This is a genomic window from Ralstonia sp. 24A2, from assembly GCF_051783885.1.
GTDB lineage: Bacteria > Pseudomonadota > Gammaproteobacteria > Burkholderiales > Burkholderiaceae > Ralstonia.
The window spans coordinates 1,585,776-1,700,207 of the sequence record NZ_JBPVZD010000003.1 but is presented as its reverse complement, the minus strand read 5'-3'; the positions used below and the strand labels follow the sequence as shown (position 1 = coordinate 1,700,207).

102 protein-coding genes and 1 pseudogene (1 of these 103 cut by a window edge) are annotated in these 114,432 nt (G+C 63.7%); 37 read left to right on the top strand and 66 right to left on the bottom strand.

Annotated features, from left to right (window positions below):
• Window positions 1-980, top strand: the 3' end of a protein-coding gene (gene fusA / locus ACS13N_RS25245) for an elongation factor G (RefSeq protein ID WP_438934324.1). Its footprint begins 1,123 nt before the window's first position; only the last 980 of its 2,103 coding nucleotides appear in the window; the start codon falls outside the window, past its left edge; its stop codon occupies window positions 978-980.
• A 54-nt stretch (window positions 981-1,034) separates the two neighbouring features.
• Here the strand turns inward: fusA and ACS13N_RS25240 are convergent, their stop codons facing one another.
• Window positions 1,035-1,940 carry a LysR family transcriptional regulator gene (locus tag ACS13N_RS25240; protein ID WP_438934323.1) on the bottom strand — a complete coding sequence of 302 codons (906 nt, stop codon included), beginning with the start codon at window positions 1,938-1,940 and terminating at the stop codon, window positions 1,035-1,037.
• Window positions 1,941-2,085: 145 nt separating this feature from the next.
• On the opposite strand from ACS13N_RS25240, the gene ACS13N_RS25235 reads away from it, so the two are divergent.
• The gene (locus ACS13N_RS25235; RefSeq protein WP_438934322.1) at window positions 2,086-2,919 is read left to right on the top strand and encodes an aldo/keto reductase; all 834 of its coding nucleotides are present in this window, start codon (window positions 2,086-2,088) and stop codon (window positions 2,917-2,919) included.
• Between the two features lie 4 nt (window positions 2,920-2,923).
• Here the strand turns inward: ACS13N_RS25235 and ACS13N_RS25230 are convergent, their stop codons facing one another.
• From ACS13N_RS25230 to imuA, 5 genes are all read right to left on the bottom strand, one after another.
• Complete coding sequence (locus tag ACS13N_RS25230; RefSeq protein WP_438934321.1) at window positions 2,924-4,108, bottom strand: anion transporter; 1,185 nt, start codon at window positions 4,106-4,108, stop codon at window positions 2,924-2,926.
• A gap of 160 nt (window positions 4,109-4,268) precedes the next feature.
• Window positions 4,269-4,745 (bottom strand): helix-turn-helix transcriptional regulator, encoded by a 477-nt coding sequence (locus ACS13N_RS25225; protein WP_438934320.1) that lies wholly within the window; start codon window positions 4,743-4,745, stop codon window positions 4,269-4,271.
• 550 nt (window positions 4,746-5,295) lie between these two features.
• Entirely contained in the window at window positions 5,296-8,526 is a 3,231-nt protein-coding gene (locus ACS13N_RS25220) for an error-prone DNA polymerase (RefSeq protein ID WP_438934319.1), read from the bottom strand.
• Between the two features lie 7 nt (window positions 8,527-8,533).
• Window positions 8,534-10,096, bottom strand: a complete 1,563-nt coding sequence (locus ACS13N_RS25215) for a Y-family DNA polymerase (RefSeq protein WP_438934318.1) — start codon at window positions 10,094-10,096, stop codon at window positions 8,534-8,536.
• Complete coding sequence (imuA, locus tag ACS13N_RS25210) at window positions 10,029-10,961, bottom strand: translesion DNA synthesis-associated protein ImuA (RefSeq protein WP_438934317.1); 933 nt, start codon at window positions 10,959-10,961, stop codon at window positions 10,029-10,031. The genes ACS13N_RS25215 and imuA overlap by 68 nt, the downstream gene beginning before the upstream one ends.
• Before the next feature lie 162 nt (window positions 10,962-11,123).
• Between imuA and ACS13N_RS25205 the strand changes: the two genes are divergently transcribed.
• Entirely contained in the window at window positions 11,124-11,309 is a 186-nt protein-coding gene (locus tag ACS13N_RS25205) for a hypothetical protein (protein ID WP_438934316.1), read from the top strand.
• Window positions 11,310-11,323: 14 nt separating this feature from the next.
• The gene (gene dbpA / locus ACS13N_RS25200) at window positions 11,324-12,721 is read left to right on the top strand and encodes an ATP-dependent RNA helicase DbpA (RefSeq protein WP_438934315.1); all 1,398 of its coding nucleotides are present in this window, start codon (window positions 11,324-11,326) and stop codon (window positions 12,719-12,721) included.
• A 13-nt stretch (window positions 12,722-12,734) separates the two neighbouring features.
• Here the strand turns inward: dbpA and ACS13N_RS25195 are convergent, their stop codons facing one another.
• Together ACS13N_RS25195 and ACS13N_RS25190 are read right to left on the bottom strand one after the other, a co-directional pair.
• Complete coding sequence (locus tag ACS13N_RS25195) at window positions 12,735-13,427, bottom strand: hypothetical protein (protein WP_438934489.1); 693 nt, start codon at window positions 13,425-13,427, stop codon at window positions 12,735-12,737.
• 131 nt (window positions 13,428-13,558) lie between these two features.
• On the bottom strand, window positions 13,559-14,131 hold the full coding sequence (locus ACS13N_RS25190; RefSeq protein ID WP_438934314.1) for a DUF4337 domain-containing protein: 573 nt from the start codon (window positions 14,129-14,131) through the stop codon (window positions 13,559-13,561).
• Between the two features lie 303 nt (window positions 14,132-14,434).
• Between ACS13N_RS25190 and ACS13N_RS25185 the strand changes: the two genes are divergently transcribed.
• Both ACS13N_RS25185 and ACS13N_RS25180 read left to right on the top strand, forming a co-directional pair.
• Window positions 14,435-15,640, top strand: a complete 1,206-nt coding sequence (locus ACS13N_RS25185; protein WP_438934313.1) for a sterol desaturase family protein — start codon at window positions 14,435-14,437, stop codon at window positions 15,638-15,640.
• Window positions 15,641-15,660: 20 nt separating this feature from the next.
• Entirely contained in the window at window positions 15,661-16,191 is a 531-nt protein-coding gene (locus ACS13N_RS25180; RefSeq protein WP_438934312.1) for a cupin domain-containing protein, read from the top strand.
• Here ACS13N_RS25180 and ACS13N_RS25175 read toward each other — a convergent pair whose 3' ends face one another.
• Window positions 16,192-16,323 (bottom strand): hypothetical protein, encoded by a 132-nt coding sequence (locus ACS13N_RS25175; protein WP_438934311.1) that lies wholly within the window; start codon window positions 16,321-16,323, stop codon window positions 16,192-16,194.
• A 166-nt stretch (window positions 16,324-16,489) separates the two neighbouring features.
• The gene (locus ACS13N_RS25170; RefSeq protein WP_438934310.1) at window positions 16,490-17,227 is read right to left on the bottom strand and encodes a helix-turn-helix domain-containing protein; all 738 of its coding nucleotides are present in this window, start codon (window positions 17,225-17,227) and stop codon (window positions 16,490-16,492) included.
• A gap of 113 nt (window positions 17,228-17,340) precedes the next feature.
• Here ACS13N_RS25170 and ACS13N_RS25165 point away from each other — a divergent pair, with 113 nt between their 5' ends.
• The 4 genes from ACS13N_RS25165 to ACS13N_RS25150 all read left to right on the top strand — a co-directional run bounded on the left by ACS13N_RS25165 (window position 17,341) and on the right by ACS13N_RS25150 (window position 21,972).
• Window positions 17,341-17,736 carry a DUF805 domain-containing protein gene (locus ACS13N_RS25165; protein WP_438934309.1) on the top strand — a complete coding sequence of 132 codons (396 nt, stop codon included), beginning with the start codon at window positions 17,341-17,343 and terminating at the stop codon, window positions 17,734-17,736.
• A 4-nt stretch (window positions 17,737-17,740) separates the two neighbouring features.
• Window positions 17,741-19,945, top strand: a complete 2,205-nt coding sequence (locus ACS13N_RS25160; protein WP_438934308.1) for an FAD-binding protein — start codon at window positions 17,741-17,743, stop codon at window positions 19,943-19,945.
• Window positions 19,942-20,988: a hypothetical protein gene (locus tag ACS13N_RS25155; RefSeq protein WP_438934307.1), complete on the top strand. Its 1,047-nt coding sequence runs from the start codon at window positions 19,942-19,944 to the stop codon at window positions 20,986-20,988. Before ACS13N_RS25160 ends, ACS13N_RS25155 begins: the two co-directional genes overlap by 4 nt.
• 105 nt (window positions 20,989-21,093) lie before the next feature.
• Window positions 21,094-21,972 (top strand): 2-hydroxy-3-oxopropionate reductase, encoded by an 879-nt coding sequence (locus tag ACS13N_RS25150; protein WP_438934306.1) that lies wholly within the window; start codon window positions 21,094-21,096, stop codon window positions 21,970-21,972.
• Window positions 21,973-22,032: 60 nt separating this feature from the next.
• Here ACS13N_RS25150 and ACS13N_RS25145 read toward each other — a convergent pair whose 3' ends face one another.
• From ACS13N_RS25145 to ACS13N_RS25080, 14 genes are all read right to left on the bottom strand, one after another.
• Window positions 22,033-23,133: a porin gene (locus tag ACS13N_RS25145; protein ID WP_438934305.1), complete on the bottom strand. Its 1,101-nt coding sequence runs from the start codon at window positions 23,131-23,133 to the stop codon at window positions 22,033-22,035.
• Window positions 23,134-23,292: 159 nt separating this feature from the next.
• Window positions 23,293-24,243: a PDR/VanB family oxidoreductase gene (locus ACS13N_RS25140; protein ID WP_438934488.1), complete on the bottom strand. Its 951-nt coding sequence runs from the start codon at window positions 24,241-24,243 to the stop codon at window positions 23,293-23,295.
• 27 nt (window positions 24,244-24,270) lie between these two features.
• Window positions 24,271-25,233: a VOC family protein gene (locus tag ACS13N_RS25135; RefSeq protein ID WP_438934304.1), complete on the bottom strand. Its 963-nt coding sequence runs from the start codon at window positions 25,231-25,233 to the stop codon at window positions 24,271-24,273.
• 67 nt (window positions 25,234-25,300) lie between these two features.
• Window positions 25,301-26,566, bottom strand: a complete 1,266-nt coding sequence (locus ACS13N_RS25130) for an MFS transporter (protein ID WP_438934303.1) — start codon at window positions 26,564-26,566, stop codon at window positions 25,301-25,303.
• 74 nt (window positions 26,567-26,640) lie between these two features.
• Entirely contained in the window at window positions 26,641-28,137 is a 1,497-nt protein-coding gene (locus ACS13N_RS25125; RefSeq protein WP_438934302.1) for an aldehyde dehydrogenase, read from the bottom strand.
• Window positions 28,138-28,153: 16 nt separating this feature from the next.
• Window positions 28,154-28,957, bottom strand: a complete 804-nt coding sequence (locus ACS13N_RS25120; protein WP_039600402.1) for an aspartate dehydrogenase — start codon at window positions 28,955-28,957, stop codon at window positions 28,154-28,156.
• Window positions 28,958-28,989: 32 nt separating this feature from the next.
• Window positions 28,990-30,729 carry a thiamine pyrophosphate-binding protein gene (locus ACS13N_RS25115; RefSeq protein WP_438934301.1) on the bottom strand — a complete coding sequence of 580 codons (1,740 nt, stop codon included), beginning with the start codon at window positions 30,727-30,729 and terminating at the stop codon, window positions 28,990-28,992.
• Window positions 30,722-31,525: an SDR family oxidoreductase gene (locus ACS13N_RS25110; RefSeq protein WP_438934300.1), complete on the bottom strand. Its 804-nt coding sequence runs from the start codon at window positions 31,523-31,525 to the stop codon at window positions 30,722-30,724. The genes ACS13N_RS25115 and ACS13N_RS25110 overlap by 8 nt, the downstream gene beginning before the upstream one ends.
• A gap of 2 nt (window positions 31,526-31,527) precedes the next feature.
• A complete protein-coding gene (locus ACS13N_RS25105) occupies window positions 31,528-32,355 on the bottom strand; it encodes an IclR family transcriptional regulator (RefSeq protein ID WP_438934299.1) in 828 nt (275 codons plus the stop codon).
• A 12-nt stretch (window positions 32,356-32,367) separates the two neighbouring features.
• On the bottom strand, window positions 32,368-33,270 hold the full coding sequence (locus ACS13N_RS25100; RefSeq protein WP_438934298.1) for an alpha/beta fold hydrolase: 903 nt from the start codon (window positions 33,268-33,270) through the stop codon (window positions 32,368-32,370).
• Window positions 33,271-33,274: 4 nt separating this feature from the next.
• Window positions 33,275-33,811 (bottom strand): cupin domain-containing protein, encoded by a 537-nt coding sequence (locus tag ACS13N_RS25095; RefSeq protein WP_438934297.1) that lies wholly within the window; start codon window positions 33,809-33,811, stop codon window positions 33,275-33,277.
• Between the two features lie 40 nt (window positions 33,812-33,851).
• Window positions 33,852-34,625 (bottom strand): SDR family oxidoreductase, encoded by a 774-nt coding sequence (locus tag ACS13N_RS25090; protein WP_438934296.1) that lies wholly within the window; start codon window positions 34,623-34,625, stop codon window positions 33,852-33,854.
• Window positions 34,618-35,685 (bottom strand): Rieske 2Fe-2S domain-containing protein, encoded by a 1,068-nt coding sequence (locus ACS13N_RS25085; protein ID WP_438934295.1) that lies wholly within the window; start codon window positions 35,683-35,685, stop codon window positions 34,618-34,620. Before ACS13N_RS25085 ends, ACS13N_RS25090 begins: the two co-directional genes overlap by 8 nt.
• A gap of 83 nt (window positions 35,686-35,768) precedes the next feature.
• Entirely contained in the window at window positions 35,769-36,074 is a 306-nt protein-coding gene (locus tag ACS13N_RS25080) for a recombinase-like helix-turn-helix domain-containing protein (protein WP_438934294.1), read from the bottom strand.
• Between the two features lie 459 nt (window positions 36,075-36,533).
• Between ACS13N_RS25080 and ACS13N_RS25075 the strand changes: the two genes are divergently transcribed.
• Window positions 36,534-38,072 carry a methyl-accepting chemotaxis protein gene (locus tag ACS13N_RS25075; RefSeq protein ID WP_438934293.1) on the top strand — a complete coding sequence of 513 codons (1,539 nt, stop codon included), beginning with the start codon at window positions 36,534-36,536 and terminating at the stop codon, window positions 38,070-38,072.
• 10 nt (window positions 38,073-38,082) lie between these two features.
• Here the strand turns inward: ACS13N_RS25075 and ACS13N_RS25070 are convergent, their stop codons facing one another.
• Window positions 38,083-38,550 (bottom strand): GNAT family N-acetyltransferase, encoded by a 468-nt coding sequence (locus tag ACS13N_RS25070; protein ID WP_438934292.1) that lies wholly within the window; start codon window positions 38,548-38,550, stop codon window positions 38,083-38,085.
• A 434-nt stretch (window positions 38,551-38,984) separates the two neighbouring features.
• Window positions 38,985-39,224, bottom strand: a complete 240-nt coding sequence (locus ACS13N_RS25065) for a DUF2798 domain-containing protein (protein ID WP_438934291.1) — start codon at window positions 39,222-39,224, stop codon at window positions 38,985-38,987.
• A 107-nt stretch (window positions 39,225-39,331) separates the two neighbouring features.
• Between ACS13N_RS25065 and ACS13N_RS25060 the strand changes: the two genes are divergently transcribed.
• Complete coding sequence (locus tag ACS13N_RS25060; RefSeq protein ID WP_438934290.1) at window positions 39,332-40,240, top strand: LysR family transcriptional regulator; 909 nt, start codon at window positions 39,332-39,334, stop codon at window positions 40,238-40,240.
• 3 nt (window positions 40,241-40,243) lie between these two features.
• On the opposite strand, the gene ACS13N_RS25055 is transcribed toward ACS13N_RS25060, so the two are convergent.
• The 5 genes from ACS13N_RS25055 to ACS13N_RS25035 are packed head-to-tail and all read right to left on the bottom strand — an operon-like array spanning window position 40,244 to window position 44,796.
• A complete protein-coding gene (locus ACS13N_RS25055) occupies window positions 40,244-40,723 on the bottom strand; it encodes a hypothetical protein (RefSeq protein WP_438934289.1) in 480 nt (159 codons plus the stop codon).
• Between the two features lie 31 nt (window positions 40,724-40,754).
• Complete coding sequence (locus ACS13N_RS25050) at window positions 40,755-41,537, bottom strand: FAD:protein FMN transferase (RefSeq protein WP_438934288.1); 783 nt, start codon at window positions 41,535-41,537, stop codon at window positions 40,755-40,757.
• Between the two features lie 7 nt (window positions 41,538-41,544).
• Window positions 41,545-42,105 carry an FMN-binding protein gene (locus tag ACS13N_RS25045; protein WP_438934287.1) on the bottom strand — a complete coding sequence of 187 codons (561 nt, stop codon included), beginning with the start codon at window positions 42,103-42,105 and terminating at the stop codon, window positions 41,545-41,547.
• A gap of 42 nt (window positions 42,106-42,147) precedes the next feature.
• Window positions 42,148-43,524, bottom strand: coding sequence for a porin (locus ACS13N_RS25040; protein ID WP_438934286.1), 1,377 nt, complete (start codon window positions 43,522-43,524; stop codon window positions 42,148-42,150).
• Window positions 43,525-43,554: 30 nt separating this feature from the next.
• Complete coding sequence (locus ACS13N_RS25035) at window positions 43,555-44,796, bottom strand: cytochrome-c peroxidase (protein WP_438934487.1); 1,242 nt, start codon at window positions 44,794-44,796, stop codon at window positions 43,555-43,557.
• A gap of 429 nt (window positions 44,797-45,225) precedes the next feature.
• On the opposite strand from ACS13N_RS25035, the gene ACS13N_RS25030 reads away from it, so the two are divergent.
• Window positions 45,226-46,227: an alpha/beta fold hydrolase gene (locus tag ACS13N_RS25030; RefSeq protein WP_438934486.1), complete on the top strand. Its 1,002-nt coding sequence runs from the start codon at window positions 45,226-45,228 to the stop codon at window positions 46,225-46,227.
• A gap of 201 nt (window positions 46,228-46,428) precedes the next feature.
• A complete protein-coding gene (locus ACS13N_RS25025; RefSeq protein WP_438934285.1) occupies window positions 46,429-46,626 on the top strand; it encodes a hypothetical protein in 198 nt (65 codons plus the stop codon).
• A gap of 36 nt (window positions 46,627-46,662) precedes the next feature.
• Here ACS13N_RS25025 and ACS13N_RS25020 read toward each other — a convergent pair whose 3' ends face one another.
• Together ACS13N_RS25020 and ACS13N_RS25015 are read right to left on the bottom strand one after the other, a co-directional pair.
• Entirely contained in the window at window positions 46,663-47,205 is a 543-nt protein-coding gene (locus ACS13N_RS25020; RefSeq protein ID WP_438934284.1) for a surface-adhesin E family protein, read from the bottom strand.
• A 66-nt stretch (window positions 47,206-47,271) separates the two neighbouring features.
• On the bottom strand, window positions 47,272-48,144 hold the full coding sequence (locus ACS13N_RS25015) for a D-amino-acid transaminase (RefSeq protein WP_438934283.1): 873 nt from the start codon (window positions 48,142-48,144) through the stop codon (window positions 47,272-47,274).
• Between the two features lie 176 nt (window positions 48,145-48,320).
• On the opposite strand from ACS13N_RS25015, the gene ACS13N_RS25010 reads away from it, so the two are divergent.
• Together ACS13N_RS25010 and ACS13N_RS25005 are read left to right on the top strand one after the other, a co-directional pair.
• On the top strand, window positions 48,321-48,830 hold the full coding sequence (locus tag ACS13N_RS25010; protein ID WP_438934282.1) for a GNAT family N-acetyltransferase: 510 nt from the start codon (window positions 48,321-48,323) through the stop codon (window positions 48,828-48,830).
• Window positions 48,831-48,935: 105 nt separating this feature from the next.
• Entirely contained in the window at window positions 48,936-49,277 is a 342-nt protein-coding gene (locus ACS13N_RS25005) for a hypothetical protein (protein WP_438934281.1), read from the top strand.
• A gap of 25 nt (window positions 49,278-49,302) precedes the next feature.
• Here ACS13N_RS25005 and ACS13N_RS25000 read toward each other — a convergent pair whose 3' ends face one another.
• The 4 genes from ACS13N_RS25000 to ACS13N_RS24985 all read right to left on the bottom strand — a co-directional run bounded on the left by ACS13N_RS25000 (window position 49,303) and on the right by ACS13N_RS24985 (window position 53,951).
• Window positions 49,303-50,046 carry an ABC transporter ATP-binding protein gene (locus tag ACS13N_RS25000; RefSeq protein ID WP_438934280.1) on the bottom strand — a complete coding sequence of 248 codons (744 nt, stop codon included), beginning with the start codon at window positions 50,044-50,046 and terminating at the stop codon, window positions 49,303-49,305.
• A gap of 11 nt (window positions 50,047-50,057) precedes the next feature.
• Entirely contained in the window at window positions 50,058-51,884 is a 1,827-nt protein-coding gene (locus tag ACS13N_RS24995) for a branched-chain amino acid ABC transporter ATP-binding protein/permease (protein WP_438934279.1), read from the bottom strand.
• A gap of 4 nt (window positions 51,885-51,888) precedes the next feature.
• Window positions 51,889-52,941, bottom strand: coding sequence for a branched-chain amino acid ABC transporter permease (locus ACS13N_RS24990; protein WP_438934278.1), 1,053 nt, complete (start codon window positions 52,939-52,941; stop codon window positions 51,889-51,891).
• A 125-nt stretch (window positions 52,942-53,066) separates the two neighbouring features.
• Window positions 53,067-53,951, bottom strand: a complete 885-nt coding sequence (locus ACS13N_RS24985) for an IclR family transcriptional regulator (RefSeq protein ID WP_438934277.1) — start codon at window positions 53,949-53,951, stop codon at window positions 53,067-53,069.
• 294 nt (window positions 53,952-54,245) lie between these two features.
• Here ACS13N_RS24985 and ACS13N_RS24980 point away from each other — a divergent pair, with 294 nt between their 5' ends.
• The 5 genes from ACS13N_RS24980 to prfH all read left to right on the top strand — a co-directional run bounded on the left by ACS13N_RS24980 (window position 54,246) and on the right by prfH (window position 59,222).
• Complete coding sequence (locus tag ACS13N_RS24980) at window positions 54,246-55,205, top strand: MBL fold metallo-hydrolase (RefSeq protein WP_438934276.1); 960 nt, start codon at window positions 54,246-54,248, stop codon at window positions 55,203-55,205.
• A gap of 75 nt (window positions 55,206-55,280) precedes the next feature.
• Window positions 55,281-56,960: an FAD-dependent oxidoreductase gene (locus tag ACS13N_RS24975; RefSeq protein ID WP_438934275.1), complete on the top strand. Its 1,680-nt coding sequence runs from the start codon at window positions 55,281-55,283 to the stop codon at window positions 56,958-56,960.
• Window positions 56,961-56,990: 30 nt separating this feature from the next.
• Window positions 56,991-57,197, top strand: a complete 207-nt coding sequence (locus tag ACS13N_RS24970; protein WP_021193910.1) for a DUF2783 domain-containing protein — start codon at window positions 56,991-56,993, stop codon at window positions 57,195-57,197.
• Between the two features lie 262 nt (window positions 57,198-57,459).
• Window positions 57,460-58,590, top strand: coding sequence for an RNA ligase RtcB family protein (locus ACS13N_RS24965; RefSeq protein ID WP_438934274.1), 1,131 nt, complete (start codon window positions 57,460-57,462; stop codon window positions 58,588-58,590).
• Window positions 58,590-59,222 (top strand): peptide chain release factor H, encoded by a 633-nt coding sequence (gene prfH, locus ACS13N_RS24960; RefSeq protein WP_438934273.1) that lies wholly within the window; start codon window positions 58,590-58,592, stop codon window positions 59,220-59,222. The genes ACS13N_RS24965 and prfH overlap by 1 nt, the downstream gene beginning before the upstream one ends.
• Here the strand turns inward: prfH and ACS13N_RS24955 are convergent.
• Window positions 59,219-60,271 carry an aldo/keto reductase gene (locus ACS13N_RS24955; protein ID WP_438934272.1) on the bottom strand — a complete coding sequence of 351 codons (1,053 nt, stop codon included), beginning with the start codon at window positions 60,269-60,271 and terminating at the stop codon, window positions 59,219-59,221. The genes prfH and ACS13N_RS24955 overlap by 4 nt on opposite strands.
• A 321-nt stretch (window positions 60,272-60,592) precedes the next feature.
• Here ACS13N_RS24955 and ACS13N_RS24950 point away from each other — a divergent pair, with 321 nt between their 5' ends.
• Window positions 60,593-61,852, top strand: a complete 1,260-nt coding sequence (locus ACS13N_RS24950) for a glutamate carboxypeptidase (protein ID WP_438934271.1) — start codon at window positions 60,593-60,595, stop codon at window positions 61,850-61,852.
• A 67-nt stretch (window positions 61,853-61,919) separates the two neighbouring features.
• Here ACS13N_RS24950 and ACS13N_RS24945 read toward each other — a convergent pair whose 3' ends face one another.
• Both ACS13N_RS24945 and ACS13N_RS24940 read right to left on the bottom strand, forming a co-directional pair.
• The gene (locus tag ACS13N_RS24945; RefSeq protein ID WP_438934270.1) at window positions 61,920-63,536 is read right to left on the bottom strand and encodes an amidase; all 1,617 of its coding nucleotides are present in this window, start codon (window positions 63,534-63,536) and stop codon (window positions 61,920-61,922) included.
• A gap of 146 nt (window positions 63,537-63,682) precedes the next feature.
• A complete protein-coding gene (locus ACS13N_RS24940; RefSeq protein WP_438934269.1) occupies window positions 63,683-64,600 on the bottom strand; it encodes a LysR family transcriptional regulator in 918 nt (305 codons plus the stop codon).
• Between the two features lie 132 nt (window positions 64,601-64,732).
• On the opposite strand from ACS13N_RS24940, the gene ACS13N_RS24935 reads away from it, so the two are divergent.
• The 4 genes from ACS13N_RS24935 (at window position 64,733) to ACS13N_RS24920 (ending at window position 70,638) form a co-directional block, all read left to right on the top strand.
• Window positions 64,733-66,121, top strand: a complete 1,389-nt coding sequence (locus ACS13N_RS24935) for an MFS transporter (RefSeq protein ID WP_438934268.1) — start codon at window positions 64,733-64,735, stop codon at window positions 66,119-66,121.
• Between the two features lie 58 nt (window positions 66,122-66,179).
• Entirely contained in the window at window positions 66,180-67,526 is a 1,347-nt protein-coding gene (gene hmgA / locus ACS13N_RS24930) for a homogentisate 1,2-dioxygenase (protein ID WP_438934267.1), read from the top strand.
• A gap of 319 nt (window positions 67,527-67,845) precedes the next feature.
• Window positions 67,846-69,117 (top strand): fumarylacetoacetase, encoded by a 1,272-nt coding sequence (gene fahA / locus ACS13N_RS24925; protein WP_438934266.1) that lies wholly within the window; start codon window positions 67,846-67,848, stop codon window positions 69,115-69,117.
• A gap of 405 nt (window positions 69,118-69,522) precedes the next feature.
• Complete coding sequence (locus ACS13N_RS24920) at window positions 69,523-70,638, top strand: hypothetical protein (protein WP_438934265.1); 1,116 nt, start codon at window positions 69,523-69,525, stop codon at window positions 70,636-70,638.
• A 157-nt stretch (window positions 70,639-70,795) separates the two neighbouring features.
• Here ACS13N_RS24920 and ACS13N_RS24915 read toward each other — a convergent pair whose 3' ends face one another.
• Both ACS13N_RS24915 and ACS13N_RS24910 read right to left on the bottom strand, forming a co-directional pair.
• On the bottom strand, window positions 70,796-71,434 hold the full coding sequence (locus ACS13N_RS24915) for an FMN-binding negative transcriptional regulator (RefSeq protein WP_438934264.1): 639 nt from the start codon (window positions 71,432-71,434) through the stop codon (window positions 70,796-70,798).
• A 105-nt stretch (window positions 71,435-71,539) separates the two neighbouring features.
• On the bottom strand, window positions 71,540-72,697 hold the full coding sequence (locus ACS13N_RS24910) for an acyl-CoA dehydrogenase family protein (RefSeq protein ID WP_438934263.1): 1,158 nt from the start codon (window positions 72,695-72,697) through the stop codon (window positions 71,540-71,542).
• A gap of 114 nt (window positions 72,698-72,811) precedes the next feature.
• On the opposite strand from ACS13N_RS24910, the gene ACS13N_RS24905 reads away from it, so the two are divergent.
• Window positions 72,812-73,732: a LysR family transcriptional regulator gene (locus tag ACS13N_RS24905; RefSeq protein WP_438934262.1), complete on the top strand. Its 921-nt coding sequence runs from the start codon at window positions 72,812-72,814 to the stop codon at window positions 73,730-73,732.
• On the opposite strand, the gene ACS13N_RS24900 is transcribed toward ACS13N_RS24905, so the two are convergent.
• On the bottom strand, window positions 73,733-74,650 hold the full coding sequence (locus tag ACS13N_RS24900) for a LysR family transcriptional regulator (RefSeq protein ID WP_438934261.1): 918 nt from the start codon (window positions 74,648-74,650) through the stop codon (window positions 73,733-73,735).
• 130 nt (window positions 74,651-74,780) lie between these two features.
• On the opposite strand from ACS13N_RS24900, the gene metE reads away from it, so the two are divergent.
• Window positions 74,781-77,111: a 5-methyltetrahydropteroyltriglutamate--homocysteine S-methyltransferase gene (gene metE / locus ACS13N_RS24895; RefSeq protein ID WP_438934260.1), complete on the top strand. Its 2,331-nt coding sequence runs from the start codon at window positions 74,781-74,783 to the stop codon at window positions 77,109-77,111.
• A gap of 55 nt (window positions 77,112-77,166) precedes the next feature.
• Here metE and ACS13N_RS24890 read toward each other — a convergent pair whose 3' ends face one another.
• The 4 genes from ACS13N_RS24890 to ACS13N_RS24875 are packed head-to-tail and all read right to left on the bottom strand — an operon-like array spanning window position 77,167 to window position 83,826.
• The gene (locus tag ACS13N_RS24890; RefSeq protein ID WP_438934259.1) at window positions 77,167-77,961 is read right to left on the bottom strand and encodes a crotonase/enoyl-CoA hydratase family protein; all 795 of its coding nucleotides are present in this window, start codon (window positions 77,959-77,961) and stop codon (window positions 77,167-77,169) included.
• Between the two features lie 32 nt (window positions 77,962-77,993).
• Window positions 77,994-81,095, bottom strand: coding sequence for an efflux RND transporter permease subunit (locus tag ACS13N_RS24885; RefSeq protein ID WP_438934258.1), 3,102 nt, complete (start codon window positions 81,093-81,095; stop codon window positions 77,994-77,996).
• Entirely contained in the window at window positions 81,092-82,237 is a 1,146-nt protein-coding gene (locus ACS13N_RS24880) for an efflux RND transporter periplasmic adaptor subunit (protein WP_438934257.1), read from the bottom strand. The genes ACS13N_RS24885 and ACS13N_RS24880 overlap by 4 nt, the downstream gene beginning before the upstream one ends.
• Window positions 82,234-83,826, bottom strand: a complete 1,593-nt coding sequence (locus ACS13N_RS24875) for an efflux transporter outer membrane subunit (protein WP_438934256.1) — start codon at window positions 83,824-83,826, stop codon at window positions 82,234-82,236. The genes ACS13N_RS24880 and ACS13N_RS24875 overlap by 4 nt, the downstream gene beginning before the upstream one ends.
• A gap of 268 nt (window positions 83,827-84,094) precedes the next feature.
• On the opposite strand from ACS13N_RS24875, the gene ACS13N_RS24870 reads away from it, so the two are divergent.
• Window positions 84,095-84,976, top strand: a complete 882-nt coding sequence (locus ACS13N_RS24870; RefSeq protein ID WP_438934255.1) for a Rossmann-like and DUF2520 domain-containing protein — start codon at window positions 84,095-84,097, stop codon at window positions 84,974-84,976.
• 91 nt (window positions 84,977-85,067) lie between these two features.
• Window positions 85,068-86,297, top strand: coding sequence for a CynX/NimT family MFS transporter (locus ACS13N_RS24865; RefSeq protein WP_438934254.1), 1,230 nt, complete (start codon window positions 85,068-85,070; stop codon window positions 86,295-86,297).
• An 18-nt stretch (window positions 86,298-86,315) separates the two neighbouring features.
• Here the strand turns inward: ACS13N_RS24865 and ACS13N_RS24860 are convergent, their stop codons facing one another.
• The 5 genes from ACS13N_RS24860 to ACS13N_RS24840 form a co-directional block, all read right to left on the bottom strand.
• Window positions 86,316-86,861: an NADPH-dependent FMN reductase gene (locus ACS13N_RS24860; RefSeq protein ID WP_438934253.1), complete on the bottom strand. Its 546-nt coding sequence runs from the start codon at window positions 86,859-86,861 to the stop codon at window positions 86,316-86,318.
• A gap of 142 nt (window positions 86,862-87,003) precedes the next feature.
• Window positions 87,004-87,561 carry a DNA-3-methyladenine glycosylase I gene (locus ACS13N_RS24855; RefSeq protein ID WP_438934252.1) on the bottom strand — a complete coding sequence of 186 codons (558 nt, stop codon included), beginning with the start codon at window positions 87,559-87,561 and terminating at the stop codon, window positions 87,004-87,006.
• A gap of 11 nt (window positions 87,562-87,572) precedes the next feature.
• Window positions 87,573-88,544, bottom strand: coding sequence for a magnesium and cobalt transport protein CorA (locus tag ACS13N_RS24850; protein WP_438934251.1), 972 nt, complete (start codon window positions 88,542-88,544; stop codon window positions 87,573-87,575).
• A gap of 18 nt (window positions 88,545-88,562) precedes the next feature.
• On the bottom strand, window positions 88,563-89,057 hold the full coding sequence (locus ACS13N_RS24845) for a MarR family winged helix-turn-helix transcriptional regulator (RefSeq protein ID WP_438934250.1): 495 nt from the start codon (window positions 89,055-89,057) through the stop codon (window positions 88,563-88,565).
• Between the two features lie 61 nt (window positions 89,058-89,118).
• Window positions 89,119-90,720, bottom strand: a complete 1,602-nt coding sequence (locus tag ACS13N_RS24840) for an MFS transporter (protein ID WP_438934249.1) — start codon at window positions 90,718-90,720, stop codon at window positions 89,119-89,121.
• Window positions 90,721-91,132: 412 nt separating this feature from the next.
• Between ACS13N_RS24840 and ACS13N_RS24835 the strand changes: the two genes are divergently transcribed.
• From ACS13N_RS24835 to ACS13N_RS24815, 5 genes and pseudogenes are all read left to right on the top strand, one after another.
• A complete protein-coding gene (locus ACS13N_RS24835; RefSeq protein WP_438934248.1) occupies window positions 91,133-91,831 on the top strand; it encodes a hydrolase in 699 nt (232 codons plus the stop codon).
• Window positions 91,832-92,104: 273 nt separating this feature from the next.
• On the top strand, window positions 92,105-92,731 hold the full coding sequence (locus ACS13N_RS24830; RefSeq protein ID WP_438934247.1) for a hydrolase: 627 nt from the start codon (window positions 92,105-92,107) through the stop codon (window positions 92,729-92,731).
• A 193-nt stretch (window positions 92,732-92,924) separates the two neighbouring features.
• Window positions 92,925-93,623, top strand: a pseudogene (locus ACS13N_RS24825) (LLM class flavin-dependent oxidoreductase); the annotation flags it as partial.
• 114 nt (window positions 93,624-93,737) lie between these two features.
• Window positions 93,738-94,118 (top strand): OsmC family protein, encoded by a 381-nt coding sequence (locus ACS13N_RS24820; RefSeq protein ID WP_438934246.1) that lies wholly within the window; start codon window positions 93,738-93,740, stop codon window positions 94,116-94,118.
• 127 nt (window positions 94,119-94,245) lie between these two features.
• A complete protein-coding gene (locus ACS13N_RS24815) occupies window positions 94,246-95,898 on the top strand; it encodes an FAD-dependent oxidoreductase (protein ID WP_438934485.1) in 1,653 nt (550 codons plus the stop codon).
• Window positions 95,899-96,412: 514 nt separating this feature from the next.
• Here the strand turns inward: ACS13N_RS24815 and ACS13N_RS24810 are convergent.
• Window positions 96,413-97,324, bottom strand: coding sequence for a LysR family transcriptional regulator (locus ACS13N_RS24810; protein WP_438934245.1), 912 nt, complete (start codon window positions 97,322-97,324; stop codon window positions 96,413-96,415).
• Between the two features lie 111 nt (window positions 97,325-97,435).
• On the opposite strand from ACS13N_RS24810, the gene ACS13N_RS24805 reads away from it, so the two are divergent.
• A complete protein-coding gene (locus ACS13N_RS24805) occupies window positions 97,436-98,632 on the top strand; it encodes an alpha-hydroxy acid oxidase (RefSeq protein WP_438934244.1) in 1,197 nt (398 codons plus the stop codon).
• Between the two features lie 89 nt (window positions 98,633-98,721).
• On the top strand, window positions 98,722-100,029 hold the full coding sequence (locus ACS13N_RS24800) for an MFS transporter (RefSeq protein ID WP_438934243.1): 1,308 nt from the start codon (window positions 98,722-98,724) through the stop codon (window positions 100,027-100,029).
• 76 nt (window positions 100,030-100,105) lie between these two features.
• Here the strand turns inward: ACS13N_RS24800 and ACS13N_RS24795 are convergent, their stop codons facing one another.
• The 13 genes from ACS13N_RS24795 to ACS13N_RS24735 all read right to left on the bottom strand — a co-directional run bounded on the left by ACS13N_RS24795 (window position 100,106) and on the right by ACS13N_RS24735 (window position 114,334).
• Complete coding sequence (locus tag ACS13N_RS24795) at window positions 100,106-102,097, bottom strand: hypothetical protein (protein WP_438934242.1); 1,992 nt, start codon at window positions 102,095-102,097, stop codon at window positions 100,106-100,108.
• A 334-nt stretch (window positions 102,098-102,431) separates the two neighbouring features.
• On the bottom strand, window positions 102,432-103,121 hold the full coding sequence (locus ACS13N_RS24790) for a response regulator transcription factor (RefSeq protein WP_438934241.1): 690 nt from the start codon (window positions 103,119-103,121) through the stop codon (window positions 102,432-102,434).
• Window positions 103,122-103,237: 116 nt separating this feature from the next.
• A complete protein-coding gene (locus tag ACS13N_RS24785; protein WP_438934240.1) occupies window positions 103,238-104,242 on the bottom strand; it encodes a LacI family DNA-binding transcriptional regulator in 1,005 nt (334 codons plus the stop codon).
• Between the two features lie 85 nt (window positions 104,243-104,327).
• The gene (locus ACS13N_RS24780; protein WP_438934239.1) at window positions 104,328-104,963 is read right to left on the bottom strand and encodes a 2-dehydro-3-deoxy-6-phosphogalactonate aldolase; all 636 of its coding nucleotides are present in this window, start codon (window positions 104,961-104,963) and stop codon (window positions 104,328-104,330) included.
• Window positions 104,963-105,934, bottom strand: a complete 972-nt coding sequence (locus ACS13N_RS24775) for a 2-dehydro-3-deoxygalactonokinase (RefSeq protein ID WP_438934238.1) — start codon at window positions 105,932-105,934, stop codon at window positions 104,963-104,965. The genes ACS13N_RS24780 and ACS13N_RS24775 overlap by 1 nt, the downstream gene beginning before the upstream one ends.
• Window positions 105,931-106,836: an SMP-30/gluconolactonase/LRE family protein gene (locus ACS13N_RS24770; RefSeq protein WP_438934237.1), complete on the bottom strand. Its 906-nt coding sequence runs from the start codon at window positions 106,834-106,836 to the stop codon at window positions 105,931-105,933. Before ACS13N_RS24770 ends, ACS13N_RS24775 begins: the two co-directional genes overlap by 4 nt.
• A 55-nt stretch (window positions 106,837-106,891) precedes the next feature.
• The gene (locus ACS13N_RS24765) at window positions 106,892-107,983 is read right to left on the bottom strand and encodes an ABC transporter ATP-binding protein (protein WP_438934236.1); all 1,092 of its coding nucleotides are present in this window, start codon (window positions 107,981-107,983) and stop codon (window positions 106,892-106,894) included.
• Between the two features lie 27 nt (window positions 107,984-108,010).
• Complete coding sequence (gene dgoD, locus ACS13N_RS24760; RefSeq protein WP_438934235.1) at window positions 108,011-109,159, bottom strand: galactonate dehydratase; 1,149 nt, start codon at window positions 109,157-109,159, stop codon at window positions 108,011-108,013.
• 2 nt (window positions 109,160-109,161) lie between these two features.
• On the bottom strand, window positions 109,162-109,947 hold the full coding sequence (locus tag ACS13N_RS24755) for an SDR family NAD(P)-dependent oxidoreductase (protein ID WP_438934234.1): 786 nt from the start codon (window positions 109,945-109,947) through the stop codon (window positions 109,162-109,164).
• A gap of 2 nt (window positions 109,948-109,949) precedes the next feature.
• Window positions 109,950-110,831, bottom strand: coding sequence for a carbohydrate ABC transporter permease (locus ACS13N_RS24750; RefSeq protein WP_438934233.1), 882 nt, complete (start codon window positions 110,829-110,831; stop codon window positions 109,950-109,952).
• Entirely contained in the window at window positions 110,828-111,697 is an 870-nt protein-coding gene (locus tag ACS13N_RS24745; RefSeq protein WP_438934232.1) for a carbohydrate ABC transporter permease, read from the bottom strand. The genes ACS13N_RS24750 and ACS13N_RS24745 overlap by 4 nt, the downstream gene beginning before the upstream one ends.
• A gap of 63 nt (window positions 111,698-111,760) precedes the next feature.
• A complete protein-coding gene (locus ACS13N_RS24740; RefSeq protein ID WP_438934231.1) occupies window positions 111,761-113,005 on the bottom strand; it encodes an ABC transporter substrate-binding protein in 1,245 nt (414 codons plus the stop codon).
• Window positions 113,006-113,203: 198 nt separating this feature from the next.
• The gene (locus ACS13N_RS24735; RefSeq protein WP_438934230.1) at window positions 113,204-114,334 is read right to left on the bottom strand and encodes a porin; all 1,131 of its coding nucleotides are present in this window, start codon (window positions 114,332-114,334) and stop codon (window positions 113,204-113,206) included.
• Window positions 114,335-114,432: the final 98 nt, after the last annotated feature.

The following is a 114,432-nucleotide window of genomic DNA, read 5'->3' as shown; positions in this document are numbered from 1 at the left end:
TGCTGGCGGGTGACATCGCCGCCGCTGTGGGCTTGAAAGACGTGACGACCGGCGAAACGCTCTGCGACCCGGAAAACGTGATCGTGCTGGAGCGCATGGAATTCCCTGAGCCCGTCATCAGCCAGGCCGTGGAGCCGAAGACCAAGGCTGACCAGGAAAAGATGGGCATCGCCCTGAACCGCCTGGCGCAGGAAGACCCGTCGTTCCGTGTGAAGACGGACGAGGAATCCGGCCAGACCATCATCTCGGGCATGGGCGAGCTGCACCTGGAAATCCTGGTCGACCGCATGAAGCGCGAGTTCGGCGTGGAGGCGACGGTCGGCAAGCCGCAGGTGGCGTACCGCGAGACCATCAAGAAGGCCGCCGAAGATGTCGAAGGCAAGTTCGTCAAGCAGTCGGGCGGGCGCGGCCAGTATGGGCATGCGGTCATTACGCTGGAGCCGAACGAGGGCAAGGGCTACGAGTTCGTCGACGAGATCAAGGGCGGCGTGATTCCGCGCGAGTTCATCCCGGCGGTGGACAAGGGCATCCGCGACACACTCAACACCGGCGTGCTGGCCGGCTATCCGGTGGTGGACGTGAAGGTGCGCCTGACATTCGGTTCATACCACGACGTGGACTCGAACGAAAACGCGTTCCGCATGGCCGGCTCGATGGCGTTCAAGGATGCCATGCGCAAGGCCGGCCCCATCCTGCTCGAACCGATGATGGCCGTGGAAGTGGAAACGCCCGAAGACTACATGGGTAACGTGATGGGGGACTTGTCTTCACGGCGCGGCATGGTGCAAGGCACGGAAGACATTGCGGGTGGCGGCGGCAAGATCGTCAAGGCCGAGGTGCCGCTGGCCGAGATGTTTGGGTACTCCACCGCGCTGCGCTCCGCCACACAAGGCCGCGCGACGTACACGATGGAGTTCAAGCATTACGCTGAAGCCCCGCGCAATGTGTCTGAAGCGGTGATCTCGGCCAAGAAAACCTGACGCTGTTTGCTTCATCCGCTGCGGCCGCCTAGTGCGGCCGCAGCGCTTTGTGGGCTAACCCGCTGGCAAGTTCGCAATGCAGAAATCGATGAACGCATGCACCTTGGCCGGCAGGTGGCGCCGCGACGGGTACAGCGCGTACAGCGCAAAGCGCTCGTCCGGCCAGTCGGGAAACAGGTCGACCAGTTGGCCGCTGCGCCGCAGCTCTTCCGTACCCAGCGCCATCACCTGGGCAATGCCCGCTCCTGCCACGCACGCCGCGTGCATCGTGCGCACGTCCGACACCATCAGCCGCCCGGCGGGTCGGATCTCGATACGCTCATCCTGGCGCCAGAACTCCCACTCGTAGGGGCGCCCCGTGACCGGGTTGTAGAACAGGATGCGCTCGTGTGACGGCACATCGCGCGGGTGCGCGGGTTGCCCATGCCGGGCGATGTAGTCCGGCGACGCCACGGTGATGATGCGCGTGTCGATCAATTTACGCGCCACGAACGAGCCGACCGGCGGCGGTCCGAAGCGAATGGCCAGATCAAAGCCATCGGCCACCAGGTCGCCCACGTCGTCACGCATGATGAGCTCCAGCGACAGATCGGGATGCCGCTCCAGAAAGCCCGCTACCGGCGTCGCCAGCGCCATCCGCGAGAAAAACGGATCAACGTTCACCCGCAGGCGGCCCAGCACGGCACCCGCCGCGCCCGAGGCCATCGCGGCGGCCTCGGTGATCCCCGTCAGGTGTGGGCCGACCTGTTCGTAGAGCCGGCGCCCCTCATCGGTGAGTGTGAGCGAGCGTGTGGTCCGCTCGATCAGGCGCACGCCGATGCGCGTCTCCAGCCGGCTGACTGCACGGCTCACCCCTGACGGCGACAACCCCAGCGCATCGGCCGCGCGCACGAAACTGCCGCTTTCCGCCACGGCTGCCAGTAGCGTGATGCCGGAAAACAGCTGCCCATCGAACGTCATGCAATCCCCTTCTGTTTGCGTCTATTACGGGAGTTTTTTCACGAATGATTTGCATGTTACGCACTTTATTCAAAACTGAGCGATCGGCACCATGGCGGCCTGTTCACCCGTTGGACCATCCACAAGGCAACCCAAGGAGCCGCACATGCAACAAGCATTGAAGACGCAAGGTGTTTCCATCCCCCGGCTGGGGCTCGGCACATTTCGCGTGCCCAACGAAGATTGCCAACCCGTGGTCGAAAGCGCGCTGGCGCTCGGCTACCGGCACATCGATACCGCCGCGATGTACGCCAACGAAGCGGCCGTGGGCGCAGCCATTGCTGCCTCGGGCCTGCCACGCGACCAGATCTTCGTCACCACCAAGGTCTGGCATGACCAACTCGCGCCGCAGGCCGTCCCGCAGGCGCTTGAGCAAAGCCTCGCCAAACTGAAGCTGGATTACGTTGATCTGTATCTCGTCCATTGGCCGGCGCCCGGCATGGACATGGCCGCAACGATGGAGGCCATGGTGGCGTTGCGCGAAAGTGGCCGTGTGCGCGCCATTGGCGTGTGCAATTTCAATCTGCCGATGCTCAAGACCGCCATTGACACGATCGGCGCGCCGCTCGCCTGCGTGCAGGTGGAATACCACCCGTTTCTGGATCAGTCGGCGCTGCTGGCTTATTTGGGCGGCAGGGGAATTCCGCTCACTGCCTACGCTCCGCTGGCACAAGGGCGCGTGGCGGAGGATGCCACGTTGCAGGCCATCGGCCGCAAGCATGGCGCATCGGCAGCACAGGTGGCCATTGCGTGGCTGATGGATCAACCCAACGTGATCGCCATTCCCAAGGCCCAGCGGCAAGAAAGCCAGCAAGCCAACCTCGACGCACTGAACCTGCGCCTGGACGATGCAGACCGCGCCGCCATTGCCGCCCTGCCCAAGGGGTTGCGCTACGTGCAGCCAGCCTTTGCGCCGGATTGGGATGCCGTGCCCACCTGACGCTCTAGCGTAGCCAAGTCAGCCACACGTACACGGTCCCAGCCGCAACAGCCAGAAACGGGACCGAGTACGCGTGAAACAGCAGCCAGGCGCGGCGGTCACCCGCCATGCGCAGCGCAATCAGGTTGGCCAGCGAGCCAACAAGCGTGCCAAACCCACCCACGCTCACCGCAAAGGCGATCATCGGCCAGTCGTGCGAATACTCGGCCAGCAGAATCGCCGCCGGCACATTGCTGATGACCTGCGACACGCCAATGCCGGCCCAGTACAAATGCATCGGATTGACCAACGCCAATGCATCCAGCGCCTGCCGCACCACGCCGAGCTGCGCCACCAGGCGCAGGTCGATGAACATCAGCACGAACACCAGCAGCAGGCCCCAGTCCACACGCGCCAGCACATAACGCGCGCCGATGAGGTAGAGCACGACCAGTCCGGCCAGCGCCGCCAGCGGGTATCCCAGGTCGGTCAGCACCAGAAATGGCACGTACAGCACCAGCGCTGGCAGCAGCAGGCGCTTGTGCACTTCCACATCACCAGTTTCAGCATGCAGATGGATCTCGTGCGATGGAAACGCCAGCCACGTGGCCACCAGCAGCAGCACCGTCAGCAAAATGACCATCGGCGCCATCTGCCAGACAAACGCTCCGAAGGACAACCCAGACTGGTGCCATAGGAAGAGATTTTGCGGGTTGCCGATCGGTGTAAGCGCCGAGCCCGCATTGACGGCCAGCGCCTCAAAAATGATCAACCGCGTGACGGGCAGCTTGGCCACCTGACGCAAACCGACCGTCAGCGGCACGATCACGAACAAGGCGACATCGTTGGTCAGCAACGTCGACAACGCCGCCGACGCGCCCACCAGGCTGAGCGCGAGCACGCGTTCGCTGCTGACGGCATCAACCAGACGCACGCCCAGCAATTGCAGCATGCCGCTGGATTCGACCGCCTTGGTCAGGATCAGCAAGCCCGCCAGCGCTGCAATCGTGTGCCAGTCGACTAACGATGGATAGTCAGCAATGCGCTGCGGCGACACGATCGAGAACACACCGCAGACGAACAGCAGCAGCCAGAAGAAAACGTCTTGCTTGAGGTTGTGCCAGAACGGCGGATGATGTTGCGCGGCAGTGGTTGGAGGGGATGCCGGCATGGCTTGTGCCATGCGCGTACGAGGCGAATCGCCGTGCATACGGAAAAACAGGAGGAAACGTTGGCGCAAAAGCGCACAAACCAACCGGGCGCGGTTTGCCCGGCCGATTGTACGTGCTGCGGCCTCAGCGGCTCAACTCAAGCGCTCAACCGCTGACCGGGCACGCGGTGCGCACCCGATCAAGGCTTGTCGGCCTGGCTTACGACTCGCGCGAGCCGCCGGAACCCGATCCGCCCGGACGATCCGACCCGCCAGACGAGCCCGTACCGCCAGCACTCGGGCGATCGCTCGTGCCACCGGCGCCACCCGGGTGGTAAGCCGACTGCGGCGTACGCTCCGGACCGCGATACTGGCCTGCCAGGCCGTGACCGCCGGTCGAGCCCCCCATCGAGCCAGACTGGCTGGCCTCGGTGCTCGACGTACCGCCTTGCAGCGGCTGGGTCGGATGGCTGGCGATCACGCGTTCGATCTCGGCAACCGCATCGCGCGGGGCTAGCACGACTTCCAGCCCCAGCGCGCCGGCCACGGCCATCAGCGTCGACAGGCGCGGGTCAGCGCGACCGGATTCCGCGCGCAAATACGCTTCGCGGGAGATGCCGGCCATCTTGGCGACGTCTTCCTGTTTGAGCTTGCGCGACTTGCGCAGACTGTGTAACTGCTTGAAGGGCTGTTCCATCTGTTCGCTCCTGCACCTGAGATGGGAAACATCGCCGGGCCCGGGGGACCCGCACGATGGGCTGAAAACAAAGCGAATGTCGGGTGCACTGCACCTTGATTCGCGGTCGTACACATGTGTGCGAGCGGTGTCATCGTTGTATTGCACACCGTTGCACACGCTTTGGGTGGCGGCCTCCGCGATGTGTTTTCTACAGAGTAGACGTAATTTCGACTGCACCCAACATTGACGCGTGATGAAAGCGCATCCCGCCATCTGTGTTTACCGTGACAAGCTCGGTAAGAGGTCGGTTCCCTCGCAGATGCTGTTTTCTTCGCTTGGTGTGTCACGTTTGTGACGTCTCATGCGCAAATCCTTGCACCCACACCACGTTTCGTCGATCCGCGCTTGCCCTATCCACCGATTGGAGGGGGGCCGAGTGAGAGAGAGAAATCTGAGGCCCCGACGTCACGAGCACAGGGAGGCGCGTGTCTTTCGTCACGCAATTGCCATGCCGGAAGGTGATTCGGCGGTCAGTTGAAGCGGGGCAGGAAAACCAGCGGATACCGGTTCAGTGGAAATCGCGGCTGGAGGTGGCCAAGCGCCCCAGAAGTGGCGTCAGATCCACCAGATGCTGAGCGACCAGATGCCGCGTCTCGCGTTCGCATTGCCATTTGCCGTAGACGCCCAGCAACTGGGCGTTCAGCACCTCACGGCGCTGGCGCTCGATCAGACGCGGCCAGAGCACGACATTGATGGTGCCGGTTTCGTCCTCTATAGAGACGAAGATGGTGCCCTTGGCCGTGCCCGGCCGCTGCCGCACCGTGACGATGCCGCAAGCCCGCGCGAGCTGTCCGTTGCGATAGCCCGCCAGCATGGCGGCGGTCACAAAGCGCATGTCGTCAAGCCGGGGCCGCAGCAGGCTGACCGGATGGCGCTGCAATGACAGGCCCAGGCTGCTGTAATCAGCCACCACTTCCTCGCCGATGGGCGGGGCGGGCAGCACAAGCGGCGCCTCTACCGGGCGGGCCTGGCGCAGCAGCGCGTGGTCGTGTCCGGGCTCCTGCAGGGCGAGCGTTTGCCACAACGCTTGTCGGCGATGGCCCGCCAGCGGTTTGAGCGCGTTGGCGGCGGCGAGCACGTTCAGGTCGTGGCGGTCCAGTTCTGCGCGATGCGCCAAGTCGTCCACGCTGGTGAAAGGGGCCTGCGCGCGGGCGGCTTCGATGCGTTCAGCAGCCGGCTTGCGCATGCCGCGAATGCGATTCAAACCGAGGCGGATGTCGGGCTGCTCCGCGCCATCGCCATCCGCACGGGGATGCAGCGTGCTGTCCCATACGCTGGCCGTCACGTCTGCCGGCAGTACACGCACCCGGCTACGCCGCGCTTCCTGCACCAGTTGCGACGGCGAATAGAACCCCATCGGCTGACTGTTGAGCAGCGCGGCAAAGAACGCCGCCGGCTCGTGGCACTTCAGGTAGCTGCTGACGTAGGCCAGCTTGGCGAAACCGGCCGCGTGGCTCTCTGGGAAACCGTATTCGGCAAAGCCCTCCATCTGCTTGCACAACGCTTCGACAAAAGCTCGGTCGTAGCCCTTTTCCTCCACCATCACCTGTACCAGGCGCTCCTGATGCTGCGTGAGGTTCCCCTTGCGCTTCCAGGCTGCCATGTCGCGGCGCAAACGGTCAGCCTCATCCGCGGTGAAATCGCCCGCATCCATGGCGATCTGCATGACCTGTTCCTGGAAGATCGGCACGCCCAGCGTGCGCTTCAATACGCCTTCGACCTCCTTGCCGGGATACGTCACGCAATTGGGATCACCATTGCGCTCCGCTTCACGCCGCTGCAGATACGGATGGACCATGCCCCCCTGGATCGGCCCCGGGCGCACGATGGCCACCTGGATCACCAGGTCGTAATACTTGCGCGGGCGCAGGCGCGGCAGCATCGATTGCTGCGCGCGCGATTCGATCTGGAACACGCCGATGGTCTCGGCACGGCAGATCATGTCGTAGGTTTCTTCGTCGCCCTCCGGCAGGTCTTGCATGGCAAGCTTTTCGGCCGTCTTGTAATACGCACGACGACCAGGCAGCGCATCGACCATATCGAGCGTGCGCCGAATGGCTGTGAGCATGCCCAGCGCCAGCACATCCACCTTCAGCAAGCGCAGCGATTCGAGATCATCCTTGTCCCACTGGATGACGCGGCGGTTCTCCATGGCCGCGTTCTCGATCGGCACCAGGCGTGAGAGCTTGTGCTGCGCGATCACGAACCCGCCCACGTGCTGCGACAGGTGGCGCGGAAAACCACGCAGCTCACCCACCAGTTCAGCCCAGCGCCGCACCAGCGGGGACTCCGGGTCCAACCCCTGCTGACCAGCACGCTCGGCAAACTCCTTACGGCTATCCCACCACGCCTGCCCCTTGGCTACCTGCTCGATGATGCCGAGATCGATGCCGAGCGCGCGTCCAACGTCGCGCAAGGCACTGCGCGTGCGGTACGTGATGAGCGCGGCGGCCAGTGCGGTGCGTGTCACGCCGTATTTCTCGTAGATGTACTGGATGACCTCTTCGCGGCGCTGGTGCTCGAAATCGACGTCGATGTCGGGGGGCTCGCTGCGTGCGCGTGAAAGGAAACGCGCGAACAACGCATTGCCGCTGTCCGGGTTCACCTCGGTGATCCCCAGGCAGTAGCACACCGCAGAGTTGGCCGCTGAGCCACGCCCCTGGCAGAGAATGTCCTTGCTGCGGGCGAACTTCACCACGTCGTAGACGGTCAGGAAGAACGGCTCGTAGCCCAGATCGGCAATCAGATCGAGCTCCATGCTGATCTGCTTGAGCACCTTCTTGGGCGTGCCTTGTGGGTAGCGCCGCTTGGCACCGGCGTGGACCTCGGCGAGCAGGTACTCGGCAGGTGTCATGCCTTCTGGAACGACCTCGCTCGGGTATTCATATTCGATTTCATCGAGCGAGAACTGGCACAGGCCGGCCAACTCCACACTGCGATGCAGGGCACGCTTGCCACGCTCGCCCTGGTAGAGAAACGCAAGCTGCATGCGCGTGCGCATGGCCTGCTCGGCGCTGGGTGACAGCTCCAATCCACACTCGGCAATCGGCTTGGAAAGGCGAATGGCCGTCAGCACATCGTGCAATGGCTTGCGCTGCCGCGTGTGCATCTGCACGCCGCCGGTGGCAACCATCGGCACATCGAGCTGCTCCGAGACTGCTGCCACCGTGCCGCGATGGCGGTCATCCGCATGACGCAGCGGCAACTCCAGCGCAATCGATAGCCGATCGCCAAACACGCGCTGGCACCACAACGCCTGCATGCGTAGTTGTTGCGGGTCGGCGTCATAGTCGGGCAGCAGAATCGCCAGGCAGTCAGGCACGCCGCGCAGGTGGGCCAACTCGCCCTTGGGCGCAGCCAAGTTATCGGCCAGCAGGCGGTATTCCCCTTTGGGCGCTGCCAGCCGCGCGTGCGTGATGACCTCGCTCAGGTTGCCGTAACCCTCGATGTTTTGCGCCAACAGCACCAACTGCAGCCAGGGCTCGCCCTGTCCATTGCGCACGGTAAAGCGGCTGCCGATGATGAGTTTGAAGTCCTCCTCCTTGGCGGTCACGAGGGCACGCGCGGTGCCGGCCACGGAGCATTCGTCGGTCAACGCCAAAGCCTGATAGCCGTATTGCTTGGCACGCTCCACCAGTTCTTTTGGGTGCGACGCGCCCGTCAGGAACGTGAAATTACTGATGCAATGCAGCTCGGCATAGTCAGGCAGGCCGATGGAGGGCGATGTGTCTGTCGCCATGACACGCTTAGCCGAACAGGCCGTGCAGATACCAGCGGGCGTCTTCCTCGCTGGCCGATGACGAAACACGCTCGCGGTAGACCCAGTAGCGCACAGCCTCCTCGCCTTCTGCGATGAAGTAGTCGCGCTTGATGAGGGCGTCGTCCCACCAGCCGGATTCGATGCGCTCGGGCAAGGACACCAGCCGCAGCGGTCCACGGTAGTACGGATAGTGTCGGCGCGTCAGCAGCGGGATGGGTTTCTCCAGCAGCCACAGCGGCCGCTCGGGTTGCTGCGCGTGCCACTGCGCCAGCGCCTGACGTGCGGCGGCGCGGCTGTGCGCGGTGGTGGCGGCGTTCACCTCTACCCAATGGTTGGCGCGCTCGGGGCGATGGTCGGCGCACGGCTGCGGGTGGCGCACGTTGCCCGCCCCTAAACGGGCAATGAGTGTGTCGATTAGGCGAGCCGCATCTTCCGCCCGGCCACCGGGTTCGGGAAACAACGATTCCGTAGGCGGTGCCAGCGGTGTGGCGTCCGTCACCGTCAGGCGCAGCTCAACCACCGGGGCGATCAGCGTGAGCCGGTGCATGCGCTCGTGCAGCACGCGTGACAGGTGCGCCAGCGTGCGAACCGGCTGCGCCAGGGCGATCTCCACCGGCGTGGAAGATGCGGCATCCTCACTGCTTCGGCCGCGCCGGCGTTCGTGCTCAAGCGCGAGCCGACAGGTCTTCGCCCCCAGTTGATGGGCCGATAACCAGCCAACCAGTTGCAACAGCAATTGCTCGGACGCAGCCAATACACCTTCGGCGCTGTCGATACGACCGGGCAGTTCCAGTGGCACATCAAAGCGCAGCGGTGCGGCAAACCATGTGAAGCTCTCATGTCCATCGCCATAGGCCGCGTCGAGCGTATCGACCAGCAGCGGCCCGCAGCGCCGTCGCAGGCCCGCACGTGGCAGCCCACGCAGATCGGCCAGTTGGCGACAACCAAGACCCTCAAGCCAATCCGGACGCGTCAGGCGTACCACGGCATCGATCGACAGTGCGTCTAGCAGGGTCGACATGCGCTTTAGCCGCACGGCCCGTCGTACACCGCCTTGCATTGCTGCGCGACGCCCACGCACCGGTGGCGTGCTCGCCAGCCATGCCGCACCGCGTGCCGTCGGTCCGGCGCCGAGCACAGGAACGGCGCCCAACCGGTACGCGCAATACTTCACCGCTCGGCACAGCGCGCGATGCCCGCCGAACAGGCGCAGGCTCGCCTCCACCTCAAGCAGCACCGTTGCCTCGTCGGCCACATCCAGCGTCACGTGCGGCGTGAATGCCAGCAGCGCCAGCGCCAGCGATTGCATCAGCCGCGCCTCGGCCGCCGGATCACGTTCAAGCTGCACGGCGTGCGGCACCAGCGCCTGCGCCCCCGCCCGGCGCAAGCCCGTGTGCACGCCTTCACGCGCCGCCAGACGGTTGGCTGACACCACGCGCTCCTGCTCCAGCACCACCACCGGCAGGGGCAGCGCGGCGGGGTCAGACCACTGGGGTCGAAGCGCGTCGAGCGGCAGACGGGGCAGATGCACCGCGATCCAGAACGGCATGATCAGAAGCGTCCGACAAAGCATCGAACGCAGAGGAAGACGACAGCGCGGCCAGCAGCGCCGCAGTGGCCGGGTCCATGGTGAATGGCTCGGCAGGCTGCGTGGGCAGCGGACGAACGGAAGCGCGCCCTGCCTGCAGCGGATCCGCCAACGGCAACAGCAGCGGCGTGTCACGCAATGGCCCGCGCCGCTTGTGAAAGAGAATGGACAGCGCATCACCACCCGCCGGCACCAGCCCAAGACGCAGCACCGCCGGTGATGACTCACGCAGCGCCTGTGCCGGCCGGAACACCCAGATAGCGCTCTCGCCTGCTTGTGCCAGCACCTGCAGCCGGCGCAGCGCGCCGGGGCGCGCCTGGTTCAGCCAAATCAGCACGCCGCCAAATGCCTGGCTGCGTACGATCTGCTCGGCTGCCCACAGCAGGTCGGCCGGCTGGTCGGCGCGCACCCAGACAATCTGCTCAGGAGAGAAATCCCAGCCGACCAGCCGCACCGCGTTAGGTAGATAGGGCGGGCCGACCAAGGCAATGCGCCCTGCCCCAGCGCACAGCGTGGACAGTGCCGGACGCAGCAGACGGCACTCACCGATACCAGGCTGGGGGCACAGCAGTTCTGTCAGCCCACCCAGCGGCCAGCCGCCGCCGGGCAATTCGGTGTTCAGTGCGTCGTAACCGGTGGCCAGAACGCGGCCACTGGCCCGGGCCAGGCTGCCTGCACGCCACAGCGCCGGGTGCAGTGTCTCAGGCGCTGGTACTATCCGGGCTCTTTGCGCAGGCAGGCGCGACACACACACCGCCGGCCCAGTGGCGACAGGGTGTTCCGCGACACCTTCAGCGGGAAAAAGAGACGGGGACGGCGCAAACATGGAAAGCGCGGGGGACAAATCGCAAATACTGTATGGATATACAGTATCACAACTTTCGCTCTGCGCTAGCCTGTTTCTAAACGTCCTTGCCGTTGTTCCATCTTGTCGCCCCATCCCGCCTTGCCACCAACGGTGCGCAACCGAACCCACCTGGAGAAAACCGTGTTCACTTGCAAAAACCAGAGCTGCGGCACGCAGTGGGAACCGTCCGAAGTCGTCATCAAGGACGAAGGCCAGGGGCCGCTGTTCCGCTGCACGCTATGCGGCGCACGCAACTACGTCGAGCGCTTCGAGGCCGACGACGGCACGGTCGTCTACGAGCAAATCGAAGGCCGGCCGTTCAATTGAACCGACGCAACAACATGACCACCGAACCGACCGCCACGCCCTTCAGTACCCTGGCACTCGCCCCCGCCGTGCTCGCGAACCTCGCGCAGCTCGGTTACACCGACATGACGCCGATCCAGGCCGCGAGCCTGCCGATCACGCTGGCGGGCCACGACCTGATCGCACAGGCGAAGACCGGCAGCGGCAAGACCGCGGCGTTCTCGCTCCCGCTGCTCACGCGACTCGACGCACGCAGCTTTGACGTGCAGGCGATGGTGCTGTGCCCAACGCGTGAACTCGCTGATCAGGTCACGCAGGAAATCCGCCGCCTCGCGCGCGCCGAAGAGAACGTGAAGGTGCTGACGCTCTGCGGTGGCACCCCGATGCGCCCGCAGGCGGAAAGCCTTGAACACGGTGCACATATCGTCGTCGGCACGCCGGGTCGCATCATGGACCACCTCGAACGCGGCAATCTCGCGCTCGATGCGCTCAAGACACTGGTGCTCGACGAAGCGGACCGGATGCTCGACATGGGCTTCTTCGACGATATCGCGACGGTCGTGCGCCAGTGCCCGACCGACCGGCAGACGCTGCTGTTTTCGGCGACCTACCCGGACGGCATCGCCAAGCTGTGCCGGCAGATCCTGCGCAATCCGAAAGAGGTGAAACTCGAAGAGCGCCACGACGACAGCAAGATCCGCCAGCGCTTCTACGAGGTGACCGACAACAAGCGGCTGCATGCCGTCGGGCTGCTGCTCAAGCACTATCGCCCGGTCAGCACGCTTGCGTTCTGCAACACGAAGCAGCAATGCCGCGACCTGCTCGACGTGCTGCGCGCAGAGGGCATCCATGCGCTGGCGTTGCATGGCGAGCTTGAGCAACGCGAACGCGACCAGGTGTTGATCCAGTTCGCGAACCGAAGCTGCTCGGTGCTGGTTGCGACCGACGTTGCCGCACGCGGGCTCGATATCGCACAACTTGAAGCAGTGATCAACGTCGACGTGACTCCCGACCCCGAAGTGCACGTGCATCGGATCGGCCGCACGGGCCGCGCCGATGAGAACGGCTGGGCGCTGAGCCTTGCGAGCATGGACGAGATGGGCCGTGTCGGCAATATCGAGGAGGTGCTTGGGCGCGAGGTCGAATGGCATCAGCTCGACGAACTCGATACCAGCAACGACGGGCCGCTGCTGCCGCCCATGGAAACGCTGCAGATTCTCGGCGGGCGCAAGGACAAGATCCGTCCCGGCGATGTGCTCGGTGCGCTGACTGGCGACGCTGGTTTTCGCGGCGACCAGATCGGCAAGATCAATGTGACCGAATTCTCGACCTACGTCGCCGTCGAGCGTGGCATCGCGCGCGACGCGCTGCGCAAGCTCAACGGGGGCACGGTGAAGGGCAAGAAGGTCAGGGTTCGATTGATGGACGAATGACGCCGGTGGCTGGTCAGTGCTTGGCCGGCGCCTTGCACAGCCCCTGGTTGTAGAGGATCGCCTTGCTGGTGGATGCGTAGTTGTCGGCGTCGCACGGCGGCAGGAAGCTTGAACTGTCGCCCTGCATGCGCACAGCCACGGTGTCGGACAACGCCGCCAGGCACTGTTGGTTGTCGCCACGATGGTATTCCGTCACGGCCAGGTCGCTACGCGCCTTGTCGCGCTCGATCCAATCCATGAAGGTGTCGCATTCGGAGAGCAGTGCGCGCAGCGTTGTGCGGGCGCCGTCATAGTCCTTGGCAGCGTATTGCTTATGCGCTTGGCCGATGCGGACCGTACGTTGGCGATCGGTGCACGCAGCGGGTGGGCGGCGATACTCGCCATCGAACCCGGCACGCATGCCGCAAAAATCACGACAGGCGTCCTGCGTGGCAGACGTATCGAGCTTGAGCACGCCGTTGCCGCCCGACACCGCGATGCGGCATGCATCGGCTACGCCGGTGCGGCCCTTGAACGTCCCGCTGACGGCGCACGTATGGCAGTTCGCACCCATCGTTTCGATGTTGAAGCCGCTACCCTTGACCGACATCGCGCCATGGGCGCTGCCGCCTTCCACATAGACGTATTCGCCGGGCTCAACCGCTGGGCCAGCCGCCACGGCCAGTACGCTAGCCGACAAGCCCAGGATTGCCACCGCGCGCCGCATCCACATTCCGAGTGTCATGCTGTTCGTGTCCAGGTTCGGGGAGACGGACTGCCTCCCGCACGGGCGACATTCTCGCGGCAGCGCACATGACGGCGCAACCGCCGCGCGATGAACGATTGTGCCGGCTCAACTCAGATATGCAGCATCGCCATCACCGCCAGCACACCACCCAGCCCACCCACACCGTACGAGATCACCTGCAGCCAGCGCCGACGCGACAGCAGCGTGATCGCCGCCAGCGCAATCGACACCTGCATGGCCACCACCGCCTGCGCCCACCGGTGGTGATGGTGCACGGCGCGCTCGCTGGCTTCGTCCGCTTCCTTGGCCAGGCGCTCCTGGTCTTCGGCCTGGCGGCGGATGTCTTCCTTCTCGGTGGCGTAGCGCTGGGCTTCGCGCTTGGCGGCCGCCTGGTCGGCGCCGGGCAGTTGCGCGGTCAATTCCGCAATCGCCTGCTTCTGGCCCTTGGCTTGGTAGTAGGCCCAGCGGTTGGCGGCTTCCGTCTTGTGGATGGCCGCTTCATTCTTGGCCAGCAGCGCTTCGTTTTGCGTGGCACCGCCCTGGTAGCCGAAGATGGCACCGGCCGTCGACAGAATGGCCGTCATGACAGCGATGCGGCCGGCAAAGCTGTCTGCGTGGCCGGTTTCTGCGGCATGCTCCAGCACATGGTCGTGCGCGCCGTGCACGTGAAATCCTTCAGACATCGTGGCTCCCCATTTTGGTTTTGTGTGGTCATGCGCCCCGTCAGGCGCGGACCTCACAATGCATGGACTTGTGTGGAAACGCAACGCCCGCTGGTGCATGTATCCAACGGCATGGGCCGCCCTTCCCTAAGCTGGCGTGCTTTAAAAAAGCCGGCCAATCTCTCGGGGGATTTCCGAGTGAAAAACAGAGCGTTGAACCCGTCAGTCTGATCCGTATAATCGCGCAGCGATGCGAACGGGGACCGATATCAAATCGGCTATCGCATTGTTAATAAAACAAAACAATACGCGCGAGTCAGATCCATGGATACCAACCACAAACCTTCGGCACCTTCGCCTGAAGAGGAACATCACCCCGCCATCGTCCGCGTGGCTGACGCCACCATCCGCGATGCCAACACGCTGCTGCATTCCAGCGGCGGCATGGTTTTCGGCCGCGGCATGATCGGCACCGTCCTGGCGCTGGTGCTGGGTTTCCTCTGCCTGCTGGGCGTGCTGGCGTTTCACTTTCCGCAGTACATGACCACGCCGGAATTGCGGCGTGCGTACTCGGTTGATGTGATTCGGCAGATCCTGTTTGTCTCGCTGCTGATTTCGGGTGGCCTGTCGCTGGCGAATATCGTGCTGGATAACCGCCGCCGCCTGAACTGCCTGGCGTTTGTGTTCGTGGTGATTGCAGTGGCATTGGGCGGTTCGCGCGTGCCGGTGGGCGATTTCCCTGACCATACGCCGTATATCGGCATGGATTGGTTCATTCTCGACCTGCTCGGCTCCACCGCCATTTTCGTGTTGCTCGAAAAGCTGTTCCCGCTCTACAAGAAGCAGCCGGTGTTCCGCGCCGAGTGGCAGACCGACATGGCGCACTTCGCGGTCAACCATTTCATCGTGGGCCTGGTGCTGCTGGTAGTGAACTTCCTGATCCACCGCGTGTTCGGGTGGATGGTCCACGCAGATTTCCAGCAGATGGTGCAGCATATCTGGTTCATTCCGCAGTTGCTGCTGTGCATGCTGGTGGCCGACCTGATGGAGTACGTCACGCACCGTGCGTATCACGAGGTGCCTTTCCTGTGGCGCTTCCATGCCGTGCATCACAGCGTGAAGACGATGGACTGGCTGGCTGGTTCGCGTCAGCACATTCTCGAGTTGATCGTCACGCGTGTGGCCGTGCTGGGGCCGCTGTTCGTTCTCGGCTTTGACAAAGCCGTGGTGGATGTCTACATCATCATCGTGGGCTTCCAGGCGGTGTTCAATCATGCCAACGTGCACCTGCCGTGGGGGCCACTGAAGTACATTTTCGTGACGCCGGACTTCCACCACTGGCACCACTCATCGGAAGACGAGGCCATCGACAAGAACTACGCCGCGCACTTTGCGTTCATCGACTATATGTTTGGCACGGCGGTGAAATCGAAGAAGGCCTTCCCGGAAAAATATGGCGTGGTGGGCGACTACATGCCTGACGGCTTCATCAACCAGCAGCGCTTTCCGTTCCGTCGTCAGCAGGACTGAGTCGAGGACACTCCATCATCATGCCGATCGCCCCCGCTGCGCTGCGTCTCATCCACCGGCTCGGTCTCGAACCGCACCCGGAAGGCGGCTTCTACCGCGAGACCTATCGCAGCGAGGAACGCATCCAGCGCGGCGTCCCTGCCGTCGAACGTGCGGCTGCGACCGCGATCTACTACCTGCTGGCGGATGATGCATACTCCGCCTGGCATCGGATCCAGTCGGACGAGCTCTGGCATTTCCATACGGGCGATGCGTTAGACGTGCATGTGTTGGAAGACGGCGGTACGGTGCGCACGCATCGCCTGGGCCACGCGGCCAACGACGAAATGGCGGTGTACCAGGCGATGGTGCCGGCGGGCCGCTGGTTTGCTGCCGAACGTGTTGCCGGTGCGCACGGTTACACGCTGGTTGGCTGCACGGTCGCGCCGGGTTTCGAATTCAGTGAATTCGAATTGGCGGAAAGCCGTGTGCTGTTGAAGAGTCATGCGGCACATGATGATCTGATCCGTCGGTTGCTACCGAAGTTGCCCACTGCGCCAGCAGTGCGCTAGTCAGCACCACACCACGCTCTCGTAGCCGACTGTGCGGCGATAGACGCTCATGCCGCGCCACGTGCTGTACTCCATGTACGCGCATGTCAGGACGACGATCCAGTTGGCTGGTGCGGTGGCTGTGGTGGACATATCCCCTCCCATCTCTGCCGTGCTCCGATAGCTGTCTTATCGGCATGGATTCAGCTTATGAGAGGGCAACCAAAAGCCATTGCGCGAGCAATCACGGTTCTTGGCGCCAATTCTCAGGCGGATCTTTTGCGTCACGTCATCGCGTGTGATGCGCGATTGACACCGCCTATGTGGCCCGCCGCATCGCTCTGAAAACATCGGGTTCCCACACGCGCATCGCCAGCAGCAACGCGGTGCCGCGCTTCTCGGCACGTGGCGCATCGGCCGCCTCGTCGTGCAGCGTAGCGAGCTTGGCGCGCAGTCTGCGCAACTCGACCTGCAGCTGCGCATACCCAGCCTTGGTCAGCATGCCGTGGCTGAAGTCCAGGGTCTCTTCCGCGCCGTCGAAGCGGCTTTCCATGAAGTCAGGCATGCCCCGTTGCAGAAAGAACTGCCGGATCGGCCCATAAGGCAGCCAGTCGAAATCGCGCGCGACCAGCAACTGGATGCGATTGCCGGGCTTGAGCTGCACCACGCCCATGCGGTCAAGCACCAGCAATTGCTTGATGCACTCGGCCTCTGACAGGCGATAGGTCGTGACGATATCGGCCAACGACCAGTGGTTGAGCGCACACACCGCAACAAGCAGCAACTTGTCGTTCGACACGAGTTGCGCCTCCTGCGCATGCGTGAGCGTGTGGATGCGTGCTTGTGACGCTTCCGATTCACGCAGCAATTCCGCCATGGTCATGCCGAGCAGTTCGCTGAACTGCGCCAGGCGGTCGACCGTCAGCCGCCCGCTGGAAAGCAGCCGCTTCACGCTCGGTTCCGACAGGTCGAGTGCCTGCGCGACGTCGCGATAGGTCATTCCGGCGGCCTTCAACCGCTGTTTGATGGTTGCGATGAGCTGTGTAATCTCGGTCATCTAGGTATCGTTTTTTGATACTTCGTGTGTCGATTTCCAGATTTTTCCAGATAAACCGTGCGGATTCCAGTCCTGTTGCGCATGCTGCGTCTCACGCCAATCCGGCGTAGCCAATGCGTCCAACCCTTGACCTGGAGCCCACGTTGAAACCGATCCTGATTGCTCTCTTCTGTGCACGAGGCAGGCTGTCACGCCGCGCGTGGGTGTTCCACCTTGCGGGGCTGGCGCTGAGTTGCGCTGCTCTCGGCTCCGCCGCCATGGTGGTGTGGGGTGATGCGGCAGGTGCCATCTTCAGTGCGCTGTTCCTCTGGACAGCCGGTGCTGCCTCAGCGCGCCGCCTGCACGACACCGGGTTCAGCGGGCATCAGTTGTGGTGGGTGTTGCTGCCGGTACTGGGTCCGCTGTGGCTGCTGGTGTTGCTGCTCAAACGCGGCATCACCGGCGAGAACCGCTTCGATGCGCAGTCTGCAGCGCGCGTGGATTACCTCCAGGTCAACATCGCGGGATAACGCCATGACGACCATCAACGACGTTACGCAACTCAACCGCATGTCGGTGTTTTCGGTGGCCACCCCTTGCTCCACCCAGGAGGTGGCCGATGCACTAAGCGGCACGGTCTTTCCGGTGTCGGTGGGCGGCGGGCACTTCAGCATGGGCGGCCAGACCGCCAGCCCCGGCACGCTGCATCTGGATCTGCGCAAGATGAACCGCATCCTGCGCTTTGAGCCGGAAGCCAAGACCATCCGCGTCCAGGCGGGCACGCGCTGGTGTGACATCCAGCGCTTCATCGATCCGCACGGTCTGGCCGTCAAGATCATGCAGACCTATGCCAACTTCACCGTGGGTGGCACGCTGTCGGTCAACGCGCACGGGCGCTATCTGGCGGGACCGGTGGTGTCGTCCGTGCGGGCCATCACGCTGGTACTGGCCAACGGAGGAGTGATCGAGGCAACGCCGGCCACGCATGCGGACCTCTTCCATGCAGCGATTGGCGGGTATGGCGCCATTGGCATCATCACCGAAGTCGAACTGGAACTGGTGCCGAATGCGCGCGTAGAACGCAGCGCCATCAAGCTGGACGTTGCGGACTATCCCGCATGGTTCGATGCCAATGTGCGCGGACACGGCGACGTGGTGTTCCACAACTTCGACCTGTACCCACCGCACTACGCTGCCGGCCGCGCTGTCAGCTGGACGGTGACCGACAAGCCCGCCACCGCGCCGCGTCTGCAGACGCCACAACGGTCCTTTCCGGTGGAGCAGTACCTGCTCTGGGCTATCACCGAAACGCCGCTGGGCAAGTTCCGCCGCGAGTTCCTCTATGACCCACTGATCTACCTGCGCGGCAAGGTGCACTGGCGCAACTACGAAGCCGGTTACGACGTGGCGGAGCTTGAGCCGACTGACCGCCGGCATCGTACCTATGTCCTGCAGGAGTACTTCGTGCCTGCTGCGCAGATGGCGCGCTTTGCCAAGGCGCTCGCGGCCACGCTGCGGCGTTACCGGGTCAATGCGGTCAACGTGTCGGTGCGGCATGCGGCGGCTGATACGCGCACCGTGATGTCGTGGGCGCGCGGCGAGACCTTTGCCTTCGTTCTCTACTACAAGCAACGCACGCGTGACAGCGCGCTGGAAAAAGTGGCCGTGTGGACGCGCGAGCTGATCGATGCCGCGCTGGATGCCGGCGGCACGTACTACCTGCCGTATCAGCCACACGCGACACCGGCGCAGTTTCATCGCGCCTACCCGCGTGCAGTTGAACTCTTCGCGCTCAAGACACAGCTGGACCCGCACTACCGGCTGCGTGGTGCGCTATGGGATCGCTACTACGCCCCGACACACGCGACCAGTACGGACGTGGCAGTCCAGCCGTCGCTGTTCGCGTCCGTCTATGGCGATGTCAAATCCGCCGACGGCTTCTACGCCTTCCTGCGGAACATCTTCAACCTCGTGCCGGAAGACCGCTTCCACGCGCTGATCAAACAATGCATTGCGGCAGGTGGCGACGATGAAGCGATCTACCGCAACCTCCAGGCCGCACTACCCCGTATCACACCGCGCCTGGCCATGCTGACCCACGCCCTGCCGGCGCTCGCCACGCAAAAGCACGAGATTGGTCGGCAAACTGCCAAACTGATCGGCAATGCACGGCCGCGCGACTACGTTGAGATCGGCACCACCGGCCGGTACGTGCGCGCGCTGCGCAAGCACGCGGGCGTCACAGGCAGTGTCACGCTGGTCACCGATACGGCACCGGGGTTCTCTCCTGTCGAAATCGTCGAGCGTGGCCAACTCCTGTCCATCGGCAAGGCCATCCCACTGCATGACTACGCGCCGCTCGCCTTGCCGCCGGAGAGCGCCGACCTCGTGAGCTGCTTGATCGGCCTGCACCACATGGCCCCGGAGAAGCTGGAGCCGTTCCTGGCATCGATTGCACGGGTACTGCGGCCCGGCGGCATGTTCGTAGTGCGTGAGCATGATGTGACGTCATCAGCCATGCACCGCTTTGTCGCGCTGGCGCATACGGTGTTCAACGCGGGGCTCGGTGAAAGCTGGGCCACCAATGCCGCAGAGCTTCGCCACTTTGCCAGCGCCAAAGCCTGGATCCGCCGCATCGAGCGCTGCGGACTACGCCACACCGGCATGCAACTGCGCCAGGAAGGCGACCCCACCGACAACCTGCTGATGGCGTTCGTAAAAGAGCGCGCCTCATCATGATGAATCGCATCAAGCTGACGCTGGCCGCGCTCGCACTCGGTGCCGCCGCCATGCACCCCGCTTGCGCACAGGCTGCGGACAGCCTGGTCCCACCCGCCGATCGCCGCAGCGCCGAGCAGACGCTGCTGACCTATCCGGAATGGTTTCTCGTGCACAGCCCGGCCGAGTATGCACGCACCGTGCAGACGGGCGCGCCCCAGGATTTTCCGTTCATCCGCCACATTGGGCAGCTGTGGTCAAGCTACGCCGCGGTATCGGCCGAACAGGTGCATGGCGGGTATCCAGCCAACCCGGGCTATCACTTGATGATCGGCGTGCTGTCGGTCAGCACCACCGTTGAGTACGGGCTGCGCTCGGCTTACGAAAACACCGTTGGACGACTGAGCTGGGCCCTGTCCGGCAGCCGGCCCAGTGCCGAAGATCGCTACGCCGCCACCGCTGCTCAAGACTATGTCGATTTCATCCGCCAGGAGCCCTGGTATCGGTTCGACTTCGCCGCGCGACTCAGGCATCTGTGGACTGACGTGCCGGGCACTGGCGCCAACCCGTTGCGTAAGTGGGAGCGGCGCTATGCGCTGACCACCGAATACATCCTCAAGGCGCTCTACGGCAAACTGATCGCCTGGGCCACGGGCGAGATCTACACCCCGGCACAGATGACGACGGACGTGGTGGTGGACCACATCCCGCCAGGGTGGACACCACCTGCACGGGTCAGCATCGTGACGCGTGCGGCGGACGGGTGCGCCGTGCTGTCACTTCCTCGCTATTTCGATTTCCGCATTGCGGCAGCCGCCCTGGCGGAAGACGGCATTCGCATCGTCGACATTGCAGGTAACACGTCGGATGTGCTGATCACCATCTGGCTGCCGGATGGTGCGCCGTTCGACACCACGCTAGGGCGCGTGCTGTTCGAGCAATCCCTGTCCGTGCCGGCAAAGCAGCGGCGCGTCGGGGCACTCATCCTCGTAGGCAAGCTGTCCGACGCCCTGCTGGCGGCCAGGCAGCGCGGTTGGCAGGTCGAGCACGTCTACGACTACTGAAGGTGGATCTTGATGGAGAAGAACGCGACCTGCGCACCGCCATGCCCAAACTGATCTACGCTTGGGGTTTGCCTCAACCAATTTGCCTCTTGGGAGAACAACATCATGGCAACCATCGGTTTCATCGGTCTGGGCATCATGGGCGCCCACATGGCCCGCAACCTGCTAAAGGGCGGTCACACCCTCGTGGTCAGCGGCAAGCATTCCGTGCCCGATGACCTGCGCACCCAGGCAACGGTTGCCCCCAACTCCACAGCCGTTGCACAAGCAGCAGACATCGTCATCGCCATGGTGCCGGACACGGCCGACGTGGCGAACGTGCTGTTTGGTGAAGATGGCGTCGCTCAAGGTCTTGCGGCCGGCAAGCTGTTCATCGACATGAGTTCGATCTCGCCCATTGAGACCCAGGCATTTGCCAAGCGTGTGGAGGCATTTGGGGCCGATTACCTGGATGCGCCGGTCTCGGGTGGCGAAGTGGGTGCGCGCGATGCCACGCTTACCATCATGGTCGGTGGCAAGACCGCGGCATTCGAGCGTGCCAAACCACTATTTGCGTTAATGGGCAAGAACATCACGCACGTAGGCGAGTCCGGCACGGGGCAAACCTGCAAGGTCGCCAACCAGATCATCGTTGCATTGACCATTGAAGCGGTGGGGGAAGCGCTGCTGTTCGCCTCCAAGGCCGGGGCAGACCCAGCGCGCGTACGCGAGGCGCTGATGGGCGGTTTTGCCTCATCGCGCATTCTGGAAGTGCATGGCGAACGCATGATCAAGCGCACGTTCGATCCGGGTTTCCGCATCGAGCTGCACCAGAAAGACCTGAACCTGGCGTTGGAAGGCGCACGCAAGCTCGGCATTGCCCTGCCCAACACGGCCAGCACACAGCAGCTCTTCAGCGTGTGCGCGGCCAATGGCGGCAAGGCGTGGGATCACTCGGCGATGGTGAAGGCGCTTGAGTTGATGGCGGACCACACCGTCGCTTGATCACACATGGACCAACACGGCGCTGCGAGCCTGTCCGCAGCGCCGCATTCGGCCCGGACATCAGAACGAGTGATGCACCCCGGTGCTGACAACGATCTGGCTGCGGTTAGCCGATACGCCCACACCGTTGATCGCCGCAGACGGCGCATCGCCTGAGGCGCGCTGATACGTGCCCTGCAAGTACACCTGCGTGCGCTTGGAGAACGCATACACGTTGCCCACGCTGAACTGGTTCCAGCGCGCGCTTTCGTACTTGCTGAACGTGTACCCGACGTTGAGCGTATTCGCCGCGCTGTAGTGCCATGCGGTACCCAGGTCGACGTTCTGCGAACGTGCATTGGCACCGCCCAGCGTGATGCGCGTCTGCGTGTAGACCGCGTTGATCTGCACCGGCAGACTGCTGAACTGGTACAGCGTGCCCGCACCGAACGACTTGACCGAACTCATCGGCGTCATCACACCCGGCACGAGCGTCGTGCCCAGCGTGTTGGTGATGCCCAGGCGACCGGCAATGTCCAGCGCCCGGTCGTTCGACGCGGTGTAGGCCGCCGCGGCACGGAATCCGCCATTGCTGTAGTACGCACCCAGGCTGTAGCTACGGCTCTTCGAAGGCGAACCCGGCACCTCGCCAAAACCGTACATGCCGCCCAGTTGCAGCCCGCCAAAGATGGGCGAGACATAGCGCACGGCGTTGTCGATCTGGAACTGGTTGGCCAGGTTATCGAAGTTGCCCGGGTGGAACAGGTAGAAGTTGGTGAGCTGGAAGCCGTTGCTCAGGCGGCCAAGGTAGTCGAACATGAAGTCCGCCTGATGGCCCAGCTGGATGTTGCCCAGGCGCTCATTCGACAGGCCGACCCACGCCGCGCGGTTGAACAGCTTGCCTGCTACCACGCTATTGCCGGTGTCCCCCAGGAAACCCGACTCCAACTGGAAGATGGCCTGTGTGCCCTGCCCCAGGTCTTCCGTACCACGGAAACCGAAACGGTCCGGTTGCATCGTGCCCGGGTCCACGCGCATGGCAGAACCACTCGTCGAGCCGCTTTTCAGGTTGTTGATGTAGGCCACGCCCTGATCAATGCTGCCGTACAGCGTCACGTTGCTCTGCGCAGCGGCCGTGCCAGCCAGGCCCATCGCCGCCATGGCGAACAGTGTCTTCCTCATTTCTGCTTCCTCCGTTGGTCAGGGTGTCAGGCCCTACCGGTTGTTATTGCCCGCCTGTTGGCAGGCTGTTATTGATCGTTTCGCCCATGAAACGACGTTTAAGAAATTGACACGCAAAAAAAAGAGAGCGCACGGCTGGTCAGGCCGGCGCTCAAGTACCTAAAGATCGACCACCAGCCGCTTGCCCTTGCAGCCCGACACGCAGACCATCATGGTCTGGTTCGAAGCCCGTTCGCTCTTGGAGAGCACACTGTCACGGTGCTCGGGCTCGCCCTCCAGCACGCGCGTCTCACACGAGCCGCACACGCCTTCCTTGCAGCTGTATTCCACCTCCACGCCCACTTCCAGCAGCGCATCGAGCAGCGACTTGCCGGCCGGCACGCACAACTCCGAACCGGTGCGCGCGAGCTTGACCGTGTACTCGCCCTCCTGCACCGACGACACCTCTGCATCCGCCGCAAAGCGTTCGATGTGGACATTGGCGTAGCCCAGCGCTTCGCATGCGGCCTCGAAGGCGCGCAGCATCGGGCCAGGACCGCAGCAATAGAAATGCGTGTCGGCAGGATGTCCTGCGAGCAGTGCTTTCAGGTCAGGCGGGCCGCCTGCATCTGCATCGAAATGGAAACGGACGGCATCGCCATGTGCTGCCAGGTCGTCAGCGAAAGCGGCTTCGGTGCGCGAGCGGGCGCAGTAGAGCATCGAGAAAGTCTTGCCCTGCTCCGCCAGCCGACGCGCCATGCAGACGATGGGCGTCACGCCAATGCCGCCGGCCACCAGTACTGTGCGCGGCGCAGCCTCATCCAGCGCGAAGTTGTTGCGCGGGCCGCCGATCTTGAGCGTTGAGCCCACACGCAGTTGCTCATGCACGTAGCGCGAGCCGCCGCGGCTGTTGCGGTCGAGCAGCACGCCAACCGTATAACGGTCACGCACTTCCGGCGCGCCGCACAGCGAGTAGCTGCGCACCAGGCCATTGCCCAGGTGCAGGTCGATATGGGCACCCGGCGCATACTCGGGCAAGGTCTTGCCATCCACATCGCGCAGCTCCACGCTCACGATGCCCTGGGCTTCGTAGCGCATAGCGTGCACGCGCAGATTGAGGGGGGGATTCATACTCATGGCACTTCTCTCAACGTCGGTTCAGCGCTTTTCCGTCAGGAACTTGCCTTCGGGTCCACCGGCGTTCTTCTGCCGGCGCGTATTGCCGTCGATACCGCCTTCGATGGCCCACTCGGCAAACATGGTCGGGCCGGGTTCGAAATCGCGCGGCTGCCATTCGGCGTCGAGCTGGTCTTCATCGGCGTAGTACTCGATCAGGCCGCCGGCGGGGTTCTTGAAGTACCAGAAGTACGCCGACGAGATCGGGTGACGACCCGGGCCAAGTTGCGTATCCCAGCCGCAACGCGACACATGCATGCCGCCACCGAACACCTCGTGGATATCGCGCACGGTGAAGGCCACGTGGTTCAGCCCGCTTTTGGCTTGCGGCAGTTGCAGCAGGAAGAGGTCATGGTGGCCGCCCTCCGGCTCGCAGCGCAGGAAGGCGCCGCGGCCTGGGTAGTGATCCGACGGCACGAAGCCGAGCTTCTCGATGTAGAAGCGCTCGGTGGTGGCCACGTCCTTCACGAAGAACACCACATGGCCCACTTCGATGGGCGTGGCGCGTTCGTAGATCGGGCTGGGCTGGTTGAGGCGTGGCTTGTCTGTCCACGTGTTCATCGCGGCGCATTGCACGTCGATGTCGTGCTTGGCGGTCAGTTGCACACGCACAGCCAGGCCGTTCGGGTCGATGCAGCCAACACGGCCGTCTGCATTGATGTAGCCCGGTTGATCTGCCAGCTTGTCGGCCAAGCGATCCAGCACGGCTTGCGAATCCGCACCCCAGATCACTTCGCGCAGCGTGGGGCCGGCCTCCATGGCCGGCGGCAGCGTGGCATCGTCGCTGCGCTTGACGCGCACGCGGCAACCGTTGAGTGTTTCGAACAGCAAGCCACTGGCGTCTTCTGCCTTCAGCGTGAGTCCCCAGTCCTGGAAGAACTGCTTACAGGCGGCAAGGTCGTCGGCACCGTAGACGATTTCGTCGATGCCTCGAATGGTATTCATCTTCATCTCCTGCTTGGCGCCGCGTGGCCTTGGGTGGCCGGCAAGCGCTGTGATTCGTTGCGGGTTGTCAGTGCGCCGCGCCCGGGACGGCACGCGTGGCCGCCTCACCATTGCGCAGCAGGGCCAGGCCACACAGCAGCACGACCAACTGGGTACCCACCAGGCTGCCAAAACCGGCAGCAAGGCCACCACCGCTCCCCAACCCGATCACGACACCCATGATGGCCGGCATGAAACCCGCCACCAGACTGCCCACGCCATTGGTGACACCGAACGCGCACGCAACGTGCTCAGGCTTGGCGTTGAACTGCACGGTGCTGGGGATGGCCGGGCTCTGCAGGCCCCAGCACAGGCTGGCGGCAGTCAGCCAGTAAGCGGCGGCATAGCGATCGGTGCTATTGATGGCCAGCAACACCGCCACCGCCACGCCCAGGCTGCCAAACACAAAGATCAGCGGAATGCGACGGCGCGGAATGAGATCCAGCAACAGCCCGCCCAGCAGCACACCGAGCACCGCCGCGTATTGCGGCATCGATGCCATCCAGCCCATCTCGCGCAGGGAAAAGCCGCGCGCTTCCTTCAGGTAGGTCGGCAACCAGTTGCTGCTGCCCCACAGGTAGGAAAGGAAGGCGGCGGTCAGCACCGTCATGGTCAGGATATGGCGCGTGTGGAAGGCACCGCGAAACATCTCGCCAACAGTGTTTAGCGCGGCCGGCAGCGACTCCGGCTTGGGGATAGCCGCGTAACGAGCCGGCATGCGCACGAACGCCAGCACCAGCGGAATGCCCAAGACCAGGTTGAGGAGGCCGAGCAGATGGAACGACGCTTCCCAGTCGGCGCTGGCAATGGCGTAACCCACCAGCGGATAGCCCACAGCCAAGCCGACACCTGTGCCCATGTTGAAGATCGCGTTGGGCTTGCCGCTTTCTCGGCTGTCGAAGTGGGCCTTGATGTAGGACGCGCCCAGCGAGAACAGCGGCCCTTCGGCAAAGCCAAGCACGAAGCGGGACGTCAGCAGCTCCATGTAGCTGTTGAACCAGGGCGAAACCATGGTGATGATGCCCCACAGCGCCAGCCCATAGATCAGGCTACGGCGCACACCAAACAGCGCCGCGCAGAACGGGGTGAACACGATGGCCGACAAGCCATAGCCTGCCATGAACGCCGTCGCCAGCAGCCCTTGGCCGCTGCGGTCATTCGCAGCAAGCCCCACATGCTGCAGAAAATCATGCTGCGTGATCAGCACCGCAATATTGATGCGATCGATGTACGAAATGGCGACGACCAGGAACAACACGACCACGCCAAACCAGCGTTGCGCACTTGAGTTCATTGCGAGCTCCTTTGCGCGTTGCGTTGATGGGATTTCATTCTTTTGTCTCCTCACACCTGCCCGGCTTCAATTCTTCAATTGGCCCAGGCCAGCGGTTGTTCGTTCAGGCCCCAGTAGAGGCTCTTCTGTTCCATGTACTGCAGGATGCCCAGGCGACCCTTCTCGCGACCCAGGCCGCTGTCGCGCCAGCCGCCAAACGGCGTCGAGATCGAGAACTGTTTGTATGTGTTGATCCACACGTTGCCAGCCTGCACCGCGCGGCCGATGCGCCAGGCGCGCTTGTAGTCGCGCGTCCAGATGCCGGCGGCCAACGCGTAGACGCTGTCGTTGGCCTGCTCGATGAGTTCGTCTTCATCGTCGAACGGCATGGCAACGAGCACCGGGCCGAAGATCTCTTCCTGGCAGATGCGCGCGTTGTTCGTCAGGCCTTCGATGATGGTCGGCGTGTAGAAGTAGCCGGACTCGCAGCCGGCGATTTCCGGGCGCAGGCCACCCGTGCGCAGGTGGCCCCCCTCCTCCACGCCCATCGCCACGTACGACTCGATGGTTTCGCGATGGCGATCGGTGATCAGTGGGCCCATCTGCGTGGTCTCATCGGCGGGGTTGCCGACACGCAGGCGCGCAGCGGCAGCAGCCAACCGATCCATGAACGGCTCGTACAGCGAACGTGCCACGAACAGACGCGAGCCCGCGATGCACGACTCGCCCGACGAGCTGAAGATGCCGTACAGCACACCGTTCACCGCGTGGTCGAGATCGGCGTCTTCAAACACCATCGTCGGCGACTTGCCACCCAGCTCCAGCGAAACCGGCATCATCTTGTCGGCCGCGATGTGCGCGATATGGCGGCCGGTATTCGTGCCGCCCGTGAACGACACGCGGCGCACCAGCGGATGCTTGGTGATCGCATCGCCAATGACCGAACCCTTGCCCGGCAGCACGCTGATCATGCCCTTTGGCACACCCGCCTCTTCGCAGATGGCGGCCAGTTCCAGCGCCATCAGCGGCGTGACTTCAGCCGGTTTGACGACGACGGCGTTACCGGCGGCCAGCGCGGGCGCCATCTTCTGCGCTTCGCTGGCGATGGGCGAGTTCCACGGCGTGATGGCCGCCACTACACCCATGGGCTCGTGCACGCTCATCGTCAGGCAATCGCCGCGTGCGGGCGTGAGAGATTCCTCCAACGTCTCGCAGGCGGCACCGAAGAACTGGAACGTGGCGGCAGCACTCGCCACCAGGGCGCGCGTTTCGTTGATCGGCTTGCCGTTGTCCAGGCGCTGGCGCTGGGCCAAGGCCTCGCTACGCGAGCGGATCAGTTCGGCCACGCGATACAGCACGGCAGCACGTTCATGCGGCTTGCGCTGTGCCCAGCCGCTGGAGAGGAAGGCGCGGTAAGCCCCGGCCACGGCCTCTTCCACGTCAGCCACGCTGGCGGCGTTGAGTTCAGCCACGACTTCGCCCGTGGCCGGATAGCGCGTGACATAGCGCTCGCCGGTGCCGAGGCGCCATTCGCCTGCAATGCAGATCGGAAGCAGGGACGTTGCGGTTGCATTCAAGATGGAAGCAGTCATGGCGCAGTGGCCTCACTCAAATCGAAACAGCGTGCGCGCGGTTGCCCAGCGCACGCACCACGCTGAACACCGTCAGCGCAGAAGTCTTGGGATTGGCTGCCAGTGGCTTGCCGCGCATCGTCAACTCGAAGCCACCGAAGGCGCCGCGCGCCTCCACGTGATGGACGTTCTCATCCACCGTCGGATCGGCCAACAGCTTCACATGCGTGTGGTCGAGCCCCAGGCCGGCCACCGACAGCGTGGCAGCCACGTTGGCGTTCTTCGGGAACAGGCGCGCGGCTTCGCGGGCGTTGCCTTCGAAAATCACGGTCGGCTCGCGCAGCGCGTCCAGGTCGAACTGCTGCTCGGCCGGCGTGTCCTTCCAGGCACGCGGCGGTTTGCGGCCGGTGTAGACCACGGCGTCCAGCCCACCGACACGTGCGGCAGCCAGCGCGTCAATGGCTCCGATGGCACCTGACAGCAACTGCACCTGCGCATTGCCGCGACGGGCTGCCGCTTCCAACCGCTCGGCCACACCGGGCTCGGACAGGGCGCCAACGGACACCACCAAGCAGTCGATGCCCTGCTCCAGCGCCGGCAGCACATGCTCTTCGAGTGCGTCATGGCCAGCGCACTCAACCAGCAGGTCGGGATGCGCGTCTGCTGACAGATGCGTCATCACACGCGCTTTCGGGGCAAACGGCGCGATGGCCTCGCGCGCCTTGTCCATCGCGTGCTCAGGCACGATCACGGCGTCAAAGCAGACGTCCGGATCGCTCTTGAGCAGCTCCAGCACGCCCTGTCCGATCGCTCCGCAACCGACCATCGATACATGCAGCATGTCCGGCTCCTTGGGTTGACTCATATGCGGGCTCACGCCACCACCGTGGTGCCGTCTGTGGTACATGCGGCTGCGCGTTCACCCTTGCCGTCCTTTGCCTGCTGGTTGACCGGCGGGCCTGCGAAGATGGTCTTGAAGCTGCCGATGGAGAGCATGTCGATTTCCATCAAGAACGGGCCCTCACCGCTGGCGGCTTCGTTCAGTGCGCTGCCCACGTCGGCCAGATCCGACACGCGGCGATGACGCAACTGCAGCGCCTGCGCGAGCGCCGCGTAGTCCGGCGTATGCAGATCGACGTAGTGACGACGGCCGCCGTACTGCGCGTCCTGGATGTTCTTGATGACGCCGTAGCCTTTGTCGTTCATCAGCACGATGACAAGGTTGGCGCGTTCCTGCACGGCAGTCGCCAGCTCACCCAGGTTCAGGATGAAACCGCCGTCGCCGGCCAGGCAGAACGTGGTCTTGCCCGATCCGGTTGCCGCGGCACCGATGGCTGCGCCAATGCCCATTGCGAGGCCCTGGCCGATGCCGCCGCCCAATGCATGCACACCGGCACGCGAATCGAAAATACGTAGTTGGCGGTTGCCCCAGGTGCTGTTGGAGACGGTCACATCACGCACCCAGTTGAACTCGCGGCCCACGGCTGCCTGCAAGGCTTCCACCAACTGCGAATAAGGACCGAGGCCATCGACCAGCGCGCCCACCGCCTTGTCGTGCGCGGCACGCAGGTCGCCTGCGAATGCCGTGTCGATTTGCATCTTCTTTTCCAGGCGATCGGCCAGGCCATCCAGTGCGAGGGCTGAATCGCCGCAGACGAAGTAGTCGCTGGCATAGCAGCGGCCTTCAGCAGAAGCATCCGCATCGATGCGGTACAGCGGACGCGGTAGCTTCAGTTCATACTTAAGCGTTTCATTGCCGCGCAAACGCGAGCCGACTACGAGCATGGCGTCGCACGTCTGGTAGAACGCTTCAACCGGCTTGTGCAGGTTGAAGGCGCCCAGCGAGCGCGGATCGTCTTCCGGCACAATGCCGCGGCCTTGCGTGCTGGTCACCACGCCAAAGCCCAGATCCATCAGGCGCTTGACCTGCTTGGCGGCATGGCGGGCACCACCGCCGAGCCACAGCATCGGGCGGCGCGCGCGCGACAGGCGCTCAGCCAGCTCATCCAGCGCATGCGCCGACGGCACATGCTGCGGCACCAGCAGCGGACGCAGGTCGTTCGGCATCGGGATCAGCGCGGCCTGGATGTCGATGGGGATCTCCACGCTCACCGGGCCGGTCGGGGCCGTCAGCGCGGTCTGCACGGCCAGCTTCATCGTGCTGATGGCGGTGTCTGCGCTACGGATGCGGAAGGCCGCCTTCGACACCGACTTGAGCATCGTGAGTTGATCTGGTGCTTCGTGGATGTACGCCAGGCTCTGGTCCAGGTACGGCGTTTCGATCTGGCCCGTGATGTGCAGCATCGGCGTGCCGGCGGTCAGCGCTTCGACCATCGCACCCGCCGCGTTGCCGGCGGCCGTGCCCGTGCTGGTCAGGCACACGCCCAGACCACCCGTGGTACGGGCATAGGCATCCGCCATGTTGGTGCCGCCTGCTTCGCCGCGCGCCATGATGAAGCGGATCTTTCCACGCTCGCCCATCGCATCGAGGATGGGCATGTTGTGAATCGAAATCACGCCAAAGGCGGCCTTGACCTCGCAGGATTCCAGGAAGGCGGCAATCGCGTGGCCCACCGTGACCAGTTGTTGTTCCTGTTGTTGTCGTTTAAGCATGACGGGAGTGTCCTCCGGAGATATCGATGTGGCTGCCCGTGGTGTACGAAGACAACGGCGAGGCAAGGAACAGAATGGCGCGGGCTGCCTCTTCGGGCAGACCCAGACGACCAAGGGGAATGTGTTTCTGCACGGCCAGGCGGCGCGTCCACGCGGCCCAGTCGAGGTGGCGGTCTTCTTCAGGGCGTGCCTCGAAGCGGCGGCGCCACTGGCCGGACTCGACCAGCCCGATCAGGATGCCGTTGACGCGCACGCCCTTCGGCGCAAACTCGGTGGCCATCGAGCGCACCAGGTTGAGCACGCCAGCACGCGCGGCCGAGGTGGCCACCATGTGCGGCTCCGGCTGTTGCGCAAGCAGCGAGTTCACGCAGACGATCGCACCGTACTCCGAACGCTCCAGTTGCGGCAGGAACGCGCGCGTCGGGTGGATGACGGAGAAGAACTTGAGATGTAGCTCCTGCGTCCATGCGGCATCGTCGGTATCGGAGAACGTCGAGACGCGCCCCTGACCGGCGTTGTTGACCAACATGTCGATGGGGCCGAGTTCTTGTTCCACTGCATCGGCAAACGCAGTCATCTGCGCGGCATCGAGCACGTCGCACGTGGCAGCGAACAACTTTGCATCGGGGAATCGACCGCGCAGCTTTTCTTCGGCAGTCGCCAGCCGTTCCGCATTGCGGCCACACAACGCCACGGCAGCCCCCGCTTCCAGCAACAGTTCAACGGTGGCGAGGCCGATGCCGGAGGAGCCTCCGGTCACGACGGCGGTCTTGCCAGTCAGATCGATCATCGGCATGGTCATTCCCGGAACAGGTTGACGACCTTGCCGCTGGCCGGGCGATAGTCCAGCAGGTACGACAGCTCACCGGCGGCGGCGCGCACCTTGTCGATCATCGTGTCCAGTTGGGCAGGCTCGATGCGCGGTGACGGGATCGTCGTGCCGAGCGCGGCGACCACCTTGCCGCCGCGGTCCAGCACGGGTGCAGCAATCGTCGAAATGTTGGCTTCAAAGAAGCCCTCCTGCAGCACGTAGCCGTGCTCGCGGTCGCGCTGGACCATCTCGAACAACTCTTCCACTGTGCGCGGCGTGTTGTGCGAGAACACTTCCAGCTGCGGCTCCGGATAGAGCTGGCGCAACTCGGCCAGCGACAGGTCTGCCAGCAACACGCGGCCCAGCACCGTGGCATGGGCAGGCAAACGCGTGCCGACATTGACGGAGCTCGTGAACGGCGTGGGCGCCACCGACTTCGCCACATAGACGATTGAGCGGCCATCGCGCACCACGAGGTTGCACGGGTAGTGGATGTCGTCGCGCAGGCGATCGAGCAGCGGGCGGCCTAGCTCGGTCAACTCCAGCGAGGCGAGGTATTCAAAGCCCAGGCGCAGCACCGCCATGCCGAGGCGGAAATCACGGCCACCGTCGACCCGCTCCACGAAGCCCATCACTTCAAGCGTGGTGAGCAGACGAAACACCGTCGAGCGCGGCACCTTGAGCCGGCGTGCCAGTTCCGGCGCAGACAGCACGCGATCTTTGTGGCTGAACTCGCACAGCAGGCGCAGGCCGCGTTCGAGCCCGGGGACGATGTACTTTTCCTGCACGTCTTCGGAGATGAGGTCGTTGCTCATACGTGTTGGCGCTTACGCGTTTCGGGATTGGGAGAGGACGGCTTGTTCGATCCAGCCTGCAACCGCTTCAGGCGCATCGATATAGGAGGCGTGTCCGGCAGACGGCACGAACGCGAACGGCAGACCGAACGTCTCGGCCAGTGCCTGGCAACCCTGCGGGGGCGTGATGCCATCCACGTCGCCGCACGCGATGTGCGCTGGTATCGATGCCGGGCGCTTGCGCAGGTAGGCGCCGATGTGGTCACCGCTGAGCATCGCCACAGCCTGGCGATAACCGCCATCGTTCAGGCGCTTCATGTTCCAGCGCACCCAGGCGCGTTCCTCGTCGGATGCATGCGGGCGCAGCAGATGTGCGTGGCGCGATTCCGCCATGCCATCAATGCCAAGTTTGTCGAGCGTTGCCAGACGCTGCGCCTGCACGGTGCGCGACTGCGCTTCCTGCCCTGGTCGGCCGTAGCCCTGGGCGGGGTTCAGCAGCAGCAGGTTGCGCGCTTGCATCGGCGCGGGTGCATCGGCCACGTACGCAGACGCCATCAGCGCACCCAGCGAATGCCCAACCATCACATCCGGCTTCACATGCAGTACGGCCAACCAGGCACGCAGGCGCACCGCATAGTCAGTCGCGCGCGGTACCTGCGTTTGCAGCGGCGTCGAGTTGCCATAGCCCGGCGCATCCCACGCAAACACACGCATGGTTTGCGAAAGAACCTGCGCGCAGGGCAGCCACGACGCGGCACTGGAGCTGATGCCGTGCAACAGCACCACCACCGGCCCGCGCTCGCCCCATTGCCGATAGCCGATACGATCGCCCTGTTCGTTGATCGCAATGGTGTGTTCGGCGAACTCGGCGCCGAGCACGGCAAGTGCGTCGGCAACGCGGAATGGGTGGGAAGACATGACAGCCTGCGCGCTCATGGCATCAACGCTTGATCTTGGCGAGCGGATGCTCGGGTGGATACGTCGGCGTGATCGGCTTCTTGGCGCCGAGCATCACGCACATCAGCGCGTCTTCATCGCCGATGTTGATTTCTTCGCGGTACACGCCCGGCGGCACCGAGACAAGGTCGCGATCCGTCAGGATGGTCTCGAAGCGCTCGCCGTCCTTCTCCAGCACCAGCTTGAGCTTGCCGCGGATGACGAAGAACACCTCTTCCACATCAGTGTGGAGGTGCGACGGGCCTTCGTGGCCGGCCGGAATGACCATGGTCGAAAATGTGAAGTTCTCCGACGGCACCGTGTTGGTGTCCGCCGCCACGCCCGTGCCGCCCGTGCCCAGGTAACGCATCTGCGCGCGGCGATATTTCGGGTCGTAGTCGGCCTGGAACTTGAGGGCGTCCCAGTCGTAGCGGCGAGTGGCGAAACGCGCCACGCGGCTGTTCATCCAGTCTTCAAACGACGCGCCTTCCGGGCGGTCCCACGTGCGCTGCACTTGCTGTTGTTCGGAGAGATCACTCATCAAATACCTCTTCTCAATAGTGTTTGGTTACGTGACTGCGTTACTGCATGACAAAACCGCCGTTGACGGCCAGCGTCTGGCCCGTCACGAATCGGGAAAGATCGGACAGCGCGAACAGCACGGCGCCGCATACGTCGTCGGGCAGCTGATCGCGCGAGATGGCACGCTGGTCGCGGTACAACGCATGCCGGTGCGCCGGCACATATTCGGTGGCTTCCACCAACGTCAGGCCCGGGGCGATGGCGTTGACGGTGATGCCGTCTGCGCCGCATTCGCGCGCCAATGATTTGGTCATACCGATGACGGCGCTCTTGCTGGCCACATAAGCGAGCAGGTTCGGCGCGCCCCACAGCGGCGTGTCCGACGACAGGTTGACGATGGCGCCACGGCCCGACGCCTTGAGCGCCGGCAGGCAGGCGGTCGTCATCAGCCAGGTGCCGCGCACGTTGACGTTCATCACGCGGTCCCAGGTGTCGACGTCGATGGACGATGCATCGCGGCCGCCCGAGTTGGTGATGGCCGCGTTGTTGACGAGGCCGTCGAGACCGCCCAATGCCTGCGCAGCCGCAGCGGCGCACGCCTGAATGGAAACCGGGTCGCCAAGATCAAGCGTGAAGCCATGGGCCTCAAAGCCGGCCGCACGCAGTGCTGCAGCCTCTTCCTGCACGCGCTCGCCTAGGATGTCGGCCAGCGCGACTGCGCCACCGGCTTCAGCGATGGACTTGGCGAATGCCAGGCCCAGCCCGCGTGCAGCACCCGTGACGAGCACCTTGCGGCCAGCCAGCAGCCCCGTGACAGGATTGTGCTCAGGCATGTTGGGCTTCCGAAGCAATGGGCTTGAGCATGGCGACCGGCGCATCAGCCAGTTCGGCTGCGGCGCGGCGGGCCAGGATGCGGCGGATGCGCGTGATGCCGATGTCGTGCTGGTACAGCGTCTCGTGGTCGCGCGCCTCGGGTGCCATCGATTCGAGCACCACGCGGTCCTGCTCGAGCACATCCCAGTGCAGGCCTTCCAGACGGTTGCGGTACAGGAAGCGCCACACGTCGCGCTCCCAGCCCTGCACGTGGCGCGTGCGCCAGAAGTAGACGATGCAGTGCTCTTCATCCACCGGCGTGGTGATGCCGATGATGGTGAACGGACCGCCCGGGCCGACTTTCGGCTGATACGGAATCGACAGGCGCAGCCACATCGTGCCGGTCTCGCCAAACTCGGTCCAATCGAAGTTCACGCCGCGCTGGCCGGTCTTCTGGAACATGATGCCGTGCTCGGTTTCGAGCACTTCCATCACGGCCTTTTTCTCGCCGCTGGCCATCGAGTGCGACACGGCGTGCAGGTACGCGCCGTGCATCGGGTCCATGACGTTGTCGATGGCGTAGCGGTAGTTGACGTTCCAGTGCGCGAAGCAGAGGAAGTGGCTGTGCTCGTCGCTGGTCAGCTCTTCGGGCAGGCGCAGCGTGCCGACGGCGTCGTCGTATTCAGACGGTGCCTTGTCGCCGAACCACAGGAAGATCGCGCCGGCACGTTCCTGCACCGGGTAGCTGCGCACGCAGGTCTTGCCTTCCATCGGGCAGGCGTCGACGGCCGGCACGCTCGTGACGGTGCCTTGGCCATTCACTTCAACGCCGTGGTACCAGCAGGCTACGTGGTCACCCAGATTCCAACCCATCGACAGGCGCGCGCCGCGGTGCGGGCAGCGGTCTTCCAGTGCATGCACCTGGCCGGCCGTATCACGCCACAGCACAATGTTCTGGCTCAGGCGGGTGATGCCCACGGGGGCGTTCTTCACGTTCCACGATGCCGCCACCGGATACCAGTAGTTGCGCAGACCGGTGTTGATGCGCGCTTCCTTCTGCGCTTCCTTGTTGCCTTCCATTGCTTGCCTCGCTTGATGGGGTTGCGCCGGCTGCCTCTGGGGGCAATACGGCGTCGAATCGTGTGGTGGGAGCCGGGCGGAACTCAGGCGCCCAGGCGGCGCATCTCAGCCAGGAAGGCGTCTTCCGTCCAGGCCTCGCCGCCGGCGGCGTTGCGCGGGCCGCGTTCGTTCAGCACGGCAACGATGTCCGCCGGCGTTTTCGCGCCACCCAGGAACGCCGCTTCCAGCGAATCGGCCAGTTGGTTCTCATAGGGCGTCGGCTCGGCAGCGCGCGTCTGCCACACCAGATTGGCGACGTGGCCCGGGCGCTCAACACGGCCCTTGCCGGCGACGTTGTTCGGAGAAATCGGCTCCCACGGAGCGAGGTCGGGGTTGAATTGCGGCTGCATTTTTGTCGACTCCATCACGTTTCGCTTGTTTTACCTATGAAACGTCTGTTAATATCTGGAACACAGGTGCAACTATAGACCGCGTCTTCGAAATCGCAGATGCGGGATTACCCTATGGTTTTGCAAAGAAATGTGGCACCAAAAATCGGCCGAGCGGCCAGATGGCACGCGGGGCGCCGGTCTTGGCGAGGTGGGCCAGCCTCGCATCAATCGACAGCGCCCCTCCTTCCTCTCCTACCCAGCACGCCGGCGCCACAACCGGTAGCCATCCCCATCAATCCCCGTCCGCGCTAGCCGGTGTAGCCGGAAAGATGCGGCGTGCAGGCCCCTCCCTCTTTCGAGGGAAGCCTCTTCAGATATGCAACTGGTTGCCGTATCTCTATTCGTCGCGCACAAGGGGCGGCTGGCTCGCGGCTGGCCGGAATGCGACGGAGACACGCACGAGACAACAACAACCACATGAAACGACTGACCTTGAACGCCAAGCTGTACGCGACGCTTGCGCTGCTGTGGGTAAGCCTGAGCGCGCTGCTGGCGATCGGCCTGCTGGCCAACCGCGCCACCATGCTGAACGAAAAGCGGCTGGACCTGCAGCACCAGATCGAAAGCGCCACCGCCGTCATCAAGTCGTACCAGGATCGCGCCGCCAAGCAGACCATGCCGGTGGACGACGCCAAACGGGCCGCTCTGGAAGCGCTGCGCCCCATCCGCTTTGGCAAGACCGGCTACATCGGCGTGATGGATTCCGGGCAGGTGATCCGCCTGCTGCCGGTCAAACCCACCTCCGAGAACCAGCACGTCGACACCTTGAACGACCCAGCCGGCGTGCAGGCGGTCAAGCGCATCATCGGGGTCGGCACGGGCTTCATCGAATACGAATTTCCACGCCCGGGCACGGAGAAACCCGTCCCCAAGCTCACGTATGCACAGTACCTGTCCGACTGGGATTGGCACGTCTATACCGGCGCCTATATCGACGACATTGACGCCGTGCTGCGCGACAACGCAATCAAGGGCACGGCCATCGTGCTGACCATCGGCCTGCTGCTGACGCTGCTGATGCTGGCGCTGATCCGCAACATCAAGCGCAGCCTGGGCGGCGAGCCCGGCTATGCCGCCGCCGTGTGCACGCAGATTGCCGATGGCGACCTGAGCGTGCCGGTTGCGCTGCGTGCGGATGACCGGTCAAGCCTGCTGCACGCCATGCATACGATGCAATCCACGCTCACCGGCACAGTGGCGCGCATCCAGTCCGGCATCGAGCAGATCAACGTCGCCTCCAAGCAGATTGCGGCGGGCAATGCAGACTTGTCGCAACGCACGGAAGAACAGGCTTCATCGCTGGAGGAAACCGCTTCGAGCATGGAGCAGCTCACGGGCATCGTGCGTCAGAACGCCGATAACGCCCGCCATGCCAGCGCACTCGCGGGCGATGCGTCCAGCACGGCCAGCCAGGGCGGCGAGGTGGTGGCGCGCGTGGTGTCCACGATGGGCGAGATCAGCGACAGCAGCCGCAAGATCGTCGACATCATCGGCGTGATTGAAGGGATTGCGTTCCAGACCAACATCCTCGCGCTCAACGCAGCCGTGGAGGCGGCGCGTGCAGGTGAGCAAGGCCGTGGATTTGCCGTGGTGGCGGGCGAAGTGCGCACGCTGGCGCAGCGCTCCGCAGCGGCGGCCAAGGAGATCAAGGCGTTGATTGGTGAATCCGCCGAGCGCGTGGCAACGGGCTCCACGCTGGTGAGCGAAGCGGGCGCCACGATGGAGCGTATCGTGCAAGCCATCGCGCGCGTCACGCAGATCATGGACGAGATCAGCGCGGCCTCTGCCGAACAGAGCAGTGGTATCGAGCAGGTCAACCAGGCCGTCACGCAGATGGACCAGGTAACGCAGCAGAACGCCGCGCTGGTCGAGCAGGCCGCGGCGGCGGCGGAATCGCTGGAAGAACAGGCGCAGGAACTGGCGCGCGCGGTGAGCGTGTTCCGCGTGGCGGGCTAGTGCCCAGGCGTTACAGAAACTTGCGGTAGACCACGAAGCCGGACTTTTCCGCCACCGTGTCGTACAGCTTCATCGCCGTCGCGTTGGTCTCGTGCGTCTGCCAATAGACGCGCGGCAAGCCGGCTTCTGCTGCACGCTGGTAGACGGCTTCGATCAGTGCGCGGCCCACACCCTGCCCGCGCGCCGCCTGTACGGTGAAAAGATCCTGCAGGTAGCACGTCATCTGCACCTGCGTCGTGCTGCGGTGGAAGAGGAAATGCACGATCCCGAGCACCACGCCATCACGCTCGGCGACCATGGCGTACACAGGTTCATGCTCATCGAAGAAACGTTGCCACGTCGTCTGCGTGACGAAGTCGGGCAAGGCGGTCTCGCCCGCGCGGCCATAGAAGGCGTTGTAGCCATCCCAGAGCGGTTTCCAGGCGGCGAAATCATCCTGGTGGATGGGGCGGATCAGCAACTCGGCGGGTGCAGGCATGGTAGGCAGTCCGTGTGATGAGACGGCCATTTTGCCAGTGGATCCTGAGGGTTCGTGCATGCCCAGACACGCAGCGACGGCGCGCATGCGGGTAAGTCCCAAGGGGCTTCGAAAGTTTCGCGAAAGCGCGCAGGCCATACAGTCCGACCACTGCTTGGCGATGATCTCCGCTGCTGCATAAGGCGGAGTCGGTCGGGTGTCAGGTAGACGCGTTTGGCAGCAACGCGCGGCAAGGATGGGCTTTCGGCGTGATTGGGGAATCCGCGCCGCGGGCCCAACCGAAGGTTGCCGTGCCGGCGCTGCCACGCGCGATCAGCTGGCGACGTTGCGAGCGGGACTTCGCATGCCGCCAGCTTGGTATCACACCGATTTTGGTCGGTCTTTCCTGCTGTCAACCTTGCGGCCCACCGTCCTCCCGGTGGGCCGATTTCTTTTCACGGCTGGATAACTTCCGGCATCAGCAGACGTTGCGTCAGGCGTTGCACCGTCGGCGCGGCAATCAGGACGATGGTGAATGCCGCCGGCCAGGCCAGCACGAAGGCATGCGCCCAACGCGCGAGAAAGTCTGCGCTGAAGCCGGCATTGATCCAGCCGATCCAGCCCGTCATCAACAGCGACATCAGGCCAGACATCAACCAGGCAAAGGTGACACGAAGGCGAATAGGCATCGACATGGCGGTTCTCCTTGCAAAGCCATCAAATGTGATTGACGGTATGCTAGACAACCGCGCTTCAAGAAACTATAGACGTTTATTGAAACTTAAATTCCGAAAATGGAATCATGCTCGACGATCTGGCCCTCTTCGTTTCCATCGTGGACCACGGCAGCCTGCAGGCGGCAGCGCGCCACGCCAACCTGCCCCCGGCCACCCTCACGCGGCGCCTGCAGAAACTGGAAGCCACCCTCGGCTGCCAGCTCCTGCTGCGCAGCGCCCGCAGCCTGAAGCCGACACCGGAAGGTCTGCTCTATTACGAGCAGTGCCGCCCGCTGCTGACCGCGCTTGCACAAGCCACGGCAACACTCGACGACGACCTCAACCAGATCAAGGGCACCCTGCGCGTGCTGGCGCCGCTGAACCTGTCACGCGGGCTGCTGGGGCCAGCCTATGCGAGCTTCATGGCGGCGTGGCCAGAGATTCGGCTGGAACTGTCGCTGAGCAACCGCAATGAAGACGTCTGGCGGCACGGCGCGGACCTGGCCATCCGCGTCGGGCCGCAGGATGACCCCAAGCTGCGGCAGCGCCGGCTGGGGGTGATCGCGATCGTGCTGGTGGCCTCGCCTGCCTATCTGGCCGAGCACGGTGTACCAGTCCATCCCGACGCGCTGGAGATGCATCGGCTACTGGTGGCGTCGCCCATTTCCACGTGGCGCTTCACCTCGCCCGATGGCAAGGAGACCGTCGAGATGCAACCGCAAGGGCAATGCGATGTGAACGATATCGAGCTGGCGGTTTCACTGGCAGAGGCGGGACAAGGTCTGCTTTACTGCCCGCGCACGCTGTGTCATGCAGCGCTGGAGAGCGGCCGCCTGGTGCGCGTGCTGCCAGAATGGCGCACGCCGCAGCGCACCATCTATGCGGTGTGGCCGCAGCAGCAATTGCCGCGCAAGGTGCGCGCGCTACTGGAGCATCTGGCTGAATTCGCAGCGGCCAACCCGCTGTTGCAAGACGGGCCGGAGTTGCCCGTCTGACCCTCACATCTGGAAGGTCGACACTGCACGGCGCTTGCGGCGCCCGATCACGATGTGTACCCACAAGGCAATGCACACCACCACCCCGGCCACCCAGTGCAGGATCTCCGCACCCTGGCGCGGCAGCTCACCGTTGACGTAGTACAGCGCGTAGCCCGTCACCACCAGCACGGCAGTCAGCGTGCCAAACACGGCGCCCGCCACGCGATTGCGCCGTCGCACCCATGCATTGCGGATATGCGGGCCCCACAGCATGCCCAGCAGATACAAACCCGCCATGGCGGCGGCACCGTGCAGCTTCATGCTCCACGCCAGCGCCAGCATGCCGCCCCCGCTACCGTCATCCAGAAAATGCAGCGCCAGCCAGACCAGGCCCGTCACCAGTAGCACCGCAAACACGCCATACACCATCCAGCGCCGGCGGCGGCTGAGGCGGAAGGCGCTTTCGCGCAGATGGTGCGTAAAACGAGGAGAGGCGGACATGACGGACTGGGCAACCGGCTAACCCGGCGAGCTAAATTGGCGAGTATAGGGCCACCGTCGCGCCGTACTGAGCCAGCAGAGGATATGCGACATCGCCCGCGGCAAGCACGACCTTGGTCAACGCATCAGCCAGTATGCAGGTAGGTGCCTGCACGGTTGCGCCAGCCAAGCCTGGAAGCGGCATCCGATCTGCACCGTGAATGCGCGATGCACTGTCGGCATGCGCGCCCAAACCACCGGCCGTTGAACTGGCGAGCGCGGCATTGTCGAGCGTGACCGTCGCCGCAACATGCGCCGCGTTGCGTGGGTCACGTACGTGCACCGTCATCGGCCGCATGCCATAGTGGCGCAGATCACCGCCGGCATTGACGACCACGCGTTCGATCGCATGCGCCCGCATCACCTCGATGGCGCGATCGACGGCATAGCCCTTGGCGATGCCACCCAGGTCCATCGATGCACCAGTCTGTTTGATGAGGACGTCGCCCTCGAAGGCAACGGGAAAGCGCGTGTCGGCCAAGTGCTCACGCGCGCCGACACGGCAGTCGAAGGCGCGCGCCGATGCGTCATACAGCGCGGCGGCAAGGCGCAGCACCGTGACCGTTCGTTGATCAACGTGCAGCCGGGCGCCGGGCGCCGCACGGTTGATCAACTGCAGCTCGTTGTCCGGTGCATGAAAGCTCAGCAGCGCGTGCACAGCAGCAATCTCTTCGAATGCCGCCACCACAGCCGCCTGTGCACCCGCCCCTTCGGCCTGCACATCAACCAACGTGCCGAGCAGCGGCCGCGCACGTCGGCAGACTACCGGCTCCATCGCGGGCTCAGCCCTTGACCAGCGCGAGCTGCGCCATCACTGCAATGCGCCGGATGCCGTCGGTCAGGTGCGTGCACGACAGCGTCGCCCCGCTGATGTTGTTGATGTCATCCCCAACGCGCAGCGCCGACTTGGCAGACTTGCCCAGGAACTGCGCGCGCCACGGCTTGTTGCGGACTTCATAGCCGTGGCTTTCGCGGTACGTGAGGATCTCGATGCCGGCAATCTCGCCCGCCGGGTTCAGGCCCACGGCGTAGTTGATCAGTTCGAACTTGCCGATGACGGCATCGGTTACGACATAGCCGACCGCCTTGTCGCCCTGCTTGGCTTGCCAGACGCGCCAAGCGCCGGGCTTGGCCGAGCCACCCGCGCGATCAGCCAACTGCTTGAGCTGGTCGGCCGACAGGGCAAGCGCCACCGGCTCAAAGCTGGTGGCATCCGGAAAGATCGATTTCTGGGCCTCGGCCGCAGTCATATAGTCTGCGGCAAAGGCGTTCGTGATGACCACGCCCGGCGCGCCGATGGCGGCGGCACACACGAGAACGATGGGCACTGGCTGATAACGCATGGCTTCGTACCTCCTTCGGTTCTTCAGATCAATCGACGCGGCTTAGAACGACACGCCGAGGCCCAGGTCGACTCGCGAGAAATCGCGGTTCTTGGTAAAGCGCTGGTAGTCGACCTTGAATACCACGTTCGGGTTCAGGTAGAAGTTCGCGCCCACGGTGTAGACCGTGTCCGACAGCGACGGCCAGCCCGCCGGTGCCACGAAGCCCGGCACCAGGCCTGCGTACTTCTCACCCATGTTGTAGCGCTCGTAGCGCACGAACGGCGTGATGCGGTAATCGCCCTTCTGCCACACGTTGTACGCGCCTTGCACGAACCAGCCGTAGAACGCCGACGGCATCGGGTTGGCTGCACCCGGGTTCAACTGATTGGCGGCGGCGGTGTTGCTGAGCATGCCACGCGCATACAAGGCAGACAGGTCCCACTTGCCTGGTGTCCAGCGAGCATGCGCCTCGTACAGGGTGGCGCGCTGCTCAGGCAGCGGCGCATCGGTGCTCGCACGGCTGCTCTTGCCCGTGAAGACCGAGCCGCCCAGCGTCACCCCCGGAATACCCGAGTAGTTGAGCGCCACGTACTGCGACAGGTTCTTCGCGTTCGCCAGGCCCAGTTCCTGGTGCGTCTGCTGCATCGGGCCCGCGCCGTTGTTCTGCATCTCCAGCGCAGAGTTGAACAGTGGGTTCTCCGGGTTGAAGTTCCACTTGGCCAGGTTCAGGCCAGTCGTCAGGCCCACGTTCCAGTTCAGGCCGAAGTCCGTATCGCCGTACAGCGACAGACCGCCCTCGCGCCACGTGCTCGGGATGATCAGCGTCTCGACAAAGTTGCGATGCACGCCGTAGTAGTTGGTCGGCTCGTGGTTGCGGTTGATGAAGCCCGCCGGGATCAGGAACAGGCCCGCGTTCAGGCCGATCTTGTCGGTCAGCTTGTGATCGACGTAGAACTGCTCGACCTCGAACTCACCCGAATCGGTCGACGATGCAATCGCGTGCTCGACTTCAAACTCGGAGTTGAAGCGCGTCTTGTCGTTGAACTTGTAGCCGATGCCAAACACGGCGCGCGACAAGTCCATCTTGGTATCTTCGGAGCGACGGGTCGGGCGGCTGTAGTTGATCTCGCCGTAACCCCACAGCGTGAGGTTGTCGAGCGGCGATGGCCTGGTCGACGCGAGCTGCGCCGTCTGCACCGTTTGCTGCACGTCTTGCAGGGCAGCCGTCTGCTGCGCCTGGGCCTTGGCCTGCGTCTGCTGCTGCGTGGCCAGCGTCGCGTTCTGCGACTTCACTTCCTTCAGCTCGGCCTTGAGCGCTTCAATTTGCGCGGCCATCGCATCAAGTTTCTGTTCAAGTTGCGCAGTGGTGGCGGCATTGGCTGCGCCGGCTCCCATCAGTGCAATGGCGGCAGCTGCCGACAAAGCGGTTCGTTTCATGCTGTGACGCTCCCTGGTCTTTGAATCGATTTATTTGTTGATTGCCGTCAAGGCCGGCGTGGCTCCGCTGGCAGAAACGGTCTGGATACGTGCTGCGCCCACGCTTGCAGCGGTGGAGCCGCATTGCGCCGGCACGTTGTAGGCCGACGGATTGGCAGGATCAAACCCATCGGTGAGCGTGCACAGGAAATGCACGAGATCGCTCATCTCCTGGTTCGTCATCGACGGCGCCTTGGCGGGGTTGTAGGGCACTTCCGCCACGTTCACGTTGCCGTCAAAGGCAACCGGCAGATCGTTGTAGGGCACGTCGGGCGTGCCGTCGGCCTTGACGTACCAGCGGCCGGGCTCGGTGTCGCGCGTGACGTACCAGGCGACCACCTGGTCCAGCGTCTGGAACACGCCGTTGTGAAAGTACGGCGCCGTCAGCGCGATGTTGCGCAGCGTGGGCACCTTGAACTTGCCGCACGTCGCACCGCCCACGCGGAAGTCCGTGCGCAGCGGGCCGCAGATGCCGAGGTCGTAATAGCTGTAGTTCGGGTCACCCAGCGCCGTGCCGTTCTTCGGCACATAAGGCAGTGTCGTGCCTTCCTGGTTGGCCGCCAGGCTCCAGTTGCGCGGAATGCCGACGTTGTCGTACGTGAAATCGGTGAACAGCGCAGGTGTGCTGCCCGTGCGCGACGAGACGTGGCACGCCGTGCAGTTGCCTTTGGTGGGGTTGTTGAACAGCAGCAGACCGCGCGTTTCCGAATCCGAGAGCGTGGCCTTGCCCGCGAGGTACGCGTCGTACTTGCTGTCGAAGGTGTGGAAGCTCGGGTCTTCAGACTGGTAGGCCGCCAGCGCCTGGCCAATGCTCTGCATGGCCGTGGCGCTGTCCTGGATGCTTGCCTTGGTGAACACCGTGGTGAACTGATCGAGGTAGGGACGCGTCAGCAGCGTCTTGAACACGTCATCAGCCGAGGCATTGGCCATCTCGAACGGGTTGGTGAACGGCTGCTGCGCCTGGTCTGCCAATGACGGCGAACGGCCATCGCGGAAGAAGCCGCCGGACGCCTTGCCGGTCGCATCAATCTTGAAGTTGGGCGTGTACGACGCGTAATTCAGCGACGGCGCGTTGCGCAGGCCCGGCAGGTCATGGTTCGGGCCACCAAATGAGACCGCCAGGTTGTTCGGATCGGTAAACCCGCGTGCCGCATCGTGGCACGACGCGCACGACTGCTTGCCCGAGGCGGAGAGCGCCTGATCAAAGAAGATCTGCTTGCCCACCTGCGCCATCGGCGACAGGCCATTGGCGGCGGGCGTGCCCGTTGAAGTGCTGCTGCCGCCATCTCCGCCGCCGCAGGCCGTCACCAGCGCGGCGCAGGCAGCCATCCACATTGCGCGCAACGACGCGCGCGCCATCTGACGAGCGCGCACGCCGTCTCCTCCTCGTCCTTTTTTTTCTTGCATTTCCCTGATCTTGGCGGTTTGCAGGCTCACTCAGGCCGCTCAATTAATGGTAATAGGAACAATTCGCGTTCGCATTCTATGGAACTTTTCGGCAGAAAGCTACGTTGTTTGTGGCGGTGCGCACACGCAACGTCAGTGAAGTTGCGCATTGTCAAACCGTGATACGGGCCCCTACCATGCCATCGATCAATGTCACCTTTAGATCGACATGGAGACCCGCCGATGCCCACGCCAGCCGCTCCCACGCGCCCTGATATGCATCCGGATTCACGCCAGACACGCGGCCTTCCCCCATCCATTCAGCGGTCTTCCCACGTCGTGCGCTCAGGCGGCGTGCGCTTGCATGCGCGCCTGACGCAGCCTCGAGATGACGCTGCACGGCAGCGCCCCGCCATCGTTCTCGTACACGGGTATCCCGACGACAGCTCGGTCTGGGATGGCGTGCGCGATGCACTGGCGCGCCATAGCCGCGTCATCACCTTCGACGTGCGCGGTGCGGGCCTGTCCGACGCCCCCGCCGACACCACCGGCTACCGCATCCCCCAGTTCGTCAATGACCTCGCCGCCGTGGCGGATGCGCTGTTGCCCGGCGAACAGTTCCACCTGGTCGGGCACGACTGGGGCTCGATCCACAGTTGGGAATCCGTGACCACCGACCGCCTGCGCGGACGCATCGCGTCATACACGTCGATCTCAGGACCGTGCCTGGATCACGTCGGCCACTGGATGCGGGCGCAGCTCGACACCGGCACCTGGGCGGCCAAGCGCGCGGTGTGGAAGCAGCGGCTGCAGTCGTGGTATGTGGGGGTTTTCCACCTGCCGCTGCTGCCGGAATGGTCGTGGCGGCTGTGGATGGCGCGCGCATGGCCGTGGTGGCTGCGTAAGACGGAAGGCATACGCGGCGCGGAGCAACGGCCATCGCTGGTGCGCGACGCGTGCAATGGTGTGCGGATGTACCGCGCCAATTTCCGCGAGCGGCTGGCCCGCCCGCAGGCACGTGCGCCGCATGCCCCCGTGCAACTGATCGTGCCGACACGTGATCGCTACGTAAGTCCCGCCATCACCCGTGCCGTGGAGGCCTGGGTATCGCACTACTGGCGGCACGAGATCGACGCCGGCCATTGGCTGCCGCTGCGCCGGCCCGACTGGGTGGCGGATTGCATCCGTCGCTTTGCCGACTACGTGGAATCGGGCCACGAACCTGCCGCACTGCAACGCGCCCGTGTGGCCGGCACCCTGGCTACAGCGACAGCCTAAACCCCGCCAAAGCGATCGACCTATCGCGCTTTAGAAGATTGCGCCCAACGCAAACGTTGACGTGCCCGCATCTCGCTGCAATCATCGACCGCCAATAACGCTGCTGACGGTGCGCCATGACCTGGCGCCCGGACAGCCCGAGCCGCCGGCTTCGCGCGAACCGCGACGCCCGGTCATCGATACAAAGACAGGGACAAGACGATGAAAAGCAAAGTGGTGGTCTACGGACCGCTTTACGGGAAGTGGTACGCGATTCTGGTCAACGACGGCGTGGCTGAAGAATCGAATCAGTTTGGGTCGTACGAAGCTGCCATGGGCTTCGCCGCACACCGGTATCCGGAGCTCGAGCAGGAACGACAGCCCTATGCACGGGGCCGCGAAGAAGAAGCGCAGGTCTGAGAGGCAGCGCGTCAAACGCTACCCATGCACTCGCGATCAGTGCGGCTGCACTGAGCAGAAGCGCCCAGCAATCCAGTCGAACACGCTACCTTCGCGAAGCGAGCGGCTCTGTGCGTCTTCGCCATAGCGGATCTGGTACAGCGGGTTGCCGCTGGCGTTGCGTGCGCGGTAGAGCGTCTGCGCAATCACTGTGTAGGTGCGTTGCGCACAGTCGAGCACCACTTGCTTGACCGACGAGCGGATCGGCTGACCGTCTGACGTCTTGATCGTGAAATCGGGCAGGACGTTGCGCAACAGCTTGAAGTGCACGGTGGGTGCGCCGGCTTGCGCCTCGACCTGTGGCTTGACGGATTGCTTGTCGACGTACGACACCACGCCGCTGGTGCCGACGAAGCGGCGCCAGCGATCATCATCGCTGGCGCGCTCGAGCGCCGCGGATGCGACGGGGGTTGCCGACACGGCCGGCGCAACCACCGACGTCGATACGGTTTGAGCAAACGCGGGCATTGCTGCCCACTGCGCAACAACCAACATGGCCGCTGCGATGGCGCCTTGCGGGCGCCAGCCTCCTGTCTTCATGGATGGTCTCGCCTTGCTGCAAAAAACGTAGCGGGCGATTCTACCGCGTCGACTCAACCGTTCTCGTCACATCTGGTTGGCGGGCTCGGCGGCCTCAATACCGGCAAAGCGCAGATACAGCGTGCGCAACGCCTGCGTGAGCGGGCCAGGCTGGCCGTTGCCGATCTTCACGCCATCAATGGACGCCACCGGCATCACGAACGTCGATGCGCTCGTGTAGAACGCCTCGGCTGCCTGCTGGGCTTCCTGCACGGTGAAAGTCCGTTCTTCCAACGTCAGGCCGTGTTCGCGCGCCAGTGCCATGATCGACACACGCGTAATGCCCGGCAGCACGGCGTTCGACAGCGGGCGCGTGATCAAGCGCTTGTCTGCCGTGATGATGAAGGCGGTGGATGATGCGCCTTCGGTCACGCGGTCGCCATCGGTCATCCAGGCCTCATGCGCGCCAGCTGCGGCGGCCATCTGCTTGGCCATCACCTGCGGCAACAGGCCCACGCTCTTGATATCGCAGCGCTTCCAGCGCAGGTCCGGCACCGTCACCACGGCCGCACCCTTGCGCGCGAGCGGGCTGTCGACGATGGTCTTGACCTGCGTGAAGGCGACGGCCGTCGGCGTGATGCTGGCGGGAATACCGAAGTCGCGCTCGGCCACGCCGCGCGTGACCTGCATGTAGACGACGCCCTCTTCCAGTCCGTTGCGAGCCACCAGCTCCTCGCACACGCGCGTCCATTCGGCTTCGGTGTACGGGTTCTCGATGTCGATGGCGGACAGCGATCGCGTCAGGCGCGCGAGGTGCGCATCGCTGTCGACGAGCTTGCCGCGCGCGACGGCGGTCACCTCGTAGATGCCATCGGCAAAGGTGAAGCCACGGTCCATGATGGAGACGGTGGCCTCGGCGGCGGGCACGTATTGGCCGTTCAGGAAGACGATTCGGGACATGCTGGGAGGAAGAGTGTCGAGGCGGGCGGGACTGCCCTGCCAAGGAATCTAAAGGATACGTGGGCCATACCGCGAATAGCGTTTTGCGCTCGGGTTATGCGCAAACGGCATGACGCAACAGGAGCGTCCGGTAGACTTGCGGGTTTTCCGGAGACTTACGGCCAACGTTACCCGCCATGTCCGCCCCCATCATCCGCCCTGTCGCCGACACCGATCTGCCCGGGATTCTGGCCGTGCAACAGGCATGCTACGGCGATGGCTTTCTCGAACCGGGCGACGCACTGGCCAGCCGCTGGGCGCGCGGCCCAGCCATGTGCCTGGTCGCACTGGATGGCGCAGAGGTGGTCGGCTACCTGCTCTCGCATGCGTGGCACGCATGGGCCCCGCCCAAACTGCACGTGCCGCTGCCGGCAGCAGATACGGCAAACGTGCTTTGGTTCGTACACGACATGGCCATCGCCCCGGCCGGCCGAGGCCAGCGTCTTGGGGAGCGCCTTTACGCAACCGCATGCGCCAGCGCCCAAGCACAGGGGCTGCGCCAATCACGGCTGGTGGCGGTGCAAGGCGCTGATGCATTCTGGCGCCGCCTCGGCTATCAGTCCGCCGACATTGAGCGCACGCAGTTGACGGTGCTACGTACCATCTATGGTGACGATGCCGAATTGATGGAACGCCAACTCCCCTGAGCGCCCACCTCGTCACTCCGTTACAATTCGTAACACCCGTATATCTTCTGTAAGACTGCGCGCGTCCCGTTCCACTACAGTGCGGCCGTAGCGAGGATTTCCATCATGCAAAAGAACCTAGCGCTGTGCGCTCTGGCCGCCATTGCGGCGTTGTCGTCCCAGGCGGCTCTGGCCCGAGTCAATGTTGATATCGGCATTGGCGTGCCAGGGCCGGTGTATGTCGCGCCCGCGCCGGTCTATGCGCCTGCACCGGTCTACGCACCGCCTCCGCCGCCGGCCTACTATGCACCGCCACCCGTCTATGTTGCGCCGCAGCCAGTTATCGTTGCACCCGGTTACTACGATGACGGGCGCGGCCGCGAATGGCAGGAACGGCAATGGCGCGAGCAGCGCTGGCGTGAACGCGAATGGCGCAAACACCATCGTCGCGACGATTACGACGATTGATCACGGATCGTACGCCCGGCAGCGCTCAGGCTGCCTTCTTCGCCAGGCCCAGGTAGGTCTCAATCACGCGCGGGTTGACGGCCAGCTCCTGCGCCGGGCCTTCTAGCGTCATGTCGCCGGTTTCCAGCACGTAGCCATAGTCGGCCACCTGCAGGGCGGCGCGCGCGTTCTGCTCGATCAGCAGCGTTGCGACGCCGGTTTTGCGCAGGTCGCTGATGATGTGGAAGATCTCTTTGACGATCAGCGGCGCGAGGCCGAGGCTGGGCTCGTCCAGCATCAGCAATTGCGGCTTGGCCATCAGCGCACGGCCTACGGCCAGCATCTGGCGCTCACCGCCGGAGAGCGTGCCGGCCTCCTGCACACGACGCTCCTTCAGGCGCGGGAAGAGGCTGTAGACCACGTCCATCTGATCCAGGTAGTTGCGCTCACCCGCCCGCTTACGGCGGTAGGCACCGAGCACAAGGTTGTCTTCCACGCTCATGGTGGAGAACAGCTCGCGCTTTTCTGGCACCAGGCACATCCCGCGCGCCACGCGCTTTTCCACCGGCAACCCGGTCAGGTTGTGACCGAGATACGAGACCACGCCGTTGGCCGAACCCGTGGTCGGCAGCGCGCCCATGATGGCGCCCAGCATGGTCGATTTGCCCGCGCCGTTCGGGCCGATGACGGTGACGATCTGCCCCGCCCCCACCTTCAGGTTGGCGCCGTGCAGCGCTTCCACCTTGCCGTAGCGGACGTGCAGGTCCTTCACTTCGAGAATGATCGACATGCGCGCTCTCCTTATTCCACACCGCCCAGATAGGCTTCCAGGACGGCCGGGTTCTGCTGTACCTCTTGCGGCAGCCCTTCGGCAATCTTGGTGCCGAACTCCATCACGACGAGCCGATCGGTCAGGTTCATGACGAAGTCCATGTCGTGCTCGACCAGCAGCACGCTCATGCCTTCGGCTTTCAGCTTGATGAGCAGCGCGGCCAGGGCCTGCTTCTCCTTGTAGCGAAGGCCGGCGGCCGGTTCGTCCAGCAGCAGCAGTGCCGGATCGCAACACAGTGCACGGGCGATTTCCAGAATCCGTTGCTGGCCGAGCGCTAGGCTGCCGGCTTCCTGATACATGCAATCGGCCAGGCCAACGCGCTCCAGCTGGCGGCGCGCCTCGAACAGCAGCTTCTGCTCTTCGGCCTGGTTCATGCGCACCACGCTGGCTAGCACTCCGCCCTGCGCCGCGAAATCGCCGCGCAGGTGGGCGCCGATGGCCACGTTCTCCAGAACCGTCATGCCCGACAGCAACTGCACATGCTGGAAAGTCCGGCCGATGCCGCGCTTGACGATCTCGCGCGAGGGCTTGCCGCTGATCTGCTCGCCTCGGTAAAGCACCTCGCCGCGCGTGACCGGCAGCACGCCGGTGACGAGGTTGAAAGTGGTCGACTTGCCCGCGCCGTTGGGGCCGATCAGGCCAATGATCTCGCCGGCTTTCACCTGAAAGCTGACGTCGTTCACAGCGACGAGGCCCCCAAACTCCTTGCGTGCGGCACGCACGTCAAGGATCAACTCGCCAGCCTGCGGCTTCTCGCGCTGCTTGAGCGCGGGCGCATCTTCCGGCGCGCGGGCCGTCGGTGCCGACGGAAACAGCTTGCGGATGAAGGGCCATACGCCATCGCGGGCGTGCTGCAACAACAGCACCAACAGCACACCGAACACGATGATCTCGAAGTTGCCGTTGGAGCCCAGCAGCTTCGGCAGGATGCTCTGCAGGCTGTCCTTCAGAATGGTCAGCAAGCCCGCGCCCAGCACGGCACCCCACACATGGCCCACGCCACCGACCACCGCCATGAACAGGTATTCGATGCCGTAGTTCAGGCCGAACGGCGTCGGGTTCACCGCGCGCTGCAGGTGCGCGTAGAGAAAGCCCGAGATGCACGCCAGCACCGCCGCAAACACGAAGATCACCACCTTCATCCACGCCGTGTTCACGCCCATCGCCTCGGCCATGGTGCCGCCACCCTTGAGAGCACGGATAGCGCGGCCGGGGCGCGAGTTCAACAGGTTCTGCACCGCCAGCACCGCCACCACCACGACTGCCCAGATCAGGTAGAACATCTCGCGCCCGGTCTGCAGCGGCTTGCCAAGGACATTCAACACCGGAATACCGTTCAGTCCGTCGTACTTGCCCAGGAACTCCAGGTTGCCGAACAGGAAGAACAGCGACAGCCCCCAGGCAATCGTCGCCAGCGGCAGGTAATGGCCCGACATGCGCATCGTGATGAGTCCAATCACATAAGCACAGACCATCGTGATGATCAGCCCCGCGAGCAAGCCGAGCCACGGAGACAGCCCGTACTGCGTCGTCAGATAGGCTGTGCTGTACGCGCCCAGCCCAACAAACGCTGCCTGTCCAAACGAGGTCAGCCCACCCACACCCGTGAGCAGCACAAGACCCAGCGCGACAAGGCTATAGAGCCCGATGTAATTCAAGAGCGTGATCCAGAACTCGGGCGTGGGCACCACGGGGATCAGCGCCAACACAACCACGAAGAGCGCCGTCAGCACTCGGTTGCGCGAAAGCCAGCCGCGCTGGCCAGCCTGGTCGGAAGATTTGGTGAGCGTGGTCATCGGCTTATTCCTCTTCTTCGACGTGCTTGGTGGTGAGCGACCGCCACAGCAGCACGGGGAGGATGAGCGTGAACACGATCACCTCCTTGAACGCCGACGCCCAAAACGATGAATACGACTCCAGCAGCCCCACCAGCAGCGCGCCCAGCGCAGCCACTGGATAGCTGACCAGCCCACCCACGATGGCACCCACGAAGCCCTTCAGGCCGATCAGGAAACCGGATTCGTAGTACACCGTGGTGAGCGGTGCGATCAGGATGCCGCACAGCGCACCCAGCGCCGCTGCCAGCGTGAAAGCCAATCGCCCGGCTTGCGTGGTGCCGATACCGACGAGCCGCGCACCGAGGCGATTCACCGCCGTGGCGCGCAGTGCCTTGCCCGACACCGTACGGCCAAAGTAGAAGTACAGCGCCACGATCATCAGCAGCGACACCGCCACCACCCACAGACTCTGGCCTGACACCGAGAGCGCGCCCAGATCGAAGCGCGCATCCGAGAAGGCATCCGTACGCGAGCCTTCCGCGCCGAACATCACGAGGCCCAGCCCCACCATCGCAAAGTGCACGCCCACCGAGACGATCAGCAGCACCAGCGTGCTCGCCTCGGCCAGGGGCTCGTAGGCCAAGCGGTAGATCATGGGCCCCATCGGAATGACGATCAGCAGCGCGAGCGCCACCTGCACGGCCATCGGCAACGCCATCGGCGCGAGCATGCTGGCCGCGGCGTACACCGCCAGCGGAAAGACAAGATACTTGCCCGCGTAGATCGCGCCCGTGCGCAAGGCATGCAGGCGCAACTCGGGTTGCAGCAGCGTGCGCCCCATCTCAACGAGGAAGGTCAGCACGCCGAGGGCAACGAGCATCGACGCGGACAGCGGCGCCTTGTTGGCCTGAATCGCCGCCAGCGTGAGCGCGCCATACGCCACGAACTCGCCCTGCGGGATGAAGATCACGCGCGTGACTGAAAACACCAGCACGAGCGCCAATGCCAGGAGCGCGTAGATCGCGCCCGACGTCACGCCGTCCTGTGCCAGGATGGCGGCAATCGACAAGTCCATGAGTCTCCTCGTTCTTGTAGTCGTGGGATTCGCGCGGAAGCAAAAAAGCGCGAGGGGGCGCCACGAGTTACGAGATAGTAAATTTCTTACGGCAGGATGAAATTGGCGAGAACCCTAACGCCTCGCTAGCGCATCGCACGGGCTCGCTTGGCCCCCGCCTTGGTGGGTTCTGGTGCCGGCGCCCGCAGCATGGCCGACAGCTGTGTCACGAATGCACGCAGCGTCGCCTCCAGTTCGCCGCCACGTTCCGCATGAAACAGCGGTTGCAGGTTCAGCGCAATCAGCACCAGCGCCAACTGCCCGCGCTCGCCAAACACCGGCAACGACAGCGCACTCACCCCGGGCAACAGACTGCCCGAGACCCACGACGCGCCCTCCCTGCGGATGTCTTCACACAGACGGTAATAGTCCGTCAGCGAGCGCGGCAGACCCGGCAGATCATCGCTGGCGCGCTCGTGCAGTTCGCGCTCGACCAGCGGCAGCGTCTGCTCGATCGGCAGATATGCGCCAAACAGGCGGCCGGTAGCGGAATTGAGCATCGGCATGACGTCACCGATGCGCAGGTTCACCCCAGGTGCGCCGCCGGCCTTTTCCCAGTGCACGACGGTTGGGCCGCGATCGCTCCACACAGCGATGCCGATGGTGTGGCCGGTCTGGTCCCGCATTGCAGCCAGCAAGGGCCGCGTGCGGACGATGGCATCAGTGCGGTTGAGGCTGGCCAACCCCAGGCGCAGTGCAAAGGGCCCGAGCTCATAACGACCGGTGAGCGGGTCTTGCGAGACAGCACCCACGCGCTGCAGGCTCACCAGATAGCGATGCGCCTTGGACGGATGCATGCCCGCTGCACGTGCCAGATCACCCAGCGCCATCGCGCGCATGGCATGCGTCAGCGCCACCAGCAATTGCGAGCCGACCTCGATGGACTGGATGCCGGAACGGTCGCGATTTGCGCGCGCATCGTCAGCATCGCCATCGGGTGGCAGATCGTCTTCGACTTCAGTGGTCTCCATGTCCTCGTGGGGGCGCAAGTTGGGTAGCACCGGGCAGTGCCGGAGCTGGCAAGTGCTGCGAGCGTAGCATGCGGACCGCCGCCGTTAACGGCGTTTTAATTTTTATGCATTGTAGAAACAATGCTTCTAATCATAATAAACGTATACCCTAGGCGCGCCACCCAACCGCACGGTCTATGATAGCCAACGTTCGGTCTTGCCTGACATCTGCGTGCCCCCAACCACGCTTTCACGGCATCTTCGCCACCGAAATAAATTCCCCCAACCGTAATTCACTACGACAGGAGTGACAGAATGGCCAAAGCCTTCGCCTCGCAAGCCGACCTCGAGGCCAAACAAGTCACCTTCACCCAGCTCTCTCCCAACGCCTACGCCTACACCGCCGAGGGCGACCCGAACTCGGGCGTCATCATCGGCGACGACTCGGTGCTGATCGTCGACACCACTGCCACCCCGGCCATGGCGCAAGACCTGATCGCCCGCATCCGCGCCATCACCGACAAGCCGATCAAGCACGTGGTGCTGTCGCACTACCACGCAGTGCGCGTGCTGGGCGCGTCGGCCTACTTTGCTGAAGGCGCGCAAAACGTCATCGCCAGCCGCGGCACGTACGAGATGATCGTCGAGCGTGGCGAAGCGGATATGAAGTCGGAAATCGAACGCTTCCCGCGTCTGTTTGCCGGCGTCGAGACCGTGCCCGGCCTGACCTGGCCGACGCTGGTGTTCGAGCGCGAACTCACGCTGTTCCTCGGCAAGCTGGAAGTGAAGATCCTGCACCTGGGCGCCGGCCACACGAAGGGCGACACGGTGGTGTGGATTCCGTCCCAAAAGGTGCTGTTCTCGGGCGACTTGGTTGAATACGACGCCGCCTGCTACTGCGGTGACGCCCAGCTCGAAGAATGGCCCGCCACGCTGGATGCGCTGCGTGCACTGGGCGCCGACAAGCTCGTGCCCGGCCGCGGCCCGGCGCTGCTGAACCCGGCAGAAGTCGACAAGGGCCTCGCTTACACGCGCGATTTCGTGTCCACCCTGCTTGAACGCGGCAAGCAAGCCGTGGCGCAAAAAATGGACCTCAAGGCCGCAATGGCCCACACCCGCGCGGCGATGGACCCAAAGTTCGGCCACGTCTTCATCTACGAGCACTGCCTGCCGTTTGACGTGACACGTGCCTTTGACGAAGCCAGTGGCATCAAGCACCCCCGCATCTGGACCGCCCAGCGTGACCAGGAAATGTGGGCTGCACTGCAGAACTGACGTAGCAGCACCTCTGCCGTGAACTGATTCCACCAACAAAGCGGCGGCCAGGACCGCCGCGGGTGCGAGCGAGACATGAACCCCGATTTCCAGAACCGCGTTTTCTCCTACACGCCGTGCGCTGAACAGCAGGCCAGTGCGGCAACTGCATCGCGCCCTGTCGTCATCGTTGGTGCGGGGCCGGTCGGCCTGGCCACGGCCATTGACCTGGCGCAGCAGGGCGTGCCCGTTGTTGTCGCGGATGACGACTGCACGCTGTCCACCGGCTCGCGTGCCATCTGCTTTTCCAAGCGCTCGCTAGAAATTTTCGACCGCCTTGGCTGCGGCGACCGCATGGTCGACAAAGGCGTGAGCTGGAACGTCGGCAAGGTCTACCTCAAGAACGAACTGCTCTACAGCTTCGACCTGCTGCCCGAAGCCGGCCACCACCGGCCGGCCTTCATCAACCTGCAGCAGTACTATGTCGAAGGCTACCTCGCTGAGCGAGCCCAGGCGCTGCCCAACATCGAGCTGCGCTGGAAGAACAAGGTGACGGGCCTCGCACAGGATGCCGATGGCGTGACGCTTACCATCGAGACGCCCGACGGCACCTACACGCAGCGCGCGCAATACGTGGTGGCCGCCGATGGCTCGCGCAGCCCGGTACGCCACGTGATGGGCCTGGAAGCGCATGGCCAGACGTTCAAGGATCGCTTCCTGATCGCCGATGTGCGCATGGACGCGCCGTTCCCCAGCGAGCGTTGGTTCTGGTTCGATCCGCCGTTCCACCCGAACCAATCGGTGCTGCTACACCACCAGCCCGACAACGTCTGGCGCATCGACTTCCAGCTCGGCTGGGATGCCGACCCGGTGGCCGAAAAGCAACCCGAACGCGTCATCCCACGCGTGCGTGCGCTGCTCGGTGCGGGCGTCGACTTCGAGCTGGAATGGGTCAGCGTCTACACGTTCTCGTGCGAACGCATGGACCGCTTCCGCCACGGCCGCGTGCTCTTCATCGGCGATGCAGCGCATCGTGTGTCGCCCTTCGGCGCGCGTGGCGCCAACAGCGGCCTGCAAGACGCCGAGAACCTCGCGTGGAAGCTGCGCATGGTCCTCAATGGCGATGCGCCCGACACGTTGCTCGACACCTACGCCAGCGAGCGCGAATTCGCTGCCGACGACAACATCCGCCACTCCACCCGCTCCACCGATTTCATCACGCCCAAGAGTGCAGTCAGCCGGCTCTTTCGCGATGCCACGCTGCGGCTGGCCAAGCACTATCCGTTTGCACGCACGTTGGTCAACAGCGGGCGGTTGTCGATGCCAACGGTGCTCGAAGGCTCGCCACTGCAAACACCTGATGAAGCGCCATTTGCCGGCGCACTGGTGCCGGGTGCGGTTGCCCTGGATGCGCCGGTACGCAACGCCGATGGCCATGCAGACTGGCTGCTCTCCCACCTGGGCGACAGCTTCACCGTGCTGCGCTTCTGCGGCGTCGGCGAACATGTCGATGCACTGCCCCTGCCCACACTCGCGATCTTCCCTTCGGGCGGCAAGGGCACGGTCTCGGCCAACGTGACCGCGCTCGAAGACGTCGACGGCCTTGTCGCGCAACGCTATGACGCGCGGCCCGGCACCACCTACCTGATCCGCCCGGATCAGCACGTCTGCGCACGCTGGCGCGCATTCGACCCCGCCAAGCTGACTGCTGCACTGCTGCGAGCCGGTGGCCAGACGGCATCTGCCGCAACGCCTCGCGCCACCGCGATCGTCTAAACCCAGCGCCTGAGCTCAACGCCGACCACCATGCCGCTGAACACACAACCCAACCTGCCGCGCCCGGACGATTTCTACGAGGCGTTGATCGACACGCACCGCAACCTGAGCGACGAGCAAAGCGCGATGCTCAACGCGCAGCTCATCCTGCTGCTGGCCAACCATATCGGCGACATGGCGGTGCTGCGCGAAGCGTTGGCGGCTGCGCGACTGGCATTGCCCGCAACCACCGCGTAAGCGCCATCGCGTTTCAACAATCCAACACTCGCACGGCATCGCACTTGCGACTGCGCAAAGTGCGGTGCTAGTATCCGCACCGCTTACCGATCAACTACTTTGCACAGGAGGAAAAAACATCATGCGTCACCTTGCTTTCCCCTTTGCAGGCCCTTGCCTGGGTTGATCGAATCTCTCGCGCTGTAGCACACAGCGTCTTCGCATTGCCCCAAGGCTCCGGCCTGCCACATCAGATTTTTTTCAGACCTGATATGGAATATTCATGGGCAATTGCATCTTGCATTTGTTCGATGGCGGCACCCTGATCGCCTCGGACGACACTTGGATCGAAGGCGATGCGATCCGACAACTTCAAATCACCAAAGCACTCGACGGCATGCGCCATGTGGCTGGCATGCCCGACCTGCATCCGGGCCGCGGCTACCCCGTGGGCGCGGCGTTCTTCTCGGTCGGCCGCCTGTATCCGGCGCTGATCGGCGGTGACATCGGCTGCGGCATGACGCTGTGGGCAACGGACATCGATGCCAACAAGCTCAGCCTGGACAAGCTCGACAAGCGGCTCGGCAACATCGATACGCCGCTCGACGAAAGCTGGCGAGAACTGGCAGCGGCATTGGCTCCCGCGGGCAGCGGCTTTGACGCCGCACTGGGCACCATCGGTGGTGGCAACCACTTTGCCGAACTGCTGCGCGTGGATGACATCTACGACGAGGCGTCCGGCATTTCGCTGAACCCGCGTCAGCTTCTGCTGCTGGCACACAGCGGCTCGCGCGGGCTAGGCCAGGCGATCCTGGAAGAACAAGTTCGCGCGCACGGCCACAGCGGGCTGTCGCAGAACGACCCCGCGTGCGCGGCCTATCTGGAGCGCCATGACACAGCGCTGCACTTTGCCAAGGCCAACCGCGAGCTGATCGCACGCCGCATGCTGGACCGCTTGCACGCGCAGGGCAAACTCCTGCTCGATGTGCATCACAACTTTGTCGCACCGGCCACGGTCCATGGCGAACGCGGCTGGCTGCATCGCAAGGGCGCAACGCCGTCAGATGCGGGTGTGGTCGTCATCCCCGGTTCGCGTGGGGACTACAGCTACCTCGTGGCCCCGCTGCCGAGCGAGCACGGCCTGTTCTCGCTTGCACACGGCGCGGGCCGCAAGTGGATGCGCAGCGATTGCAAGGACCGCCTCGTGCGCCGCTTCACCCCGGCGCAACTCAACCGGACCAAGCTCGGCAGCCACGTCATCTGCGAAGACAAGCAGTTGATCTATGAAGAGGCTCCCGAAGCCTACAAGTCGATCGACAGCGTGATCGCCCCACTGGTGGACGCTGGCCTGGTGAAGGTGCTCGCGCGCCTGCGCCCGGTGCTGACCTACAAGACGCGTGGGGAGTGCTGCTGATGGTGTTGCTGCAATTCTCTTCTGCGCAGGGGCCGGCGGAATGCGAACTGGCGGTGGCGAAAGCACTTGCACGCCTGCAACGCGAATCCGCAGACGCAGGCGTTCAACTCGAACTGGTGGAACAGGAGGATGGCGAACGTGCCGGCACGCTGCGTTCCGCGCTGGTCAGCCTGGAGGGCGATGCTGAAGACGCCGTGGCGCGCGCATGGGAGGGCACGATCCAATGGACGTGCCCCAGCCCATATCGCGCCAACGGCCCGCGGCATGCACGCAAGAACTGGTTCTTCGGCGTGGCACGTTGCCCGGCGCCATCGGAAACGCTACCTGGCGAGATTCGCTTTGAGACCACGCGTTCGTCTGGTCCGGGTGGGCAGCATGTGAACAAGACAGAGTCCGCCGTGCGAGCCACGCACGTCGCCACGGGCATCAGCGTGAAGGTGCAGACCGAGCGCAGCCAGCACGCCAACAAGCGGCTGGCCGTGCTGCTGCTCGCACACAAGCTGGCGAACCATGATGCGGCGACCACCGCGACGCAGCGTGCAGAGCGGCGCGCGCTCCATCACCAGGTGGAGCGCGGCAACCCGCGCCGTGTGTTCAAGGGCGAACGGTTCGAGCCGGCGTCCGGTGCTTAGCGGCCGGCCTGCCGCGTGCCGGCAAGCTGGCCGCGCCGGTATTCGCCCTGGCGCTCCAGCATCCAGCCGGGGTATTCGGCAGGGAGTTTGCTCAGGCCATCGAGCTGCGCCAGCTCTTCCGTCGTCAGCTCAACCTTGGTGGCGGCAATGTTGTCGTCAAGTTGCTCGACCTTCTTGGCACCGACAATCACGCTGGTCACCACGCGCTGGTGCAGCAGCCAGGCCAGTGCAATCTGCGCGACCGACACGCCGCGCGCATCGGCCATGACGCGCATGGCATCGATGCAGGTGTAGGCGCGCTCGCGGTCCACCGGGGGGAAATCGAACGTTGTGCGGCGGCTACCCTGCTCGCCCTGTTGCTCACGGGTGTACTTGCCGCTGAGCAAGCCACCAGCCAACGGGCTCCACACCATCAAGCCCAGACCTTCGCTTTGGAGCATCGGCACCAATTCGCGCTCCAGGTCACGACCAGCGACGGTGTAATACGCCTGCAGGCTTTCGAAGCGCGCGCAACCCAGGCGCTCTGCAATGCCCAGCGCCTTAACGATCTGCCAGGCCGCCCAGTTCGACACGCCGACGTAGCGCACATGCCCCTGCTGCACCAGAGTGTCGAACGCACGCACCGTTTCCTCAATGGGCGTGGCCGGATCGAAACCGTGGATCTGGTACAGGTCGATATGGTCAAGCTGCAGGCGCGCCAGGCTCGCCTTGACCCCATCCATGATGTGATAACGCGACGCACCGCGCGCGTTCGCACCTTCACCGGTCTGGCCGAACACCTTGGTGGCGACGACCACGCTGTCGCGCGACACCTTCAGGTTTTTGAGCGCCTGCCCGGTGATCTTCTCCGACACGCCGTTCGAGTACACATCCGCCGTATCGATGAAGTTGATGCCGGCCTCCAGCGAGCGGCCAATCAGCCGTTCGGCATCCGCCTGCTGCAGATCACCAATGTGCTGCCAGATGCCGTCATTGCCGCCAAACGTCATCGTCCCAAGGCACAGTTCCGATACAAACAGGCCCGTCCGTCCCAACATGTTGTAACGCATGTGATCCACTCCGGTACGTGGTGATTGAATGCCGAGCACACAGGCTCGCGCATTGGAAACAGCGCAGAGGATAGGACGGATTGGCCAACCGTGCAGGGCACATCATTCTGGTGGGTGTTTGGGGGCTCGCCGCTCGATGCCTGCAACCAATGCTGCTGGCGACTGGTGCGCTTTGCGTACCCGATCGGAAAGCGCTTGACACTCCAGCAAGCGCCCCTCCGGCACACCTCGTGAAAACCCAGTGCGATAATTCCTCGCGATTGTTGATCGGCGCGACGCGCACCCGTTTCACAATCGCTCCATCCATCAGAACAAACAGCTATGAAAAAGAGACAACTGATGTCACTGGCAGCGGCGTTGGCCTGCGCCACCTCCGCCACCGCATTCGCACAGCCCACCAAGGCTGCCAACACCGATAGCGGCTTGCTCCAAGCCGCACAACAGCGCAAAGATGCCTTCGTCAAAGACCTGGCCACGCTGGTCAATATCGACACGGGCACTGACGATGCCAATGGGCTGGCCAAAGTCGAAGCGGTCCTCGCACAACGTCTGAAAGACCTCGGCGCCAGCGTCGAAGTCGTTGCCGCGCCGCCGGCTGCAGGCAAGGCCGTGATTGGCAAGCTGCAAGGCACCGGCACGCAGAACATCATGTTGATGATTCACTACGACACCGTCTTCGGCGTCGGCGAGGCCGCCAAGCGCCCGTTCAAAATCACCGGCAACAAGGCCACCGGCCCCGGCGTAGCCGACGCCAAGGGCGGCGCACTGCTGATCCTCTACGCGCTGGAAATCGCCCGCGAGCGCGGCTTCAAGGACTACAAGACGCTGACCGTACTGTTCAACCCCGATGAGGAAAAAAGCTCGCTCGGCTCACGCAGCCTGATCAGCAAGTTGTCGGCCGAGCAGGATTACGTGCTGGTGTATGAGCCGCCCGAGGCCGACGTGGTGACAGTGGCCACCAACGGCATCGCCTATGTACATCTGGACGTAAAGGGCCGTGCATCGCACGCAGGCTCGGCGCCGGAAGCCGGCCGCAATGCCGCGTTGGAACTGTCCAATCAGATCGTTCAACTCAAGGATCTGGGCGACCCGGCCAAGGGCACCACGGTCAACTGGACGGTGGTCCGCTCGGGCGATCGCGTCAACATCATCCCCGAGGCCGCCTCCGCTACCGCCGACATGCGCATGTCCGACGTGGCCGAAGTGCAGCGCGTGCAGGCCGATGCCGACAAGATCATCCAGAAGAAGCTGATTGCCGACACCGACGTCAAGGTCAAGGTCGAGAACCGCCGCCCGCCCTTCAGCCGGAATGCCGACAGCGACCACCTGGCCGCCGCCGCAGACGGCATCTACAAGGAACTCGGCAAGTCGATCAAGCCGGTGGCCATGCGCTATGGCACCGATGCCGGTTTCGCCTACCACCCCAACACCGGCAAGCCGGTCGTGCTGGACGGCATGGGCATCGTCGGCGACCGGCTCCACTCGTCGGATGAATGGGCCGACCTCGACAGCGTGGTGCCGCGCCTGTACCTCACGGTGCGCATGATGGAAGTGATGGGCAAGGGCAAGCCCAGCAATTGATGCGTGCCTGGCGTGTTATCCCTGCTTTGTATTGGGGATGACACGCCATGACGCCAACAGTTGCCAATTACGCACCCAGCAGCGCCGGCGGACGGCGTTGCACCCACTGCGTCGCCTGCTCATACGCATAGGCGAGCTGCAGCACGGCCAGATCCGCCTGGCGCTTGCCGATGATCTGCACCCCCATCGGCAACCCCTGCGCGCCAAAGCCCACCGGAACACTCATCGCGGGGCTGCCGGACAACGACACCGGCGTGACCACCTCCATCCAGCGGTGATACGTGTCCATGGTCTTTCCTGCGACGCTCGCCGGCCAATGCGTCTTGGCATCGAACGGGAAGACCTGCGCGGTCGGCAACAGCAGAAAATCGTAGCGTGCGAACAGCGCATTGATGGCGTTGTACCAGGCACTGCGGTCGGCCGATGCCCTGAAGTAATCCTGCGCGCTCAGCTTCAGGCCGCCTTCGATCTCCCAGATCAGCTCCGGCTTCATCAGTGCACGTTTGGCCGGGTCCTTGTAGGCCTCGCCCTTGCTGGCGGCCACCGAGGCGTGACGCATCGTCAGCCAGGTTTGCCACAGGCGTTGCGGCGAGAAATTCAGGTCCGTGTCCTCAACCCGGCACCCGATGGCCTCGAAGCTTTTCAGCGACTGGCGGCACAAGTCCAACACCCCCGCCTCCATCGGCAGGTAGCCATTGAGATCACCCAGCCAGCCCACGCGGGTGCCACGGAAATCGCGTTTGAGCGGCGCTGCAAAACGGGCTGGGTCCTGCTGAATCGACAGGGGTGCCCTTGGGTCATAGCCGGCCTGCGTGGACAGCAGCGTCGCAAGATCGGTCACCGTGCGACCCATCGCGCCGTTGGTGCTCAACTCACCGAGAAACAGTTCGTCGGACGGCCCGGACGGCACGCAACCCGCAGAAGGGCGGAAACCGTAGACGTTGTTGAATGCAGCCGGATTGCGCAATGACCCCATCATGTCGCTGCCGTCGGCCACCGGCACCAGGTGCAAGGCCAGCGACACGGCAGCGCCGCCACTGCTTCCGCCGGCAATGCGGGACTGGTCGTAAGCATTGAGCGTCGTGCCATAGACGGGGTTATACGTGTTCGACCCCAGGCCAAACTCGGGTGTATTCGTCTTGCCGATCAGGATGGCGCCCTGGCGTTTGATGCGCTCGACGAAGATGTCGTCGTGCTTGGGCACGTTGTCCTTGTATAGCGGCGAGCCGTAGGTGGTCTTGATGCCCGTTGTGGCCGCAAGGTCTTTCACGGCATGCGGCATGCCATGCATCCAGCCCCGGTATTCACCTCGCGCAAGCTCGCTGTCGCGCGCGTCGGCCTGCTTGAGCAAGGCATCGCCATCCTGCAGCGCGACGATCGCATTGACCTTGGGATTGACGCGTTCGATGTGCGCCAGATACGCCGCCATCGTTTCGCGGCAGGAAACCTTGCGCGCCTTGATCGCAGAGGAAAGCGTCACGGCATCCATCGAAACAATGTCCGACGACACGTTGCCGGCAGGCGTTGCCTGCACCGTGGCGGCACCGGCATTGGCTGCCGCGGCCATGCCAGGCACGCTACCGAATACGGCGGTACCCAGCATCGCTCCCGAAATCGCCCCGCCCTTGACGAGAAACCGACGGCGCTCTTCCGAGCATTCCTGCCCTTGCATCTCTGCTTTCATGCTGTCTCCATGGTTGATATGTGATCGGGCGTCACTTTGCTGGAGACCATGCTAGGACCCGCTGTTCCCCGCTTCAATCAACCTGGGCAGCCATTCATTACTTCGAGAGTAAACGTCCTGCCAACATTAGGAGCACAGCAAACACGCTACCCCGCCACCTCCGCAAACCGCTGTGCGACAAGGTTGCGCAACCACTGGTTGCCGGCATCCTGATGGAAGCGCCGATGCCAAAACACATTGGTCTGCAGCGCCGGCAGCTTGAGCGGCGGTGCCACGAACTGCAGCCCGAACGGCGGCGCCGCCCGCTCGGCCAGCTTGCGCGGCACCGTCACAATCAGGTCCGTCGTGCTGACGATGTACGGCACCGCCACGAAGTGCGGCACCGAAAAGCGCGCCGACTGCGTGATCCCCACCTTGTCCAACAACGGCCCGATGGCGTTGTAGGGGCTGGCTGAACTCGCGACCACCAAGTGCGACGCCGCACGAAAGCGCTCCAGCGTCAGGTCACCGTCCGCCAGCACGTGGCCGTGCCGGAACATCGTCACGTAGTCTTGCTGGAACAGGCGGCGCTGGAAAATGCTCTCCCCCGACAGATCATCGAATGCGCCAATGGCCAGATCGATGGCGCCCGCCTCCATCTCCGCCTTCATGTCGAACCCGCCGGCACGCAGGGTGTCGATGCGCACGCCGGGCGCCTGTTCGGCACAGAGCTGCGCCAGCACCGGCATGAAATACACCTCGCCGACGTCGCTCATGGCAATGGTGAAGGTGCGCGTGGAGCTGGCCGCTTCAAAATGCGTGCGCTGGCCCAGTGCCCGCTGCAAGGTGTCCAGCGCCGTAGCCACCGGTTCGGCCAATTGCTCGGCAAGTGCGGTCGGCATCATGCCGCGCGGGGTGCGTACGAACAGCTCGTCGTCGAAGGTCTGGCGCAGCCGGGCCAGCGCGTTGCTCACGGCCGGCTGCGACAGCCCCAGACGCTCAGCTGCCACGGAAATGCGCTTCTCCCGCAGGATTTCTTGAAAGACCACCAGCAGGTTCAGGTCCACATCGCGCAGGTTGAGCATGCGACGCCTCGATATTCACAGTATCAATAGCACGCATTCTCGCATTGATATTCCAAATTTTCACTCAATCCGGACAATACGCGCATACCTAGAAGCCAAAACAGAGCGGCAACGCCGCCACCGGAGACCACCATGCGCCCTGCCCCCGCTGCGCCATCCGCCTCACCCGCCTCAATTGACCTCGCCCGCCTGATCGACCAGGGCAAAGTCGGCGGCTTCCAGATCCTGTTGCTCGCCATCTGCGGGCTGTGCCTGATCATCGACGGCTTTGACGTGCAGGCCATGGGCTACGTGGCGCCGGCCATCATCAAGGATTGGGGCATCACCAAGGCGAGCCTCGGGCCGGTATTCGGCGCGGGGCTGTTCGGCATGCTGGTCGGCTCGCTGGTGTTTGGCGTGCTGGGCGACCGCTTCGGGCGTCGGCCAGTGCTGATCGTCGCCACGTTCTTCTTTGCCGCTTGCATGCTGGCCACCACGCAGGTGGAAACGGTGCAGGCGCTGCTCGTCCTGCGCTTCATCACCGGCCTGGGGCTGGGCTGCATCATGCCCAACGCGATGGCGCTGGCCGGCGAGTTCAGCCCGGCGCGCTCACGCGTAACGTGGATGATGCTGGTGTCGTGCGGCTTTACCGTGGGCGCGGCGCTGGGCGGTTTTGTGAGCGCCGCGCTGCTGTCGCGCTTTGGCTGGCCGTCGGTGTTTCTGGTGGGCGGTCTGGTGCCGCTCGTCATTGGCGTAATGATGGTGCTGTGGCTGCCGGAGTCCCTCCAATACCTCGTGCTCAAGGGCGATCCGCAAACGCGCCATCAGCGCCTCGCGCGCTGGCTGGGCAAGCTCGCGCCGCAACTGCAGGTGGATGCGCAGACGCAGTTCGTGGTGCCCGAGGCGCCCGCACGTGGCATGCCGGTGTCCGCCCTGTTCACCGAAGGCCGCGCCAAGGTCACGCTGGTGTTGTGGGTCATCAACTTCATGAACCTGATCGACCTGTACTTCCTGTCGAACTGGCTGCCGACGCTGATCCGCGATGCGGGGTATCCGACGGATACCGCAGTGCTAGTGGCCACCGCGCTGCAGGTGGGCGGTGTGATCGGCACGCTCACGCTGGGCCGGCTGATCGACCGCCTGGGCTTTGTGCGCGTGCTGGCCGTGTGCTTCCTGATCGCCTGCGCCACGGTCGCGATGATCGGCCATGTGGCAGCGGCGCTGCCGATGCTGGTGGCGGTGGTGTTCATCGCCGGCTTCTGCATCGTCGGCGGGCAGCCTGCCGTGAATGCGCTGGCCGCCACGAATTACCCGACCACGCTGCGCGCCACCGGCATCGGCTGGAGCCTGGGCGTGGGCCGCATCGGCTCGGTCATCGGCCCGGTGATCGGCGGACAACTGATTGCCATGCAGTGGGGCGGCCCCGCGCTGTTCTCGGCGGCTGCGGTACCGGCGCTGGTGTCGTTCGGCATGGTGCTCGCCCTCACGCTGGCCGCCAGTGGCGCGGACGCCGCACGCTTTGCCGCACGCAAACCCGCCTGATGGCGCTGTAACGACTACGCTTTCTTTTGACGCATCCCTCCAACTGAGGACTTCAACCATGAACATGCTCGCCCCGACGGCCAAAAACGCATTTACCCCCGCGTCGCTGGACCGGCCCGCTTACCAAAGCGGCTTCGGCAACGAGTTCGCCACCGAAGCTCTGCCGGGCGCGCTGCCGCACGGCCAGAACTCGCCGCAGAAGGCGCCGTACGGCCTGTATGCCGAGCAAATTTCCGGCACGGCCTTCACCGCGCCGCGCGCGCACAATCGCCGCTCGTGGCTGTACCGCATCCGCCCGGGTGCCGTGCACCTGCCGTTCGAGGGCATTCAGCAACAGCGTTTCCACAGCAATTTCAACGAAGTGCCGCCTTCGCCCAACCAGCTGCGTTGGGACCCGCTGCCCGCGCCCGCTGCCGGCACGGACTTCATCGACGGCATCGTCACCTTTGCCGGCAACGGCGGCCCCGACGCGCAAACCGGTTGCGGCATCCATCTGTACGCCGCCAATGCGTCGATGACCGACCGCTTCTTCTACAACGCCGATGGCGAACTGCTGATCGTGCCGCAGCAAGGCCGCTTGCGCCTGCTGACGGAAATGGGCGTGGTGGATGTGGAGCCGCTGGAAATCGTCGTCGTGCCTCGCGGCGTACGTTTCCGCGTCGAATTGCCGGATGGTGAGGCCCGCGGCTACATCTGCGAGAACTTCGGCGCAATCTTCCGCCTGCCGGACCTGGGCGTGATCGGCTCGAACGGCCTGGCCAACCCGCGCGACTTCCTCACACCGCACGCCTGGTACGAAGACCGCGAAGGCAACTTCGAACTGGTCGCCAAATTCCAGGGCAACCTGTGGACTGCCAAGATCGGCCACTCGCCGCTGGACGTGGTGGCCTGGCACGGCAACTTCGCGCCGTACAAGTACGACCTGCGCCTGTTCAACACCATCGGCTCGATCAGCTACGACCACCCGGACCCGTCGATCTTCCTGGTGCTGCAAAGCCCGTCCGACACGCCGGGCGTGGACACCATCGACTTCGTGATCTTCCCGCCGCGCTGGCTTGCCGCGGAGAACACGTTCCGCCCGCCCTGGTTCCACCGCAACGTCGCCAGCGAGTTCATGGGCCTGATCCAAGGCGTGTACGACGCCAAGGCCGAAGGCTTCGTGCCGGGTGGCGCCAGCCTGCACAACTGCATGAGCGGCCACGGGCCGGACGCGGACACGTTCGAGAAAGCCAGCAACGGCGACACGACGAAGCCGCACAAGGTAGACGCAACGATGGCCTTCATGTTCGAAACGCCCGCCGTGATCCGCCCGACGCGCTTCGCAGCCGAATCGGCACAACTGCAAGCCAAGTACTTCGAGTGCTGGCAAGGCCTGAAGAAGCATTTCGACCCAACCAAGCGGTAAGAGGCTAACGATCACCGAACTCACCTTGGCGCCAAGGTAAGCACCGCGACGGTTTGGCCGTTAATGCCCTAGATGGCGCCTTGAATTTCTGTTGCAGAGAGGAAAAAGGAAGGGGAACTGTTTGAGCGAAGCGAGTTTTCCCCTTCCCCTCTCTGCGACATAAATTCAAGGGGAAGTCGCCATCTCGGGCGCGCCTTTCTTTGCTTACTTTCTTTGGCAAGACAAAGAAAGTGAGTCAGCCCCGGCAGGGGATGAAACAGAGGATGCACCGACAGCGTCACCGTACAACCGACAAACAAAACAACCCATCGCCCCCAACATGACCACACGACAACTCAGTTGGCTCGAATCCGCCAACACATCCGACACGCACTTCCCGCTGGAGAACCTGCCCTTCGGCATCTTCTCCACCAAGGAAAACCCCTCGCCGCGCGCCGGCGTGGCCCTGGGCGATCAGGTGATCGACCTCGGCGCGCTGGATGATGCCGGCCTACTGCCCGCATCCACGCGCGGCACGTTCCGCACCGGCAAGCTCAACAGCTTCATCGCGCTGGGCAAGCCCGTGTGGACCGAAACGCGCAAGAAGCTGCAAGCGCTGTTCAGCGTGGCAGACACGCACGTACGCGACAACGCCACGCTGCACGCCCGCGCACTCGTGCCGCAGTCGCACGCCGTGATGCACCTGCCGATCGACATCCCGGGCTACACCGATTTCTATTCATCCAAGGAACACGCCACCAACGTCGGCCGCATGTTCCGCGACCCCGAGAATGCGCTGCTACCCAACTGGCTGGAAATCCCCATCGGCTACAACGGCCGCGCCAGCTCCGTGGTGGTGAGCGGCACGCCGCTGCATCGCCCGATGGGCCAGATCAAGCTGCCCGACCAGCCGCGCCCGATCTTCACCGCCTGCCGCAAGCTGGACTACGAACTGGAGATGGCCTTCGTGGTCGGCAAGCCGAGCGCGCTGGGTGAGCCGGTTTCCGTGGATGCCGCACCGGACCACATGTTCGGCGTGGTGCTGCTCAACGACTGGAGCGCGCGCGACATCCAGCAATGGGAATACGTGCCGCTGGGCCCGTTCAACTCGAAGGGGTTCGGCACGTCGATCTCGCCGTGGATCGTGACGATGGAAGCGCTGGAGCCGTTCCGTGTGGCCAACCCGGCGCAATCGCCCGAGCCGCTGGAGTACCTGCGTCAAAGCCACCCCAACGCTTACGACATCGCCCTGGAAACCGCATTGCGTCCGCACGGCGGCAACCGCACCACCATCGCCCGCACGAACTTCCGCGCGATGTACTGGACGATGGCGCAGCAGCTTGCGCACCACACGGTGTCCGGCTGCAACGTGCGCGTGGGGGATCTGATGGGCTCCGGCACCATCAGCGGCACCACGCCCGATTCGTACGGCAGCCTGCTGGAGCTGACCGTCAACGGCAAGCAGCCGCTTGACCTTGGCAACGGGTCCACGCGCGCCTTCCTGGAAGACGGCGACGAAGTCATCATGACCGGCTGGTGCCAGGGGGATGGCTATCGCGTGGGATTTGGTGAAGTGCGCGGGGAGGTGCTAGCCGCCCGTAACGAGAAATAAATCGATATCCTTTGCGGAATCGTTTAACCCCGTTCAGCGACCGCACACTCGCGCGTTTTCACTTACTTACGAAACGCATAGCGATTATGGGCCAGTGAGCAGGCCCAACTTTCCAAAACGGGGCGCAACCAATCACGGCTGCGCCCTCCATCCATTCAATAACCCGACCACTCGCACTCGCGATCAGGGAAGGTTATCCGCCCCATCCCACTCAGCCAATCGTAAGACTAACTGAGATCAGGCATTTCTTTTGTTCGATTCATAAAATCTGATATCTTCGCCGAGTCCCGGCTCTTGAATGGACGCCCACAGGACCCATTCGACTCAAAGTGGCCGTGAGAATCCATCAGTGGTAAGCAATCCATCCTCGGGCATATCGAAATTAATACGCGCAAAAATACCAACATGAAACGCACCTATAGATCGCTTGCCTTCGTCGGATTCATCTCCTTGCTGGCCAGTTGCGGAGGTGGCGACGATAGTGGAAGCCCTGTACCACCGTCGCAACCCTACAGCGTGAGTGGCACAGTGAGCGGTTTGCACGGCATCACGCTCACATTGAAGAACAACGGCGGCGATGCCATCACAATTAAAAGCGACGGCCCGTTCAAGTTTCCGACCCCCGTTTCGGGAAACACCAGTTATTCAGTCTCTGCTGCCACAAACTCGGCGTGGACCGCGTGCAAGATTACCAACGGCAGCGGCACTCCGAATCTGGACGTGACAAACGTCACCGTGAACTGCAGCGCTGCACCTGGTGACGGCAGCATCGTAATGGCCAACCTTCGCCCCTGGGGCATCGCGGTGGACGCAGGGGGGGTGATCTATATCACCTCGCGCTCAACCACTGGTTTCGGTTCCGTCGTGACAATCGCGCCAGATGGCACAAGAGGTGGCATCGGGGGGCAGTGGCTACGCCCACTAACCGGAATTGCGGTTGATGGGACAGGCAATGCGTACGTAGCAGATACCCAAAATAGCGCCGTCAAGAAAATTGCTGCTGGCAATCTGATCACGTCGATCGGTAGCGGATTCCAATCGCCTTATGGCGTGACGGTCGATGGCCTGGGCAACGTATACGTGGCAGACACCGGCAACAACGCGATCAAGAAAATCGCTGTAGGTGGTACGGTTACCACGTTGGGCGTTGGGTTCAATGCCCCCCAGGATGTCAAAGTCGACGGTAGCGGCAACGTGTACGTGGCAGACACCGGCAACAACGCAATCAAAAAGATTGCCGTGGACGGCACAGTCACAACATTGGGTCGTGGATTCAGCGGTCCTGGCAGCTTGGCTGTCGACGCCGCCGGCACCGTGTACGTTGCTGATACAGGCAACAACGCTGTCAAGTCGATCGCGCCGGACGGGACTCTCGCGACACTAGCGACGAGCTTTCAACAAGCAAGCAGCGTCACACCGTTCAGTGCGCCACAAGGAATCACGCTCGATAGCAAAAGCAATCTGCTTGTGACCGATAGCAACAATGTGGGGGATGTCATTCGGCTGGTGCCCCGAAACTAGTTGCATGACATTGCGCAACGCGATCGACGCACAACGCCCGCCTGTCGCAAGGCGCTCGATCAAGAATCCTTCAGGAATCTGGCAGTGAGCGCCAGAAAGACCGAAATTAGAGAACAAGCAATCGGTTCAGCGGCGGATGAACAATCCGCCGCTCGCCTCACTCCTTCTTCTCAGCCGCAACGGCCAGCATCGCCTCGCCGATCACGTTTTCGCCGCTGGCCTTGAGTGCCTCACCGGCACCTAGTGCATCCCGCAGCTCCCGGTTCTGACCGAGCTTGAGCTTGCCTTCGAGCTGTGTGATTTCAATCTCGATGCCGACGATCATCTTCAGCAGCTCATCGACAAAACCGGCCGGCGCGTCGGACATCTTCCAGGGTACCGGCTGCGACGCTTCATGCGTGCGCGTCAGCCGCGCGACCACACCGCGCACGAAGCGCTCGTCGTCGCGGATGGTGATGCGGCCATGTGCGTGGACCACGCGGTAGTTCCACGTCGGCACGTGCTTGTGGTGTTCTTGTTTGCTCGGATACCAGGTCGGCGAGATATACGCATCGCCCGCGCGGAAGATGACCATCACCTCATCGCCGTTGGCCACGTCCTGCCAGACCGGATTGGCGCGTGCCACGTGGGCGTGCAGCGTGCCCAGCTTGCCCACTTCGGGCAGCAGCAGAAACGGAATGTGGTTCGCATCGAGCCCGTTCTTGCCGTGCGTCACCAGCGAGCCGAACGGGTTCTGCGCAATCAGGTCGTGCAATGCCTCGGTGCACGATTCTTCAAAGTGGGCGGGAACGTACATGGCAACTCCGGCAATAGCCGTGCAAATCAAGTAGGAACCTGCCCATTCTGAACCAAAGCGTGGCTCCAATACAGAGCCAGCTCTGGGACCATTCCTGGAGCCAGCTCAGTCACGCAGCAGATTCTTGGCGATGATGAGTTGCTGGATCTGCGTCGTGCCCTCGTACAGCCGTAGCAGACGCACATCGCGGTAGAAGCGCTCGGCCTTGTATTCGGCAATGTAGCCCGCGCCACCGTGAATCTGAACAGCGCGATCCGCCACGCGGCCAACCATTTCCGTACAGAACATCTTGGTGCACGAGGCCAGCATGCTGACTTCGTGATCCTGCTTGCCGACGGGCTTGGCGTCGTAGCGGCGGGCGCAGTCGCGCACCATCGACATGCCGGCATACAGCTCGGCCTGGCTGTCGGCCAGCATGGCTTGAATGAGTTGGAAGTCGGCGATCGGCTGGCCGAACTGCTTGCGCTCCTTGGCATAGGCCACGGCATCCGTGATGAGCCGATGCGCCATTCCGCATGCGAGCGAGGAGATATGCAGGCGGCCGCGATCCAGCACCTTCATCGCCGTCTTGAAGCCCTGCCCCGCCACGCCGCCGATGATGTTGGCAGCAGGCACTCGCACGTTGTCGAGCATCACATCGCACGTCTTGGTGCCGCGCTGGCCCATCTTCTTGTCCGGCTTGCCAAGCGTGATGCCCGGCGTATTAGCCGGCACGATGAACGCAGAGATGCCACCAGCCCCATCGCCGCCAGTACGCGCCATCAGCGTGAAGGCACCAGCACGCGGTGCGTTGGTGATGAAGCGCTTGGTGCCGTTGATAACGTAGTGGTCGCCATCCAGCGTGGCACGGGTCTGCAGCGATGCGGCATCCGACCCGGCGCCCGGTTCCGTCAGCGCGAACGAGATGATCAGATCGCCGCTGGCGATGCGCGGCAGGTAGTCGGCCTTCTGCGCGTCGGTGCCGTCCATCAGGATGCCCTGCGAGCCGATGCCGACGTTGGTGCCAAACACCGAGCGGAATGCCAGCGCCGTGTGGCCCAGGTCGTACCCCACTTCGCATTCCTGCGCCATCGACAGACCAATGCCGCCGTGCTCTTCCGGAATCGAGAGGCCGAACAGGCCCATCTCTTTCATGTCGGCGACGATGTCGGCGGGCACGTCGTCCTCGTCTTCGAGGATGTTTTCCGCCGGCACGAGCCGTTCCTGAATGAAGCGCTGCACCGATCGCTGCAGCAGGCTGAAGGATTCGTCGTCGAGTGCCATGTCGCTTGGCTCCAATGGGATGTTCCGGAAGATGGTACCGGGTTGGCGCGTTTTGACAATCCTGTCCCTCATCAACAGAATGTCGAATCCACTTCACCAATACGGCGTGCCAGGATGGATCTCAACGCACTCAAGCTGTTCGTCGAAATCGTCGATGCGGGCAACCTGTCGGCGGCGGCGCGCAAGCTGCAGACGACGCGCTCCAACGTGAGCCACCGGCTCAAGGCATTCGAGCGGGCGCTGGGCGTGCAACTGTTACGCCGGACCACACGACGCGTAGAACCCACCGAAGTCGGCGCCGGCATCTACGAGCACGGGCGTAGCATCCTGCGGGAAATGGCGGCGGCGGATGCGCTGGTGTCGTCTCTGGGCAAATCGCTGCAGGGGAGCGTGCGGCTTTCAGTGCCGACGGGGCTGGGGCATCTGCTGGTGTCGCCGCTGCTGGTGGCGTTCAAGCGTGCGTACCCGGATATCCGGCTGGATGTGCGCTTCGATAACCGCGTGTCGGACCTGATTGGCGAAGACGTGGATGTGGCGTTGCGCATCGTGTCGAATCCGCCCGAATCGCTTGTCGCCACACTGCTCGATGAGGTTGACTGGGTGCTGTGCGCCGCCCCGGATTACCTGGCCGTGCATGGCACGCCGAAGACGCTTGAGGCGCTGGCCGAACACACCATCGTCAGCGCGCCGGCGGTTGGGCAACCGCTGCGGTTGTCGGCCCAGCTTGGCGACGAGCGCATGCATGTCACGCTCGACCCGGGCGTCTCTTCCGACAACTACCTGTTCCTGCAAGCCTCGGTGCGCGCCGGTAACGGGCTGGGCATCCTGCCCTACTACGCGGCCGCCGATGACTTGCGCGAAGGCCACGTCAAACGCGTGCTGCCAGGGTACCGGTTCAGCGTGTTTGGCAGCCGGCTTTATATGTTGGCGATGCCGAGTCGGTATCGGACGCTGGCGACGCGGCATTTGCTCGATTTTTTGAAAGACGGTTTGCAGAACAAGCTACCGCGCCTGTCCCAGAAAGAACGCGCCTGACTACGCCTCCAGCGGCATCAACCCCGGCAACTGCGCAAAGCAGATCGACTTGGCCGTCTCGATAAAGTCCTGCGCGAACGGCGCCTGCGCATAGTCGCGCGTCATGGCGGCGTAGAGGTCGCTCCACACACCCTCCTTGCCGACACGCTTGGCGACCACGTACTCGTAGTCGATATAGTTCTTGATGCCCCAACTGGGCAGCGCGGCCAGCCCACGGCGGCTGGCGACAAGCTGCAGCACGGCGATGGTCAGCTCGGCCGTGCGGCGATTGAATACGACACCGGCAGGCGTCAGCACCTGCCGGATCAGGTCGATGCGCTCTTCCGGCACGGGGTACGTGATGAGCGTCTGGTCAGTGAAGTCCTTCGCTTCCAGCCATTTCTTGTTGCGCAGTGGATGATCGACCGGCAGCACGGCCAGGATCTCGAAGCGGAACAGCGGCGCAAACACCACGCCCCGGCGCATTTTGGCGTCGGAGCCGATGATGACGTCGGCACGGCCGTCCTTGAGCAGCGCGAGCGGATCGGTATGAAAGCCGGAGACGAGGTCCATCTCCACCTCGGGCCAGCGCTGGCGGAAGGCGTCCATCACCGGCATCAGCCAGTCGAAGCAGGTGTGGCATTCCAACGCAATGCGCAGCGTGCCGGCTGCGCGGCCCTTGATGCGCTCCAGGTCACGCTCGGCGGTCTGGATGTCGGCGACGACTTTCTGGGCCAGCTCCAGCAGGCGCTCGCCGGCTTCGTTCAGTTCCACGGTCTGCCCCTTGCGGCGCACGACCGCCAGCCCGTAGTGCGATTCCAGTGCGCGCAACTGGTGTGACAGCGCCGATTGCGTCAGGTGCAGCCGCTCGGCGGCACGCGATACCGAGCCGCCATCAGCCAGGGCGATCAGGGTGCGTAGATGACGGACTTCCAGCATGGCCGTGCAATTCCTGAAATATGAATATTATTCAACGATGTCGAAAATAATATCATTTGATTCATGGAATGTCGTCGCCCATCATCACAGGACTCGAAAATCGACCTGCACTTTGGCGCCCGTATCCTCTATGACGACCATCCATACCCTCGGCTACCCGCGCATCGGCGCGCAGCGCGAGCTGAAGTTCGCCCTCGAATCGTTCTGGAAAGGTGCGTCCTCGGAAGACGACCTGCGTGCCACCGGCCGCGCATTGCGCGAGCGCCATTGGGCAGCCCAGCGCGATGCCGGGCTGGATTTCGTGACCGTGGGCGATTTCGCCTGGTATGACCAGGTGCTGCAAACGGCCGCCCTGCTGGGCGCCATCCCCACCCGCTATGGCTTCGATGCGGAACAACTGACGCTAGCGCAATCGTTCGTGCTGGCTCGCGGCAATGCCAACCACGCGGCCATGGAGATGACCAAGTGGTTCGACACCAACTACCACTACCTCGTGCCGGAACTCACGCCCGATCTGCAGTTCGGCGCCGGCACTGAATGGCTGTTCGACGAAGTGCGTGAAGCACAGGCGGCGGGCCACCGCGTCAAGGTGGCGCTGATCGGGCCCGTCACGTTCCTGCATCTGGCCAAGGCACGCAATGGCCTGACGGACAAGCTCGCGTTGCTGCCGCAGGTGCTGCAGGCCTACTCAACCGTGCTCCAGCGCCTGGCCGCACTGAATGTGGAATGGGTACAGATCGACGAACCCGCGCTGGTGCTCGACCTGCAGAAGCCTTGGGTCGAAGCATTTGGCCCAGCCTATCAAACGCTGGCAGCTTCCAATGGCCCGAAGCTGCTGCTGACCACGTACTTTGAAGCCGCCGCGCACCACGCAGCGCTGATCAAATCGCTGCCGGTCGCCGGTGTGCATCTGGATATCGTGCGTGCGCCGGAACAACTTGCCGCCTTTGCCCCCTGGCCCGCCGACAAGGTGCTGTCCATCGGCGTAATCGATGGCCGCAACATCTGGCGCACAGACCTTGCGCGCGTGCTGGAGCGCGTCGCGCCGCTGGCCGAGGCCTTCGGTGATCGTCTGTGGATTGCGCCGAGCTGCTCGCTGCTGCACGTGCCGGTGGACCTGTCCGCCGAAACCCGGCTCGACGACGAACTCCATGGCTGGCTGGCCTTCGCACGCCAGAAGCTGGATGAACTGGCCCTGCTCAAGCGCGCGCTGGTCGAAGGTTCTGCCGCCGTGCAAAGCGCACTCGATGACAACCGCGCCGCCATTGCCACACGCGCCCAATCGCGCCGCGTACACAACGCCAGCGTCAAGCGCCGCGTGGCTGCCATCCGCGCAGAGGATGCAGAACGCGCCGCGCCTTACCCCACGCGCGCAGAAGCGCAGCAAGCACGCCTGAAGCTGCCGCTGTTGCCAACCACCACCATCGGCTCCTTCCCGCAAACGGCCGAGATCCGCCAGGCCCGCGCCCAGAACAAGCGCGGTGACCTGCCCGCGCTGGACTACCTCGAACGCATGCGCGCCGAGATCACCAACGTCGTGCGCCGTCAGGAAGCCCTGGGCCTCGACATGCTTGTGCACGGTGAAGCCGAGCGCAACGACATGGTCGAGTACTTCGGCGAGCTGCTGTGGGGCTACGCGTTCACCGCCAACGGCTGGGTGCAGAGCTACGGTTCGCGCTGCGTGAAGCCGCCCGTCATCTACGGCGACGTGTACCGCCCCGAGCCGATGACGGTGGAGTGGTCCAAGTACGCGCAGAGCCTGACCACCAAGCCGATGAAGGGCATGCTGACCGGCCCGGTGACGATGCTGCAATGGTCCTTCGTGCGCGATGACCAGCCACGTGAACAGACCGCGCTGCAGATCGCCCTGGCGTTGCGCGACGAAGTCTGCGATCTGGAGACTGCCGGCATTGCTGCCATCCAGATCGATGAACCGGCCTTCCGTGAGGGCCTGCCGCTGCGTGCAGCCGACGTGCCGGGCTACCTGGAATGGGCCGCACGCGTATTCCGCGTATCGGCCTCGGGCGTGCGCAACGACACGCAGATCCACACGCACATGTGCTATTCGGAGTTCAACGACATCCTGCCCGCCATCGCATCGATGGATGCTGACGTGATCACCATCGAGACCTCGCGCTCGAACATGGAGTTGCTGGACGCGTTTGGCGAATTTGCCGGATTTAACTACCCGAACGAGATCGGCCCGGGTGTGTACGACATCCACTCGCCGCGCGTGCCGCGTGTGGAAGAGATGGAAGCGCTGCTCGACAAAGCTGCGCAAGTGGTGCCCGTGCAGCGCCTGTGGGTGAATCCGGATTGCGGCCTGAAGACGCGTACCTGGCCAGAGGTAGAGGCAGCATTGCAAGGCATGGTGGAGGCGACGCGTCGGCTGCGTGTGAAGTATGCGATGGCGCAGCATGCCGGCAGCAAGGCTGTGCAGGCCGAAAGGGTTGCGGCTTAACACCCGTCACGCCAAAGAAAAAGCGCCAACCGGTCTGCATCGGTTGGCGCTTTTTTCATGGGTGCTCAGGTTCCGCATCCGGCTGTCCGTGTCGCCCCGCCCCACCAGCAAACCGCGCCGCACCCGCCACGCCTTCGGCAAACACCATCGGTGTACCCCGCGCGCCCTCCTCACGCAGCGCGTCGGCCAGCGGCAGATCCCACTGCGCATAAGCCGATGCGCGATCCGCCAGCATGCATTGCTGCGGAAACGCGGCAATCTCGCGAGCGATCAGTTGTGCGGCAGACAGCGAATTACCTGATTCGACCACGCGGCTGGCAAGGCCCATGGCGAACGCCTCTTCGGCATGTACGGCACGGCCGGTCAGGATCATGTCCAGCGCCCGCCCCATGCCGACGATACGTGGCAAACGCACCGTTCCACCATCGATGAGCGGCACACCCCAGCGGCGGCAAAACACGCCGAACACCGCATCACGCTCAACCACGCGCATATCCGCCAACAACGCCAGCTCCAGGCCGCCCGCCACGGCGTAGCCGCTCACGGCGGCGATCAGCGGTTTGGATAACGCCATGCGCGACGGCCCCATCGGGCCTGGCGCCGCGCCATCTGGGTCGAGATGATTGCGTCGTGATGGATCGCCAACGGCGGTGAGATCCGCCCCCGCGCAGAAATGCCCACCCGTGCCACCGAGCACCGCAACGCGCAGCGCATCGTCGGCTTCAAAGCGCTCGAACGCGGCAAGCAGCGCGGCCGCGGTCGGCCCATCCACTGCGTTACGGCACGCGGGCCGGTTGAGCAGGATCGTGCAGATCGGGCCATCGGTCTGGAACAGCACGGCGTCGGACATGGGCGGTCTCCATGACTTAGGACCGCCCGATGCTACACCTTGCGCGGGCCGTGCTCCGATGCCGGCTCGCCCTTGTGCTCGTGGTGGCGCGCGTTGCGGAACTTGCGCAGCACCCACTCCTTGACGTCATCCACCTTTTCGAACACCACCGGCACCACCAGCAGGCTCAGCAGCGTGGAAGTCAGCAAGCCGCCGATCACCGCCACCGCCATCGGCGCACGGAAGCCTGCGTCGCCTTCCAGCCCGAGCGCCATCGGCACCATGCCAGCCGTCATCGCCACGGTGGTCATGACGATCGGGCGGGCACGCTTGTGGCACGCATCGATGATGGCGTCGGTGCGCGACATGCCCATATCACGCCGCGCCACGATGGCGTATTCCACCAGCAGGATCGAGTTCTTGGTCACGATGCCCATCAGCATCAGCAAGCCAATCAGCGCGGGCAGCGAAAGACTGAAGCCAAACAGCGCCAGCAACCCGAACGCCCCGCCCACTGACAACGGCAGCGCCGCAAGAATCGTCACCGGCTGCGTAAAGTCGTGGAACAGCAGCACCAGCACCGCATACACGCACAACACGCCAGCAAACATGGCGAGGAAGAAGCTGCTGAACAGCTCCTGCATGCCCTCCACGTCGCCCGAGGCAATGCGGCGCACGCCGGGCGGCAGGTTCTTGATGGATGGCAGTGCCTCCACCGCCATATTGGTCTCGCCCAGCGCGCGTCCCTCCAGCCCCACGCTGATGGTGATGTTGCGGCTGCGGTCGTAGCGGTCGATCTGCGCCGGGCCGCTGGCGATGGAGATGTCGGCAATGTTCTCCAGCGGCACCGCACCATTGCGGCCCAACACGCGCAATTGGCGGATCGTGTCGATCTGGTTGCGCGCCTTCGGGTCCAGCTCCACGCGGATGTACACCTGCCGCTCGGGCAGGTTCAGCTTGGGCAGGTTGACGTCGTAGTCACCGGCGGTGGCCACGCGCACGGCCTGGCCAATGGCGGCAGCGGTCACGCCCTGCTGCGCGGCACGCGCGAAGTCCGGGCGGATGATGATTTCAGGTCGCAACAGGCTCGCCGAAGACGTGATCGCCCCCAGACCTGGCACGGTGCGCAGGTCGCGCATCACATCGCGCGCGGATTGCTGCAGCGTGGTGGGATCATCGCCGGTCAGCACGACCTGTAATTGCTCGCCAGAACCCACCGCACCGAATGAGATGCGTACGCCCGGCACCCCCTCCAGCATCTCGCGCAACTGGCGTTGCACCGCTTGTTGCTTGATGCTGCGGTCATGCCTGTCCGTGAGCGAGATGGTGAGCGTGCCGTTGCGCACCTCGCCACCGCTGGAACCCGGCACGCCAGCCATCACACCTGAGCCAATGGCCGTATAGACGTGGCGGACTTCCTTGTGTTGCATCACGATCTTGCGCACACGTTCGGTGTTCTCGCGCGTCTGGGCGATGGTGCTGCCGGGCGGGCTTTCCACCGTCATCTGCAACTGAGCCCAGTCCTCAGGCGGCAGGAAAGTGGCGGGAATCAGCCCAATGATGGCGATCGACACGACAAAGAATGCCGCCGCCATGCTGCCCGTCTTCCACGGGTGCACCAGGCACCAACGCGCTGCCTGCAGGTAGCGCGTCATGATCCAGCTGTCGCGGTTGGGCTCGTCCTGCGGCTTGAGCATGTACGCCGCCATCATGGGCGTCAGTAGCCGCGCCACCAGCAGTGACGCTAGCACCGCCAGCGAGGCTGTCCACCCGAACTGCTTGAAGAACTTGCCCGAGATGCCGCCCATGAACGCCGTCGGCAGGAACACCGCCACCAGCGTGAGCGAGGTAGCAACCACCGCGAGACCGATCTCCTGCGCGGCCTCCATCGCCGCCTCCAGCGGTTTCTTGCCGTCGCGCAGGTGGCGCACGATGTTCTCCACCTCCACGATGGCATCGTCGACGAGAATCCCGACCACCAGCGTGAGCGCCAGCAGCGTGATGCCGTTGAGTGTGAAGTCCAGCAGTTGCATGGCCGCAAACGTGGGGATGATCGACAGCGGCAACGCCACCGCTGACACGAACGTCGCACGCCAGTCGCGCAGGAACAGCCACACCACCAGCACGGCCAGGATGGCGCCTTCGTACAGCGCATCCATCGATGCCTTGTACGAGTCCGCCACCGGCTTGACCATGTTGAAGACCTCGGTCACATGCACATTGGGGCGCTCAGCCTGCAGTTTGGCGATGGCTTCGCGCACGCCCTTGGCCACCGAAACCTCACTGGCACCGCGCGAGCGGAACACCTGGAAGCTCACCACCGCCTTGCCATCGAACAATGCCATCTGACGCGGCTCGGCAGCGGTGTCGCGCACATCGGCCACGTCTGACAGGCGGACGCGTCGTCCGTCCGACAGCGGGATGTCCATCTGCGCCAGCTCACGCGCGCTCTTCACGGTGCCGAGCGTGCGCACGGCCTGCTCCTGCCCGCCGATGTTGCCCCGACCGCCCGGCGCCTCCTGCTGCATGCCGCGCACCTGCGTGCTGATGTCAGCCGCCGTCACGTTCAGCGCTTGCAGGCGCACGGGGTCGAGCTGTATGCGCACCTCGCGGTCTACCCCGCCCTGGCGCGTAACCTTGGCCACGCCGCGCACCGACAGCAGCCGCTTGTTGACCACGTTGTCGACAAACCAGGAGAGATCCTCGGCATCCATGTCCGGCGCTTCCACCGCGTACGTCAGCACCGGCAGGCTGGCAAATGTCACGCGCGAGATCACGGGCTCCTGCACGTCGGACGGCAACTGTGCACGGATGCGGCTGACCGCGTCCCGCACGTCGTTCACCGCTTCCTGCACGTCCTTCTCAAGCTGGAACTCAACCATCGTGGTCGAGCTACCGTCGTTGATGGTGGAGGTGATGTGCTTGATCGCGCCAATGCTGGCGATGCTGTCTTCAATCTTGCGCGTGACCTCGGTCTCCATCTGCGTGGGCGTGGCGCCGGGCAGGCTGGCGGTCACGGACACGGCGGGAAAGTCGATGTCCGGAAAGTTCTGGATCGACAGCATCTTGAACGACACCAACCCCGCCACCGTGATCAGGATGAACAGCAGGATCGACGGAATGGGCTTGCGGATGGCCCAGGCAGAGAAGTTCATGGTTTCGCTCCTGCCGCTGGTGCCGACGCAGGCACACCGGCCGCAGCCACGCGCACGAGATCGCCATCACTCAGGAAGGCCGCCCCGGCGGCAACCACCGCGTCGTTCGGGCCAATACCTTGCGTGACCTCCACCTGACCACTCTGACGCCGGCCGAGCACGACCTTGGTCTGGCGCACGCGGTCCTGCGGGCCAACCGCCATCGTGTAGTCGTAACCGTCGCGCGAGAACACGGCAGTCTCTGGCAGCGTCTTGGCAGGTGCATCGCCCAGCAACACATCGCCCGACAGATACATACCTGCTTTGACGCCCGTGCTACCGGCTTCAGGCGGCAGATCGACATACACGAGACCGTTGCGCGTGTTGGCATCCACCGTCGGTGCGATCTGGCGCACGCGCCCGTTGACGATGCCGCCATCCATTCGCTTCAGGCGCACGGCCTGTCCGGGCTGCACGCGCGGGAGCACGTCGCCGTGCATCTCGGCGCGCCATTCCAGGCGATTCTTGCGGATGAGCTTGAAGAGCTCGGTGTCGGATGACACCACCGCCCCCACCGTGGCCGAACGTGCGCTGATCACGCCGTCGTCCGGTGCCACCACGCGCGTGTAGCGCAGACGCAGCTGCTGGCTGTCGAACTGCGCGCGCGCGGAAGCCAGCTTGGCCGCAGCCGTCTTGGCCTGCGTGTCGTACTGCACCAGATCCTGCTGGCTGATAGCGCCGCTCTTGTCGAGTTCGTGCGCGCGGCGTGCTTCGCCTGCGGCCTGGGCGGCAGAAGCTTCGGCCTCTGCCAGCGTGGCGCGTTGCGCGGCAACGTCTGCACGCACCGTCTCGTCCGACAGGCGCGCCAGCAGTTGCCCCTGCTTGACGACATCCCCCACGTTGACGAGCACTTCCGCCAACTTCAATCCGCCCACTTCAGCACCGATGCTGGCTTCCTGCCATGCCTGCACCGCACCACTGGCCGTGGCCGTGCGTGGCCATATCTGCTGCGCGAGATGCGCAACGTTGACGGTCAGCGCCGGCTTAGTCGTTGGTTGTTCCTTGCCCGGCCCTTTGCCTTCGGGTGCAGCCTTGCCGCACGCCACGAGCACGCCCGCCAGCACCACGGCCAGCCCGGCCATCCAAATACGTTGTCCTGTCATGAAGCGTTTCCGTTGTGCGCTGGGGCCTGCGCGGCCGGCGCGGGAGCCTTGGAAGAATTCGATTGGGCGTTGCCGGTCGCGTCGGCATCGTCTACGTGCCAGCCGCCGCCCGCGGCCTTGTACAACGCGACCCACGCCTGCGCGCGTTCGAGCTTCACTGCCGCCAGGGATTGCGACGCCTGCAGCGTCGTGCGTCGCACGTCTTCAAGCTGCAACAGGCTGCCGGCGCCCAGGCGATAGCGCGCATTGGCCGCCTCCAGCACCTTCGTGTATTGCGCGTCAGCCGTGGTGGCAGCGTCGAGGCGACGGTCAGCGGCGTCCAGGCGCACCAGCGCATCTTCGACTTCCTGCACGGCCTGTCGCACCTTGCCGCGATAGCTCGCCAGTGCCTGGTCGTAGCGCGCACGTGCGGTTTCCACACGCGCCGCGCCCGCACCGCCCTCAAAAATCGGCAGCGACACCGAGGGGCCGAACGACCACGACTTGCTCGTGAACGACTGCCCGCTCACACGAAACGAGTTGATACCGATCGAGCCCACCAGCGTCAGCGACGGCAACCGGCTCGCCACCGCCACGCCGATGTCCGCACTGGCAGCCGCCACCGTGCGTTCCGACGACGACACGTCGGGCCGCTGCGACAGCACCTGCGCCGGCACGTCGGGCACGCCGGCGTCGGGCGGCACGGGAATCTGTGCACTCGCCTTGGCCAGTAGCGTATTCAGTGCGTCGTGGTCCAGACCTGTGAGCATGACGAGCTTGTCGATGCCTTGCGCGCATTGCGCCCGCTGGCTTTCCAGCGCGCTGACGGCATCAGCCACGGTGGCCTGCGCCTGCGCATAGTCGGCCGGCGCGACAAAACCCGCGCGGAATTTGCGCTCGGTCAGCGTGAGGGTTTCCTGCCGTGAAGTCAGCGTCGTTGCGCCGATGTCGACCAACGCTTCGCACTCGCGCTGCTGCAGATAGGTGTTGGCAACTTCCGCCGCGAGCGTCACGCGGGCGTCGTGCCAATCGGCCTCGCTGGCAGTCAGGCGCGCGTCGGCCCCTTCCAGGCCGCGGCGCTTGCCGCCAAACAGGTCGATCTCCCAAGACGCATCGGCCTGCGCCGCCAACGTGGTGAGGGTTCCCAGCCCCAGCGTCGGGCTCAACGTGCCCCCGGGCAATCCGCCAAAGCTCGAACCACCAGCGAACTCGCTGCTGCCGAATCCGCCCTGCCGCGATGCCGAGCCGGTGCCCTTCAGCGTCGGAAAGAACTTCGCCTGGCTGGTGGAGACACTCGCGCGCGCCTCACGCATGCGCCCGACCGCCTGTGCGATGGTGGGGCTGGTGGTATCGGCCTGTGCCACAAGCTGCGTCAGCACCGGATCGTGAAACTGCTCCCACCAGTGCGCCAGCGCCATGCGGCTGCCGAGGTGCGGCAGCGTGGCGTGCCAGCCTTGCGGTGCTTCGATGCCCGTCAGCTGCGGCGTGCGGTAGTCGGGGCCGACGGCGCAGCCTGCCAGCAGGATCGCCAGTATCAGGGGCGCATAACGGACACAACGTTGGGCAGGACCGCCGGAGGGCATGCCCCCAGCGCGTCGACCTGTTTTCATGAATGTTGTCCTTCGGGAATGCAGCCGGAATTATGCCCAGTCAAGCGTCTGCGAGACACTCACATCTGCAGCGCGCTCAGCCAATCCACGAAAAGCGGTCAGGCGATGCTCAGCGAAAAGTGCGTGCCGGCGGTTGCCTTGCTCATCACTTGGCGTGCCCCACTTTCCTGGATGCGCATTGCCGGTCGGGAAGAATTCACGGCAGTTAATTGCGAATATGAAGAGGCGCCGGGCTTATGATCCGCCCGTTCTGACGCAGGGTTCACGTATGTCTTCTTTAGCAATCGAGGCGCCAGTTTCGGTCGGCTGGATTGGCGCGGGTCGCCTGGCGCGAGCGCTGGCCACACGTGCGTATCGTGCTGGCATACCTAGCGTTGCGGTGGCCAGCCGCACGCAAGCCAATGCGGCGTGGCTGGCGCAGGCAACGGGTGCCAAGGCACTCGAGGCGCAAGGCGTGGTGGATGCGGCGGACTGGGTCTTCATCACCGTGCCGGATGACGCGATTGCCCGCGTCGTCGCCGGCCTGCGCTGGCGGCCGGGGCAGCTCGTGGTCCATTGCAGCGGCGCCGGTGAACGCAATCTGCTGGACGCCGCCCGCCAGGCCGGTGCAGATACGGCCAGCTTCCACCCCCTCTTCCTGTTTGCCGGCCTGCCGGATGATGCAGAACGCCTGGGCGGCGCATCCATCGCCATCGAGGCCGACGCTCCGCACGATGCAGCATTGGCGAACCTCGCCCAACGGCTCGGCTGCACGCCGCTGAAGGTCCGGCCTGGACAACGTGCGCTGTACCACGCCGGTGCCAACTATGCGGCCAGCTTTCTGCTATGCGCGCTGCATGAGGCGGCCACCCTGTGGCAGGCAGCCGGCATCGATCGCGACGACGCTGTCGCTGCCATGTGGCCGCTGGTGGACGGCACGCTGGCCGCCGCCCGCGCACGCGGCTTGGGCGGTGCACTGGCTGGCCCGGTCTCGCGCGGCGACGGTGGCGTGATCGACAAACACCTGCATGCGCTGGATGCGCTCGGCGCAGATCACGCGACGCTGTACACCGCACTCACACGACGCGCACTGGCCTTGGCAGCCGAACGCGGTGCGCCATCCACCGATGTGCTGGCTGACCTCGCCAAACGCATCGACCGCGCGCAATAGCAGCAACGTCATCATTGGGATCGGGCGGCGCGCATGCACCAATCTTGCGCGCGCCCTACAATCGGCAGCTTGCCCGCACGCGTGTCCCGCCATGTCCCAATCACCGCCCCCAACACAATCTGCTGCCTCCGCCCATAGCGCCGCCGAACATCGTTCGGCCGGTGCGTTGATCCTGCTTGTGGTCGGGCTGGTGCTGGTGGGGGTGAACCTGCGGCCTGCGCTGTCCAGCCTGTCACCAGTGCTCAAGCAAGTGGCCGCTGGCACGGGGTTGTCCGGCGCCACGGCGGGCCTACTGACGACGTTGCCGGTGCTATGCCTGGGCCTGTTCGCGCCGGCCGCCGCAGTGCTGGCCCGGCGTTTTGGCGCGGAGCGCGCAGTGGGTGGCTTGCTGATTGCGTTGGCGGCAGGCATTGCCTTGCGTAGCGCGGGCGGCGTCGCACCGCTCTTCATCGGCACGCTGGCAGCCGGTGCCTGCATTGGCGTGACGGGCATCCTGCTGCCGGGCATCGTCAAGCGGGACTTCGGCCGCCAGGCTGATCTGATGACCGGCGTCTACACGATGGCGCTGTGCTTTGGCGCGGCGGTGGCGGCCGGTGCGAGCGCTCCGCTTTCCGCATGGCTGGGTGGGTGGCAACCGGCGCTGGCATTCTGGGCCTTGCCTGCGCTGCTGGCCTTTGTCGGCTGGTGGCCGCACATGCGGCATGCGCACGGCAAGGGGTCGGCTACACGGCTCGAACGCGTGTCGCTCTGGAACAAGCCGATCGCCTGGCAGGTGACGCTGCACATGGGTCTGCAATCGTCGCTGGCGTATTGCGTGTTCGGCTGGCTGCCCGTAATCCTGCAAGACCGAGGGCTGTCCGCCGTGCAATCGGGCGTTGTGGTGGCGGTGTCGATTCTCGTGCAGCTCATCACCGCGCTGGGCGGGCCGTTCGTGGCGCGCCTCGGGCGGGACCAGCGCCCCGCCGTCGTGCTGATGATGCTGATGTGCTGGGCCGGCCTGATTGGCTGCCTCTACGCGCCACTCTCGACGCTGTGGTGGTGGGCGGTGCTGCTGGGGCTTGGCCAGGGTGGCAACTTCAGCGTGGCGCTGTCACTGATCGTGCTGCGCTCAGCCGATGCGCGGGTGGCGGCCAGCCTGTCGGCCATGACACAGGGCATCGGCTACACCATGGCCGCTGCAGGGCCCTACCTCATGGGTGTGCTGCACGACCTGACCGGCGGTTGGGCCGTGATCGGCTGGCTGTTCAGCGCGATTGCGCTGGCGTCCATCGTGATGGGATCACTCGCCGGACGCAATCGAACGCTGCACGCCGGCGAGTGAACAGCATGAAGGCCGCGCTCAGGCCTTGTGCTTGATCGTCCAGTTGGCCAGCGCCTGCATCTGCTCGGTGATCAGGCCGGCGATGCGCTCGTCTGTCAGATCGCCATCGGGCGTGAAGCCGCCGGCAAACGCGTTGGCGAACACTTCGGGCTTGTTCAGTGGATGCAGGTCCAGGTACACGCACACTTGACGCAGGTGGTACTGCGCACGCGACGTGCCCATGCCACCGCCCGCTCCCAGGATCGCCACCGGCTTGCCTGCCAGCAGCGCGTTGTTCGGTTCGCGCGAGGCCCAATCGAGAATGTTCTTCAATGCCGGCGCCAGCGAGTAGTTGTATTCGGGGCACGCCAACACCAGCGCATCGGCGCGCTCCAGTTGTTGGAACACGCGCCGTACCGAAGCCGGCTTGTCCGTAATGTCCGCGTTGTAGAACGGAATATCACGCAGATCGGCCAGTTCCATTTCGACACCCGCAGGCAGGCGGGTGGACGCCGCACGCAGCAGGCCCTGGTTGGTGGATTTTTGGCGCAGGCTACCGGCAATGCCGAGAAAGTTCAGCGACATGAAGAACGACTCCGTCAGTGTTGGGATTGGCGAGAATAACGGACATTCGCCCGATCAAGAAGAGGCGACCGTCTGGCCCGCCTGTGCCTGCTTGCGATACCAGAGGCCATACGCCACCGAACGATCCGCGGCTTGGCAGTGGTTATGCCTTGCCGGCGCGAAAGCACCCGGCTTCGTGATCATCGACCATGCCGGTGGCTTGCATGAAGGCGTAGCAGATGGTGGGGCCGACGAACTTGAAACCGCGCTTGACCAGCGCCTTGCTCATCGCCTTGGAGGCATCGGTGGCGGCGGGCGCGTCGCGATAGCTGTCCCAGCGGTTGATGATGGTCTTGCCATCGACGAAGGCCCACAGGAACGCATCAAGCGAACCCACTTCTTCCTGCAGCTCCAGCACCTTGCGCGCGTTGATGACGGCGCCCTCAACCTTGGCGCGATTGCGCACGATGCCGGGGTCAGCGAGCAGCTTTTCAATGCGTGCCGGCGTGAAGCGCGCCACACGTGCGGCGTCAAACCCCTCGAACACTTCCTGGTAACGCACCCGCTTGCGCAGGATGGTCTGCCAAGACAAGCCGGCCTGTGCACCTTCCAGGATGAGCATCTCGTAGAGGTGGCGATCATCGTGCGAGGGCACGCCCCACTCGGTGTCGTGGTAGTCGATCATCAGCGGGTCTTCGTTGACCCAGCAGCAGCGGGACATATGAACGCCTCCTAGATCCAGCCTGACTTGCGCAGCTTGCGATACAGCCACACGCAAGCCGTGGCCGTGCACGCCAGCACGATGGGATACCCCGCCGGATGCTCCAGCTCCGGCATGCCTTTGAAGTTCATGCCGTAGTTGCTGAACACCACGGTCGGGATCGCCAGAATAGCGCCCCACCCTGCCAGACGCTTGACGATGTCGTTCTGCGTGACCGACACCAGCGCCACGTTCACGGAGATGGCCGTAGTCAGCATTTCGCGAATCACGTCGAGCGCACCCACCACGCGGTGTGCATGGTCCGCAATGTCGCGGAAGTACGCGCGCAGCTCCTTGGGCACCACGTCTTCATGCAGGCGCACGAGCTGGCCGGCAATGTCTTCCACGGGCAGGGCTGCGCCACGCAGGCGCAGGAGCTGACGCTTGAGCGTGTAAAGCCGCTCGATGGCCGCGCGGTCGAACGTGTCGCCAAAGATCTGGCTTTCGATGTGCTCGAACTCTTCCTGCATGCGCTCAAGCACGGGCTGGTAGTTGTCGACCACGAAATCCATCACCGCATACAGCGCAAACGGCGCGCCCTTGGCGAGCAGTTGCGGCTTGCGCTCGCAACGTTCACGCACCGGCGAATAGGATGCCGATGGCCCGTGCCGTACCGAGATGAGAAAATCCTTACCGACAAACAGGTGCGTTTCACCAAAGACAACGTTACCGCTCTCCATCTGCGCGGTGTTCAGCACGATGAAGAGCGTGTCGCCGTAGGTTTCCAGCTTGGGGCGTTGATGGGCATTGCGCGCGTCTTCAATCGCGAGATCGTGCAGGCCGAATTCTTCCTGCAAGACCTTGAGCATCGCGTCGTCCGGCTCATGCAAGCCGAGCCAGACAAAGGAACCGGGCGTATGCAGGACGTCGCTGATGTCTTCGACCGAGAGGTCGCGTTCGCGCTTGCCGTTGCGGTACAGCGCGCTGTTGATCACCATAGGCATGGCGTGTCTCCGGACGCTTCAGCGCTCTTCTGTCTGATCGGCGTTCTTGATGTCTGACATGCCCGATGTACCGGACAGCTCGGGCACTTCGGCCAGGCGCGTCTCGATCTGCGCCAGCGCTTCGGACAGCGCATGGACGAGATCATCTGGCAGCCCATCGAGCGTGGCATTGATGAAGGCGATGCGGCGCGGCATGCATTCAAGCACCACAGCCAGGCCGGCATCGGAGAGCGACACGTTGGTCAGGCGGTTGTCGCGCGCATCGGTGGTGCGCTCGATCCAGCCGAGCTGGTCGAGCACCTTGAGCTGACGGGTGAGCGCGCCAGGGTCCATTTGCAGGCGCTCGGCAAGCTGCTTCTGGGCGAGGCCACCGCCCGTGTTGTCGTGCAGCGCCAGCAGGATGCGCCAACGCGGCATGGGCTGGCCGACATGCGCCTCGAAGGCCGCCATGAATGCACGGTAGGTGCGGCCGAACTGGTGCATGACGGCGAAGCGTTCGCGTTCAGAGGTCATCGATCAGGGGGCTGAGATTGCTGGGGAACCGCGCATCCTAACCGCTCCGGTTGATTGGTGCCTATTCGGTGTGTTGCACAGGCTCAACATGGTGCAACACCACTGGTGGCACCCGGCGCACACGCCACAGGCCGATCAGCGCCACCACTGTCGCCACGATCAGGCCGATATGGATAGCACTCACCAGCACATGGCGCGCAGCTTCGAGCAGCGCCGCGCCGTCGTGGCCGGCAGCATGCATCTGCGCAAGCATGGCGGCTTGCGCGTCATGATCGATGAGAATTTCTGGGTCGGCAAGCTGGCGCAGCCACTGGGTCGCGTTGTCCGCATTGAGCGCGCTGGCCACGCCGGAGGCATAGCGCTCCGTGACCAGCGTGCCGACCAGCGCCGTGCCCACCATGCCACCCACCATGCGCAGCGACTGCAGCAGTGCCGTGGCAATGCCCAGGTGCGCACGCCCCGCCGACTGCTGGGCAAACACCGTCAGGTTGGGCAGCACGAAACCCAGGCCCAGACCGGCCAGCAGCATCAGCAGCGTCAACACCGCATGCGGCATGCTTTTGGACGACACCGCCATCCCAGCCACCGCCACCGTCAGCAGCGCAAACCCGGCATACAGCATGGCGTTGGGCTTGGGAATGCGCGTGACGATGCGCCCATTGATGATGCTGCCCAGCGTGATACACACAACCAGCGGCGTAATGACCAGCCCAGCCTCCTGCGGCGACATGCCAAACCCGCCCTGGAACAGCAGCGGCGCATAGAACAGCACCGCAAACATCGAGAAACCCGACAGCATCGCCAGCATGAACAGCGCCGCCAGCGACGGGTTGCGCAACATGTCGAACGGCAGCAGCGGCTGCTCGGCGCGCTGCTCCCACCACCACAGCGCCACAAACGCCGCGGCCGACAACACGAGCCAACCCAGCATCGGCAGCGACATGCCGTGGCGCGGCAGCCACTCCACGAACAACTGCAGCGCACCTAGCGCCACCGTAATCAGCACCGCGCCCTGCCAGTCCAGCCGCATCTTTCCATCATGCCCGGTGTGCACGTTCTGGCGCAGATGCGGCAGGAAGCGCCAGGCAAACCACAGCCCCAGCACGCCAAACGGAATATTCACGTAGAACACCGAGCGCCAGCCGAACGCCTGCGTCATCCACCCGCCCAGCGTCGGGCCGATGGCGTTGGCGATGCCAAACGAAGCGCTCAGCAACACCTGCCAGCGCAAACGTACGCGCGCATCGGGAAACAGGTCGGGAATGCAGGCATAGGCCGTGCCGACCAGCATGCCGCCGCCGATACCCTGCAGTGCACGCGACCACACCAGGAAGGTCATGCTGCCAGCCATGCCGCACATGACAGAGGCGAGCGTGAACACCACGATGGAGGCGATCACGAAGGGCTTGCGCCCGTAGAAATCCCCCAGGCGCCCGAAGATCGGCACCGTCACCACCGACGTCAGCAGATACGACGTCGCCACCCACGCATACAACTCAAACCCTTTGAGCTCGGCCACCACTGTCGGCAGCGCGGTGCCCACCACGGTCTGGTCAAACGCTACCAGCACGACGACAAAGCAGATGCCGATCATCGCCAACAGCGATTCTTTGAACGGCAGGACCTGGGTATGGGAATGCGGCAGGGCGGTGTGGACGGCCATGATGGAGGGGCGGCAATACAAATGATGCATCAACGATTGATGCGTCAATTATTAGTGTAGCCGAATCCGGGGAAGCCTGCTGGCTGTTGATCCGTAAAAATAAAGTCTGTCGAATAAAAATGAAGTCTGTCGAAGTGCACACAAAAGCACTCGCACGCTGAAAATCTCTACTCTCGTGCGGTACACGTTCTGGCTCAGGATCACCTACCGCCATGAATCTGCTGCTCTCTCAAAGAAAACGAAGGTTTGCCCTCCTGCCCCAATATTCAATTATTTTGAATAACAACTCCATTCGCTTCCCTCTACGAGTGACGCTATCACCGCTATAGTTCTTTCCACGGCGGCGGAACAACGAGTCTTCGCCACCAAGCAATTTCAATAACATTGAATTACTTTGAATAGAGAGAACGCCATGACCAATGCCAAGCTCGAAGTCTTGACCCCCCACAACAGCCAGATCATCTTCATCGACCATCAGCCCCAGATGGCCTTCGGCGTCCAGTCGATGGACCGCCAGACCATGAAGAACAACGTGGTTGGCCTGGCCAAAGCGGCCAAGATCTTCGAAATCCCGACCACCATCACGACGGTCGAGTCGGAGGCGTTCTCTGGTTATACCTACCCCGAACTACTCGACGTGTTCCCGGGCAAGCAGACGCTTGAACGCTCTTCGATGAACTCATGGGACGACCAGAAGGTGCGTGACGCACTGGCCGCCAATGGCCGCAAGAAGGTGATCGTCGCCGGTCTCTGGACCGAAGTCTGCAACACCACGTTCGCGCTCTCCGCGATGCTCGAAGGCGACTACGAGATCTATATGGTGGCAGATGCCTCGGGCGGCACCACCAAAGAGGCGCACGACTACGCGATGCAGCGCATGGTGCAGGCCGGCGTGGTGCCGGTGACCTGGCAGCAGGTGCTGCTCGAATGGCAACGCGACTGGAAGAACCGCGACACGTACGACGCGGTGATGAAGGTGGCCAAGGAACATTCCGGCGCCTACGGCATGGGCGTGGACTATGCCTACACGATGGTCCACAAGGCTGAGCAGCGCACCGCCACCAAGCATGAGTCGCTGGCGCCGGTCCACGCGCCGGTCATCGAGCGCTAATTCTGCATTCGCGGGCTGGACGTTCCGCAGAGCGTCCAGTCGTTTCAGGCACCGGGCAAACTGCCCACTCCAACCCCGACCGACGATGAACCGCGTAAAGAAGATTGTCAGCAAGTGCGAGCTCGCCGCATTTGCGTTTGCGAGCGGATTCTTGAGGCATGCCCATACGTCATCCTCTCTCGGCATCCTGGCTGGTACGCTAGCGATGGGCGGATGGGTCGCAGACCGCAGCCTGAATCAAGATCGCCGTCTCAAATGAACAGGAGAATTCCCATGTCCACGCTACCGTTGCTCGAACCCGCTGATTGTGCGTTGATCCTCGTTGATGAACAGGCAGGCCTTGCTTTCGCTGCGGGTTCTCAAGACCCCCAAATTTTGCGCAGCAATGGTCTTGCGGTCGCGAAGACGGCGGTCGCCTTTGATGTGCCGGTTGTGGTCTCCACTTCGGCCTCGAAGGTCTACAGCGGCCCGTTGATGCCGGCTTTTCGTGAGGTGCTGCCTGACGTCACGCCGATTGAACGCCGCAATATGAATCTTTGGGAAGACGATGCTGTGCGCGCCGCGATCGCGGCGACAGGAAAGCGCACCCTGATCATCGCGGGCCTGCTGACCGAGGCTTGCGTGAGCTTCCCCGTTCTATCAGCGCTGTCCGAGGGCTATCAAGTCCACGTCGTTGCCGACGCGTGTGGCGGACTGACACCAACAAGCCATGACCTTGCATTGCGACGGATGGCTTCCGCTGGCGCAGTCATGACTTCCTGGCTCCAACTCCTTCTCGAATTCCAAAGAGACTGGACCCGTCATGACACCTACGAAAAGGCTCGGGCGATCGTGGTCGAGCATGGCGGCGGATATGGCACCGGCCTCGCATACGCACGGGACATGATTAAACCAGCGTGAGGCTCCCTCCCCTCCTCACAGCCGCGACGCAAGTGCGTGCCGGGCGCTCTATGGCTGCCCGGCCTTTTGACCATTGGGGACCGGTCTGATCAAGCTCGATTGGTTATGGATTCGTGATGTGCCGCTGTTCGATCCGCAATTCAATGACGCGGGCCAGATCTATGACCCCTGGGTCTAGCTTGGCCAGCTTGCGACGGTCACGCGCACCATCACGCTCAGTACGACCGGGATCGTACTGCCGTTGTGGCATCCGCTACACACGGCCAAGGCTGCCGCTTCGGTAGACGTTATCAGCGGCGGGCGCTTCGTGCTCGGCGCCGCCTCAGGCGATCGGCCCACTGAGTACCCAGCCTTCAATCTGTCGCACGAAACGCGCGGCGACGCCTTTCGGGAATACCTCGACGTCATCCGCCGCACCACTACCGAGGACTACCCGAGCCTGTCTGGCACGTTCGGCACCCTGAGCGGCCTAGACCTGCTGCCCAAGCCCACCGGACGGCACCTGCCCATCCTCGCCATCGGCAGCGCGCAGCAGAGCCTGCAGTGGATTGCACGCAATCTCGATGGTTGGATGACCTATTTCCGGCCCATCGACACGCAAAAGCCGCGTATCGAAACCTGGCGCAGCGTTGTCGAAACCCAGGCCGATGGTGCGTTCCTTCCGTTCGCTCAATCCATGTTCATTGATTTGACGGAAGACCCGGATATGGCGCCATCGCCCATCTTTCTCGGCTATCGGCTTGGTCGCAATCAACTAGTGGAGGAACTTGATGGCCTCGCGCGGCTCGGGGTCAGTCATGTTGCGTTCAATCTGCGGCATAGCGTACGGCCTGCACGCGAGGTGCTGCAGGAACTGGCCGAGTTTGTCCTCCCGCACTTTCCCAGCGCGTGAGGTCAGCGAACTAATACCATGTGCTAACTGTCGCCACCTTGGTGCCCCTGATACGCTGCAAGCCGATACCGGCAGCGCTCCTACCCCACTCGCCGCGCAGAGGAGACCAACACCATGACCCACGGCACCGCCCATATCGGATCGACGCCTTATCGTACAGACATCGTCGTAGGCGGCCACGCGATTACAGCAGATGAACCTCACGCCCTCGGTGGGCAAGGTGTTGGCCCGGCCCCTTATGACCTGCTACTTGCAAGCCTTGGCGCCTGCACGGCAATCACGCTCAAGATGTACGCAGAACGCAAGGACTGGTCTCTCACGTCGCTCGACGTGTCGCTGAGGATTGTTGGGACGGACGAGCGGCGAATCGAGCGAACGCTCACGATCGGGGGCTTGGACGACGGTCAGAAAGCGCGTCTGGCGGAAATTGCCGAGCGTACGCCCGTCACGCTGACGCTGAAATCCGGGCTACCGATCGACACGTACCTGGCGTGATCGCCTGACGACACGAAATCGTTCCACCTCGCCGTGCGTGAGCTTGCACACAGAGAGGATCCGTACTTTCACGAGACCGCAGCCTTAGATGCCTGAGTTCCGCGATCGCGCCACAGGAGATGTTCAGATGATCGGTCACCCCAAAGCCGGCGTCGCAGGGCGAGAGCATCAGATGTTCCCTGTGCTGACGCCCCTGCAGATAGAGGCCGCAAGCCGCTTCGCGAGCGGCCCACCAACATTTTTTTCGGCATGCGAAACCGTCTTCGTCACAGGAGATCGAGGCGCGCCCGTCTGGCTTGTCTTGGATGGCTCGGTTGATGTTCTACGGCGCAATGGTTTGGACCAAGAGACGCTCATCACCACCCACGGCACGGGGCAGTTCACCGGAGAGGTCAGCCAGATTGACGGTCGTGCCTCCATAGCCTCTGCCCGAGCGGGGCAAGATGGCGCCACCCTGTTGCCGTTCGATGCGCCGCATCTGCGCGCGCTCATCATCGGATCAGCTGAGGTTGGCGAGATCCTCATGCGCGCGCTGATCCTGCGCCGCGTCGGCCTGATCGAGCAAGGTGGCTCGGGGACGATCCTGATTGGTGCACCAGACGATGCGCATCTCTTGCGTCTGCAAGGCTTTCTGACACGAAGTGGTTATCCCAACCTCGTTCTGGACCCCAGAGTCGATGGCGAGGGTCGCAGTTTCATCGAGCGAATGGCACTCTTGCCGTCCGACCTGCCATTGGTGGTCTGTCCCAACGGAAACCTGCTGAAGCGGCCCAATGAGCGAGAGATGGCCGGCTGTCTCGGCATCATCCCCAAGATCAGCGCGCAGAAAGTGTATGACGTCGCCATCGTCGGTGCAGGTCCGGCCGGTTTGGCCGCCGCAGTCTATGGTGCTTCGGAAGGCCTGTCCGTCATTGTTCTGGACGAGCGAGCCATGGGCGGCCAGGCTGGCGCGTCGGCACGGATCGAGAATTATCTTGGTTTTCCTGCGGGCATCTCGGGACAGGCGCTCGCCGGTCGCGCATTCAACCAGGCCCTTAAGTTCGGCGCCGAGGTTGCCATCCCAGTGTGTGTGGAGCGCCTTGAGCGCACCGGGGATGAGCTCAGACTCAAGCTTTCCGACGATTCGGCGGTGGGCGCCCGCACTGTCGTCATCGCTTCCGGGGCCGCTTACCGGCAACCCGACATCAACGGTCTCGCACAGTTCGAAGGCTCCGGAGTTTCCTATTGGGCCTCGCCGATCGAAGCGCGCCTATGCACCGGAAAAGACGTTGCCCTTGTGGGTGGCGGCAACTCGGCGGGCCAGGCAATCGTTTTTCTCGCGCCGTACGTCAAACGGCTTCACGTCTTCGTCCGGCGCGACCTTTCGGAGACGATGTCGCGCTATCTGATCGATCGAATTTCAGCCCTACCCAACGTCGAAATTCATGTGGCGACCGACCTCATCGAACTAGATTGCGCTGGCGAAACACTTTTAGGCGCCGTTGTCCGTGATCGCACCGGCGGGGAATCGACACGCTACAACATCAGCCATCTATTTTTGTTCATCGGCGCGATGCCTCATACCCGCTGGCTTGGCAACTCGATCGCCACGGACGACCATGGCTTCATTCAGGCAGGTGAATCAACGTTGTCGCTCGAAACCAGCATGCCGGGCGTCTTCGCCATTGGCGACGTTCGCGCTGGTTCAACCAAGCGGGTGGCTGCCGCGGTCGGCGACGGTGCCGCTGTCATCGCGCAGATCCACAGCTACTTCAGCAGACTCTCAAAGGAGGCGGTATGAGCGACTGTCAGCATACGGATGCCATCCGCGATGTGGTGCCCAGCGCGTTGGGTTGCGAAGAATGTCTTAAGGGGGGCGGCCGATGGGTTCATCTTCGACTCTGCCGAATCTGCGTGGTGACAGCGAACGACCCGAGTGCGACGGAGGGACACTTTCTCAATCGGGCTTCCCGGTAAAGGCTTGTCGGGCCTGACCTCGACAGACTATTGCTAAATTTCACACGAGCTATGGAGCCAAATTGAGGGGGCCCGACAGACTTGTTGCTTTTTTTTGAACACCACGACCCTTTATAAATCAATGGGTTAGAAGTCTCCTTCCCGACAGACTTTATTTTTACGGATCACTGTTAGCAGCGATAAACCCCAGTCAGCGGCGAGGCTCGAGAATTCGACATCATCGACCTGGCCTCTGAACGCCCGCGCCAGTTGCATGCCCGCGTTGAACGGGCCGCACTCAAGGCCGACAGCATGTGCGAGTAGAGGCAAACGGCTACCACTTGCCGGCCGTCGGTCCATCACGGACTCACCGCGCTCGCAAACGCAGGAGACACTGAAAAATCCACCTGCGCCTGCGCCAACGGCTGCATGGCCGCGATCAGCGCCCGTGCATCGCCGCGCCGCCACTGGAAGGCGTAGTGCAGCGGCGCCAGCGGCGTCCGTGCACCCACATTGCGCAGGTTCAGCGCCCCCACCCAGTACGCAGGCAGAAAACCCACGCCCACGCCTTGCCGGAGCATGCCCGCCACTGCGCCCCAGCTGTTGCACACGATGCGCTCTTGCACCATGGCGCGGTTGGCCAGCAGCCAGTCGTCCAGCAACCGCGTGGTCCCCGCGCCGGCAGGCAGCGTGACAAGCGGGTAGCGTTGCAGAAGCGTCGCCGCACTCGGGCGGCCCACACCCGGCAAATTGGGGGCCGCGGCCCAGGCAAAGTGAGCGGCCCCCACGGGCTGCGACAGCAGTTCGCTGCGCGAGGATCGGCCCGCAATCACAGCAAAGTCCAGTTCGCCGTCGGCCAGGCGGCGCTCCAGTACGCCGCCCACATCCACGTAGGGTTCCAACCCCAGTTGCGGGTGTGCCTGCCGCGCCGCCGCCACGAAAGCAGGCAACCAGGTCAGCGCTGAAAGATCGCCCACCCCAAAGCGACAGTGCCCGGTGAGTTCGGCCCGAGCGTCTAACGTCTGGCCCAGCGCCGCCATGGCGTTGAGCACGCCGAGCGCGGCGGGCAGCAGGCGCTCGCCCGCCTCAGTGAGCGCCGCGCGATGCCCGCTGCGGTCAAACAGCGACTGGCCAAGCGTGGATTCAAGTTCAGCAATGCGCTTGGACAACGATGACACCGACAGGTGCACGCGTTCGGCCGCGGTGGCGAAATTGGCACAAGTTGCGGCCCACCAAAAGGCTTCGAGCTGTTTGATCGATGGCTGAGGCATGATGATCTTGTTTCATAAAAGCGAATATACACATTCTAAATATTTCGCTTTAATTCGCAAAACCATGGCTCTACAGTGTCGCAGCTTTTTGGAGCAATCCGCACCACCGCCATGGCTTCCTACGCTGAACCCTCATCCGTGACCCTGCCCGCCGCGCTGCGCAACATGCTGTCGCTGCACGACTTCGAGGCCGCAGCACGCCGGCGCCTGCCCCGGCCCATCTTCGGCTACATCGCGGGCGCAGCCGAGGACAACGCTTCGCTGCGCGACAACCGAACGGTGTTTGACGAATACGCGTTCTCCACCCGGGTGCTGCGCGATGTGTCGAAGCGTTCACAGGCGGTGGAACTGTTCGGCCAGCGCTACAGCAGCCCGTTCGGCATTGCGCCGATGGGCATCAACGCACTGACCACCTATCGCGGCGATCTGGTCCTGGCGCGCGCGGCCCAGCAGGCGGGCATCGTGTCGATCATGAGCGGGACGTCGCTGATCCCCATGGAAGAGGTGGCGCGCGCAAGCCCGGCCACTTGGTTCCAGGCCTACATTCCGGGCGACCAGGCGCGTATCGATGCGCTGATCGACCGTGTGGAGCGCGCCGGCTTCGGCACGCTGATGGTGACCGTGGACATCCCCATCTCGGCCAACCGCGAGAACAACATCCGTACCGGTTTCTCCACCCCGCTGCGCCCCAGCCTGCGCCTGGCCTGGGACGGCATGGTCCGGCCTGGCTGGGTGATGGGTACCTTCCTGCGCACGCTGCTGCGCCACGGCATGCCGCATTTCGAGAACTCGTTCGCCACGCGCGGCGCGCCGATCATGTCGTCCACCGTACTACGCGACTTTTCGGCGCGAGACCACCTGACCTGGCGCCACATTGAGGCCATTCGCCGCCGCTGGAAGGGGCCGCTGGTGGTCAAGGGTCTGCTCAGCGTAGAGGACGCGCTGGAGGCCCGACGTGTGGGTGCCGATGGCGTCGTGCTGTCCAATCACGGTGGCCGCCAGCTCGACGGCGCTGCCTCGCCCATGCGCGTGCTCGAAGCCGTGGTCGCCGCCATGGGGCCCGATTACCCCGTGCTCATCGACAGCGGCTTCCGGCGTGGCTCGGACGTGCTCAAAGCCCTGGCGCTGGGTGCGCGCATGGTGCTGGTGGGCCGGCCCTTCAACTACGCCGCTGCCGTCGCGGGCGAGGCAGGTGTAGCCCACGCCATCAGCCTGCTGCGCGACGAGGTAGACCGCAACCTGGCCATGTTGGGCGTGACAGGCTGCAGCGAGCTCGGGCCACAACACATCGTGCGCCGCCGCGCTTGAGCGGCTGCTCCAAGGTTGCTGGCAAACACGATAACGACGGATGCAGACCGTCCGGATCGATAAAAAAACCACATTAAAAACGAGACACCATGAAAGACGTTCGCCTTGAAACACCGGATGACAGCAAGAAGCGACTGAGGAAGGTTGCAGCAGCCACGATCGTTGGCTCCATGCTCGAGTGGTATGACTTTTACCTGTACGCCACCATGGCCTCGATCGTCTTCAGCAAGATCTTCTTTGACACCTCCAATCCAACCAATGCCACGCTGCAGGCGTTCGCTACGTTTGCGATCGGCTTTGTCGCACGACCGGTGGGTGGCGTTTTCTTCGGCTACTTCGGTGACAAGTACGGTCGCAAGAAGATGCTGTTCGTCACGTTCTGCCTGATGGGACTGTGCACGACGGCGATCGGCCTGATTCCAACCTATGCATCCATCGGCTTCTGGGCGCCGCTGCTGCTTGTGCTGATTCGCATTGTTCAGGGCTTGGGGGCTGGTGCCGAACTGGCCGGCGCCGCCGTAACCTCATACGAACACGCAGCAGAGAACCGCAAGGGCCGCCAGGGATCGTGGCCGGCGCTGGGCTTGAATCTGGGCCTGCTGCTTTCATCGCTGACCGTCTACCTGCTCACGATGGCGGGTGATCGGTTCCTGCTTGCGGGTGGATGGCGCATCCCCTTCCTCCTGAGCTTCGTCCTGGTGTTGGTCGGGATGTGGGTCCGCAAAAGCCTGCCCGAAACTCCCGAGTACGCCTCTTTTGAAGAGAGCCACCGTCAGGAAAAGCCCATTCGAAATCTGCTGGCCTCGCATCTCAAAGGCCTTGGCGTGGTCTTCTTTATCGCGGTGGGATACAACGCCATCAGCTACATCTTCAAGACCTTCTCTCTGGCTTACCTCACCCAGTTCAAGGGCGTCTCTGCCAACGTCACGTCGCTGTCGGTGACCTTGGCCAGTTTGGTCGCGATTGTGACGGTGCCGCTCTTCGGCTGGATGTGCGACAAGTTCAGCAGCAAGAAGGTATTGATGGTGGGCGGCATCCTGTCTGCGCTCTTTGCCTATCCATTCCTCTCACTGCTGGGAACGGGTGACAGCCAGCTGATCTACTGGGCAATGGTCATCGGCACCGGCGTTCTGGCACCGATGATGTTCGCGCCACAGGGGTCGTTTCTCAGCCGCCAGTTTCCGGTGCAGAGCCGTTCCACAGGCGTCGGTTCGGGCCGCGAAATCGGCACGGCCCTGGCGGGCGGCTTGGCACCACTGTGGGCGTTGTCCATGGTTGCGCAATCGGCAACGCATGCCACAGAGGGCGTCGTCGTTATCCTGGTCTGTTCCGGTCTGATGGTTGCTGTCGCAACGCTGTTCGACCAAGGGCGTCGATTCGGCAGCCACAAGAACTGATCGCAGACGCGCTGGCAGAGGTGTCTTCCGCGTGTGAATCGACCTCTACCAGTGCAAGTGGCTTGCACACCGCCGATCAGCCCTTCTTGCGTTGCGCAGCAAGGCTCTCGCGACAGGCGGCGTAGCCCTGATCCGGCTGGCCCGCGCCATGCTGGCTTAGCCAGTCCGCTGCCTTGTTGGCGTCGTAGCATCGCGCCAGCGCCAACAAGCTGAACCCATTGGGATCGGTCAGTTTCAGATTGAGCGCTTTGGGGCCTTGCATCATGGCGTCGAGCATGTCGACGCGGTCGTCCATGATCGCGGATGTGAAAGCGGCGAATCCTTTGGTGTCGAGCGCGTTGGGGTCAGCACCGTAGCGCAGCAGTACCTTAAGCACAGCAACGCTGTTGGGGCCTTGATTGCCAAGTGCAATGCCAAGCGGGTCGTACGCACAGTCGGTACATGGCTTGCCGGTTGCCGCGTTGTTGTAGCGCTTGAGCATGGCTTCGACCACATCGGGCCTCGGCCCCTCCGGCATCCAGGCGATGTTCAGGCGCAGATAACGGGTCAACAGCGCGTTGCCGCCAACCGGGTACGACAAGTCGACGCGCAAGCCGTGGTTAAGCATGTCCAGGAATTTGTCTGGCGCGCTACGGGCAAAGTAGGCAAGCGACGCATTGTCACTCCCTACACCGGTCACGAAGCTGCGAGACACATCCCCGCCATGGCTGAGCAGCGGCTCGACGGCGCTCCAGTTGATCGCCTTGCCATTGCGCAGTTCGGCCTGAACCAGCGGGTCCACCACGTCGGGGGGCAGCTTGCCGCCGGCAGACTTGGCACGCTGAAATGCGGCGTCCAGCAAGGTCGCATAGAGTGCCGGCTGCGCACGCGCGCGCAACAGCAGCCTCGCATCGCGCGGATCAAGACCGTGCCTGAGCAGACGATCCACACCAACCGCATTCTTCGTGTCGATGACTGGAATGAACAGCGTGCTGGCATCGCGCGGCTGCACTTTGGCGGCCTTGAAGATTGTCTCGAATACCGAGTCGGCAACCCGCGGCTCAAGCGCCCACTGCAACACAGCATGGGCAACCGTGCCGCCGGATACCGAGGCATCCAACGCGCCCAGCGCCTGCAACCGGGTGAGCGCGTGGGTCGCCTGTGCCTGTGGCATGGTGAGCGTGTACCGAACCACGTCCTTCACGCTCTGGACATCGTCAGCCGGAGCCTTTGGCAGGCGCGGCAGGATGTCCTCGTTGAATGCGGCGAAATACTCAGCCTGAAGCGGGACAGGCGGGTCGGTATCGAACAACGGGGTGTTACGCATCAACCAGTGGCGTGCTGCCGGCCACCATGTGTCTTTGCCCGCCTCGTCGCGGGGCACCTCCCCCGCCTTGAGCAGGATCTTCGCCTCGGCAAGCGTCGCTGCGCGATCCGCATGCAAGTCAACGCTGGTGAACGTGTCAAGGCTGAGCAGATCATCGAGGCGCTGGCCGCAGACCACCTCCGCCTGCCGGATGGGTTCTAGTCCGTCGAAGCGTTTGCGGTAGTCGGCAGGCAAGGCATCGAAGGCGGCCTGAGTGATGGCGGGCGGGCGCAGGCCAGGACACGCGAAGCTCGACGCCTCTTTGCCGGGGATCGCCTTGGGCAGTGGCGGCGGAGGCGTCGGCGACGCGCCCTCGGCCGCCACACGGTAGAGATCGCGCCCGTCGACCTGGAAGCCCTGCATGACCAGCATCAGGGCATCGGTCCCCATGTGATACGTGCTGAAGTTACGCCCGCTGAGCGAAGTGGCTTGATACGCCGTGCCCTTCGGAGCTTCGATCAGCAGCGCTCCGGCGCCGGCCAGCACGCAGCCGTGCGTAAAGGAGATATCCAGCTCAGGCTTGTGGGTCACGTCCACCAGTTCGACGGTCTCCACACTCCAACGGCCATCGGTCTGTTTGGTGCGCGCGACAAAGCCTTTGTCATTGTGTTCGATACGGAAAAAGGCGGGTGCGCCCTGCTTGGTGGCGAAGTCGCCTACCCAGGTCTCGCAGGTGGCGCCCTGGCTGGTCGCAGCAGCAGCCAATCCGGCGGCCTGCAGCAACCCCAGCGCAAGTGCGGCGGAAATCAATGCGTTGCGAAGCGGGAATCGCTGACGCTGGATGGCGCCGTTGCGTCGCCTGTCAGGCGGCATGCCTGATGCGCTGCCGGAACGGGCTGATTCTTCAATGAGGACCGTCATCTGCTTGTATTGTTGAGTTCTTCTACGACAGAAGGCGCGTCAGTGTATGACAGGATTCGCGGCTCGGTTGCGAGGATTGCAGCGACGCTGCGCGCATTGCGCAATCTCACGCAACACCATGTGCAGCTCAATCGAAACGCAGCAGTCCAAGCGGATAGTCGACTGTCTATGCGAGAGCGCTCGAGCCCAGCCTAGCCTAGCCTTCGTGGCACTCAAGCCGATAGCCGTGGGAATAGACCACCCTGAGCGATACCCCGCTCTGCGCGCCAAGATGCAGCTTCCGCCGCAGCCGGTAGATATGGGTATCCAGTGACCGGGAGTGCGTCAGATCATGAACCTTGCCCCAGATCTGATTCAGCACGGCCTCACGCGGCATGAGGCGCCCGACATTGCGCACCAGCAGCTCCAGAATCTCGTACTCCTTGGGGGTGAGCGAGACGGCTTGGCCATGCATCAGGACGCGTCGTTCCTGGTAGTTGACGGTGTAGGCGCCGAGCGACTGCGCCTCTTTCGTGGTGGCCTGGCGTCCGGCGCGACGCACCAATGATCGGATTCTCGCCACCAGCTCGGCATCCTTCACCGGCTTGGTGAGGTGGTCATCAGCGCCTGCGTCCAATGCCGCGACGATGTCGCACTCGAGCACCGCGCTTGTGAGCATGACCACCGGGGTATCCGCATAGTTGCGGCGAATCCAGGTGAGCACCTCGAGCCCGTCGATATCGGGCAGCTTTCGATCGAGTACGACGAGGTCCGGAGCGACCCGGCGCATGGCGCGTAAAGCATCGGCCCCATTGGGGTAGCACTCGACCAAGTAGCCTGCGCGGGATAGCACTGCCTGGAGATATGCCGACTGGGGGAGATCGTCCTCGATCAGGTAAATCAGCATCGCCTCCCTCCACACGCTCCACCGCACAGGCAGGAGCATCGCACCCTAACCCCCGAATCCAACCCGTCTTCATTCGATGCGGAATCCAGATGGACGGGGGCCAACGTCCTGCGTGACTAGATTTCCAGCTTCCGCCCCCGCGTGGACTTGCGCAGGATCAGCTTGGGTTCCGGCAGCGACGCCTTCGACTCCCTGCCATTGAGAATGTCGATCAGGTGCTGCGTTGCCAGCGCACCCATGCGCTCGCCGCCCATATCGACCGAGGTCAGGGTGGGCGTAACGTAGTCGCAGAACGGAATGTTGTCGAAGCCGACCACCGAGCAGTCGTCCGGCACCGAGAAGCCCAGTTCCGATGCCTGCTTGAGGAAGCCGATCGCGATCATGTCGTTGAAGCAGATCACGGCATCCACGCGTTCCGAGCCCAGCATGATCTTGGAGCAGATCCGCGCGCCCTCTTGTGGCGACGATGCATCGGTCTCATAGCGGGGCAGTTCAAGCCGATGGGCTTCCAGGCAAGCCAGTGCACCTGCGTAACGCTCCTGGTCGGCACGCGACTTGTCGAAACCGATGTAGGCAATCCGCTGATGGCCGCTCTTGACCAGATAGTTGGCCACCATGTACGCGGCATCGCGGTTGTGCGAGTCGATCTCCTGCTTGCCGTTGTCCTCGCGCCGGTCGAAGAAAACGAAAGGCTTGGGCAGCTCATGAATCCACTCCATCTCTTCCTGGCGCAGCTTGGAGTTGATCATCAGGCCATCGACGCGCATGCACAGGTCTTCCAGCAGTTGGCGCTCGCGGGTTGCGCTTTCTTCGCTATCGACCAGCAGCAGGCTGTAGCCATGCTTCATGGCCACCCGGTTGGCCCCCTGCACCAGGCCGGCAAAGTACTGGTTGTGCATATCCGTGATGGACAGCCCCAGCGTCTTCGAGCGCCCGGTCACCATCGAGCGCGCCATCGGGTTGGAGTGGTACCCCAGCTCTTTAATGGCGGCGGCAACCCGCGCCTCCACCTCCGGCGAGAAACGCTGGATGCGGTTGATGTACTTCGAGACGGTCGCCGTGGAGACATTGGCCGCGGTGGCGACGTCGCTCAGGGTTGGGGCACTCTTCTTTTCAGTCATGAAATTCAATGCAAAGCCGACGTGTTCATGAATGGCGATAGGACTCGATTGACAGCAAATACGCCTGACATCGACTCGCTTACGCTCAGTTCAGGCAGGCATTGTGCAGCTTTTTTGCGATCTGGCCGACCTGTTCCGGCAGCATGCCCGGCTTGTACAGCGACCCGCCCACCCCAAACCCCGTGATACCGGCAGCGCGAAAGCGTGGCAACGTCGTCTCGTCCACCCCGCCAACCGCCAGCAGCCGCGTGCCAGACGGCAGGATGGTGTTCCACGCCTGCAGGGCTGCACACCCGATCTGATCTGCCGGAAACGCCTTCACTGCGTGCGCGCCAGCCTCCAGGGCGATATAGGCCTCGCTTGGCGTTGCAACGCCCGGCAGCGACACCAGCCCGGTCTCCACCGTGCGCCGTACCACTGCCGGGTTAATGTTGGGCGACACCACCAGTGCACCGCCCGCATCACGCACCTGATCCACCTGGTCGGCGGACACCACGGTGCCTGCGCCAATGAGCGCGGTCTCGCCAAAGCGTGCCTGTAGACGGCGGATGCTCTCCAAGGGCTCGGGCGAGTTGAGCGGCACCTCGATGATCTCGATACCGTTGGAGATAAGCGCCTCGCCAATCTCTACGACCTCGTCCGGCCGAACCCCGCGCAGGATCGCGACAATCGGGCACCGCGCCATCAGTTGCGCGAACCGCTCTACGTTCTTTGATTGCATCACCATGCTTCTCCGTTGAATCGTGCGAGCTGGTAGCAGCCCTGCACGCTGGCCTCACCATCCACGACCTGGGCATCGATCCCCAGGCACTGCGCCGCACGCACATAGAACGGCATCAACGCCGCAGACCCGATCACGGTGATCCCCGCCTGCGCGGCGGCCGGATACGCGGCCACGCCGGCAGCAAACTCGCTCCCGATCAACAAGCCCGACAGATAGCTCGCGGCGTGGAAACCGGGTTCCGAAAACAGGCTGCGCGTGCGGACTGAAAACAGTTCGCCCATCAGCGCGTTCGTGCGAAAACCTTGCCTGACGCCCTGCTCAAAGCTGATCTCACCCGGCGAGGCGAGTGCGCTACCCTCGTCCATCGAATGCGCGAGGATGGTGTGGCCACGCATTGCCGCAAAGATGTCGCCCGTCATGAAGGTACGGAAGTGCTGGACAGATTGGCCCCGGGTCAGGATCCATTTGGAATGCGTACCCGGCGTGACCACGACACGCTCATCGCCCTGCGCCATCGCCCCGATCACCTGCGTTTCTTCTCCACGCATGACATCGTGCCCGGTCACCCCGTCATACCGGTGCAGGCCGGGGATGAAGCGCAAATCCATGCCGTCGATCCTGCGACGGGTCGTGCCGCGCGCAATCGCTTCAAAGCCGGCGGGGCATTCCTGGTAGGTGGTCTCTACCCAGCCCTGACGGCTGCCGACCATGCCGCACAGGTAGATCGGCAACGCGGCAAGCTCGCGCTCCCAACTGGACAGCAGTTGCCGGAACGCCTGACTGAAGTCCCGCCCAGGGATCTTCGTGATGCCCTTGCCGGCGGCAATGGAGCGAAGGATGGTGCCGTCCGCCCGCACGATGGCCGCGCGAAACGATGACGTTCCCCAATCGACCGCGACCAGTGCGGGGGCGGAGGCAGCCGCGTCCACCGCGCTGTCTTGGGCGATCGAGGTTGTCTGCGCTGTCATGCCGATACCTCTGTGCCCGTCGCAAGCGAGAATGCCCCTGCCCCCAGACGTGCAGGCGGGTTCAGCAGGCCACGTACGCGCGTCTCGACCGCAAACAGACCGCCCGCCAGCGGGCCGGCGTTCAACCCAGCCGTGTCGACGTTGATGGTGGCCGACGTCACGTACAGTGTCTGGAGCGCGTTGCCGCCGAAGGCCACGCTGGTGGGCCGCTGCACCGGCATCCGCAGCGTGGTCACACGCTCGCCCTCGGGGCTCAGACGGACGACGCTCCAGCCGTCCCACAGGGCAGACCACACGCAACCTTCGGCATCCACGGTCAGGCCATCTGGTGTGCCGGTCTCGAAGGTGGCAAATACCTGCTTGTCGGTGGCCGTGCCGTCTGCCACTGAATAGGCGTAACGCCAGATGGTCTGCTTGGCGGAATCCGTGACGTACATGACCGTACCGTCAGGGCTCCAGCCAATGCCATTCGGGCACGCCCATTGGTCATCAAGCTCCAGTGGCGCGGACCCGCCGCCAAAGCGATACAGCTTGCCGAAGCTCGGCCCGCCCTCGCGCATGGACCCCACCCAGAAGCGGCCTGCGGGGTCGACCGCGCTGTCGTTGAGCCGCTGTTGTGCAGAGGCGTGCTCGATGGAAGCCAGACGAGTCAGCGAGCCGTCGACCGTGGACAGCACAAACAGGCCACTACGCATGGCAACCAGCAACCGCCCACCATCCAGGCGGGCAATGGAACCGACGCTTTCGGGCAACGCCCATACGCCGGTCTGCCCCACGCCCGGTGTATGGCGGTACACCGCGGGGCGAATGATGTCGATCCAGTAGAGCACCTGCTCGTTGGGGCACCACAGCGGGCCCTCACCCAGGATTGCGTTGGCGGCCTGCACCAATTGAACTTGCATCGTTTGCGTTCCGTGACTGACTTTTTTGTTATGGACGACTGGTCTGCGTCACCGCTCAGTAGACTGCTGTGCCTTCGGCATCAAACACGTAGATGTGCTGCGGCAGGAAGCCAATGCTGACGTCCTGCCCGATCTCGTACTCGACCTTCTCCGAGCGCAGCTTCACGGCCACGGATTCGGCGTGGCCCGCAATCTCGACATAGGCAATAGCCATCTCGCCGAGGTGCTCGATCAGCGTCACGCGTGCGGGAACATCGAGCACGCCGGCCGAGCCGATATCGATGTGCTCGGCGCGGATGCCGATGGCGCCTTCGTTGGACGCGGCGGCCTGGCGGTGTTCGCCCAGCCCGATGACCGTGCGATTGCCAACCAGCGCGCGACGCGCACCACCGGCGCTATCGACCATGAAGCTGCACGGCAGGATGTTCATGCTGGGCGAGCCCAGGAACGTCGCCACAAACTTGTTGGCGGGCCGGTTGTACAACTCCAGCGGGCGCCCGACCTGTTCGATGCGTCCGGCGTTGAACACCGCAATGCGATCGCCCAGGGTCATGGCTTCCACCTGGTCGTGCGTCACGTAGACCATGGTGGATGCAAGCTGGCTATGCAGACGGGCCAGCTCAATGCGCATCTGCACGCGCAGCGCGGCGTCCAGGTTCGACAGCGGTTCGTCGAACAGGAATACCTTGGGCTTGCGGACGATGGCTCGGCCAATCGCCACCCGCTGCCGCTGCCCGCCGGACAGCGCCTTCGGGCGCCGCTCCAGCAACGGCGTGAGCTTCAGGATCTCGGCGGCATTGCGCACCGCCCGGTCCAGCTCCTCGCCCTTGACGCCGGAGAGCTTCAGCCCGAACGCCATGTTGTCGTACACCGACATGTGCGGGTATAGCGCATAGCTCTGGAACACCATGGAGATGCCGCGCTTGGACGGTGCGATCTCGTTCACGCGCTGCTCGCCGATCAGCAGATCGCCGCGCGTGATGTCTTCCAGGCCCGCCAGCATGCGCAGCATTGTCGACTTGCCACAACCGGACGGCCCGACGAACACCATGAATTCCCCGTCCTCGATTTCGAGGCTGACATCGCGAATGACTTCGGTGCCGTCGTCATACCGTTTGCCGATGTGATGCAGTGCCACTTTTGCCATGATCGTTCTTCCTGCGTGTTGACCCGCTTACCACTCGGCGACGGAGCCGTCTTCAAGACGGAACACCGGATTGCGCCAGCGGTGCCCCGTGATGGCGGCTTCACGAACCGCTGCCTCATTGACCTCGATCCCCAGGCCCGGCGCTTCCAGGCGGCTGACAAAGCCCGCATTGAAGTTGAACGGATCACCCTTGAGGTACCGGAACATGGCGTTGTCATCGGTGTGATACGCCACGTTGGTCGATTGCTCCTGGATGAACGCATTGGGCGTGCACAGATCGATCTGCAGCGACGACGCGAGCGTGATCGGCCCCAGCGGGCAATGCGGGGCGACTGCCACGTCGTAGGCCTCGGCCATGGCGGCAATCTTGCGCAGCTCCCAGATGCCGCCGGTGTGGCTCACATCGGGCTGGATGATGTCGACGACACCGTCTTCCAGCACGGCCTTGAAATCCCACCGCGTAAACATGCGCTCGCCTGTTGCCAGCGGAACGGCGCAGTTGCGGGCTACCTCGCGCAGCGCGTCGGAGTTGCCGGGCAACAGCAGTTCTTCGTAGAACATCGGGTCGAACGGTTCGATTGCCTTGGCCAGCACCTTGGCAACGGAGCGGCGTACGCGCCCGTGAAAGTCGATACCCAGACCCACGTCGCGTCCCACCGCTTCGCGCACGGCAGCAAAGCGGTTGACGGCCGCATCGATGCTGGAGGGACGTTCCACCCAGTCGGTCTCGGATACCACGCCCATCTTCAGCGCGGTGTAGCCCGATGCCACCAGCTTCTTGGCGGCGGCGGCGCACTCTTCCGGCGTGGCGCCCGGCACGTGCGCGTACAGCCGAACCTTGTCGCGCACCGCACCGCCCAGCAGCTCATACACCGGCACACCGAGCGCCTTGCCCTTGATGTCCCACAGCGCCTGCTCGATGCCGGAGATAGCGCTGCTGAGCACCGGACCGCCACGATAGAAACCACCGCGATACATGACCTGGAATAGGTCTTCAATGCGGCGCGGGTCCTTGCCGATCAGGTAGTCGGACAACTCATGCACGGCTTCGGCCGTGGTGGCTGCGCGCCCTTCCACGATGGGTTCGCCCCAACCGGAGATCCCCTCATCCGTTTCCACCTTGAGGAACTGCCAGCGAGGCGCCACCGGAAACACTTCGAGCTTCGTAATCTTCATCTTCAAATTCCGCTGCGATTGAACAGATGGGCAGACAGACCGTTGTCTGCCATCAGGTCTGCACCCGTCAGGCTGATGGACGCGTCCGACAGCAGGAAGGCGGCAAGCTGGCCGACATCCTCCGGTTGGTTGATCCGTTGCGTGGCGTGCAGTGCGTGATAGAAACGGCCAAGCTCGGGCTTGTCCGACATGAGCTGGCCGATGTGGTCTGTCAGGGTCAGCCCGGGGCTGAGCGAGTTCACGCGGATGTGGTGTTTGCCCAGGCTCCACGCCATCGCCCGGGTCATGGCGGTGATGCCGCCCTTAGTGGCCGCATAGCCCTCAAAGCCTTCGGTGCTGGCCCCCGCGTGGTTTGACGAGATGTTGACGATGGCGCCGCCACCGGAGGCAGCCATCATCCGCGCGGCGTGCTGCGAGCACAGAAACACCGAGCGCAGATTCACGTTGATCATGCGTTCCCACGATTCCAGCGACGCTTCCAGAAAATCGCCGTGGATGGTGAGCCCCGCGTTGTTCACCAAACCGTCGAGCCTGGGGTAGTGGCTGCGCACCTCGGCGAACAGCGCATCGATGCTTGCGGGGTCACCCACATCGCATTGAACAAACCGGACATCCAGGCCCTGCTCGCACAGGACCGCGCTGGTGCGGCTGCCTTCTGGGTTGCACTCCGCCATGACCGCGCGCGCGCCCTGCTGCGCCAGCACCTTGACGATGCCGAGGCCAATGCCCGCCCCCCCTCCGGTAACCACGACCACGCGGCCACCAATTCCGAACTGTTGTTTGCTCATGTTCATCCCTTTACCGCGCCTGCGGTAATGCCGGCCACGATCTGACGTTGCAGCACCAAGAACATCACCAGCAGCGGCAATGTGCCCAGCACCGCCGCCGGAAACAGCTTGGTCGGGTCAACATCCATCGTGCCGATGAAACGGAACACCGACACCGTGATCGGGAACTTGTGCTCGTCCTGCAGAAAGAGCAGCGGATAGACCAGGTCGTTCCAGACATGCAGCGTGACGAACATGGCCAGCGTGCCGGTAATCGGGCGCAGCAGCGGCAGGATCACGTGGCGATACACCTGCCAGGGGGTGCATCCGTCCAGGATGGCCGCCTCTTCCAGCTCCATCGGAATGCTCTTGAGGAAGCTGCAGTAGAAGAACACACCGAGCGGCAGATTCAGCACCGTATAGGCGAGGATGATCCCGGCGTAGCTGTTGAGCAGACCGAAGTTGCGCAGCAGCAGATAGGTGGGCGTGAGGCTGACGAACATTGGGATCGTCAACCCGAGCGTGAGCAGCACGTACAGCGTGTGCGACAGCCTGGAGCGCAGCCGCGCCAGCGGATACGCGGCCATCGACGCAATCACCGACACCAGCACCGTGACCGCCACCGTGATGCCGATCGTGTTGGCCACGCTGCGCCAGTAGTTCATCTCGGCAAACGTGCGCACGTAGTTGTCCCACTGCAGGCTGCGCGGAAAGCCCAGCGGGTTCGCGGCGATGTCCATGCCCGAACGCACCGACATCATCAGCATGTAGAAGATCGGCAGCAGGATCACGCCGGCAATGCCGATGGCCAGCGCACCGCCCAGCATGTCCGGCACACGGCGGATGTGGAACAGGGGGCGGCGTTGGGTCGCGCCCGACGATGCTGTCATGGAGAGGGCTTTCATAGGGCTTGCTCCCGTTTGCGGAGCATCCAGTTCTGCACGTAGGCAATCGTCGCGATCATGATCAGCATGACGATGGACAGGGCGCTGGAGAAACCGAAGCGGTATTCGCCGAACAGGCTGTTGAAGATCTGAAGGCCGAGCGTGGTGGTCGCACCATCCGGGCCACCTTGCGTGAGCACCAGCGGCAACTCGAAACTCTTGAGCGTGCCGATCGTGCTCAAGGTGATGCTCACGGTGAACGACGGCGCCAGCAGCGGGATGTCGATCTTCGTGAAGCGGTGCCAGGCGTTGGCCCCATCAATGCGGGCCGCGTCGTACAGCTCAGCGGGAATGCTCATGTAGCCCGCCAGGAAAATCGCGGTGGAATAACCGACGTACATCCAGATCTGCACAGCGGCCACGGCAAACAGCGCGATGCCCGGGTCCCCCAGCCAGATCTGCTGCAGGTTGTCGAGGCCGAATGTCTTCAGCGATTCATTCAGCCCGCCGCCCAACGGCGAGTAGATGTACTGCCAGACAAACGCAGCAATCACCGCCGAATACATGCTGGGCACCAGCAACGCAACGCGCGCGCCGCTACGAATCTTGGGCAGCGAGAACAGCAGCGCCGCAAACAGCAGACCCAGCGTGTTCTGGATTACGACCACGATCACGCAATAGGCCAGCGTGACCTTGAGCACGTTGAAGTACTCCGGATTGGCCAGGATCTCTGCGTAGTTCTTCAGGCCGATCCAGGTCTCTGCGCCCACGCCACCGAAGTTCGTGAAGCTCAGCCGGACCGCGCTGAACAGCGGATAGATGCCGAATATCGCGTAGAGGATCAGCGCTGGCAGCGCGAACCATAAGAGGTGATTTCTCTTGCTCATGTTCTTCTTCCATCGGCCGGGGCGGCGATGGCATCGCAACCCCGGCGCACGTCAGGACAGCCTTTACTGCTGTTGCGGAGCGTTGTCCCAACGCGCCAGCACTGCACCCTGGTCCTGATTGATGTTCAGGAGGTAGGCCGCCATGCTCTTCTGCATTTCCTGGATGAAGGCGGCGGAAACATCGCCCTTGGGGTGCGCCACCGTGTTGCCCGCCTTGCGCGCCTCGGCATACAGGCGCTCCGACGCCGGGATCGCACTCTGGCCGCCCGCAAACGGGCTGAATGCGGCCTCTGCCTGCAGGAACTTGCCGAGGTTTTCTTCCTTCGACCAGAACTGCAGCCAGCGCTTGGCAGCAGCAGGTTGCTTGGCCGCCGCGTTGACCGCCCAGGCCGTGCCCAGCATGTCCAGGCCGGCCGCCTTGCCGCCATCCAGCGACGGCAGCGGTGCGAAGACAAAGTCGACGGCCGGCTTGCCGTTGACCGTGAACTTCTGGATGCTCCATGCGCCCTGCGGCATCATCGCCACGCGACCGGCGGTGAACTCCGTCAGGCCCAGGCCCCATGGGTCGATACCGACGTTCAGCTTCGGGTCATAGCAATGGGCGTCCGCCAGTTCCTTCAGGGCGCCGATGGCCTGCTTGAAATTCGGGTTGGACGAGAACTTCTGCTTGCCGGCCACCACATCGCTGACAAACGACGGGTTCGCCTTCACGCTGGGCGCGAGGCCCATGGTCAGCGCCAGCATGGCGGGCGCCCAGCCATCCTTGGCGGGCAGAAGCAGCGGCGTGATGTTCGCTGCGCGCAGCTTCGTGCAGGCCGCCTTCATCTCGCTGATGTTGGTCGGCACGTGGTCGACGCCCGCCTTCTTCAGCAAGGTCTCGTTGGCAAACAGACCGATGCCGACCACCTCCATCGGCACCATGTAGTACCTGCCGCCGATCTGGGCGAGCGGCTTCACATCGGGCGCCAGTTTCTGGATGGTCGGATCGGCGCTCAGGTCCATGAGCTGCCCTGCCGCTGCCCACTGACGCATCAGCGGACGGTCCACCATCATCACGTCCGGTGCCGCACCGCCCTGCAGGCGCGACGACATGATGGTCGTCGTGTCATTGCGGGCGATGTAGTCGAACTTGATCTTGATGTCCGGGTTTTCCTTCTCGAACTTGGCGATCAGCTCCGGCATGGCTGCCGGCTCTGCCGCACCGCCCTTCCAGGCGCTCACGTTGAGCTCGACGACGGCCGCTTGCGCTGCGACCACCGTCGCAGCCAGCAAACCGCCGGCGAGAAACTTCGCATAACGACGCTGCATGTCTTCCTCCACGATGGGATTTGGAGTCTGCGCCACCGACGACGATTTGATCGCTTGATCGGTGGCTCAGACGCTTTGTTTTTGTCTTGGTAAGCGTTTAACTGATTTTACCTAAGATGCCGCTTGGAACAAGGTCAATCGATAGGGAGATGCTAGGTATTTACCCCAGGCGGATTGCCCTGAACGGCAAGCGCTGGCTTAGAAGTTGTGCATGATGCCGGCGTAGGCGCCGAGCTGGGAGCCGCCCGCTGCGGGCGAATTGCCGTTGCCGGTCACAGCGTCGCCATAGCCTGGGGCCGTCGGACGCACCGAGAAGTTGGCATTGGCGCTGTTCTTCACGTACGACACCGTGGCATACAGGAACGTGCGCTTGGACAGGTCATACATGCCACCCAGGCTGAACATCGTGCCGCGGCCTTCGCCGTCGTGGTCACTGGTCCACTGCCCCTTGCCCACCTTCATCATGTAGACCGCGCCGATGGCGTGGAGCCGGGGCGTTACGTCATACGTCAGGCCGGTCCAGACGTGGTTGGCCACGCGCGACAGGCCCGGCGCGGTGTCCGGTGCCGTGTAGTGCGCCCAGCCCACCTGCGCCAGCAGCCTGGGCGTGATCTGCGCTTTGGCGCCCAGGAAGAGTTCACGCGACGCGATGAACAGGTTGTCGATTCGGCCATTGTTGCTGTTGACCTCGTCGTACAGGGCGCGCACTTCCCAGGTCGGCTGTACATAGGCGACGGTCACGCCGTAGGACATGCCGATGTTGGACAGCACGGAATCCTCAGGCCCCCTGCGGAAGCCGTCCGGGCTCTCGCCCAGGTTCAACTGCGCGCCGAACTCGAAGCCGCCAAAGCTGGGCGACTCGTAGCGGATGCCGTTGGCCAGCTTGTTGCCGTTGCGATAGTTCGTGAACGTCGACGCCGAATAATCTTCGAGCAGGAACGGATCGAAGCGCCAGATGTAGTTGTTGATGGTGTTGCCCTGCCCCAGGCGCAACATGCCGTAGTCGGCGTTCTTGAGTGCCACCCAGGCCCCGCGCTGAAACAGTTTGCCGCCGCCCTGGTTGCCGGTGTCCGAAGCGAAGGCGCCCTCCAGCCAGAACTGCGCCTGCGTGCCGCCGCCCAGATCTTCGGTGCCCTTCATCCCCCAGATGCTGGTGCCCCACTGGCTGCCTTCGGCCAGCTTCGAGCCGCTGGTGTTGGCGCCTGTCTTGATGTTGCTCATGTACTCGATGCCCCCGCCCACACGCCCCCACAGGGTGACGCTGGACTGCGCATAGGCGCCACCTGCCAGGCCCATGGCCAACAGGGCGGCGAAATATTTACGTTTCATTGGTCTCTTCCTCCAAATACACCTTGATTGGTGTTCCGACGGCTCTCACGCGCGTTCTTGGCTTCGTTCCGCCATACGGCGTTGTTAAGCGTTTAACT

Coding starts and splice junctions, on each gene's coding strand:
- ACS13N_RS25240 (WP_438934323.1), bottom strand. CDS start 1,940: ATGACGTTCGATGGGCAGCTGTTTTCCGGCATCACGCTACTGGCAGCC.
- ACS13N_RS25235 (WP_438934322.1), top strand. CDS start 2,086: ATGCAACAAGCATTGAAGACGCAAGGTGTTTCCATCCCCCGGCTGGGG.
- ACS13N_RS25230 (WP_438934321.1), bottom strand. CDS start 4,108: ATGCACGGCGATTCGCCTCGTACGCGCATGGCACAAGCCATGCCGGCA.
- ACS13N_RS25225 (WP_438934320.1), bottom strand. CDS start 4,745: ATGGAACAGCCCTTCAAGCAGTTACACAGTCTGCGCAAGTCGCGCAAG.
- ACS13N_RS25220 (WP_438934319.1), bottom strand. CDS start 8,526: ATGGCGACAGACACATCGCCCTCCATCGGCCTGCCTGACTATGCCGAG.
- ACS13N_RS25215 (WP_438934318.1), bottom strand. CDS start 10,096: ATGCCGTTCTGGATCGCGGTGCATCTGCCCCGTCTGCCGCTCGACGCG.
- imuA (WP_438934317.1), bottom strand. CDS start 10,961: ATGTTTGCGCCGTCCCCGTCTCTTTTTCCCGCTGAAGGTGTCGCGGAA.
- dbpA (WP_438934315.1), top strand. CDS start 11,324: ATGACCACCGAACCGACCGCCACGCCCTTCAGTACCCTGGCACTCGCC.
- ACS13N_RS25195 (WP_438934489.1), bottom strand. CDS start 13,427: ATGCGGCGCGCGGTGGCAATCCTGGGCTTGTCGGCTAGCGTACTGGCC.
- ACS13N_RS25190 (WP_438934314.1), bottom strand. CDS start 14,131: ATGTCTGAAGGATTTCACGTGCACGGCGCGCACGACCATGTGCTGGAG.
- ACS13N_RS25185 (WP_438934313.1), top strand. CDS start 14,435: ATGGATACCAACCACAAACCTTCGGCACCTTCGCCTGAAGAGGAACAT.
- ACS13N_RS25180 (WP_438934312.1), top strand. CDS start 15,661: ATGCCGATCGCCCCCGCTGCGCTGCGTCTCATCCACCGGCTCGGTCTC.
- ACS13N_RS25175 (WP_438934311.1), bottom strand. CDS start 16,323: ATGTCCACCACAGCCACCGCACCAGCCAACTGGATCGTCGTCCTGACA.
- ACS13N_RS25170 (WP_438934310.1), bottom strand. CDS start 17,227: ATGACCGAGATTACACAGCTCATCGCAACCATCAAACAGCGGTTGAAG.
- ACS13N_RS25165 (WP_438934309.1), top strand. CDS start 17,341: ATGCGTCCAACCCTTGACCTGGAGCCCACGTTGAAACCGATCCTGATT.
- ACS13N_RS25160 (WP_438934308.1), top strand. CDS start 17,741: ATGACGACCATCAACGACGTTACGCAACTCAACCGCATGTCGGTGTTT.
- ACS13N_RS25155 (WP_438934307.1), top strand. CDS start 19,942: ATGATGAATCGCATCAAGCTGACGCTGGCCGCGCTCGCACTCGGTGCC.
- ACS13N_RS25150 (WP_438934306.1), top strand. CDS start 21,094: ATGGCAACCATCGGTTTCATCGGTCTGGGCATCATGGGCGCCCACATG.
- ACS13N_RS25145 (WP_438934305.1), bottom strand. CDS start 23,133: ATGAGGAAGACACTGTTCGCCATGGCGGCGATGGGCCTGGCTGGCACG.
- ACS13N_RS25140 (WP_438934488.1), bottom strand. CDS start 24,243: ATGAATCCCCCCCTCAATCTGCGCGTGCACGCTATGCGCTACGAAGCC.
- ACS13N_RS25135 (WP_438934304.1), bottom strand. CDS start 25,233: ATGAATACCATTCGAGGCATCGACGAAATCGTCTACGGTGCCGACGAC.
- ACS13N_RS25130 (WP_438934303.1), bottom strand. CDS start 26,566: ATGAACTCAAGTGCGCAACGCTGGTTTGGCGTGGTCGTGTTGTTCCTG.
- ACS13N_RS25125 (WP_438934302.1), bottom strand. CDS start 28,137: ATGACTGCTTCCATCTTGAATGCAACCGCAACGTCCCTGCTTCCGATC.
- ACS13N_RS25120 (WP_039600402.1), bottom strand. CDS start 28,957: ATGCTGCATGTATCGATGGTCGGTTGCGGAGCGATCGGACAGGGCGTG.
- ACS13N_RS25115 (WP_438934301.1), bottom strand. CDS start 30,729: ATGCTTAAACGACAACAACAGGAACAACAACTGGTCACGGTGGGCCAC.
- ACS13N_RS25110 (WP_438934300.1), bottom strand. CDS start 31,525: ATGCCGATGATCGATCTGACTGGCAAGACCGCCGTCGTGACCGGAGGC.
- ACS13N_RS25105 (WP_438934299.1), bottom strand. CDS start 32,355: ATGAGCAACGACCTCATCTCCGAAGACGTGCAGGAAAAGTACATCGTC.
- ACS13N_RS25100 (WP_438934298.1), bottom strand. CDS start 33,270: ATGAGCGCGCAGGCTGTCATGTCTTCCCACCCATTCCGCGTTGCCGAC.
- ACS13N_RS25095 (WP_438934297.1), bottom strand. CDS start 33,811: ATGAGTGATCTCTCCGAACAACAGCAAGTGCAGCGCACGTGGGACCGC.
- ACS13N_RS25090 (WP_438934296.1), bottom strand. CDS start 34,625: ATGCCTGAGCACAATCCTGTCACGGGGCTGCTGGCTGGCCGCAAGGTG.
- ACS13N_RS25085 (WP_438934295.1), bottom strand. CDS start 35,685: ATGGAAGGCAACAAGGAAGCGCAGAAGGAAGCGCGCATCAACACCGGT.
- ACS13N_RS25080 (WP_438934294.1), bottom strand. CDS start 36,074: ATGCAGCCGCAATTCAACCCCGACCTCGCTCCGTGGGAGCCGATTTCT.
- ACS13N_RS25075 (WP_438934293.1), top strand. CDS start 36,534: ATGAAACGACTGACCTTGAACGCCAAGCTGTACGCGACGCTTGCGCTG.
- ACS13N_RS25070 (WP_438934292.1), bottom strand. CDS start 38,550: ATGCCTGCACCCGCCGAGTTGCTGATCCGCCCCATCCACCAGGATGAT.
- ACS13N_RS25065 (WP_438934291.1), bottom strand. CDS start 39,224: ATGTCGATGCCTATTCGCCTTCGTGTCACCTTTGCCTGGTTGATGTCT.
- ACS13N_RS25060 (WP_438934290.1), top strand. CDS start 39,332: ATGCTCGACGATCTGGCCCTCTTCGTTTCCATCGTGGACCACGGCAGC.
- ACS13N_RS25055 (WP_438934289.1), bottom strand. CDS start 40,723: ATGTCCGCCTCTCCTCGTTTTACGCACCATCTGCGCGAAAGCGCCTTC.
- ACS13N_RS25050 (WP_438934288.1), bottom strand. CDS start 41,537: ATGGAGCCGGTAGTCTGCCGACGTGCGCGGCCGCTGCTCGGCACGTTG.
- ACS13N_RS25045 (WP_438934287.1), bottom strand. CDS start 42,105: ATGCGTTATCAGCCAGTGCCCATCGTTCTCGTGTGTGCCGCCGCCATC.
- ACS13N_RS25040 (WP_438934286.1), bottom strand. CDS start 43,524: ATGAAACGAACCGCTTTGTCGGCAGCTGCCGCCATTGCACTGATGGGA.
- ACS13N_RS25035 (WP_438934487.1), bottom strand. CDS start 44,796: ATGGCGCAGGTGGGCAAGCAGATCTTCTTTGATCAGGCGCTCTCCGCC.
- ACS13N_RS25030 (WP_438934486.1), top strand. CDS start 45,226: ATGCATCCGGATTCACGCCAGACACGCGGCCTTCCCCCATCCATTCAG.
- ACS13N_RS25025 (WP_438934285.1), top strand. CDS start 46,429: ATGAAAAGCAAAGTGGTGGTCTACGGACCGCTTTACGGGAAGTGGTAC.
- ACS13N_RS25020 (WP_438934284.1), bottom strand. CDS start 47,205: ATGAAGACAGGAGGCTGGCGCCCGCAAGGCGCCATCGCAGCGGCCATG.
- ACS13N_RS25015 (WP_438934283.1), bottom strand. CDS start 48,144: ATGTCCCGAATCGTCTTCCTGAACGGCCAATACGTGCCCGCCGCCGAG.
- ACS13N_RS25010 (WP_438934282.1), top strand. CDS start 48,321: ATGTCCGCCCCCATCATCCGCCCTGTCGCCGACACCGATCTGCCCGGG.
- ACS13N_RS25005 (WP_438934281.1), top strand. CDS start 48,936: ATGCAAAAGAACCTAGCGCTGTGCGCTCTGGCCGCCATTGCGGCGTTG.
- ACS13N_RS25000 (WP_438934280.1), bottom strand. CDS start 50,046: ATGTCGATCATTCTCGAAGTGAAGGACCTGCACGTCCGCTACGGCAAG.
- ACS13N_RS24995 (WP_438934279.1), bottom strand. CDS start 51,884: ATGACCACGCTCACCAAATCTTCCGACCAGGCTGGCCAGCGCGGCTGG.
- ACS13N_RS24990 (WP_438934278.1), bottom strand. CDS start 52,941: ATGGACTTGTCGATTGCCGCCATCCTGGCACAGGACGGCGTGACGTCG.
- ACS13N_RS24985 (WP_438934277.1), bottom strand. CDS start 53,951: ATGGAGACCACTGAAGTCGAAGACGATCTGCCACCCGATGGCGATGCT.
- ACS13N_RS24980 (WP_438934276.1), top strand. CDS start 54,246: ATGGCCAAAGCCTTCGCCTCGCAAGCCGACCTCGAGGCCAAACAAGTC.
- ACS13N_RS24975 (WP_438934275.1), top strand. CDS start 55,281: ATGAACCCCGATTTCCAGAACCGCGTTTTCTCCTACACGCCGTGCGCT.
- ACS13N_RS24970 (WP_021193910.1), top strand. CDS start 56,991: ATGCCGCTGAACACACAACCCAACCTGCCGCGCCCGGACGATTTCTAC.
- ACS13N_RS24965 (WP_438934274.1), top strand. CDS start 57,460: ATGGGCAATTGCATCTTGCATTTGTTCGATGGCGGCACCCTGATCGCC.
- prfH (WP_438934273.1), top strand. CDS start 58,590: ATGGTGTTGCTGCAATTCTCTTCTGCGCAGGGGCCGGCGGAATGCGAA.
- ACS13N_RS24955 (WP_438934272.1), bottom strand. CDS start 60,271: ATGCGTTACAACATGTTGGGACGGACGGGCCTGTTTGTATCGGAACTG.
- ACS13N_RS24950 (WP_438934271.1), top strand. CDS start 60,593: ATGAAAAAGAGACAACTGATGTCACTGGCAGCGGCGTTGGCCTGCGCC.
- ACS13N_RS24945 (WP_438934270.1), bottom strand. CDS start 63,536: ATGAAAGCAGAGATGCAAGGGCAGGAATGCTCGGAAGAGCGCCGTCGG.
- ACS13N_RS24940 (WP_438934269.1), bottom strand. CDS start 64,600: ATGCTCAACCTGCGCGATGTGGACCTGAACCTGCTGGTGGTCTTTCAA.
- ACS13N_RS24935 (WP_438934268.1), top strand. CDS start 64,733: ATGCGCCCTGCCCCCGCTGCGCCATCCGCCTCACCCGCCTCAATTGAC.
- hmgA (WP_438934267.1), top strand. CDS start 66,180: ATGAACATGCTCGCCCCGACGGCCAAAAACGCATTTACCCCCGCGTCG.
- fahA (WP_438934266.1), top strand. CDS start 67,846: ATGACCACACGACAACTCAGTTGGCTCGAATCCGCCAACACATCCGAC.
- ACS13N_RS24920 (WP_438934265.1), top strand. CDS start 69,523: ATGAAACGCACCTATAGATCGCTTGCCTTCGTCGGATTCATCTCCTTG.
- ACS13N_RS24915 (WP_438934264.1), bottom strand. CDS start 71,434: ATGTACGTTCCCGCCCACTTTGAAGAATCGTGCACCGAGGCATTGCAC.
- ACS13N_RS24910 (WP_438934263.1), bottom strand. CDS start 72,697: ATGGCACTCGACGACGAATCCTTCAGCCTGCTGCAGCGATCGGTGCAG.
- ACS13N_RS24905 (WP_438934262.1), top strand. CDS start 72,812: ATGGATCTCAACGCACTCAAGCTGTTCGTCGAAATCGTCGATGCGGGC.
- ACS13N_RS24900 (WP_438934261.1), bottom strand. CDS start 74,650: ATGCTGGAAGTCCGTCATCTACGCACCCTGATCGCCCTGGCTGATGGC.
- metE (WP_438934260.1), top strand. CDS start 74,781: ATGACGACCATCCATACCCTCGGCTACCCGCGCATCGGCGCGCAGCGC.
- ACS13N_RS24890 (WP_438934259.1), bottom strand. CDS start 77,961: ATGTCCGACGCCGTGCTGTTCCAGACCGATGGCCCGATCTGCACGATC.
- ACS13N_RS24885 (WP_438934258.1), bottom strand. CDS start 81,095: ATGAACTTCTCTGCCTGGGCCATCCGCAAGCCCATTCCGTCGATCCTG.
- ACS13N_RS24880 (WP_438934257.1), bottom strand. CDS start 82,237: ATGACAGGACAACGTATTTGGATGGCCGGGCTGGCCGTGGTGCTGGCG.
- ACS13N_RS24875 (WP_438934256.1), bottom strand. CDS start 83,826: ATGAAAACAGGTCGACGCGCTGGGGGCATGCCCTCCGGCGGTCCTGCC.
- ACS13N_RS24870 (WP_438934255.1), top strand. CDS start 84,095: ATGTCTTCTTTAGCAATCGAGGCGCCAGTTTCGGTCGGCTGGATTGGC.
- ACS13N_RS24865 (WP_438934254.1), top strand. CDS start 85,068: ATGTCCCAATCACCGCCCCCAACACAATCTGCTGCCTCCGCCCATAGC.
- ACS13N_RS24860 (WP_438934253.1), bottom strand. CDS start 86,861: ATGTCGCTGAACTTTCTCGGCATTGCCGGTAGCCTGCGCCAAAAATCC.
- ACS13N_RS24855 (WP_438934252.1), bottom strand. CDS start 87,561: ATGTCCCGCTGCTGCTGGGTCAACGAAGACCCGCTGATGATCGACTAC.
- ACS13N_RS24850 (WP_438934251.1), bottom strand. CDS start 88,544: ATGCCTATGGTGATCAACAGCGCGCTGTACCGCAACGGCAAGCGCGAA.
- ACS13N_RS24845 (WP_438934250.1), bottom strand. CDS start 89,057: ATGACCTCTGAACGCGAACGCTTCGCCGTCATGCACCAGTTCGGCCGC.
- ACS13N_RS24840 (WP_438934249.1), bottom strand. CDS start 90,720: ATGGCCGTCCACACCGCCCTGCCGCATTCCCATACCCAGGTCCTGCCG.
- ACS13N_RS24835 (WP_438934248.1), top strand. CDS start 91,133: ATGACCAATGCCAAGCTCGAAGTCTTGACCCCCCACAACAGCCAGATC.
- ACS13N_RS24830 (WP_438934247.1), top strand. CDS start 92,105: ATGTCCACGCTACCGTTGCTCGAACCCGCTGATTGTGCGTTGATCCTC.
- ACS13N_RS24820 (WP_438934246.1), top strand. CDS start 93,738: ATGACCCACGGCACCGCCCATATCGGATCGACGCCTTATCGTACAGAC.
- ACS13N_RS24815 (WP_438934485.1), top strand. CDS start 94,246: ATGATCGGTCACCCCAAAGCCGGCGTCGCAGGGCGAGAGCATCAGATG.
- ACS13N_RS24810 (WP_438934245.1), bottom strand. CDS start 97,324: ATGCCTCAGCCATCGATCAAACAGCTCGAAGCCTTTTGGTGGGCCGCA.
- ACS13N_RS24805 (WP_438934244.1), top strand. CDS start 97,436: ATGGCTTCCTACGCTGAACCCTCATCCGTGACCCTGCCCGCCGCGCTG.
- ACS13N_RS24800 (WP_438934243.1), top strand. CDS start 98,722: ATGAAAGACGTTCGCCTTGAAACACCGGATGACAGCAAGAAGCGACTG.
- ACS13N_RS24790 (WP_438934241.1), bottom strand. CDS start 103,121: ATGCTGATTTACCTGATCGAGGACGATCTCCCCCAGTCGGCATATCTC.
- ACS13N_RS24785 (WP_438934240.1), bottom strand. CDS start 104,242: ATGACTGAAAAGAAGAGTGCCCCAACCCTGAGCGACGTCGCCACCGCG.
- ACS13N_RS24780 (WP_438934239.1), bottom strand. CDS start 104,963: ATGCAATCAAAGAACGTAGAGCGGTTCGCGCAACTGATGGCGCGGTGC.
- ACS13N_RS24775 (WP_438934238.1), bottom strand. CDS start 105,934: ATGACAGCGCAGACAACCTCGATCGCCCAAGACAGCGCGGTGGACGCG.
- ACS13N_RS24770 (WP_438934237.1), bottom strand. CDS start 106,836: ATGCAAGTTCAATTGGTGCAGGCCGCCAACGCAATCCTGGGTGAGGGC.
- ACS13N_RS24765 (WP_438934236.1), bottom strand. CDS start 107,983: ATGGCAAAAGTGGCACTGCATCACATCGGCAAACGGTATGACGACGGC.
- dgoD (WP_438934235.1), bottom strand. CDS start 109,159: ATGAAGATTACGAAGCTCGAAGTGTTTCCGGTGGCGCCTCGCTGGCAG.
- ACS13N_RS24755 (WP_438934234.1), bottom strand. CDS start 109,947: ATGAGCAAACAACAGTTCGGAATTGGTGGCCGCGTGGTCGTGGTTACC.
- ACS13N_RS24750 (WP_438934233.1), bottom strand. CDS start 110,831: ATGAAAGCCCTCTCCATGACAGCATCGTCGGGCGCGACCCAACGCCGC.
- ACS13N_RS24745 (WP_438934232.1), bottom strand. CDS start 111,697: ATGAGCAAGAGAAATCACCTCTTATGGTTCGCGCTGCCAGCGCTGATC.
- ACS13N_RS24740 (WP_438934231.1), bottom strand. CDS start 113,005: ATGCAGCGTCGTTATGCGAAGTTTCTCGCCGGCGGTTTGCTGGCTGCG.
- ACS13N_RS24735 (WP_438934230.1), bottom strand. CDS start 114,334: ATGAAACGTAAATATTTCGCCGCCCTGTTGGCCATGGGCCTGGCAGGT.